The 115,343-nt window shown below is 50.7% G+C and carries 102 protein-coding genes and 1 tRNA gene (1 of these 103 running past the window's edge); 28 read left to right on the forward strand and 75 right to left on the reverse strand.

All coding sequences use genetic code 11. The features are described from left to right. The first annotated feature begins 409 nt into the window (after positions 1-409). From ACYVIY_RS22935 to ACYVIY_RS22955, 5 genes are all read left to right on the forward strand, one after another. A complete protein-coding gene (locus tag ACYVIY_RS22935; RefSeq protein ID WP_460978760.1) occupies positions 410-835 on the forward strand; it encodes an EthD family reductase in 426 nt (141 codons plus the stop codon). Positions 836-943: 108 nt separating this feature from the next. Next, positions 944-1,177 (forward strand): hypothetical protein, encoded by a 234-nt coding sequence (locus ACYVIY_RS22940; RefSeq protein ID WP_460978761.1) that lies wholly within the window; start codon positions 944-946, stop codon positions 1,175-1,177. Between the two features lie 116 nt (positions 1,178-1,293). Further along, entirely contained in the window at positions 1,294-1,596 is a 303-nt protein-coding gene (locus tag ACYVIY_RS22945) for a DUF1330 domain-containing protein (protein WP_460978762.1), read from the forward strand. A gap of 150 nt (positions 1,597-1,746) precedes the next feature. After that, positions 1,747-2,199, forward strand: coding sequence for a hypothetical protein (locus tag ACYVIY_RS22950; RefSeq protein WP_460978763.1), 453 nt, complete (start codon positions 1,747-1,749; stop codon positions 2,197-2,199). A gap of 38 nt (positions 2,200-2,237) precedes the next feature. After that, positions 2,238-2,804 (forward strand): pentapeptide repeat-containing protein, encoded by a 567-nt coding sequence (locus ACYVIY_RS22955; RefSeq protein WP_460978764.1) that lies wholly within the window; start codon positions 2,238-2,240, stop codon positions 2,802-2,804. A 66-nt stretch (positions 2,805-2,870) separates the two neighbouring features. On the opposite strand, the gene ACYVIY_RS22960 is transcribed toward ACYVIY_RS22955, so the two are convergent. Next, entirely contained in the window at positions 2,871-4,211 is a 1,341-nt protein-coding gene (locus ACYVIY_RS22960; RefSeq protein WP_460978765.1) for a tetratricopeptide repeat protein, read from the reverse strand. A 334-nt stretch (positions 4,212-4,545) separates the two neighbouring features. On the opposite strand from ACYVIY_RS22960, the gene ACYVIY_RS22965 reads away from it, so the two are divergent. Beyond that, positions 4,546-4,983, forward strand: a complete 438-nt coding sequence (locus ACYVIY_RS22965) for an Hsp20/alpha crystallin family protein (RefSeq protein ID WP_460978766.1) — start codon at positions 4,546-4,548, stop codon at positions 4,981-4,983. Positions 4,984-5,056: 73 nt separating this feature from the next. On the opposite strand, the gene ACYVIY_RS22970 is transcribed toward ACYVIY_RS22965, so the two are convergent. Continuing rightward, positions 5,057-5,719: a phosphoribosylanthranilate isomerase gene (locus tag ACYVIY_RS22970; RefSeq protein WP_460978767.1), complete on the reverse strand. Its 663-nt coding sequence runs from the start codon at positions 5,717-5,719 to the stop codon at positions 5,057-5,059. 64 nt (positions 5,720-5,783) lie between these two features. On the opposite strand from ACYVIY_RS22970, the gene ACYVIY_RS22975 reads away from it, so the two are divergent. Next, on the forward strand, positions 5,784-7,034 hold the full coding sequence (locus ACYVIY_RS22975) for an MFS transporter (protein ID WP_460978768.1): 1,251 nt from the start codon (positions 5,784-5,786) through the stop codon (positions 7,032-7,034). Positions 7,035-7,107: 73 nt separating this feature from the next. Here ACYVIY_RS22975 and ACYVIY_RS22980 read toward each other — a convergent pair whose 3' ends face one another. Then, on the reverse strand, positions 7,108-7,317 hold the full coding sequence (locus tag ACYVIY_RS22980; protein WP_460978769.1) for a hypothetical protein: 210 nt from the start codon (positions 7,315-7,317) through the stop codon (positions 7,108-7,110). Positions 7,318-7,555: 238 nt separating this feature from the next. Between ACYVIY_RS22980 and ACYVIY_RS22985 the strand changes: the two genes are divergently transcribed. After that, complete coding sequence (locus ACYVIY_RS22985; RefSeq protein WP_460978970.1) at positions 7,556-8,389, forward strand: SMP-30/gluconolactonase/LRE family protein; 834 nt, start codon at positions 7,556-7,558, stop codon at positions 8,387-8,389. Between the two features lie 85 nt (positions 8,390-8,474). Here ACYVIY_RS22985 and argH read toward each other — a convergent pair whose 3' ends face one another. The 5 genes from argH to ACYVIY_RS23010 form a co-directional block, all read right to left on the reverse strand. Further along, a complete protein-coding gene (gene argH, locus ACYVIY_RS22990) occupies positions 8,475-9,809 on the reverse strand; it encodes an argininosuccinate lyase (RefSeq protein ID WP_460978770.1) in 1,335 nt (444 codons plus the stop codon). Between the two features lie 111 nt (positions 9,810-9,920). Next, positions 9,921-10,628, reverse strand: coding sequence for a carboxylesterase family protein (locus ACYVIY_RS22995; protein WP_460978771.1), 708 nt, complete (start codon positions 10,626-10,628; stop codon positions 9,921-9,923). Positions 10,629-10,744: 116 nt separating this feature from the next. Next, the gene (locus tag ACYVIY_RS23000) at positions 10,745-11,983 is read right to left on the reverse strand and encodes an MFS transporter (protein WP_460978772.1); all 1,239 of its coding nucleotides are present in this window, start codon (positions 11,981-11,983) and stop codon (positions 10,745-10,747) included. Between the two features lie 9 nt (positions 11,984-11,992). After that, positions 11,993-12,598, reverse strand: a complete 606-nt coding sequence (locus ACYVIY_RS23005; protein WP_460978773.1) for a PD-(D/E)XK nuclease family protein — start codon at positions 12,596-12,598, stop codon at positions 11,993-11,995. Positions 12,599-12,658: 60 nt separating this feature from the next. Then, a complete protein-coding gene (locus ACYVIY_RS23010) occupies positions 12,659-13,102 on the reverse strand; it encodes a DMT family transporter (protein WP_460978774.1) in 444 nt (147 codons plus the stop codon). A gap of 130 nt (positions 13,103-13,232) precedes the next feature. Between ACYVIY_RS23010 and ACYVIY_RS23015 the strand changes: the two genes are divergently transcribed. Then, positions 13,233-14,225 (forward strand): GRP family sugar transporter, encoded by a 993-nt coding sequence (locus tag ACYVIY_RS23015; RefSeq protein WP_460978776.1) that lies wholly within the window; start codon positions 13,233-13,235, stop codon positions 14,223-14,225. 16 nt (positions 14,226-14,241) lie between these two features. On the opposite strand, the gene ACYVIY_RS23020 is transcribed toward ACYVIY_RS23015, so the two are convergent. From ACYVIY_RS23020 to ACYVIY_RS23050, 7 genes are all read right to left on the reverse strand, one after another. Continuing rightward, entirely contained in the window at positions 14,242-15,438 is a 1,197-nt protein-coding gene (locus tag ACYVIY_RS23020) for a hypothetical protein (protein WP_460978778.1), read from the reverse strand. Between the two features lie 32 nt (positions 15,439-15,470). Next, a complete protein-coding gene (locus tag ACYVIY_RS23025) occupies positions 15,471-16,976 on the reverse strand; it encodes an ADP-ribosylglycohydrolase family protein (protein ID WP_460978971.1) in 1,506 nt (501 codons plus the stop codon). A gap of 125 nt (positions 16,977-17,101) precedes the next feature. Then, on the reverse strand, positions 17,102-18,013 hold the full coding sequence (rbsK, locus tag ACYVIY_RS23030) for a ribokinase (protein ID WP_460978779.1): 912 nt from the start codon (positions 18,011-18,013) through the stop codon (positions 17,102-17,104). A 161-nt stretch (positions 18,014-18,174) separates the two neighbouring features. Further along, positions 18,175-19,680, reverse strand: a complete 1,506-nt coding sequence (locus ACYVIY_RS23035; protein WP_460978780.1) for a tagaturonate reductase — start codon at positions 19,678-19,680, stop codon at positions 18,175-18,177. A 72-nt stretch (positions 19,681-19,752) separates the two neighbouring features. After that, positions 19,753-20,415, reverse strand: coding sequence for a bifunctional 4-hydroxy-2-oxoglutarate aldolase/2-dehydro-3-deoxy-phosphogluconate aldolase (locus tag ACYVIY_RS23040; protein ID WP_460978781.1), 663 nt, complete (start codon positions 20,413-20,415; stop codon positions 19,753-19,755). A gap of 118 nt (positions 20,416-20,533) precedes the next feature. Continuing rightward, positions 20,534-21,526 carry a PfkB family carbohydrate kinase gene (locus tag ACYVIY_RS23045; protein WP_460978782.1) on the reverse strand — a complete coding sequence of 331 codons (993 nt, stop codon included), beginning with the start codon at positions 21,524-21,526 and terminating at the stop codon, positions 20,534-20,536. A gap of 50 nt (positions 21,527-21,576) precedes the next feature. Continuing rightward, on the reverse strand, positions 21,577-22,929 hold the full coding sequence (locus tag ACYVIY_RS23050) for an MFS transporter (protein ID WP_460978783.1): 1,353 nt from the start codon (positions 22,927-22,929) through the stop codon (positions 21,577-21,579). Between the two features lie 106 nt (positions 22,930-23,035). Here ACYVIY_RS23050 and uxuA point away from each other — a divergent pair, with 106 nt between their 5' ends. The 6 genes from uxuA to ACYVIY_RS23080 all read left to right on the forward strand — a co-directional run bounded on the left by uxuA (position 23,036) and on the right by ACYVIY_RS23080 (position 28,846). Next, positions 23,036-24,241, forward strand: coding sequence for a mannonate dehydratase (gene uxuA / locus ACYVIY_RS23055; protein ID WP_460978785.1), 1,206 nt, complete (start codon positions 23,036-23,038; stop codon positions 24,239-24,241). A gap of 50 nt (positions 24,242-24,291) precedes the next feature. Further along, on the forward strand, positions 24,292-24,930 hold the full coding sequence (locus ACYVIY_RS23060) for a hypothetical protein (protein ID WP_460978786.1): 639 nt from the start codon (positions 24,292-24,294) through the stop codon (positions 24,928-24,930). An 86-nt stretch (positions 24,931-25,016) separates the two neighbouring features. Further along, positions 25,017-26,444 carry a glucuronate isomerase gene (gene uxaC / locus ACYVIY_RS23065; protein WP_460978787.1) on the forward strand — a complete coding sequence of 476 codons (1,428 nt, stop codon included), beginning with the start codon at positions 25,017-25,019 and terminating at the stop codon, positions 26,442-26,444. Positions 26,445-26,453: 9 nt separating this feature from the next. Beyond that, the gene (locus ACYVIY_RS23070) at positions 26,454-27,305 is read left to right on the forward strand and encodes an alpha/beta fold hydrolase (protein WP_460978788.1); all 852 of its coding nucleotides are present in this window, start codon (positions 26,454-26,456) and stop codon (positions 27,303-27,305) included. A gap of 142 nt (positions 27,306-27,447) precedes the next feature. Then, the gene (locus tag ACYVIY_RS23075) at positions 27,448-27,918 is read left to right on the forward strand and encodes a globin domain-containing protein (protein WP_460978789.1); all 471 of its coding nucleotides are present in this window, start codon (positions 27,448-27,450) and stop codon (positions 27,916-27,918) included. A gap of 394 nt (positions 27,919-28,312) precedes the next feature. Beyond that, entirely contained in the window at positions 28,313-28,846 is a 534-nt protein-coding gene (locus ACYVIY_RS23080; protein WP_460978790.1) for a DUF3592 domain-containing protein, read from the forward strand. 77 nt (positions 28,847-28,923) lie between these two features. Here the strand turns inward: ACYVIY_RS23080 and ACYVIY_RS23085 are convergent, their stop codons facing one another. Beyond that, a complete protein-coding gene (locus ACYVIY_RS23085) occupies positions 28,924-30,201 on the reverse strand; it encodes a metal-dependent hydrolase family protein (protein ID WP_460978791.1) in 1,278 nt (425 codons plus the stop codon). Between the two features lie 153 nt (positions 30,202-30,354). Beyond that, complete coding sequence (locus ACYVIY_RS23090) at positions 30,355-30,810, reverse strand: DUF4920 domain-containing protein (protein ID WP_460978792.1); 456 nt, start codon at positions 30,808-30,810, stop codon at positions 30,355-30,357. 128 nt (positions 30,811-30,938) lie between these two features. Here ACYVIY_RS23090 and ACYVIY_RS23095 point away from each other — a divergent pair, with 128 nt between their 5' ends. Both ACYVIY_RS23095 and ACYVIY_RS23100 read left to right on the forward strand, forming a co-directional pair. After that, complete coding sequence (locus ACYVIY_RS23095) at positions 30,939-32,978, forward strand: M13 family metallopeptidase (protein ID WP_460978793.1); 2,040 nt, start codon at positions 30,939-30,941, stop codon at positions 32,976-32,978. A gap of 119 nt (positions 32,979-33,097) precedes the next feature. Then, entirely contained in the window at positions 33,098-33,427 is a 330-nt protein-coding gene (locus tag ACYVIY_RS23100; protein WP_460978794.1) for an endonuclease domain-containing protein, read from the forward strand. Between the two features lie 48 nt (positions 33,428-33,475). Here ACYVIY_RS23100 and ACYVIY_RS23105 read toward each other — a convergent pair whose 3' ends face one another. Beyond that, a complete protein-coding gene (locus tag ACYVIY_RS23105) occupies positions 33,476-34,609 on the reverse strand; it encodes a spore photoproduct lyase family protein (protein ID WP_460978795.1) in 1,134 nt (377 codons plus the stop codon). A 221-nt stretch (positions 34,610-34,830) separates the two neighbouring features. Between ACYVIY_RS23105 and ACYVIY_RS23110 the strand changes: the two genes are divergently transcribed. Beyond that, positions 34,831-35,352 (forward strand): DinB family protein, encoded by a 522-nt coding sequence (locus ACYVIY_RS23110; RefSeq protein ID WP_460978797.1) that lies wholly within the window; start codon positions 34,831-34,833, stop codon positions 35,350-35,352. 69 nt (positions 35,353-35,421) lie between these two features. Here the strand turns inward: ACYVIY_RS23110 and ACYVIY_RS23115 are convergent, their stop codons facing one another. The 8 genes from ACYVIY_RS23115 to ACYVIY_RS23150 form a co-directional block, all read right to left on the reverse strand. Next, on the reverse strand, positions 35,422-36,117 hold the full coding sequence (locus ACYVIY_RS23115) for a hypothetical protein (protein WP_460978798.1): 696 nt from the start codon (positions 36,115-36,117) through the stop codon (positions 35,422-35,424). A gap of 139 nt (positions 36,118-36,256) precedes the next feature. Then, positions 36,257-37,333 carry an aminotransferase class V-fold PLP-dependent enzyme gene (locus ACYVIY_RS23120; RefSeq protein WP_460978799.1) on the reverse strand — a complete coding sequence of 359 codons (1,077 nt, stop codon included), beginning with the start codon at positions 37,331-37,333 and terminating at the stop codon, positions 36,257-36,259. A 93-nt stretch (positions 37,334-37,426) separates the two neighbouring features. Next, on the reverse strand, positions 37,427-39,346 hold the full coding sequence (serA, locus tag ACYVIY_RS23125) for a phosphoglycerate dehydrogenase (RefSeq protein ID WP_460978800.1): 1,920 nt from the start codon (positions 39,344-39,346) through the stop codon (positions 37,427-37,429). Positions 39,347-39,410: 64 nt separating this feature from the next. After that, the gene (locus ACYVIY_RS23130; RefSeq protein WP_460978801.1) at positions 39,411-40,439 is read right to left on the reverse strand and encodes a YheT family hydrolase; all 1,029 of its coding nucleotides are present in this window, start codon (positions 40,437-40,439) and stop codon (positions 39,411-39,413) included. 191 nt (positions 40,440-40,630) lie between these two features. Further along, entirely contained in the window at positions 40,631-41,323 is a 693-nt protein-coding gene (locus tag ACYVIY_RS23135; protein WP_460978802.1) for a DUF4097 family beta strand repeat-containing protein, read from the reverse strand. 23 nt (positions 41,324-41,346) lie between these two features. Next, a complete protein-coding gene (locus ACYVIY_RS23140; RefSeq protein ID WP_460978803.1) occupies positions 41,347-42,129 on the reverse strand; it encodes a DUF4097 family beta strand repeat-containing protein in 783 nt (260 codons plus the stop codon). Between the two features lie 148 nt (positions 42,130-42,277). Next, positions 42,278-43,069, reverse strand: coding sequence for a HEAT repeat domain-containing protein (locus ACYVIY_RS23145; protein ID WP_460978805.1), 792 nt, complete (start codon positions 43,067-43,069; stop codon positions 42,278-42,280). Continuing rightward, a complete protein-coding gene (locus ACYVIY_RS23150; RefSeq protein ID WP_460978807.1) occupies positions 43,053-43,571 on the reverse strand; it encodes an RNA polymerase sigma factor in 519 nt (172 codons plus the stop codon). The genes ACYVIY_RS23145 and ACYVIY_RS23150 overlap by 17 nt, the downstream gene beginning before the upstream one ends. A gap of 269 nt (positions 43,572-43,840) precedes the next feature. On the opposite strand from ACYVIY_RS23150, the gene ACYVIY_RS23155 reads away from it, so the two are divergent. Further along, the gene (locus ACYVIY_RS23155) at positions 43,841-44,245 is read left to right on the forward strand and encodes an antitoxin YezG family protein (protein WP_460978808.1); all 405 of its coding nucleotides are present in this window, start codon (positions 43,841-43,843) and stop codon (positions 44,243-44,245) included. A gap of 23 nt (positions 44,246-44,268) precedes the next feature. On the opposite strand, the gene ACYVIY_RS23160 is transcribed toward ACYVIY_RS23155, so the two are convergent. The 7 genes from ACYVIY_RS23160 to pdxH form a co-directional block, all read right to left on the reverse strand. After that, positions 44,269-44,505 carry a DUF3820 family protein gene (locus ACYVIY_RS23160; RefSeq protein ID WP_460978809.1) on the reverse strand — a complete coding sequence of 79 codons (237 nt, stop codon included), beginning with the start codon at positions 44,503-44,505 and terminating at the stop codon, positions 44,269-44,271. A 60-nt stretch (positions 44,506-44,565) separates the two neighbouring features. Beyond that, positions 44,566-45,591, reverse strand: coding sequence for an endonuclease/exonuclease/phosphatase family protein (locus ACYVIY_RS23165; RefSeq protein ID WP_460978810.1), 1,026 nt, complete (start codon positions 45,589-45,591; stop codon positions 44,566-44,568). A gap of 134 nt (positions 45,592-45,725) precedes the next feature. Next, the gene (locus ACYVIY_RS23170; protein ID WP_460978811.1) at positions 45,726-46,454 is read right to left on the reverse strand and encodes a 3-keto-disaccharide hydrolase; all 729 of its coding nucleotides are present in this window, start codon (positions 46,452-46,454) and stop codon (positions 45,726-45,728) included. Positions 46,455-46,588: 134 nt separating this feature from the next. Then, a complete protein-coding gene (gene acs / locus ACYVIY_RS23175) occupies positions 46,589-48,484 on the reverse strand; it encodes an acetate--CoA ligase (protein ID WP_460978812.1) in 1,896 nt (631 codons plus the stop codon). A gap of 101 nt (positions 48,485-48,585) precedes the next feature. Beyond that, positions 48,586-48,807, reverse strand: a complete 222-nt coding sequence (locus ACYVIY_RS23180; protein ID WP_460978813.1) for a DUF6814 family protein — start codon at positions 48,805-48,807, stop codon at positions 48,586-48,588. Between the two features lie 39 nt (positions 48,808-48,846). Then, positions 48,847-50,403 carry an MFS transporter gene (locus ACYVIY_RS23185; protein ID WP_460978814.1) on the reverse strand — a complete coding sequence of 519 codons (1,557 nt, stop codon included), beginning with the start codon at positions 50,401-50,403 and terminating at the stop codon, positions 48,847-48,849. A 95-nt stretch (positions 50,404-50,498) separates the two neighbouring features. Beyond that, entirely contained in the window at positions 50,499-51,140 is a 642-nt protein-coding gene (gene pdxH, locus ACYVIY_RS23190; RefSeq protein WP_460978815.1) for a pyridoxamine 5'-phosphate oxidase, read from the reverse strand. A gap of 94 nt (positions 51,141-51,234) precedes the next feature. On the opposite strand from pdxH, the gene ACYVIY_RS23195 reads away from it, so the two are divergent. The 3 genes from ACYVIY_RS23195 (at position 51,235) to ACYVIY_RS23205 (ending at position 57,004) form a co-directional block, all read left to right on the forward strand. Continuing rightward, entirely contained in the window at positions 51,235-53,553 is a 2,319-nt protein-coding gene (locus ACYVIY_RS23195; protein ID WP_460978816.1) for a DUF349 domain-containing protein, read from the forward strand. 121 nt (positions 53,554-53,674) lie between these two features. Beyond that, positions 53,675-53,758 (forward strand) — tRNA-Thr (locus tag ACYVIY_RS23200). A gap of 114 nt (positions 53,759-53,872) precedes the next feature. Beyond that, entirely contained in the window at positions 53,873-57,004 is a 3,132-nt protein-coding gene (locus ACYVIY_RS23205; RefSeq protein ID WP_460978818.1) for an Eco57I restriction-modification methylase domain-containing protein, read from the forward strand. Positions 57,005-57,023: 19 nt separating this feature from the next. Here ACYVIY_RS23205 and ACYVIY_RS23210 read toward each other — a convergent pair whose 3' ends face one another. From ACYVIY_RS23210 to ACYVIY_RS23375, 34 genes are all read right to left on the reverse strand, one after another. Continuing rightward, positions 57,024-57,320 carry a hypothetical protein gene (locus tag ACYVIY_RS23210; RefSeq protein ID WP_460978819.1) on the reverse strand — a complete coding sequence of 99 codons (297 nt, stop codon included), beginning with the start codon at positions 57,318-57,320 and terminating at the stop codon, positions 57,024-57,026. A gap of 2 nt (positions 57,321-57,322) precedes the next feature. Further along, complete coding sequence (locus ACYVIY_RS23215) at positions 57,323-57,607, reverse strand: hypothetical protein (RefSeq protein ID WP_460978820.1); 285 nt, start codon at positions 57,605-57,607, stop codon at positions 57,323-57,325. 224 nt (positions 57,608-57,831) lie between these two features. Beyond that, on the reverse strand, positions 57,832-58,389 hold the full coding sequence (locus tag ACYVIY_RS23220; protein ID WP_460978821.1) for an HNH endonuclease: 558 nt from the start codon (positions 58,387-58,389) through the stop codon (positions 57,832-57,834). Beyond that, positions 58,322-59,545 (reverse strand): hypothetical protein, encoded by a 1,224-nt coding sequence (locus ACYVIY_RS23225; RefSeq protein WP_460978822.1) that lies wholly within the window; start codon positions 59,543-59,545, stop codon positions 58,322-58,324. The genes ACYVIY_RS23220 and ACYVIY_RS23225 overlap by 68 nt, the downstream gene beginning before the upstream one ends. Positions 59,546-59,649: 104 nt before the next feature. Continuing rightward, complete coding sequence (locus ACYVIY_RS23230) at positions 59,650-60,897, reverse strand: AAA family ATPase (RefSeq protein WP_460978823.1); 1,248 nt, start codon at positions 60,895-60,897, stop codon at positions 59,650-59,652. A 58-nt stretch (positions 60,898-60,955) separates the two neighbouring features. Beyond that, positions 60,956-61,393 carry a VRR-NUC domain-containing protein gene (locus ACYVIY_RS23235; RefSeq protein ID WP_460978824.1) on the reverse strand — a complete coding sequence of 146 codons (438 nt, stop codon included), beginning with the start codon at positions 61,391-61,393 and terminating at the stop codon, positions 60,956-60,958. After that, positions 61,386-61,673: a helix-turn-helix domain-containing protein gene (locus ACYVIY_RS23240; RefSeq protein ID WP_460978825.1), complete on the reverse strand. Its 288-nt coding sequence runs from the start codon at positions 61,671-61,673 to the stop codon at positions 61,386-61,388. Before ACYVIY_RS23240 ends, ACYVIY_RS23235 begins: the two co-directional genes overlap by 8 nt. A 97-nt stretch (positions 61,674-61,770) precedes the next feature. Beyond that, positions 61,771-63,096, reverse strand: a complete 1,326-nt coding sequence (locus ACYVIY_RS23245) for a hypothetical protein (RefSeq protein ID WP_460978826.1) — start codon at positions 63,094-63,096, stop codon at positions 61,771-61,773. Positions 63,097-63,120: 24 nt separating this feature from the next. Continuing rightward, positions 63,121-64,581 (reverse strand): tyrosine-type recombinase/integrase, encoded by a 1,461-nt coding sequence (locus ACYVIY_RS23250; RefSeq protein WP_460978827.1) that lies wholly within the window; start codon positions 64,579-64,581, stop codon positions 63,121-63,123. A 534-nt stretch (positions 64,582-65,115) separates the two neighbouring features. Further along, complete coding sequence (locus tag ACYVIY_RS23255; RefSeq protein ID WP_460978829.1) at positions 65,116-67,635, reverse strand: glycosyl hydrolase 115 family protein; 2,520 nt, start codon at positions 67,633-67,635, stop codon at positions 65,116-65,118. A gap of 120 nt (positions 67,636-67,755) precedes the next feature. Continuing rightward, positions 67,756-68,808 (reverse strand): glycoside hydrolase family 43 protein, encoded by a 1,053-nt coding sequence (locus ACYVIY_RS23260; protein WP_460978831.1) that lies wholly within the window; start codon positions 68,806-68,808, stop codon positions 67,756-67,758. Positions 68,809-68,907: 99 nt separating this feature from the next. Then, positions 68,908-70,020, reverse strand: a complete 1,113-nt coding sequence (locus tag ACYVIY_RS23265; RefSeq protein WP_460978832.1) for an endo-1,4-beta-xylanase — start codon at positions 70,018-70,020, stop codon at positions 68,908-68,910. Between the two features lie 68 nt (positions 70,021-70,088). Further along, positions 70,089-72,014 (reverse strand): alpha/beta hydrolase-fold protein, encoded by a 1,926-nt coding sequence (locus ACYVIY_RS23270; RefSeq protein WP_460978834.1) that lies wholly within the window; start codon positions 72,012-72,014, stop codon positions 70,089-70,091. Positions 72,015-72,056: 42 nt separating this feature from the next. Then, on the reverse strand, positions 72,057-73,208 hold the full coding sequence (locus tag ACYVIY_RS23275) for an alpha/beta hydrolase-fold protein (RefSeq protein ID WP_460978835.1): 1,152 nt from the start codon (positions 73,206-73,208) through the stop codon (positions 72,057-72,059). A 22-nt stretch (positions 73,209-73,230) separates the two neighbouring features. Continuing rightward, the gene (locus tag ACYVIY_RS23280; RefSeq protein WP_460978837.1) at positions 73,231-74,481 is read right to left on the reverse strand and encodes a glycosyl hydrolase family 8; all 1,251 of its coding nucleotides are present in this window, start codon (positions 74,479-74,481) and stop codon (positions 73,231-73,233) included. Positions 74,482-74,619: 138 nt separating this feature from the next. Continuing rightward, positions 74,620-75,738, reverse strand: a complete 1,119-nt coding sequence (locus tag ACYVIY_RS23285; RefSeq protein WP_460978839.1) for an alpha/beta hydrolase-fold protein — start codon at positions 75,736-75,738, stop codon at positions 74,620-74,622. 68 nt (positions 75,739-75,806) lie between these two features. Continuing rightward, entirely contained in the window at positions 75,807-76,886 is a 1,080-nt protein-coding gene (locus ACYVIY_RS23290) for an alpha/beta hydrolase (protein ID WP_460978840.1), read from the reverse strand. A gap of 12 nt (positions 76,887-76,898) precedes the next feature. Beyond that, positions 76,899-78,062, reverse strand: coding sequence for an alpha/beta hydrolase-fold protein (locus ACYVIY_RS23295; protein ID WP_460978841.1), 1,164 nt, complete (start codon positions 78,060-78,062; stop codon positions 76,899-76,901). A gap of 57 nt (positions 78,063-78,119) precedes the next feature. Beyond that, positions 78,120-79,247 (reverse strand): esterase, encoded by a 1,128-nt coding sequence (locus tag ACYVIY_RS23300; RefSeq protein WP_460978842.1) that lies wholly within the window; start codon positions 79,245-79,247, stop codon positions 78,120-78,122. Between the two features lie 33 nt (positions 79,248-79,280). Further along, positions 79,281-81,368 (reverse strand): alpha-L-fucosidase, encoded by a 2,088-nt coding sequence (locus ACYVIY_RS23305; RefSeq protein ID WP_460978843.1) that lies wholly within the window; start codon positions 81,366-81,368, stop codon positions 79,281-79,283. A gap of 18 nt (positions 81,369-81,386) precedes the next feature. Then, positions 81,387-83,060, reverse strand: coding sequence for a GH39 family glycosyl hydrolase (locus ACYVIY_RS23310; protein WP_460978844.1), 1,674 nt, complete (start codon positions 83,058-83,060; stop codon positions 81,387-81,389). Positions 83,061-83,082: 22 nt separating this feature from the next. After that, the gene (locus ACYVIY_RS23315; RefSeq protein WP_460978845.1) at positions 83,083-83,973 is read right to left on the reverse strand and encodes an alpha/beta hydrolase; all 891 of its coding nucleotides are present in this window, start codon (positions 83,971-83,973) and stop codon (positions 83,083-83,085) included. A gap of 130 nt (positions 83,974-84,103) precedes the next feature. Beyond that, a complete protein-coding gene (locus ACYVIY_RS23320; protein ID WP_460978846.1) occupies positions 84,104-84,961 on the reverse strand; it encodes a sialate O-acetylesterase in 858 nt (285 codons plus the stop codon). Between the two features lie 51 nt (positions 84,962-85,012). Continuing rightward, on the reverse strand, positions 85,013-86,950 hold the full coding sequence (locus ACYVIY_RS23325; RefSeq protein WP_460978847.1) for a glycoside hydrolase family 97 protein: 1,938 nt from the start codon (positions 86,948-86,950) through the stop codon (positions 85,013-85,015). Between the two features lie 11 nt (positions 86,951-86,961). Further along, complete coding sequence (locus ACYVIY_RS23330; RefSeq protein WP_460978848.1) at positions 86,962-87,189, reverse strand: hypothetical protein; 228 nt, start codon at positions 87,187-87,189, stop codon at positions 86,962-86,964. A 20-nt stretch (positions 87,190-87,209) separates the two neighbouring features. Next, positions 87,210-88,787, reverse strand: coding sequence for a glycoside hydrolase family 43 protein (locus ACYVIY_RS23335; protein ID WP_460978849.1), 1,578 nt, complete (start codon positions 88,785-88,787; stop codon positions 87,210-87,212). A gap of 29 nt (positions 88,788-88,816) precedes the next feature. Next, positions 88,817-89,371 carry a VOC family protein gene (locus tag ACYVIY_RS23340; protein WP_460978850.1) on the reverse strand — a complete coding sequence of 185 codons (555 nt, stop codon included), beginning with the start codon at positions 89,369-89,371 and terminating at the stop codon, positions 88,817-88,819. Between the two features lie 154 nt (positions 89,372-89,525). Further along, positions 89,526-91,748, reverse strand: a complete 2,223-nt coding sequence (locus ACYVIY_RS23345; RefSeq protein ID WP_460978973.1) for a glycoside hydrolase family 127 protein — start codon at positions 91,746-91,748, stop codon at positions 89,526-89,528. A 74-nt stretch (positions 91,749-91,822) separates the two neighbouring features. Continuing rightward, positions 91,823-93,496, reverse strand: a complete 1,674-nt coding sequence (locus tag ACYVIY_RS23350) for a glycoside hydrolase family 43 protein (RefSeq protein ID WP_460978851.1) — start codon at positions 93,494-93,496, stop codon at positions 91,823-91,825. Between the two features lie 32 nt (positions 93,497-93,528). Further along, positions 93,529-95,994 (reverse strand): glycoside hydrolase family 95 protein, encoded by a 2,466-nt coding sequence (locus ACYVIY_RS23355; RefSeq protein WP_460978852.1) that lies wholly within the window; start codon positions 95,992-95,994, stop codon positions 93,529-93,531. 106 nt (positions 95,995-96,100) lie between these two features. Beyond that, a complete protein-coding gene (locus ACYVIY_RS23360; protein ID WP_460978854.1) occupies positions 96,101-97,915 on the reverse strand; it encodes a RagB/SusD family nutrient uptake outer membrane protein in 1,815 nt (604 codons plus the stop codon). Positions 97,916-97,929: 14 nt separating this feature from the next. Next, positions 97,930-101,397, reverse strand: coding sequence for a TonB-dependent receptor (locus tag ACYVIY_RS23365; protein WP_460978975.1), 3,468 nt, complete (start codon positions 101,395-101,397; stop codon positions 97,930-97,932). A 229-nt stretch (positions 101,398-101,626) separates the two neighbouring features. After that, complete coding sequence (locus ACYVIY_RS23370) at positions 101,627-102,640, reverse strand: FecR family protein (RefSeq protein ID WP_460978855.1); 1,014 nt, start codon at positions 102,638-102,640, stop codon at positions 101,627-101,629. A 113-nt stretch (positions 102,641-102,753) separates the two neighbouring features. Beyond that, positions 102,754-103,353 (reverse strand): RNA polymerase sigma factor, encoded by a 600-nt coding sequence (locus ACYVIY_RS23375; protein ID WP_460978856.1) that lies wholly within the window; start codon positions 103,351-103,353, stop codon positions 102,754-102,756. Between the two features lie 507 nt (positions 103,354-103,860). Between ACYVIY_RS23375 and ACYVIY_RS23380 the strand changes: the two genes are divergently transcribed. Then, a complete protein-coding gene (locus ACYVIY_RS23380) occupies positions 103,861-104,109 on the forward strand; it encodes a hypothetical protein (RefSeq protein ID WP_460978857.1) in 249 nt (82 codons plus the stop codon). Positions 104,110-104,303: 194 nt separating this feature from the next. Here the strand turns inward: ACYVIY_RS23380 and ACYVIY_RS23385 are convergent, their stop codons facing one another. The 4 genes from ACYVIY_RS23385 to ACYVIY_RS23400 form a co-directional block, all read right to left on the reverse strand. Then, positions 104,304-105,335: an aldose epimerase family protein gene (locus tag ACYVIY_RS23385; protein ID WP_460978858.1), complete on the reverse strand. Its 1,032-nt coding sequence runs from the start codon at positions 105,333-105,335 to the stop codon at positions 104,304-104,306. Between the two features lie 111 nt (positions 105,336-105,446). After that, a complete protein-coding gene (locus ACYVIY_RS23390) occupies positions 105,447-106,256 on the reverse strand; it encodes a TIGR02757 family protein (RefSeq protein ID WP_460978859.1) in 810 nt (269 codons plus the stop codon). An 11-nt stretch (positions 106,257-106,267) separates the two neighbouring features. Further along, positions 106,268-106,486, reverse strand: a complete 219-nt coding sequence (locus tag ACYVIY_RS23395; RefSeq protein ID WP_460978860.1) for a hypothetical protein — start codon at positions 106,484-106,486, stop codon at positions 106,268-106,270. A gap of 11 nt (positions 106,487-106,497) precedes the next feature. Next, positions 106,498-107,718: a LysM peptidoglycan-binding domain-containing protein gene (locus ACYVIY_RS23400; protein WP_460978861.1), complete on the reverse strand. Its 1,221-nt coding sequence runs from the start codon at positions 107,716-107,718 to the stop codon at positions 106,498-106,500. A gap of 392 nt (positions 107,719-108,110) precedes the next feature. Between ACYVIY_RS23400 and porX the strand changes: the two genes are divergently transcribed. Then, positions 108,111-109,679 carry a T9SS response regulator signal transducer PorX gene (gene porX, locus ACYVIY_RS23405; RefSeq protein ID WP_460978862.1) on the forward strand — a complete coding sequence of 523 codons (1,569 nt, stop codon included), beginning with the start codon at positions 108,111-108,113 and terminating at the stop codon, positions 109,677-109,679. Positions 109,680-109,764: 85 nt separating this feature from the next. Here porX and ACYVIY_RS23410 read toward each other — a convergent pair whose 3' ends face one another. The 3 genes from ACYVIY_RS23410 to ACYVIY_RS23420 all read right to left on the reverse strand — a co-directional run bounded on the left by ACYVIY_RS23410 (position 109,765) and on the right by ACYVIY_RS23420 (position 112,445). Then, a complete protein-coding gene (locus ACYVIY_RS23410) occupies positions 109,765-110,445 on the reverse strand; it encodes a cell division ATP-binding protein FtsE (protein WP_460978863.1) in 681 nt (226 codons plus the stop codon). A gap of 83 nt (positions 110,446-110,528) precedes the next feature. Continuing rightward, positions 110,529-111,194: a fructose-6-phosphate aldolase gene (gene fsa, locus ACYVIY_RS23415; protein WP_460978865.1), complete on the reverse strand. Its 666-nt coding sequence runs from the start codon at positions 111,192-111,194 to the stop codon at positions 110,529-110,531. Positions 111,195-111,278: 84 nt separating this feature from the next. Further along, on the reverse strand, positions 111,279-112,445 hold the full coding sequence (locus tag ACYVIY_RS23420) for a galactokinase (protein ID WP_460978866.1): 1,167 nt from the start codon (positions 112,443-112,445) through the stop codon (positions 111,279-111,281). Between the two features lie 256 nt (positions 112,446-112,701). Here ACYVIY_RS23420 and ACYVIY_RS23425 point away from each other — a divergent pair, with 256 nt between their 5' ends. The 3 genes from ACYVIY_RS23425 to ACYVIY_RS23435 are packed head-to-tail and all read left to right on the forward strand — an operon-like array spanning position 112,702 to position 114,653. Beyond that, positions 112,702-113,421 carry a tetratricopeptide repeat protein gene (locus ACYVIY_RS23425; RefSeq protein ID WP_460978868.1) on the forward strand — a complete coding sequence of 240 codons (720 nt, stop codon included), beginning with the start codon at positions 112,702-112,704 and terminating at the stop codon, positions 113,419-113,421. Positions 113,422-113,460: 39 nt separating this feature from the next. After that, positions 113,461-113,811 carry a transmembrane 220 family protein gene (locus ACYVIY_RS23430; protein ID WP_460978869.1) on the forward strand — a complete coding sequence of 117 codons (351 nt, stop codon included), beginning with the start codon at positions 113,461-113,463 and terminating at the stop codon, positions 113,809-113,811. Continuing rightward, positions 113,808-114,653: a hydroxymethylglutaryl-CoA lyase gene (locus ACYVIY_RS23435; RefSeq protein WP_460978870.1), complete on the forward strand. Its 846-nt coding sequence runs from the start codon at positions 113,808-113,810 to the stop codon at positions 114,651-114,653. The genes ACYVIY_RS23430 and ACYVIY_RS23435 overlap by 4 nt, the downstream gene beginning before the upstream one ends. Positions 114,654-114,662: 9 nt before the next feature. Here ACYVIY_RS23435 and ACYVIY_RS23440 read toward each other — a convergent pair whose 3' ends face one another. Beyond that, on the reverse strand, positions 114,663-115,187 hold the full coding sequence (locus tag ACYVIY_RS23440) for a DUF7935 family protein (protein WP_460978872.1): 525 nt from the start codon (positions 115,185-115,187) through the stop codon (positions 114,663-114,665). Between the two features lie 123 nt (positions 115,188-115,310). Between ACYVIY_RS23440 and ACYVIY_RS23445 the strand changes: the two genes are divergently transcribed. Then, positions 115,311-115,343, forward strand: partial view of a HesB/IscA family protein gene (locus ACYVIY_RS23445; protein WP_460978874.1) — the 5' end (the start) only. It continues 261 nt past the right edge of the window; the window shows 33 of its 294 coding nt (coding positions 1-33); the start codon lies at positions 115,311-115,313; the stop codon falls past the right edge of the window.

Genomic DNA, 115,343 nt, shown 5'->3' on the forward strand with positions numbered 1-115,343 from the left:
AGAAATAAAACGTTTGGAGAAAAATCCAAAATTGGTGCAAGCCTTCTTCCACAAAAAAGAGATAGGCTTCATTACAAGTTAATTCACAGGCCTATAAGTTGAAGTAAAAGTCCTAATTAATAGTGGTTACTTATGAGTAACCAACATCATCAAAAAGAATTGGGCCATACTTTGTTCTGCGCTTCGCGGGGCAGGTGTCTGGCGACATGATGTAGATGGGAAGCCAAACAAACGTGGAAAGGGTAAACGGCTTTATTCAAGCAAATAGCCTTATCATCTATTAATATTCAAGGGGAGTACGTTGCAAACTCAGTTACTACTATTTCCAGCTCCGTGTAACAAATGACAAAAGCAGGTTTTCATTACGTTTTGTTAGTTTCGCACTAAACAATTAAAGCCCAACACCATCATGAAAATTAAACTTGTACTCCTTGTAGTAGCGCTTGGCCTATGTTTCTCAACATTTGCTCAGCAAAAACAGGCTTCTACGGCCGAAATTAAAGGGAATGTTGCTGAAAAAGGGTTGATCAAGGTGTCCGTTTTCTATCCTTACGCAGAAGGTAAAACGTTTGACATGGATTATTACGAAAAAAGCCACATGCCGTTTGTTGCTGGCTTATTAGGATCTAATTTGGTACGGTATACCATAGAGAAAGGAATCTCCAATGGAATGCCTAACGCTCCATTACCCTTCATGGCTGTTGGCAGTTTCTATGTAAAAAGCCTGGCTGATTATCAGTCGGCTATTGCTCCACATCGGGATGCTATACGGGCAGATTTTCCAAAGTACACCAACATTTCGCCTACCATATTGATCAGTGAGGTGGTAAAGTGATTTGATAAAGTAACAACAATGCCCTAATCAAAGCCTATTTAGCCTGTATGACTGGGGTGAAAATATGTAACGGAAAAGAGTATGCTTTCAGCTAAACAATACGCCACAATGACACTTGACGAATTGGTGTCAGAAGAGAAAAAGATGAAATCGCAGAAAACGGCAACTGCTGTGTTTATCGGTTTTCTGGTCGGCATTGCCTTTTGGTCGGCTACCCATAAAGGAGGGTTCGTTCTCACGGTCACTTTGCTGGGTTTTTCGTTGTTTATTGCTTCCAGATATTCAAAAACTTTGAAGAGCATCCAGGCCGAAATCAGCCGTAGAGATACTGCTAATAATTAGATTAACAGTGCTACGTTTTGTTATCCGCAATCAACGTGTTACGTATCGGATTGTATGGTTCCAATAATGAAGGAAGTGACTCCAACTATCTAAACACACAAAAAGTAATCTTCTATATGATTTATTTGACTCAGTTGATTTACGTAAAAGAAGGTCAGGAAGAGGTGTTTCATCAGTTTGAGGATGTGGCCATTCCGCTAATCGAGAAATACAATGGGCAACTGTTACTACGTATCCGGCCAACGGATGAGTCGTTTGTAGAAAAACAGATTGATAAGCCCTACGAAGTTCACTTTGTGAAATTTGATTCTGAAGACGATCTAGCGGCTTTCAATCGAGACGAGAGCCGTAAACAGTTTTTGCACTTAAAGGAACAGTCGGTTCAAACCGCACTGCTAGTTAAGGGTGTAAAATTGTAGTAAGGCTAATAGGCCCCAAACAACAACCTGTACCGTACTCATTTTTGTGGGACGCGTGCGAACTTACCTTCAGAAAATTCCTGCTTCGGCGAAGCGGTTTCTGTAGTTGGCAGGATAAAAACGAAGAATCAAATCCTTACCCTTTTCTGTATGAATGTTAAAAAACTACTTGGTTTAGCAATTGCCAGTTCTTTGGTGGCGGGGTGTAATTCGAAACCGGCGAATGGTTCGCTCAATGGAACCTGGGAACTGGTTTCGGCGACAACGACCGAAAAGGATTCAACGTTCTCTACGTTTGACCCGAGCCACAAGATGATCAAGATTATTAACGATACTCACTTCGCTTTTCTTAATCACGCCATCGATCGATCGAAAGACTCCTCAGTCACGGCCTTTACAGCCGGTGGCGGAAAATATACTTTGGCAGACAGTACGTATACCGAGAACCTTGAGTACTTCACGGACAAAAACTGGGAGAACAATACGTTCAAATTCACCGTGAACGTGGTCGGTGATACGTTGGTACAGAAAGGCGTTGAAAAAGTTGAGAAGCTGGGCGTCGACCGGATTATTATTGAGAAGTATAAGCGGGTCAGCGAGTAATTCGGTGAATGGGGTCGGTTGACATCGCAACAGCGCACATGGAGTATTATAAACACGTATTTGAGCCGTCTGGTGAGCTGCCCGATAACTGGACGAATCATGAGTTTGAGCAGTGCCTGCTCAGAAAGCTGGATTTGTCGCGGGCTACGCTCGCTAAGTCAAACTTTATCGGCTGCTCGTTCGAGGAATGTAATTTAACGAACGTCAGCTTGAGAGAGGCTAAACTGTACGATGTCAATTTCATAGCCTGTACGTTGACGCACGTCGATTTTGGGCATTGCAATCCGTTCGGCTTTCACACCAATTTTCGGGACTGCCAGCTTGATTATACCGTGTTTATCAATCGCAGACTTAAGAAAGCCCGCTTTGTAAACTGCTCGCTGAAGGAAGCGTATTTCCTGAAATGTGAGCTGAACGGGTCGGTTTTCGATACCTGCGACCTTGAGTTAACCCGATTTGAAAGCAACGATCTGAGCCAGGTAGACTTTTCGAGTTCGTTCAATTTAAAGCTCGATCCTGACCTCAACAAGGTGAAGAAAGCTAAATTTTCGTTGTATAACCTGCCGGGCCTGCTTAGTAAATACGAGCTGGTCATCAAGGGGTAAGCGGTACGTAGTGATACAAAAATGGCTGGCGCCCAGCGTCAGCCATTTTTGTAGCTAGTCCGCCTGTTAGTTACAATAATCGCTGATCACTTTGTAAGATGGGTTATAGCCTAACTCGCCTGCTTTCGACAGATCAAGGCAGCCACCGTTTTCATCGCCGAGGCTGTGTTTGATAATGCCCCGTACGTAATAAGCTTCGGCGTAGCGAGGGTTTAGCTTGATGGCGCTGTTGCAATCCATAATGGCCCCTTTCTGGTCGCCCTGCGCTGATTTGATCATGCCGCGTGTGAAGTAAGCCTCTGCGTACGTCGGGCTCAGCTCAATCGACTTGTTCAGGTCAGCGATGGCCGTTTTCGGGTCTCCCTGCTTGTTTTTGCTGATGCCCCGGCTGAAATACGCTTCGGCCCGCTCGGTGCCTAGTTCATTGATTTTGTTACGTTCCTGTACAACGTTACGTAGGTTGTCGAGGATGGCGTGGGTAATACGGCCATTGTAAACCACTTTCGACTCCGCATTCACGTTATTTATTTCGATAGCCTGGTTAAAATCCTGAACAGCCCCTTTCTGATCGCCGAGTTTACTTCGGCAGAAACCCCGACCGTAATAAGCCCGAAAATTGTCGCCCTTGAGCGCAATTGCCCGATCGTAGTCAGGTAACGAACCTTTGTAATCGTCTAATTTGCTTTTGGCATAGCCCCGGTAGAAATACGATTCGCCGTCTTCGGGACTTAACTCGATCGCTTTGTTCAGGTCGGCAATGGCTCCGCTGAAATCGTTCAGTTCAACTTTCGATAAGCCCCGGCCGGCATATGCCTGCGCGCGTTTGGGACTCATTTCGATGACTTTTGAAAAGTCGGCGAGGCTGCCCGAGAAGTCTTCCAGTTTTTGCTTAGTAACCCCGCGAACGTAGTACGTCTGTACGTTGGCGGGTTCGAGTTCAATCGCTTTATTAAAATCGGCGAGCGCACCCCGGTATTGATCGATACGGCTCCGACTAACACCGCGGTTGTAGTAAGCCTGTGGATCGTCGGGATTAAGTTCGATCGAGCGGCTAAAATCGAGGAGTGCACCGCGATGGTCTTCCTGTTTGCTTTTGCTGACACCCCGGCTCAGGTACGCTAACGCATCTTTCGCATTCAGTTCAATAGCCCGATCATAATCCAGCACGGCTCCCCGGTGATCTTTCAAATTGGCTTTGGCCAGGCCCCGATTGTAGTAACTGGCTGAATTTTCGGGGTTCATGGTAATGGCCATGCTGAAGGCCTGCAGGGCACCGGTATAATCGCCGGTTTTACTTTTACTAAGCCCATTGTCGAAAAAATCGGCGGCTGTTTGCTGGGCCTCTGCTGTAACCGATATTAAGGCCAATAAGCCTACTACAAGCAACGGTGTTAAACGTTGTTTCATAAACGTAAATACAAAGTACGTGGTGAGTAATCAATTAACTGGTGAAATTAACCATTTGACCAGAATAGCCCAAACTGGCCTATGTTAAATTTCGTCTGAGTATCAACACATTTAGCCCGGCGGTTTACCAGACAAAGCCTTGTTGAATGACAGCTTTGTACATGCTGTCTTACTATTTTTTACGTAAATGCGACATTTTGTCGTTGTTATTTAGCTCTATTTTGTTTAAATAAGACATTTTGTCGCAACAAGCAACTTAAATTCGATTGGTATGGTGTTTGTCTATAAGAGCGTGTAACACTTGATTGATAACTAATTAATACACACTAAGACAATGGCAACGCTAGTTCGATATAACAACGCCCCTTCCTTTTTCAATCCATTCTTTGGTTCTCGTGTTTATGGCCGTCCGGTTGTGACTCGCTTTCAAAACACAAATCTGAATGTTCCTGCCGTAAACGTGAAAGAAACCGAGATCGCTTTCCAATTGGAATTAGCCGCTCCCGGTTTAAAGAAAGAAGACGTGAAAATCAACGTCGAAAACAACAAGTTGACGATCGCCTATAAACACGAAGAAAAAGCCGACGAAACGACGGAGAAATATACCCGTCATGAGTTCAGCTACAACGCGTTCGAACGCAGCTTCCGCCTGCCCAAGAACGTAAACGCCGATCAGATCACAGCCGCTTATGTCGACGGGATCCTGACAGTTGAACTACCAAAAATTGAAGTGAAAGAAGAGAAACTGGTGAAAGAAATCACCGTTGCCTAATCAAACGCAGCGGATTACCCACCATCTAATAAATGAAACCCGTGCCACATCTATGGCACGGGTTTTTTGTTAACTAATGCAGAGCATTTACAAAAGCCGCCAGCTTTTGCTCATCTAACTGGCCATTTGTGCGGACTCCGCTGCATATATCCAAACCGTATGGCCCCACGGTATCAATGGCTTCGCGTACATTCTGTAGGCTAAGTCCACCGGCCAGGAATACCGGTACGGGAGCTTGTTCAACAATTTGCCGACTGATCAGCCAGTTATGCACTCGACCGGTACCACCTAGTTCTTTTACGGCAAGATTTGGGTTGCCCGAATCGAGCAGCAGGGCATCGGCTCCATTCTGTACGGCCTGGAGTGCTTCATCAACGTTACGTTCGTCGATCACGTGAATAACCTGTACCAGCTTCACCGCCGGAAGAGCATTACGAAGCTCGCTATACGTCTGTGCAGGAACCGCGTCGACCAACTGAATGGTATTGGCACCCACGCGCTGCTGATGGGCGATGATGTCCGCAACCGTAGTTTCACTGGTCAGCATAAACGTAGCAACGGGTGGGGGCGTTGCCTGAACGACCTGGGCCGCCAGATCATCGGCTATTACGCCGGGGCCGCTGGGCATCCGACCCACTAGTCCGAGGGCATCGGCCCCGTAACGGATGGCTAATTTCGCTTCGTCAGCGCTGCTAATGCAGCAAATTTTTAATCGTGTCCTGAACTGAGATTGCATTGTTTTGTTGAATACACAAGGAAAGGTCGGCAAATATAGCCCCACTATCTGAAACGCTGCGATCATGGTTCAGGAATACCCCAACGATACATTTGCTTCGTTACGCATCCCCGATTTCCGCTATTTTGTGATGAACAGTTTCCTGATCACGGCCACACTGCTGATTCAGGAAGTCGTGCTTGGTTATGAGCTGTACAAGATTACGCATGATCCACTGGCGTTAGGTTTGGTCGGCTTAGCCGAAGCTTTACCCTTCATTGCGCTGTCACTGTTTGGTGGCCACTTAGCCGATCGGCGGGACAAGAAACGGATTTTGCAGTGGAGCCTGGGCGTTATTACGTTGAGTTCGGTAATCCTGTATTACGCGTTCCAGCCGACTGTGCTGAAGGGGCTGTCGGAAACGGCCCGGCTGGTGGTGATCTACGGGGTGCTGATGCTGATTGGCACTGCCAAAGGCTTTTATTCACCGGCGAGTTCGTCGCTCAAACCGTTTCTGGTGCCCCGCGAATTGTACGCAAACTCCGCTACGTGGAGCAGTTCGTTCTGGCAAGCGGGGGCCATTGTTGGGCCCGGTATGGCTGGATTTCTGTACAGCGGTCTGGGCTTCGACAATACGTTACTGGTGGTTATTGGTCTGCTGGTCGTCTGCTTCATCCTCATTACGCTGGTTAGTCGAAAGCCCGTAACGGTGAGTGATGCGCCCGTGCTTGGCTTCCGGGAAAGTCTGAAAGAAGGGTTCCAGTTTGTGTTTAAAACCCAGATTGTGCTCTACGCCATTTCACTCGATCTGTTCTCAGTCCTGTTCGGAGGTGTTGTGGCCATTCTACCCGTTTACGCCGAAGATATTTTGCGAGTGGGCGCCGAAGGCCTAGGTTTTCTTCGGGCGGCTCCATCGGTGGGGGCTGTGCTGACGATGGCTTACATGACCCGGTATCCACCGATTCATAACGCCTGGCGGAATATGCTCCTGGCTGTAGCGGGCTTCGGACTCGCGACCATCATTTTTTCTCTATCCACGAATTTTTATCTGTCGCTGATTATGCTGGCGTTAACCGGAGCCTTTGATAGCGTAAGCGTAATCATCCGGCAGACGATTCTGCAAATCTTTCCGCCCGATCACATGCGTGGGCGTGTCGCGGCCGTAAACGGTATTTTTGTCAGTTCGTCTAACGAAATCGGAGCATTTGAATCGGGGCTGGCAGCCCGGCTGCTGGGTACGGTTCCGTCGGTGCTGCTCGGCGGAGTGGTTACGATGGTCGTGGTGGCGTATATATACACCAAATCGAAGGCATTGCTGGCCGTCAAGCTTAACTGAGTACCCACAAAAATGTGCGCCCGAATAGTGGCCATCTGGCGGATATTCGGGCGCACATTGTCGGTTCAGGCGATTATGCCTGAGCAGAAGCACTGTTCATTTCGTTTACAAATTCATTCACATCAATTTGCTCGTTCAGCAGAACGCGGGCATTGAAAACTTCCCAAAACAACTCGTCTGAAAGCTCATAATCCCGTTGCAGGCGGATCATGTCACGGATACTCTCTTTGAGGGGCACAGTCGTTATGGACGACTGTGCAGTCATTGGTTGATACGTTTCCATTCGTGTAAAGGGATTTGTTTAGCGTGCGTGGTGTTAAACTGCTTCATTCTTAGAATGTTCATCAAAAAAAATGCTTCATTTAGTTACAGGTTAGAATAATACTATCGTTTCTACCATTTTTGGGACTGAATGCCAGATTCGGGTTGCTTAGGTACAACCGAAAAAATTTCAAATTTTTTTTGTATACATACTGTTGACAAAAGGCATGAAAAAAATACTCTACATTATCAGTGGATTTATGGTTGCTGCCGGGCTCGTTTCCATGACCCTGATTCGAGCACCCAAGCCGATGAAACTGGTAAAAGTCTGGGAAACAGACTCTACTTTACGAATTCCTGAGTCGGTACTGTATGATGGGAAAAGCACCCTCTACGTAGCGAACATTGATGGAAAGCCCGACGCACTCGATGGCAGTGGGTTCATCTCGAAGGTGTCGCTCGACGGGAAGATTGAAAACCTACGCTGGACTTCGGGCCTGAATGCCCCCAAAGGTATGGGCTTGTATAAGAATCGGCTGTACGTAACGGATGTGTACCGGCTCGTGGCGATCAACACGCAGACGGGCCAGGCTGAAAAGACCTGGGATGCTCCTGACCAGAAAAACGCATTCCTGAACGACGTAACGGTTGCTGACGATGGTACTGTATACGTTTCCGATAGCAAGTTCGATAAGATCTACCGGTTGAAGGACGACAAATGGGAAATCTGGATGGAAGGTGAGCAGCTGGATAAGCCGAATGGCGTGCTGGCAGTTGGCAAGAATCGGCTGATGATTGGCTGTACGAAGAAAGGCGAACTGCGGGCCGTAGATACCGACACCAAAACGATGACAACCATTGCCGATGGCATGGCAGCTACGGACGGCATTGTACGGGAGGGCAAAGGCAACTACTTTGTTTCGGACTGGAACGGGCAACTTTTCCACGTAAAGGGCAATGGCACTAAAGAAAAGCTCCTCGACACCCGCGATCAGAAGATTAACTCCGCCGACATCGATTACGTCAGCAAAAAGAAGTTGTTAATTGTACCAACCTTTTATAAAAACACCCTGGTTGCGTACCGAGTAGAATAGACTTATTATAGTCTCAAGAGCAAATTTTGTCCTTCTGACGACGGGAAACCTCCCGTCGTCAGAAGGACAAAATTTGTTTGTTGGCTTATCGTATTAAGCGTTCAATAGCCTCCTTTGCCCGGTCAGCGCCGAATCCTTTAACGGCCTGCTGCATCTGTTGTGTGATCAGGTCATTGCCTAAGTTGCCGATGCTGCCTTCGTGCGTATGCTGCAACGTACGGGGAGGGCTATAGGTGTGTTCCGCGATTTCTTTGCCAACCGTCCGATAAGCCTCGCGGAACGGAACGCCCTGCAAGACTAGTTCATTAACCCGTTCAACGCTGAACAGTAAGTCGTACTTCGGATCGTCCAGCAAACTGGGTTTTACCTGGATGTGTTCGAGCATGAAGTCGGTAATGTCGAGGCAATCCAGAATCTCGTCGAAGGCCGGCATCAAGACTTCCTTCAAAATCTGCATATCCCGATGGTAACCCGAGGGCAAATTGCTTAGCACTAGCGTCACTTCCATCGGAAGGGCTTTCAGTCGATTCGTTTTCGCCCGGAGCAACTCCGCTACATCGGGGTTTTTCTTGTGTGGCATGATGCTGGAGCCGGTCGTCAGTGCATCGGGTAAGGTTAGAAAACCGAAGTTCTGGCTGTTATACAGGCAGATATCCATAGCCATTCGCGAAATGGTTGCCGCAACGGCCGCTAACGCTGTCAACGCCGTCTGTTCAGTTTTGCCCCGGCTCATCTGCGCATATACGACATTGACGTGCATGCCTTCGAACCCCAGCAGTTCTGTTGTGAGCGACCGGTTGAGGGGAAAGGATGACCCATACCCAGCGCCTGAACCGAGCGGATTCCGGTTGGCCAGCCGATACGCCGTTTGCAGGGTCAGCATATCATCAGCCAGCGCTTCGGCATACGCGCCAAACCACAGACCAAACGACGAAGGCATGGCAATTTGCAGGTGCGTATAGCCCGGTAACAGATCGTTTTTGTGCTGTTCGGAGCGCACTACCAACCGGGTAAAAACCCGCTGAACCGCTTCGGCAACCTGCCATAGTCGATCGCGCGTAAAGAGTTTCAGGTCAACCAGAACCTGGTCGTTACGCGAACGGCCCGAATGAATTTTCTTACCAACGTCACCGAGTTTGCGCGTCAGCATCAGCTCAACCTGCGAGTGTACGTCTTCAACGCCGTCTTCGATCACAAACTGACCCGCCTGTATTTGCGTATAAATCTGCTTCAGTTCGGCTTGCAGCGCCGTTAGCTCATCGCTGGTGAGCAACCCAATGGTTTCGAGCATTTGCGCGTGCGCAAGGTTACCCTGTACGTCGAACGGAGCAAGGTAAAGATCTAGCTCACGGTCGCGCCCGACGGTGAAGCGTTCAATTTGTTCGGCTGTTGTAACGCCTTCTTTTTGCCAGAGTTTCAAAGTGAAAGAGCGAAAGAGTGAATGTGTGAAAGAGCGTAGGGTATTGAAAACAGGATGTCTTTCACGCGCTTTTACTGCAAAGATCGTAAAAATGGGGGTTGTGCATTCAACTTAACGGGAACGGTGTATAACCGGTTGCCGCTTTTGCTTGAGCATCCAGTCAAAAATGGCCTTGTTCTCGTATACATACTGAATGCCGTGTCCTTCGCCGTTCAGACGGGTGAACGTTACGTTGCCATTGCACTTTTCCAATCGGTTCACTAATCGCTCGGTTTCCGAGACAGGAATCTGATCGTCGGCTGTCCCGTGAAAGGTCCAGACGGGAACGTGACTCATTCGGCAAATCTGGGTTGAGTCGTTACAACCTCCGCACAAGGGCACTACGGCCGCAAACGTATCTGGGTAGTCCATGGCTACCTGCCAGGCCCCGAAGCCGCCCATGCTAATGCCGGTTACGTAAATCCTGCTGGTATCGACCCGGTACTTTGAGACGAGGTCTTTATAAAGGTTCTCAAACCAGTTATCCGTTGACCAGTACTTGTTGTCAGGGCACTGAGGAGAAGCGATGATGAACGGGTAATCGGTGCCCTTATCAACCAGATGAGGCAGACCATACGCTTTTAACTTATTGAGGTCTTTGCCTTTCTGCGATCCGCCGTGCAGATAAATGACGAGCGGATACGTAGCGGTTTGTTTCGTATACTCTTTCGGTAGATACAGTAAGTAGTCATACGTACTTTTCACCTTAACAGTCGATTGAGCATAAACGAGTTGGTTCAGGAATAAGAACAGGATTAGGTGGGGTATCTTATGTTTCATCAGGGAGTGGGCGTGAGGGTAAACGCACAAACGCAAATAGGGAATAGTGTTCTATTTTATCAGTAACGGGTGCTTATTAGCCAGCGTAAGACCTGGTCAAAAGGTATGAGAAATTATTAAACAAGCCTGTTTTCCTGAGACCTCTCGACTTTTTGGCCTAACCACCAAAAGCCGCCAGTGGCAACCAGGCCGATTCCGGCGAGCGTCAACCAGTGCGCAGAGAAACCAAATCGTTCTACCATAAATGAACCCAGCGCGGGTGCCGATGTCTGAGCGAAGGCCCCAGCCATGGCATACAGGGCAAGGTATTGCCCACGCGTAGCGGGACTTGAACGCTCAACGGTGAAGGATTGCATGAAGGGCATGGCCAGCATTTCGCTGATCGTGACTAGTAGAATATACGCCAGGGCCATACTGACTGCACTACTTAAGCTAAGCGTAAAATAGGAGAAGGCCGTTAATAAGGCACCCCACGTAATGAGTCTGAGTCTAGAGCGTCTTTGTTGTTCAAGATTATGCACGAGCGCCATCTCGACAACAACAATGATGAGCCCGTTCAAGGCTAACAGCGAACCAATCACCTGTTCATTCAGGTGCATCACCTCCTTGAAGTACAAAGGCACTATAGTGAACAGTTGAAAAAACACCAGTAAATGCAGGGCCACGCAGATTACAAAGAAGATAAAGTCTGTATCGCGGTAGGGTGATTTCTGCACATCAACGTTACGGGGAGTGTGTTGCTCCGACGTACTAGTAGCCGTTTGTCTATCGGGAGCGGGCAGAAAAGTGCCTAGGACAATCCCAGCGGCAATACAGGTTAATCCATCAACCCAGAACAGCAGTTTGTAATTGATACCCGCCAATAAACCGCCTAGGCCACCACCTACGGCCCAGCCCAGGTTGATGGCCAGGCGGTTGAGCGAAAAAGCGCGGGTTCGGGTCTCGGCGGTAGAATAATAGGCGATAGCAGTCTGGTTCGCGGGTCGAAACGCATCGCCCAGCAGTGTGAAAATGAACACACTGGCACAGAGTGCATAGAAATGCGTAACAAATTGGAGTCCTAGTAAGAAGAAGCCGCCAAAGAGCAGGCTGAACAACTGGGTGTGGTAGAACCCGAACCGGTCGGTCAGGCGCCCGCCGAGGAACGTACCGATGAACGCCCCCGCCCCGAAAACAGCCATGACAATCCCTGCTTCAGCCACGCTATAGTGAAGATGCTGGGTCAGATACAGCGTCAGATAGGGCAACACCATCGTGCCGCAGCGGTTAATCAGCATCACTCCGGCCAGTAACCAGACCGATGGCGATAAGCCCTGATAAGCGTTTTGGTACAGGCGAATGGTACGTTGCAGCATGGCCGCAAGTTACGACTTACGCCGGGCATCCGGGTCCTCGTCTTTTCCTACGAAAATCTTTTTGTCGGTAATCAACGCCCGATGCTCGTCCAGAAACGCTTTGAACAGCCTGATCTCTTCCAACTGTTTATCAATCGGATGCGTCAGGGAATAGCTTTCTACGTATACGTCCTGAAAATCGGTAATAACATACTCCATCAGCTTAATCCCTTTGCGTTTGAGCGCGTGGAGATACAGGTTCTGGTGATTGAACAGGTACCGGTCTTTCTGGTAGGAGGACGTCGTTTTAAGATCGACCGCTTTGAACTTGCCAATCAGATCGACGTAGCCGTAAAAGAGAACGTCGTCAATCTGCCACTGGCAATATACCTGCGTATCGACGATGGGGCGGGGGAGAAGTTTACGGACCTTTTTGATGATCTCGGGGTCGAAGCGGTCCTCGTCGGTGCCTTTTACAATCGCTTCTTCAAACGAAATGCCGCGCTCCTGCGCCTGCGTGGTGGGCGTTGGGACGCGGTTGATGGAGTCAATGAGTTCCTGCGCGGACAGGTTCCCACCACGAACGTAACGGGAGAATGTATTGAGCAGCGATGGATAAAAGCGGTAGTTAATCACAGTGGCTATACGTCAGTTTTACGTAGTTGGGTTGCTACGTAAAAACTCGAAATAGAACGCTTAGTTTCTAACCACAAGTAGTACGCCCGCCATAATTAAGGCTACGCCGAGCAGACGCCAGCCGTTGGCCGGGTGCAACGTAAATCCTAACAGCCCATAATGATCCAGGATAACAGCGGCTACCAACTGCCCGGCCACGCTCAGGCTGACCAGATTGGCGGTGCCGATTTTGGGTACGCTGATGATTACCGTTGTTACGTAGATCGCGCCGATGACGCCCCCGCTCCATTTCCACCAGCTCACTTGCTTAACCGTCTCAAAAGCCGGAAGCGAAGCACCAGTAGCTACTAAGACAATAAACAAGGAAAGGAAACCCGAACCAAAGGAGATGGCGGCTGCCAGCACAGGGTTAGCCATCATCTGGCGCAGATTAGCGTTCACTCCCGCCTGAATCGTAACGGCCAGCCCCGTCACGAATGCCAGGAGAATGTATATGTAATTCATACCCGCAAAGGTAAAGAACAACGGGCTGTAGGGCTGTTTAACTCCCTGATTTTATGCTCATTCCTCAATTGCATTATATGAAGTTGTTTTTGTAGCTTGCTTCACTATTCCTAAACTAGCCTACGTTAACATGTTCATTATTACGCAGTATCCACTCGCTGTGGTGGTGTGCTTTCTCACTATGCTTTGCTGGGGCTCCTGGGCCAATACGCAGAAATTAGCCACGCAATCGGTCCCTACTACGATCTTTTACCGCGACTACACCTACGGTATTCTGATCCTGAGTCTTTTTCTGGCCTTTACACTGGGGAGTCTAGGCTCGGTTGGACGACCGTTTCTGGTCGATTTCCAGCAGGCCGAAACGCAGAACCTGTTGTTCGCGCTGACCGGCGGCTTTGTATTTAACATGGCCAACATTCTGATCGTCGTAGGCATCGAGCTGGCAGGCTTATCGGTTGCCATGCCGGTTGGTATTGGGCTGGCTCTGATCCTGGGCGTTGTCGTCAACTACATCCTGTCGCCGGTGGGTAACGTCGGACTATTGTCTACCGGTGTATTTTCTATTTTTCTGGCGGTTGTGTTCAGTGCTTTAGCGTATCGTTCCAAAGGCGCTACGGACCAGTCGGTGAATACGCGGGGAATTGTCGTGTCGTTGGTGGGTGGGTTGCTGATGAGCTTCTTCTTCTATTTTGTGGCCCGCGCTATGGCCACCAACTTCGCCAATCCGGCGGCAGGGTTGTTGACCCCGTACACGGCTCTGGTGCTGTTCGCGGTGGGCGTCGTAATCAGTACGCCCTTATTTCTACCGATTCTGCGCCGATTCACCAGCAAGCCCGCCGATGGGGAAATTAGCTACGTCGATGTCAGCCGACGAAACCACATCATTGGCATGTTGGGTGGTATTGTCTGGTGTTTGGGTATGGCGTCGAGCCTGCTAGCCTCGGGTGAGGCTGGTTATGCCATTAGCTACGGGTTAGGACAGGGGGCAACCATCATCGCCGTTCTGTGGGGTGTATTTATCTGGTACGAGTTCGAAGGGGCTCCGGCTTCTTCCAGTCGCTACCTGGCGCTGATGGGCATTTGTTACGTACTCGGGCTGGTGCTGATTATTGCGGCAAAATAAGTGCCGACGGGTTTACTCACCGGTTTATCAAGGCCAGAAACATCTCCGCAGCATGCCAACTGTGGGGGAATGCCAGCTTCTGCTTTACCAAGCCCTTATCCAATACCGTGAGGCCAGGATAATGCGCGTCGCTCGCTTTGTGCTCCCAGCTAAGTGGGTAGTCCAGATTGCCGACTATACCCTGTTTATCACCGTAGAAGTGATCTCCCGCCCACGCCAGATACGGATAATTCGCGCTGGAACTTTCGTCGAATCTTGGGCCTGGAACGTGGTTGTCTGTATACGCCCACCAGCACAGCGATGAATAACTGTCGTACTGCTTTGGAATGACGTAAGGGTCAGGAAGTTTAAGCGCATTTAAGCCGTACTTGAGCCATTTCGTCTGAAACACCGGATGTTCCGCGTAGTCGGTTTTGCCGACAATATAATCCTCTTTACGAAACCGCTTTACCGAATCCAGCACCATCGCAACCGCCGGATGGCTTTTGTCGGATACCTGCGAAATCAGGAACAGAACCTGGCCTAAGTTGTCAGCCTCCTCCATGCCCCGATTGTTGCGGTCAAAAGGGTCTCGGATGGCCATGATCCAGTCGCGAATCAAGGGTAGATTATCGGTTTCGCGCATAACCATGGCCATCAGTGCCGCATTTCGATACCGGGGTTTGAGATAAACCAGAAAGTTGGGTACCGGTCGGCCGTTGATCACGTTGATGAGAACTTCGTGGTGCAACACACGGAGTACCGGGCCGAATGGTTTGCTGGCGAATTGGGGCAGGTTGACCCGATTACGAGTTCCCGGAATCAGCTTAGGCCGCTTGTTGGGCTGTAATAGCCATACGCCTGTTTCATCTTCGCGTATTTGCACAATCTGCGGTCGTCCGTCCAGGCTGTCGGCTAACGTGAGTTGAACTAAATATTCGGAAGGAACGATTAACTCCTGCTTTACGTCCCATTGCTCTTCAATATTTCCCGTCAGGGCATTCAACAGCCGACCGTTATGGTAAATAAGCTTGAGCCGATCACCCATGCCGAACAAAAAGAATTTCAGGTCGGGTAGGTCACGGTGGTGGGTATGCTCCTGACGCAGCCGCGTTACGTTCTCCCGGTACGTTTGCAAAGCACGGGCCGGGTCCGGATGAATGGCAGGCGGCACTGGCTTTTGCGCATAACCAAGCGAAGAAATGGCCAGTAAAAGAACAACCCGGATGAACATACGCGAACCAGTTACTTTTGTTACGCTGAAACTCACAACTTAGCCTTCGTCGGTTGGTCGCTGTAGACCAGCAGATCCCCCATGCGAACTACGTGATCCGGGTCCGGATTCAGAAGCTTGATACGTACCGTATGTTTACCCTTCGGCAGCTTATATTTCCAGAATAGATCGTAGCGACGCTGGGTGAAGTTTGCCGGTAGTTTAGCCGTTTCAACCTTCTGGCCGTCCAGGTATAACTCAGCGTTAAACGCAAACGGATTTTCATAACCCACCGATGACTTGCTCTTCGGCTTTGCTTCACCTTTGAGCACAAAACCAATGCCTTCGAAGTTGAAGGTGTACTCATTTTCTAAATCTTTGTGGATGCCTTTGACGAGCGTGGGGTAATGTCCCGGGAACGCCTGCTCCAATCGGGCCGCTTTGGGCGTCTGTACCGCAATGGTCACCTGATCGCCGTTTACTTTACCGCCGTTCCGTTCAATAACTTGCAGCGCATGCTTCATGCCCATCGCATAGACGTCGTTCAGCGACATGGTCGTGTATTTGAAATCAAGATCCTCAGCTTCTTTCAGCCCTTGCTTCCAGTAAGCAGGAATCTTGTCGTATCCGAGCATGGTGCCCAGAATACCACCCGCCGAAGCCGGATTGCAGTCGGAGTCCTGACCCGCGCGGGTACTGATCTCCATAGTTTTCGTAAAGTCGCCCCCGCCGTATAGCAGACCCAACACGATATAGGCCGAATTGATTTTAGCGTCGATGTTAAACGCGTGAAAAACACCATCTGGGCAGCCTACTTCATCCGACCATTTCCGCTGAATCTCGAACCAGTTGCGTTTCCAGTCGTTTGGGTACTGTTCGTGCCACCTGATTACGTCGGCAATGCACTGATAGAATGTGCTCTGCTGCGGAATGGTCCTGAGAGCCTCTTTAACGATGTATTTAATATCGTTGGAAACAAATGCCAGGGAATACATGGCACCCACATACGCACCACCGTACCAGCCGTCGCCGTAGTTCATGATGTGTCCAATCGGATCGCCGATCTGCACGGCCGTATTAGGCATACCGGGGGCCATCAGACCCGAAAAGTCGGCTTCGATCTGAAAATCAATATCATCAGCGTGGGGGTTGTTTAACCAGTGACCAGCGTCGGCCGGTTTCATGCCGTTCAGAATGTTATACCGCCCGACCTGGTTGGCGTGCCAGAGCATATAGCCCGCCGTCGCGTAGGCTTTTGCGTGTTCTTCGACCGGCGCATCCAGCCCTTTATCGTCAAAAACCTGCACGAACGTAAGGTCCATGTACACGTCGTCGTACAGGCCAGGGTTTTCGGTCATGGTCTTCTTGATGTAGCCATCGTACCAGGGAATCGGCTGGTAGTCATTGATCATGGTACCATTGAATCGGAACTCGGTGGGCCCACCAAAGGTGCAGCCAATAACCTGTCCCGCCCAGCCTCCTTTGATTTTATCCTGTAACGTAGCTTTAGACACCGTGACGAGTTTGGGCGCTTGCTTAACTAACGGCTTGAGGGGCATAGCGGCCGTAAGGCAGGCAATTGCAAGAGCGAATACGAACAGCGTTTTCATGCGTATACATCAAGAGTTAGGGTAGGAGACAACAACAGCTGGTCGATTGAACGTAACGAGGGGCCATGGCCTGGTTAAACAATCTGTTCAAGCTCGGCGCGTTTCGGCATACTGGCCTGGGCACCCATACGAGTTACCGATATTGACGCTGCCTGACAAGCAAAGGCAACTGCCTCGGCGAGTGGTTTTCCTTCCGATAAGGCGACGGCCAGGGCTCCGTTGAAGCAATCGCCGGCGGCTGTCGTGTCAACCGCCGTTACGGTTGGACTTGATACTAACTGGGCACCCGCGCTGGTGTGCAGATAAGCGCCTTTAGCCCCTAGAGTGATCACTACGTTGGCTACGCCCATCAGATGAAGCCGCTGAGCCGCCTGTTCTGCACTGATCAGGTCCGTAACCCGAATGCCGGTTAATAGCTCGGCTTCGCTCTCGTTTGGCGTAATCAGAAACAAGTTCGGAAACACATCCGCTGACAACGTAGTGGCGGGTGCCGGATTCAAAATAACGCGCAACCCGCGCTCGGCTGCTTGCTCGACTGCCTGCTCAACCGTTGCGAGGGGAATTTCCAGTTGAAGCAGTACCAGCGTCTCTGGCTCCGCTTGTTGGATAGCCTGTTCGATTTCGGAAAGTTGGAGGTTGGCATTGGCACCTGGTGCGACGGTGATGCAGTTTTCACCCCTGGCATCCACGTTAATCAATGCAACCCCCGAAGGGGTATCGGTATCTGTTACGATGAAGCGGATATCAATGCCTTCCCGCTCAAATCCCCTAAGCGCTTCCTGACCGAATACGTCATTACCTACTTTGACAACAAACGTTACGTGTCCACCTAAACGCACGGCTGCAACTGCCTGATTTGCGCCTTTACCACCCGGATTCATTAGAAACGACCCGCCAATAACCGTTTCGCCGGGAGCGGGCAGCTTATCCGATTTGACCACCATGTCGGTGTTGGAACTGCCAATAACCAAAATCTGGCCAGCCATAGAGGTAAGGGTTAGGTTTAAGGACAAATTTATCGGGTAATACGTCTGGTGCAAGCGTAGTACGGACTAACCCGCAAACCTGTTCGCCTGGAGAAGACCAAAAAAAGCTCTCACAAACGGGTGTCTGTGAGAGCTTAACTAAATTCGGCTGTATAGATCGCTTAGGCTAACGACTTCTCAAGAACGCTGGTGGCACCTTCGGCTAACAAAGCCGTTAAGTCAGCGACAACCGCATCGGCGAAACCGGAGACCGCCGTCAGATCGGTTAACCAGATCGCCTGATCGGCTAGTACGTCGTTTACAAACGCCTGAACGGAAGCTGGCTCTTCGGGTTTCACGCTTTGCCACTTCTCGTAAAAATAACCGGCACGCTCGTCGCGAATCGGGTACGTAATGATGCCACCGTTCGCCGAGACTTCGCCGAGGTACTGGCCTTCTTCGTGTCGAACGCCTTTCATGAACAACAGATAAGCTGCAAAGCCAAGGGCCATTCGTTTAGGAACCGCGTTAAACTGCTCCACGTAGCGTTGGATGGTCGCTACGTTCCGGGCCTGCATTTTGGCCGTCTGCTGAAGTGAAATATTCAGCAACAGATGATCAAGATGCGGATTCCGGAATCGGTCGAGCACATCCTCGGCGAACTGAGCCACGGCAGCCTTATCCATACCCGGCGTACCGTAGTGAGGCACCGTTGGCACGATCTCGTCCAGCATCAGCGACTCCACAAACCGGCTCATGGTGGAATGCTGCATCTCATCGGCTACCGTTTCCAGGCCAAGTAGATAGCCAAGCGGCATCGTGAGCGTATGCGTACCGTTGAGAACCCGCAGCTTACGTTCTCGGTAAAAATTAATGTCTTCGTCGATAATGATCTGGGGCGTTGAGGCATCGGCGAACGACAAGGTTTGCCGAACGCGGTCGTCTCCCTCGATAGCCCAAAGGTGATACGGCTCCGTAAAGGTCAGTAGCCCGTCTTCGTAGCCAAGTTCGTTCTGCAGCGCTTCCTGCGCTTCGGCGGTCGGGCGCGTAACAATACGGTCGACGAGTGAATTGCAGAACCGAACGTGAAACTTAAGCCATTTGGTGAACAGCTTCCCCAACTCATTGAACTGAGCGAGTTTCTCGACTGCTTCGCGAAGTTTTAGCCCGTTGTCCGTCACCAGTTCCGTCGGAATGACCACCAGCCCTTTCGCCTTTGAGCCGCCGACGCTGCGGAAGCGCTCGTACAAAAACGCCGTCAGCTTGGCTGGAAACGACTGGGGAGGCCGCTGAAAAATGCTTTCTTCGACGTAGTTCAAACCGACTTCGGTCGTATTGGAGATAATGATTTGGAGACTCGGATTGCGGGCTAGCCGAAGGACATCGTCCCACTGCGTCTGGGCGGCCAGAACCCGGCTAATGGCCGAAACCACCGTAGTTTCGGCTACGTCCTGGCCCTGCTGAACTCCCCGAACGGCTACCGTGTATAAATTATCTTGCTCAGTGAATTCATCCGTTTGGGCATCTGTCGACTTGACTACCACAATTGAGCCGTTGAACCGGCCCTCGGCATTCGCTTTTTGGACTAAATAATCGGGCAGGCCCCGCAAGAGAACACCGGTACCGAATTGTAAAATTCGCTCGGGAAATGTAGGGGCAGGATGTATCGAACGGCTTAGTTGAGGCATAATCAATCAGAGGGCGGCTGCGGTGGGCAGTTCTTACAGGTTAATCAAAAACTAAATTTTGGCGGAGATTGGTCACAATTCAGCAATAATACGAACTACATCGCGAACAGTAGCCTCTATCTTATCAAATGCGCGTTCGGCCAGGACATTTTTAGGGAAAAGCTGCGAACCCATCCCTACTGCCACTACGCCCGCGCCAAACCACTTCGCCAGACTTTCCTGAGTTGGCTCAACGCCCCCCGTTACCATCGCGCTCGCGAACGGTAATGGCCCACTCAAACTTTTTACAAAATTGGGTCCTACTACGTCGCCCGGAAATACCTTCACAACTTCGACGCCCCATTCGTGGGCGGTGGTGATTTCGGTTAACGTAGCGCAGCCCGGCATGTAGGCGACTTTCCGGCGGTTGCAAACACGGGCAACCTCTTCGCTGAAGGTCGGGCCAACAATAAAATCGGCGCCCAACTGAAGGTAAAGAGCGGCCGTAGGTGCATCCAGGATTGTGCCTGCACCCAGGGCCATATCCGGAAACTCACGCGCACACAAGCGGCTAAGCTCCGCAAAGCGTTCGTGCGCGAAATCACCCCGATTCGTAAATTCAAAAGCGCGAACACCTCCTCGGTAACAGGCCGCGACGACTTCAGCGCATATATCTGTATCGGGGTGATAGAAAACAGGTACCAGCGGCACCTGCTGAATGGTTTGATAAACCGTTAGTCGGGCTGTTTTAGCCATTTTAGTATGGGTATGGAGTCATTAAGTGGTCATTGGTCGTCATTGATGTCGTTTACTGAATAAATGATACTGACACAATGTCTATTGATGACAACAGATGACTACTATTAACAATGAATTATCGTTTTAATTTGCCGGAGCTGTCGCCACTAGCCAGCGTTTCTACTTCGGCCACTGTCGCCAGATTGACGTCTCCGGGAATAGTATGCTTCAGCGCCGAGGCCGCCGTTCCAAACTCAACAGCGCGCTGCGGATCGTTGAACATCAGTAACCCGTAGATCAGACCAGCTATGTACGCGTCTCCCGTGCCGATCCGGTCGACAATGGGCTGTATGTCATATACTCTGGACTTATGCACCGTAGTGCCGTCGAATAGCTTGGCCGACAGTTGGTTGTGCGAAGCGCTAATGGAGTTGCGTTTCGTGTCGGTAACGTAACGGACCTTCGGAAAACGTTCCATCAGAGCCCGTCCGGACTCCTGGAACGTACTGCCCACAACCCCATAAATCTCGGAGAACAACGCTTTGCTACCCAGCACTAACGTACAGCCTTCAGTAAGGGCAGGCATGATCTCCTGGGGTGTTCGGCCATATTGCCATAAATTACTCCGGTACACAATATCGCCCGATACGGGAACGCCTAACCGGTTCGCCGTTTGGATACCAGCTACCAGACAATCAGCCGCTCCCTGCGACAAGGCCGGGGTAATGCCCGTCCAGTGAAACCAGTCGGCTCCCTGTAGTACCGTGTCCCAGTCGATTTCGTCGGCCTGAATGCGCGCAAACGCGGAATCAACACGGTCATACACAATCTGGCTGGCGCGGCTACCGGCTCCCGTTTCCAGAAAGTATAGGCCTAAGCGCCCGTCGCCGTACCGGATGTACTGGGTATCGACATTGTATCGGCGCAGGTAACCGGCCGCAGCTTTGCCGAGCGCATGGTTTGGAAAGCGGGTGACGTGCGCGGCCTGGATGCCAAACTGAGCCAGCGAAACCGCTACGTTCGCTTCGGTACCACCGAAGTGCATGGCCAGTGTATCGGTCTGAGCGAACCGCTCGACACCCGGCGGACTTAGGCGCAGCATGACTTCGCCGAAGGTAATTAGTTTCATACGTAACAGGGGTAATCTCCAACTGGTATGAGCGGTACAGTCCGGCTCAGCTAGTTAGTATCGACAGCAAACTCGTTGATCAACTCCTCGGGTTTGACCGGTTCCAGTTTCGGTAGTACCAGGTGAATAATGGCCAGGGCAATCAGGTAAGCGCAACTGGCAATGATAAACATGGGCAGGTAGCCAAACGCCGTGATGATGCGGCCCGCCAACAGCGCGAGTAAGATGCCACCGACCGCGCCAAACATACCACCAATGCCGGTTACTGACGCCACTACGTTCTTTGGGAACAAGTCGGACGCAAAGGTATACATATTTGCTGACCAACCCTGATGGGCAGCGGTGGCTAACGAGATTAAGGCGATAGCAACCGTCAGACTGCTGGTTTGGGCGGCAAAGAAGATCGGAACGATGCACAGGGCGCAGATGAGCATAGTCGTTTTGCGGGCCCGGTTGGCCGACCAGCCCCGATTCATAAATTGGGTGCTGAGCCAGCCGAAGAAAACGCTGCCTGCGTCGGACACGACGTAAATAATCAGGAAGGGAACGCCGAAGCTTTTCAGATCGAGTTTCTCGTCGAGGGCGTCGTTGGAATTGAAAAAGTCGGGTAGCCACGACATGTAAAACCACCAGATGGGATCGGCCATGAACTTGCCGACGGCGAAGGCCCAAGTTTGTTTATAGCCCAGCAAACGTCCCCAGGACACTTTCAACGGCGTTACTTTCTCTTCGTCGCTGCGAATATAAGCTAGTTCATCGGCGGAAAGCTTCTTGTTCCGTTCGGGTTTGCTGTACGTGAACCACCAGACCGCCAGCAGAAAAAAACCTAATATACCCGTGATAAAAAACGAACTTCGCCAGCCGTATTGCAGAATGAGGTAAGGAACGGAAATCGCGGTCAGGATGATACCCACGTTAGTGCCCGCGTTGAACAGGCCGTTGGCAAATGAGCGCTCCCGCCTTGGAAACCACTCCGCTACGGTTTTGATGGATGACGGGAAGTTGGCCGATTCGCCCAGGCCCAGCAGTGCCCGCGCCCACCGAAGTCCGGCCATACTCTGCACGAACGTAGTGAGTACCGCGGCAATACTCCAGACCAGAATGCCCAATGAAAATCCACGTCGGGTGCCAATCCGGTCGATCAGCCAGCCCGACAGCAGGAAACCAATGGCATAGGCAAACTTAAAGGCGGCATCGACATCGCTGTACAGGATCTTGAACCGATCCGTTGCCTCTTTTGTCAGAACCGCGTCGGGCGCTACGTCGAGCATTTCTTTGCGGAATACCTCATCGGTCATGGTAAACGATAATACCTGCCGATCGACGTAGTTGATGGTTGTCGCCAGAAAAAGCAGCGCCACAATGCGCCAGCGAAAGCGGCCGGAGGTAGAAGAGGTTTGCAAAACAAATCAGGTCTTTTGGGGAGAAAAGCAGCTGTAACGGCTTTTTTACCTAACATAGCCGCCTTAAACTCTCTCAACCAGCGGCTGGCTGCTGTTGACTACTAATATGCTTGAACAAACCTGGCGGTGGTTCGGACCCAACGACCCCGTATCCCTGAACGACATCCGGCAAGCTGGTGCTACTGGTATTGTAACCGCCTTGCATCATCTCAAAAATGGTGTGGTATGGACCCTGGATGAAATTCTTCAGCGCAAGGCGCAAATCGAAAGCACCGGGCTGACCTGGTCGGTGGTGGAAAGTATTCCGGTACACGAAGGCATTAAAACGCATACCGGCGACTACAAACAGTATATCGAGAATTATAAGGAATCCATCGTCAATCTGGCCCAGGCGGGTGTCGATACGGTCTGTTATAATTTTATGCCGGTACTCGACTGGACACGTACTGACCTCGATTACCCGATGCCCGACGGATCGACCGGACTCCGGTTCGACGCCACCGAATTTGCCGCTTTCGAACTGTATATTCTTCAGCGGCCGGGGGCAAATTATTTGTACAACGATACCCAGAAGCATCAGGCGCGGGCCTATCTGGATACTATGACCGAAGCGCAGGTTAAACGCCTGACCCGCACGATCATAGCCGGGCTTCCCGGTTCAGAAGAAAGTTACACCATTGAGCAATTTCGCGAAGCACTCGATACGTATAAAGACGTCAGTGATTATGATTTGCGTAAGCACTTATATGACTTTCTGCGCGAGATTACGCCCGTAGCGGAGTCCGTTGGTGTCCGGCTCGCCATTCACCCCGATGATCCGCCGTATCCGATTCTGGGCCTGCCCCGTGTTGTAAGCACCGAAGCCGATGCCCGCTCCTTGCTGGCGGCTGCTGATTCGCCCGCCAATGGCATCTGCTTTTGCACCGGTTCCTACGGCGTTCGGCCCGACAATGACCTGGTGGGCATGGTCGACCGGTTGGGGAACCGCATCCACTTCGTTCACCTACGTAGTACGGAGCGTACAAGTTCGACCGGCGGTGTTGAAGGCAGTTTTCAGGAAGCCAACCACCTGGAAGGCGACGTACCGATGGCACAGGTCATGCGAGCCTTACTGGTAGAGCAGAAACGTCGGCAGGAAGATGGACGTACTGATCTGCGGATGCCGTTCCGCCCGGACCACGGCCATCGGATGCTCGACGACCTGACATCGGGTAAGCGAACCAATCCGGGTTATACCGCCATTGGACGGCTGCGCGGCCTGGCCGAGCTACGGGGATTGATGCTGGGCATAACGAGTTCCTGGGAGAAATAGCCATCAGGCTTAGATATTGTTTATCTTGCAGTATGCAATCAGCGTAACCTATGGCAGTCGTCGGTAAGCTTAAACACTCAACTCCTAACCCTGAACAGCGCCATCGTCGAATGGAGCGGGAGCGATTGCTTAAATCACTCATTTATGAGTTGTGGGATGGCAAACCGGTCTATTATGATGGGTATAAGGAGGTGTTGACAGGTATCAAAACGGTAGAGCAACTAATGAGTTCGAGTATCTTACAAAGTCTTCTTGCCAGTCGACTCATTGCCTACCTGTCTAACTCGCTTGACATGAACACCTATGCTGTGCTAGGCAATGACTTGGGTATTCAATTTAAAAAGGGGGATTGGCGCGCCTGTGATGTCGCGATCTTCACACTTGAGCAATTGGAGGGGCAAGACTGGGAAAAATACGCTTGGGTGCCTCCCAAAGTAGCCATTGAGATTGATACCAAAGCCGATATGAGCCGTTTTAATGAACCCTTTGATTACTACGGACAGAAAACAGAACGATTACTTGATTTTGGCGTAGAGAAGGTGGTATGGCTCTTTACAAAATCTCGGAAAACATGGATCGCTGAACCGAATCAAGACTGGGTTATAAAAGATTGGAATCAACCTATTGACATTTTATCGAATTGCCTGGTTGTTCCGGATCAGCTACTGCCGAATCCTAAAAAAGAGTAGATGCGCAGCAGCTTATTCCCTTATTCTGTATCGAAAAAATAATGTGAAAAGCCGGGAGAAACAGCCCGGCTTTTACTTTTGTGCGTATGAATACACTCGCTCCCTCGCCCACGTTTTTGTCCGACGATTTTCTGCTGCAAACGGAAACCGCCCGGCGGCTCTATCATGAGTACGCCCGTTCGATGCCGATCATCGATTACCATTGCCATCTGCCGCCCGATCAGATCGCGGCCGACAAGCGGTTTGAGAATATGACGCAGATCTGGCTTTACGGCGATCATTACAAGTGGCGGGCGATGCGGACGCACGGTGTTTCAGAGCGCTTTTGCACGGGTGATGCATCGGACTGGGAGAAGTTTGAAAAATGGGCGGAAACGGTTCCTTATACGTTACGTAACCCCTTGTATCACTGGACCCATCTGGAACTCAAGAACCCATTTGGCGTCACCGATATTCTAAGCCCGTCAACGGCGTCATCAATTTACGCAACGTGCAATGAGCAGTTGCCACACTTGTCAACGCGCACCTTGTTACGTCATTTCGACGTGCGGGTCGTGTGCACAACGGACGATCCTACGGACTCACTCGAGTATCACCGGGCAATTGCCAACAGTGACTTTACGGTGAACGTACTGCCAACGTTCCGGCCCGACAAAGCCATGGCAGCCGACGAACCCGTGACTTTCCGGGCGTACGTTCAGAAAGTAGCGGAAGTGACGAATACCGAGATTCGTTCGCTGGCTCAGTACCTCGATGCGCTGAAATCACGGCACGACTACTTTGCCGAGATGGGATGCCGCCTGTCGGATCATGGACTCGAAATGGTGTATGCGGAACCGTACCTGGACAGCGAAATTGATTCAATTTTTGCGAAACTGCTCGGAAGCGGGCAGGAGGGTACTGCTGCCATCAGTCCTCTGGACGTGTTGAAGTTTAAATCGTTCATGCTCGTGCAGTTTGCCGAATGGGATCACGAAAAAGGCTGGACGCAGCAATTTCACCTGGGCGCTTTACGGAACAACAACCGGCGTCGCCTACGTGACCTCGGCCCTGATACGGGTTGGGATAGCATCGGAGATTTTCCGCAGGCGCAGGCTTTATCCCGCTTCCTGGGGGGGCTAGACGATCGCGACAAACTGGCTAAAACCATCTTGTACAACCTGAACCCCGCCGATAACGAGGTCATTGCTACTATGATCGGCAATTTCAACGATGGTTCAGTACGCGGTAAAGTGCAGTTCGGGTCGGGCTGGTGGTTTCTGGATCAGAAAGATGGCATGGAGAAGCAGATCAACGCCCTGTCGAACATGGGGTTGCTGAGTGCCTTTGTCGGTATGCTAACGGATTCGCGAAGTTTTCTGTCCTACAGCCGCCATGAGTACTTCCGGCGGATTCTGTGCAATATGTTCGGCAACGACGTCGAAAACGGTGAGCTGCCGAACGATGTCGACTGGATTGGCCAGATCATACAGGACATTTGCTTCCGAAATGCCGAGCGGTATTTCGGATTTTAACCCCACCGTATGCAGCATCAGCTCGTCGAGACAAACGGCATTCGGCTGCATGTTGTGCAGGCCGGTCCAGCTGATGGTCCGCTGCTCATTCTATTGCATGGCTTTCCGGAATTCTGGTACGGCTGGAAGCGCCAGATCGACGACTTAGCCGGGGCCGGTTACCGGGTCTGGGTGCCCGATCAGCGGGGGTACAACCGGAGTGACAAACCGGCCGGTGTTAAGTCGTATACGGTTGATACGCTGGCGGCTGATGTCGTCGGCTTAATAGATGCCGCTGGGGCGCAAAAAGCCCGGCTGGTCGGCCACGACTGGGGTGCGGCCGTGGCCTGGTGGACAGCCGCTACGTATCCCGAACGGGTTGAGCGGCTCGTGGTCCTGAACGTACCGCATCCGGCTGTGATGAAGCAATTCGTGAGTCGTGACTTTGGACAGATGCGCCGGAGCTGGTACATCGGCTTTTTCCAAATTCCTGTATTGCCTGAACTGCTGTCGCGTATCGGTCATTGGAGGCTGCTTACCCGCACCCTCACCAGCACTAGTCGACGCGGTACGTTTATCGAAGCTGACCTCGACCAATACCGGGACGCCTGGTCGCAACCCGGTGCGTTTACGGCCATGGTGAACTGGTATCGCGCTACGATTCAGCATCCACCCAAACGTAGTACCCGAATTCGAATTACCGTGCCTACGCTGTTAATCTGGGGGGCCAGGGATACGTTTTTAAAGCGCGACATGGCGCAGCCCAGCATCGACCTCTGCGACAACGGACGTATCGTTTTCTTCGAAAAGGCAACGCATTGGGTCCAGCACGAAGAAAGCAGCCAAGTAAACCAGCTACTGATTAGCTTTCTGGCCGAATAACAAAACAAAGCTTTGCGGGAGGTCAAACGACTCATCTTCTTTTCTGCGTCGCCTGTTATTCATAAACAGCGTCTCGAATTATCTTCTTTGACCCGAGCTTGTTAACTGCCCTAGTTTTGAGTCGTAAACAACACAACGACTCATGACTTTTGAACAAGCCCGGTTGGTCCGAAAGACCTATCAGCGCGTCGCCGACGTAGCACCCGAAGCGGTTGGGCAGGTATTCTATAATCGTTTATTTGACATTGCGCCTGAGCTGCAAATTATCTTTGGTCGCGCGGGGCTGCCCGAGCAATCCATTCAGCTTATGGCCATGCTGACCTACGTAGTCAGTCGGCTCAACAACGTTGATAGTATGGTTGAGGATGCTGCGGTGTTGGCCCGTTACTACGAACACCGTGGCATTACTGAGCAGCACTATACGTATGTGGGACAGGCGCTATTATGGACCCTGGAGCGCGCACTTGACGCTGACTGGACGCCGGAGGTGAAAGAAGCCTGGACCGTCTGTTACACCTTATTGGCCGAGATAATGAGTAGCGCAGTACAATCGGCCATTACCGCCCCTGGCCCCTCAGAACCTTATCCACTCAGCTATGCACCCGGTTATTAAGATTATATTCTGTATTCCGCTGGTAGTTAACGGCTTATTCACAGCCTTCTACTTTGTTATGACTTTCGGCTCCCTATTTTCATTATTTACTCCTCCGGGACCATCACATACAAGACAGGAAGACCTGATGTTCCTGGTAATCAGTGTGACAGTGCTGGGACTATTAGGATGGGCTTACTATCTGGCTATGATCCAAGGGAAAGTGGGAGCTGGCTTCGCTTTTTTGGGGCTATCTTATCTGGCATGGCCGATTTTGTTTCTGGTACTATTTCTCTTCATTGACATAAAGAACTGGCGTTAGTAACCAGTGGAATAACTGTCACTACTGTACTGTCTGGTCTGTGACGGGCTCTACTTCCTTACTGGCTGACTTAACTCCTTTCCTCATACAACGATGCTCCACCTTTGTTTGATTACCAGTGGTATAATCTTGGTAGCCAGCCTTTATAGTTTCCTGAGAGGTTGGCTACCCGTTAGAACTCCAGTTGTATTGGCGGTTATAGTTGGCTTCGTCGGGGCAAACCTGATGCTGGGCAGTATGTATAGTTACCATACAACCCGAACGTGGCTGAATCATTCCGCTGTAGCATCCGGTGAGATCGTCGGTATTGAAAAACGGAAATCACATGATAGTGCCAAGAACCGAACCACCACGTATTATCACCCAACGGTCCGGTTCAAAACCCCGGTAGGAGAGTCCTTTACGTTCACATCGTCGGTAGGGTCTTCCCAGCACAGCCATCGTGTTGGTCAGCAAATCGACGTTCGTTACCTGCCCGGTGATCCGGAAGACGCCCAAGTGGATGAGTTTATGGGCCTTTGGCTGACAACCATTGTTCTGGCCTTTATTGGATTACCCATATTACTGGCATCAGTAGGCGCAATTGTATCCTGTCTAAAATTTAAAGTAGTCAGAGTAAATCACTAAGACCCAGCTCTCATGCTGATGAAGCTGGGTCTCATCATCTGTTGGCATCAATTAATCCGCCACCGTTTGCCTATCAACTACTGCTTATACACTTTGCCGTCTTTCATCACAAACCGCACAGCTTGCAGAGTCTTAATGTTTTGAATCGGATTTTCATCGACCGCAATAATATCGGCCAGCTTGCCCGCTTCAACGGAGCCAATCTGTGTATCCATACCCAACAGCTTGGCGTTGGTCATCAATGCCGACTTCAGCGCTTCCAGAGGAGGCATACCGGCTTCGACCATGTATTCAAACTCTTTGGCGTTATAACCGTGGATATAAACGCCAGCGTCGGTTCCGAACGCAATCTTAACCCCTGCTTTGTAAGCTTTGCCAAACGTTGCCTGAATTTTGGGGCCAACGGCTAACGCTTTCGGCGTAACCAGTGCAGGGTAGTATCCAAACATCCGGGCCGAGTCGGCTACAGTTTTGCCCGCGATAATGGTCGGTACGTAATAGGTACCGTGCTTTTTAAATAGTTCAATGGCTTCATCATCCATGTAGGTGCCGTGCTCAATGGTCTGGACACCGGCCCGAACGGCCCGCTTTATTCCTTCGGCACCGTGCGCGTGAGCGGCTACCGCAAAGCCGTAATCTTTGGCCGTTTCGACAATTGCTTTCAGTTCTTCATCCGAAAACTGCGGTCCGGAACCATCTTTCGCGTTGCTAAGCACCCCACCCGTGGCCGTAATTTTGATGAGGTCGGAGCCATCTTTATAGCGCTGACGTACGGCTTTTCTAGCCTCGTCAGGACCATTGATTACGCCCTCTTCCGGCCCTGGGTCACCCATTAAATCTTTACGAAAGCCATTGGTAGGGTCAGCGTGGCCGCCCGTTGTGGCAATGGATTTACCGACCGTCAGAATACGCGGCCCATCGACCATGCCCCGGTTGACCGCGTTACGTAACGCTACGTTGATACCGGTGCCGCCCAGATCACGTACCGTAGTGAAACCGGCCAGTAAGGTCTTCTTGGCATAGTTTGCCGCTTGAAACGCTACGTCCGGTACGTTCTGCGTGAAGCGGTCGATCAGACCCCCGCGCCGGGTTTCACTTTCCAGGTGAACGTGCATGTCGATCAGGCCGGGCAGCACGGTTTTGGTTTTCATGTCCACAACGCGGTCCTGACCCGCGTGAGCGGTGAACCCCTTCTGAACAGCGGTGATCTTGTTACCTTCTACCACGATGGTCATTTCGCGTTGCATGTCGTTGCGAACACCGTCGAACAGATTGCCGCAGTGAATCAGGGTACGTTGGGCGAACAGGGGCGAAGCCAATAGCCAAATCCCCGCCAGCAGGTACAGTTTTTTCATGAATGTCTGGTTGGTTAAGTACAAAAAAGCCGCAACCAATGGTTGCGGCCCTGAAAATACAGAAGCAGGCGAATTAATTCGCCTGCTTACAGAAATTTAGCGGTTGCGCTACGTAGCCCGCCACCGTAATCCCGGCCTACGAATAACTCCGCATTATCTTTTTACAATCACACCGTCAGCCATAAAGGTGAGGGCCTTTTCAGGTTCGGTAATCTTGGCAATCTCTTCTTTCGACTTACCCGCGTCTTCCGCGTAGTGGCGGAGTTCATCGACTGGCGTTGTGGTGGTTTCGGCAATGCCTTCAACAACTACCGTTTTACCGACGATATCCTTTGGAACAAAGAAGGCGTAGTCTTTGAACATCACGCGCATGGTTTGGCCATCCCCGGTTTTGACTTTCATCCAGCAGCCTTTCACTTTGCAGACCGACTCAACGGTACCTTCAACCTTGGCGGACATTTTTTCTTTGTCGCCCATTTTAGCCGTCAGTTGGGTAGCCGGAATGGCGTTCGTTTCGGAAATTTTTTTGCCGTGATAGCTTACCTCATGCTGAGCGAAAGCGCTGAGTGACAAGACTAATGCAAAGCAGAGAGACAGAAGATATTTCATGCGAATGATTTAGGTTTGATTACAATACTTACCTAGACTTTATACGATAGTGACCCGCAATCCATTCCATTACGAATCTGCTATATTTACCCAAAAGTACCATATCGACTGCATTACTAAAACCCTGTATGGAGCGTTCACTACAAATTTTAACGATCGGTCTGGGAGCCATGTTGCTGACGGCTTGCCAGAATGAAAAAGAAACCCCGGTCCGCACCTCATTCTTCGACAAGTCGGGCATGGATACAACGGTTAGCCCCGGCGACGATTTTTTCACCTACGCCAATGGCCGCTGGATTAAGAAAACTCAGATTCCAGGTGACCAGACCGGGTGGGGTGCTTTCTACCAGCTTTATGAAGATAACCAGCGCAAGACCCGATCGATTCTGGAGGAAGCGGCCAAAGCGGATGCGAAAACGGGCACCGTGGAGCAGCAGGTGGGTGATTTTTACGCTAGTGGTATGGACACGACTGCCATCGATAAACTTGGTTACGAGCCCGTGAAGGCGGAACTGGCCAAGATTGACGCGTTGGCTGATTACAAACAGGTTCTGAGTTATCTGGCTGCGGATGAGTCAAACCGAGGGGGCGAGTTTATCGGCCTTTACGTTGGCGCTGATGACCGGCAAAGCTCAATTAATCGAATCAATTTTGGTCAGGCGGGTTTGTCGTTGCCCGAAAAAGAATACTACACCAAGACCGACGAAGCCACCAAAAAGATACGCACTGCGTTTGTGGCTTACGTAGCCAAGCTATTCACCCTCACGGGCGTAGACTCTATCTCGGCGAAGACCAAAGCGGACGCGATTCTGGCGTTTGAGACAGCGCTTGCCCGGTCGCACAAGTCGCCCGCTGACCTGCGCGACCCCGTAGCTAACTACAACAAGTTTGCCGTGGCTGATTTAACGAAGCAGATGCCCAGCCTGAACTGGCGCAACTTGTTGAACACCATGGGCCTGAGCCGGATCGATACTATTCTGGTGGGGCAGCCGGGTTACTATCAGGCGTTGGAAAAAGCCTTCTCTACGACACCCATCAACGTATTGAAAGACCGGCTGAAGTTTGATGTGCTGAACAACAATGCCAATCTGCTTAGTCGTGATTTTGAGCGGGCGAGTTTTGAGTTCAACAACAAAACGCTGTACGGACAACCGCAGCAGCCCGAGCGCTGGAAGCGTATTGCCAGCCGCGTTGATCGTTCACTGGGCGAAGCGCTGGGGCAGTTGTGGGTTAAGAAATACTTTCCGGCCGAAGCGAAAGACCGGATGCTGACGCTGGTCAATAACCTGCAAAAGGTATATCGGGAACGTATCGAAAAGCTCGACTGGATGGCTCCCGAAACAAAAAAAGTCGCTTTGGTGAAGCTGGATCGGTTCGTTAAGAAAATCGGTTATCCAGATAAGTGGAAAGATTATTCCGACGTAACGGTTAAACGCGACGATTACTTTGGCAACGTACAGCGAGCCCGCAAGCACTATTTCAAAGAAGAGTTTGCCAAGATCAATCAGCCCGTTGATCGTGCGGAGTGGGGCATGACCCCACCAACGGTTAATGCGTATGCCAACCCCACTAACAATGAAATTGTGTTCCCGGCTGGTATACTTCAGTTTCCCTTCTTCGACAAAGACGCGGATGATGCAATCAACTACGGCGGTATTGGTATGGTGATTGGGCACGAGATGACGCACTTGTTCGATGATCAGGGACGGCAATACGATGCGAGTGGGAATCTGCGCGACTGGTGGACGAAGCAGGATGCCGAGCGGTTCAAAACAAAAATTCAGCCGGTTGTTAACCAGTACGGAGCCTATACGGTTCTGGACAATCTGCACTTGAATGGCAACCTGACGCTTGGCGAGAATCTGGCTGACCTGGGTGGTATTACGTTAGCCTATCAGGCATTTAAGCTGACGAAGCAGGGACAAAGCAATGACAAAATCGACGGTTTCACGCCCGACCAGCGGTTCTTTCTGGGCTTCGCTCAGGTTTGGCGCGAGAAAGTTCGTCCCGAAGCGGAGCGCGTTGGTGTTTCAACCGATCCGCACTCACCTGCCAAATTCAGGGTCAATGGTCCATTAACGAATTTCGCACCTTTTTATCAGGCGTTCAACGTAAAGCCAGGTCAGAGATTGTATAAGCCGGAAGTGCAACAGGCGCGGGTTTGGTAAAATTTCCCTCACCCCCTGCCCCCTCTCCCTGTGGGAGAGGGGGTTTTTTGTCCAAATTGCTTTGTGGTAAAATATATATCTGAATTACTATGGCTCGTGGTGCGTCAAGTACTCCTTCGATGAAGGAACTGCGTAGAGAGCTACGAAAAAGACAAACGGATACTGAAGGTAGTTTGTGGGAGCAACTGCGAAACCGGCAGCTAGTTGGCAAGAAGTTCCGTAGACAACACAGCTTCGGAACATTCATTGTTGATTTTTACTGCCATGAGCACAGCCTGGTAATTGAAATAGATGGCTCGGTTCATAACGCCCCAGAAGCGATGATCAATGATGCAGAGCGAGAAGCAATCCTTCGGGATATGGATTTGGTTATACTGCGTTTTTTAAACGACGACATTATGAGCAATATCAACGAAGTGCTCAATAAGATAAAACTAAGTATTACGTAGAAAAAGCCCCTCTCCCAATGGGAGAGGGGTTGGGGTGAGGGGCGAAGACTATGTCCAGTACAAGATAGGTGCGTTCGGAAAGCGCCTGGCCCATTCACTGTAGAAAAAGGCTTTCATCTCTTTCATTTCTTCAGGACGGTACACGTACTTGGTGCCGCCAAACTTATTACGTTTCTCCGCCCGTACGGCTTCGTCCATCTCCAGTGACGTATTGGGGTACCATTGCAAGAGTACATCTTTCGAGCCCGGTGTAAATCGGTGGCTGATGAACTCGACAGTCAGATCACAGGGGAAGTCCAGCGTGGCCTGGATGCGGTCGAGCAAATCAGTATAGTGTTCGCGCCAATCGGGGATGGGCATAATTGGAGCCAGCACAACGCCGACCGGATAGCCACCACCGCCCAGTTCCTGAGGGAGCGCCATCTGGCGCATGGCCTGCAAACGGGCTTCGACCGATGCCGTACCTCCTTCCAGTCGCCGGGCTACCGTCTCGGCATTCAGGCTAAAACGCGCCCGGGTCTGGCCATTGTGGGGCAAATCGAGTAAACCCTCCACCTGATTGTACTTGGAAACAAACCGCAACTGAGCGTTCTCCCGAGTGCCGTAATAGCGGATGCATTCAGCTAAGCTACCCGTCAGATGTTCAATACCTAATACATCGGTATAACAGCTCACTTCAAAAGTCGTCGGCCGGTTCGCATCGTTGCTTTGCCAGCTCTTGTTCGGTGGGTACGTTCCTTCGTAGGTGGCCGTATGTTCGAGCATCTTGGGCAGATTGGCGTAGGCGCGCACGACCGGAGGACCGGCTAAGCTACCGGCCAGGTAACAATAGTGACAGTGGGCTGGGCACCCTTCGGCCAGGTTCATTTGCCAGTCGGCCGAAGGCGGAATGGGCTGTAAGCGAAAGGCGCTCGGGGGCGCATTCACAATGGCCAGCGTATTTTTGGCAATGCGATACGTTTCGCGCTCGTCGGCCCCGCGCAAACCGGTAATGCGGTTGTTCTTAGCGACTTCAATGGGAAGATCAAAGGCCGAAATACGTTCGTACATGGCTTGTCCGAACGGCTCTTTAAGGGCATCGGGCGTGAAAACAACGCGCTTCGGCATCCACACACGAGCCGATTTGACAAGGGGTGATGACGATGACGAAGTCTGAGGTAATCCGGTTGGTTGAGCGGTCATAACGAGAGTGAGTAGACGTAGCAAAAAAGCGGCATAGACCCGCCAGCGCTACATATACATAACACAATTCGAAGCCGAATGAATCCCTGTAATAGTAAATGGGCGTCTTTTTAAGTATCTCATATTCAGGGGTGTATGGTCAATTTGGTTCGCTGGATCAATTAATTTTACGGTTCAGTCGTTGTCCGAAAAAAGCCGTAATCTTGGCGAAAAAAGTGACTATGAATAACCTAGAACCCGAAATCAAAACCCGACTACTAACGGACTGTCAGGCCTTTCTGGACGTAGCGAATCAGTTCTCAGATGAGCAGTTCAAGACTCGGGCTAACGGAAAGTGGTCCGTTGCTGACGTTATGCAGCACCTATATCTGTCGGCGCGTCCGGTAGCCCGGCTTATGGCGGGGCCGCGCGAGCTATTGCTGCAATGGGGAGAACCCCAACAGGCTTACCGGCCGTACGAGGTGATTGCGGAGACGTATAAACAGGTACTGCAAACCGGCCTAAAAGCGCCCGAAGCTATGTCACCTCGCACGGAGGATATGGCCGATGACCGGGCCCTCATTACTGAACGATTTCAGCGGGTTTATGAAACACTGGTTGGGGCAGCACAGACTTGGACCGATGAAGAGTTAGACCGTTACGTTATGCCGCATCCCGCCCTGGGCAAACTTACGGTTCGGGAAATGCTCGATTTTACCAGTATCCACACGCAGCATCACCTCGCGCTACTGCCAGTCGCATAAAAAAAGCGATCAGGTCAAAATTAGCCTGATCGCTTTATATGGACGTATTACGTACTAAATGCTATCTACTTACCGGTTCAGGCGTACACCCCGGTTGCCGACCTGTCCGAAATAGTAGTTAACGCCAAACTTAAGCCGCCCGCCTTTGCCGCGACTGGCTGTCGGGTCAATTTTGTTGTAGAAGTTACCCTCGTAGGTTATTTCGGCACCTAACCGACGGAGTATCCAGGCCATCGCGCCAATTTCCAGACCAACACTCGTGTAATTGGCTTTTGTACCCGCCGGTATGTTCTCAGAAAACTCCCGGCCTGAGTTAAGGCTTGCGCCCACAAAGCTGCTCACGCGCGTGCGGAAGGGGTAATAACGAGCGAATACGCCCACCTGACGAGAGCGGTATTTATTGCCAACTAACCGATCGTAGTCGTATCGCAGACCCGCAGCAAAACCTGGCTGAAAAAAATAGCCGAGCCGCGTATTAAAAGCCGTGTACACTTGTTTGTTAGCCAGTCCGAATCCGATACCCCCACCCAAAAACAGGTTGCCGGGCTGAAACCAGGTTAACTGATTACGTTCCTGGTAGCTGAGCGACTTTTCCACTTCCTCCTCCAGCCGTTCTTCAGCCTGAGCTGCTTTCTGACGAGCCTCCTGCTTTGTGTTCTCATCGAGGAGTGGCCGCGAACTTCGGGTCGAATCCGACCGGCTCTGGCTATAGCCAGCCGTTGTTACACAGGCAAGTACAGCAATCGTTGTAAGTAGTTTTTTCATCGTCGTTGAGTTGAGTAACGTGTTTATAGAAACCCTGTTTTGTTAACCATATCTACCTGATAAGGTTGCAGGCACGGCGACAAAAAACGCCTTTCCACGAGTGAAAAGGCGTTCTATCAATACTAGACAGCTAGCAAATTTATCGTTTCAACTGCTCGATCAGGGCGTTCACCTGCTCAGCTGAGGTAGCCGGGAAATTGGCGATACGTATCTGTGACTCTTTGAATTTGCCGTAGCCACTTCCGATAACCATGTTGGCTTTCTTGCCGTCGGCAATTACGTCGGCCGATGGTTTTTGGGTGGTGGCGACAACAACCGTTTGTGACCGGTGCCGCTCCTGTTTCACAAACGGCTCGAACTGCTCCGAACTATCCAGAAACTTGTACAGCATACGAGCTTTTTCCTCGGTTTGTTTCCGGATGGTATCAATGCCGATCTTGTTAAAATCTTCGGCGATTTTACCTAACAGGTAGATATACAATACGTTCGGCGTCGCGGGCGTTTCAAACGTTTGGTAATGCTTCCAGAGTGTCGGTAGGGTATGGTGAGCACCAATGGTTAACGAGTCGTACTGTTGCAGCCGTTCTGCCTTTTGCAGACAGGTCTCATTGGCAATCCAGACGCCCAGACCGGCGGGCATACCAAACGCTTTTTGTACCGAAAAGAAGGCCGAATCGACCAGACTAAAGTCTAAATCAGGATATGGAGCCGATGAGACCATATCCACGCACAGCAAAGTTTTTGGGTATTTACGCTTAAGCTTGTGCAGCTCAGCCGGGCGCATTTGTACACCCGACGACGTTTCGTTATGCGTAGTACAGATCAACTCGGCGTATTCCGGCACATCGATCTCCGCAGCGTCAAACCCCTCGCCGAATGGCTTTTCAACAATGTGCGCAAACTTGTGCAGCGAATGCGCGTAATCATAAAATTTCCTGGAGAACGAGCCGTTGACGAGATGAAAGCTTTCGTGTTCAACGCAGTTAAAGAGCAGCCGTTCCCAGACTTCAGAGGCTGATCCGGTAAAGAATATACCGTGCGTAGCGGGAATAGTCAACAGCGTTCGCAACTGCTCATCGGCGAACTTATAGATATCCCGAAACTTCTGACTCCGGTGCGAGATTGAGCCGATCTGCTCATCCATCGCCGTTTGCAGATGCTGATAAATCGTCGGATACAACTCTGCCGGACCCGGCGTGAAGTAAACTTGTTTCATAAAAAGTCAAAGAGTGAAAGAGCCAAAGAGCGAAAGAGTGTAATAAGCTACCGATGGCAGATTCATTCTTTCGCTCTCTCACCCTTTCACTCATTAATATAATAGTCTGAATTTGATCGTTTGATCGATGCCTTTTAATTCCTCCACGACCTCTTCACCGTATTCTTTGGCGACGTCTGTAATTACGTAGCCAATCTGCTCATTCGTCTTCAGGTACTGACCCTGAATGTTAATGTGGTACTTGGCGAAAATGTTGTTCATTTGGGCCAGTATGCCCGGTACGTTCGAGTGGATGTGCAGTAACCGGTGCGAGTTTTTCAGCAGGGGCAGTTGCAGTTCCGGAAAATTAACGCTACCGTACGTACTGCCGTTGTTGATGTATTCGAGCAGTTTACTAGGTACAAAGTTGCCGATGTTTTCCTGCGCTTCTTCGGTGCTGCCGCCAATGTGCGGGGTAAGGATCACGTTGGGAAGCTCACGAAGGGCATTCACAAATTCCTCGTTGTTTGTTTTAGGCTCCTGCGGGAAAACGTCGACGCCCGCACCGGCAACCTTACCGCGTTCGATGGCATCGACCAGCGCTGGAATATCGACGATATGGCCCCGGGAGAGGTTCAGGAAGATAACGCCGTTTTTCATGAGCGCAAACTCCCGGTAGCTGATCAGATTTTTGTTTTCCTTGCGGCCGTCGGTATGCAGACTGATGATGTCGGCGATGGCCAGCAGTTCATCCAGGCTCTTGCATTTGCGGGCGTTACCGAGCGCCAGTTTATCGACCGCGTCGTAGAAGTACACTTCCATGCCCAGGGCTTCGGCCACTACGGACAATTGCGTACCGATGTTGCCGTAACCGACCAGTCCCAGTTTTTTGCCCCGTACTTCAAAGCTGTTCTTCGCCGATTTGTCCCAGATGCCTTTGTGCATGGCATTGCTCTTGGGAACAATATTGCGAATGAGCATAATAATCTCGCCGATGGCCAGTTCAACAACCGAGCGCGTATTGCTGTAGGGGGCGTTGAAAACGGCGATGCCCCGTTCGGTGCAGGCGGTGAGGTCGATCTGGTTTGTACCGATGCAGAAGGCACCGACCGTCATCAGCTTGTTGGCGTTCTCCAGCACCCGGCGGGTGACGTTCGTTTTCGAGCGAATGCCTAGAATCGATACGTCGCGGATGGCTTCGATCAGCTCATCTTCATCCAGCGCACCTTTCCGAATTTCCACATTGAAACCTTCCTGCTCAAACAACTGAACGGCCACCGGGTGTACGTTTTCAAGCAGCAGCACTTTAATGCGGCTTTTCGGATACGACTGACTGCGGCTCAGGTGATTGTGATAAAGAAATTCATCCAGCGATGGTGCTACGTGATCGGCTTTCTCGACCACGCGGGGACGTAATACGTTCTCGGTGAAGGCATAAAACCGGTTGGCGAGGCCAGCCGCCCGAATTTCGTAGTCGGTATACCCATCGCCAATAACGTATACCTCGCCGTCGAGGTTGAGCGCGCGAATTACCTGCGATTTCCCCCCGTTGGCCGATAAGGGATTCTCCCGATCGAAGCCGACGATGTTACCGGCCTCATCGAACACGAACGTATTGGCAAAGACATTATCGGCCCGTATACCCAGCGACGTAACGATCGGCACAATGAACTCTTTAAATCCATTGGAGACCACATAAATATGATCCGCATTTTCGCTCAGGAACTGCTGATTGCGCTGGAACGAGTCTGATATTTTGCCCATCAGGGTTTCGATAAGCGCGGGCAGCTGCTCGCGATGTGCCTTCAACAGGTTCAGCCGAAGCTCGAGCGATTCGGTAAACGAGATCTCGCCCGACATGCCCCGGTCGGTAATGGCCTTGATCTGGTCCAGTACGTCATCGCGGTCGGGTCGACCAATGAGTGAGATTTCGCCCAGTACGTCCAGCGCTTCAACCTTGGTAAAGGTGCTGTCAAAATCGATGATGTAATACGTGTGTTCGGCCGGGCCGACAGTCATTGGTTTGGTGAGCATTGGGGTATAAGAAAACCCCCGAAACGAATTTCGGGGCAATTGACAATCATATATCGACCCAGCCCTAAGCCTGGGATGTACTGGTTTGCTGCAAAAATTCGAGTGCCCGCTTCTCGGACCAGGACGTAGCGTTCAAGCCGCCCTCTTTTGCCGGAAAGCCGCAATGTCCACCTTGTGCAGGAAACTCCATCCAAACGGTTGAGAGTTCCTGAGCTAGCGTTTTGGGGAAACATTCCGGTGACAGAAACGGATCATTTTTAGCGTTGACGAGTAGGGTAGGAATGCGAATTGTCGGGATAAACTGTAGTGAACTGCTGCGGGTATAGTAGTCCGTTACGTCCCGGAAGCCATTTTGCGGGGCCGTGAATAAATTATCGAACTCACGGATGCTGCGAGCTTTCTGCACAGTTGCGGTCGAAAATACACCCGGCATCGCTTCGGCTTTCTGCAGGACTTTGCGCTTGAGGGTGCGGTTAAACCGATAGTTATACACCAAACTATCCCACCGCTCCAGCCGCTCGGCTGACCCCATCAGATCGACGGGCACCGAAAAAACGACCGCCCGTTGAATGGCTGGGTCTAGCGTATGGCTTCGCTCGCCCAGGTATTTCAGCGTTACGTTGCCGCCCGCGCTGAATCCCATCAGGTGAATCGTCTGGTACCCCCTTTTGAGTGCGTATTGAATGACGAAGTGTAGATCACCCGTTTCGCCGATGTGGTAAAAGCGCTGCTGCCGGTTCAGTTCGCCACTGCACGACCGGTAATGCCAGGCCAGACAGTCGTACCCGTTCTGGGTTAGGTGCCGGGCCATACCGGCCAGATACTGACTCGTTGAACTGCCTTCTAAGCCGTGCGATAGAATAACAAGCGGCCCGGAAGGAGTTGATGAAACAGGGGCAGCTTCCGGCGTTACGTCCTCGGTTGCCGACCCGTAGGCCCAATCCAGATCCAGAAAATCATCATCCGGCGTGTCGATACGTTCGCGGACGTAAGGAACCGTAACCTTGCGAAACAACGAAGGAATAATGGTTTGCAGGTGCCCATTCCATAAGCGAGCGGGCGGTTGATAACTGGATGGAGCAATCAGCGGCATTACAAGACGCGGGTGATTGAAGCCGCAAAGGTAACACAAAGCAAAACGTGTTTCCCGCTTTATTTTAAAATTACAAAGTTTCGACTCTTGTCATCACTTGGGCATGCTGTAAACAGCGTAATGGTGATAAGCTAAAAGCCACCCCGAGGGGTAGCTTTTAGCTTGTGTTAAGGATATACAATACGTAACGCTTACTTCCGCCGGAGGTAAATGTTGTTGCTGATCGATTCGAGTTGTACGCTTGGGCCTCCGCCGTTAGTGGTGCCTTCCAGGAGGTAGCCTACGATTGGATTCTTTTGCTTTTTGCCCTTGAACTCAATGTCCAAGTCTGAGTACACTTCGCCGGTTATGGTTTTCATGGCCAGATTCGCACCTTTTGCTTTCGGCCAAGTCATGTCGACATAGCCACTGATCGTTTTGGCGAACACGGCTTCGGAGGCTCCCTGAATGTCGATGTTGCCGCTGATCGTCTCTAGTTTCAGCTTGGCCTGCCGGGGCAGGAACACCTGATAGTTGATGTCACTGCATAGGTAGTGCCGGGTTCCGTTTCGATCGTTCCAGGAAGAGCGCTGGCCAGGGCAGTCTTCAGCTTTGCCTTGCTTGGTCATTTCCTGATCGAAATCGGTTTTCAGGATTACTTCTTCAGCCGTTGCGTCGGTCGTAACAACCAGCGCGTCGTTGAGTCTGCCCCCGTTGATCGTAACAGCAATGCGAACCGATACCTCTGCCTTATCCCAGTAGCGAACCTGAATGCTATCGGCAAATTTCAGGTTGAGGTTTACGGTCTGATTCGCTTTGTAAGGCAGCTTTTTATCAATGATTTTTTGAGCGAACGCTGAGTTGATTAACCCGACGAGTAAGAGAAGGAAGACGTATTTTTTCATGGGAGTAGGAGGAGAGATAAGGCTTATTTTTGCTTACGGATATAAATGTTGCTGCTGATGGTGTTCAGCTGTAGCTCAACGCCCCCGCCATTGGTGGAGCCTTCGATGTTGTTGCCCCCGCCCACTTTCGACATCCCATCTTTCGTATTTTTCAGGCCCAGTTCGAAGTCCGTGTACATCTCACCGTTAATTGACCGCAGTCGTAGGTTCGACTTGGCAGCAGCTGGTAACGTAATGTCAATCGCACCACTGACCGTTGAAATGGCCGAAGGCTTCTCCTGACTCAGCGTTGAGTACACGACTTTTACTTCGCCACTCGTACTGTTGGCCACAACCGGACCCGTTACGTTGGTCAGGTCAATGTTGGCGTTATGCGTACGGACTTCCAGGTCGCCGTCCATATTGCTGATGACGACGTCGGACCCGCCCTGCCAGTTGGCCTGCTGGTACAGAACAGCTACTTTACGCGGAAGCCGAATCGTGTATTTAACCTGTTTACGGGCGGCTTTCTCGATACGTAGTCCACCGTTTTCGGGCGTTACGGCCAGGCCAATCCCCGAGTTGTCTACGGCATTGTTATACAAGGGTTTCAAGCCTTTGGCCCGCTCCGGTGGTGCTTCGAAGCCGGAAGAGGCCTGGATAACAACGTCATCGCTGTTGTGACCTTCGATCTTGATGTCAGCAGCGGCCATCTCGATGGTGACTTTTCGATCTTTCGAATTGGCAAGTTTGGTCTTGTATTCCTGAGCCTGGACGTTTGCTACGTAGCAGAATACGCTGGCCGTTACAATAAGGAGTTTTTTCATTGGTTTAAACTGAACAAATTGATAGTAAGTGATTTATAGATTTTAATGGGCATTTTCATCGAGATGTACCTCTCCTGTCTCCTCGCCGAGGAGTAATTAATGCTGCTGTTGGTAGTGGTCAGAAGCTACCGGGAAAGAGATGGATAGGTTACGAAGGCGAGTTGCTGTTATGCGCCAGCCGATTAAGGCCTTCCTGCGCTTTCAGGCGTACTACATCGAGCACTTGCTGATTCTTCGCCAGTTGCTGAATCGGCTCTACTGCTCTTTTTTCCTTGATCGACACCAACGCTTCGATCAGAAAAATCTGAATGTTGGGATCGGTCTGAATAGAAAGCGACTGCATCAACGCTTCGCGGACACCCGGTTCATTTTCGAAGCGAAGTAAAGCCTGACAAGCCGCGAGTCGAACGTTCACATTGGCGTCGAAATTCAAGGTGTTTACCAGCAACTGCGTAATGTCCTGGTCGATGCGAGCCAGGTCATAACTCTGATTGACGGCCTGAATTCGTTCGCTGGCCGAGGTTTTCGGCATCTGCTCATAAGCCAGGACTTTCTTCATCTCCTGGGCGGGAAGGGCATCGTCGGCGGAAGCCAGTGTTTGTTCTTCGGTTTCGCCGGAGCGCCACTGGTTATAGAACGCGCCCCCTGCAAACCCGGCAATAATCAGAATCAAACTGGCGGCTATCCTGACAATCCAGTTGGCTAATTTACGGACCGGACTGGGTTCGGGCGGATTCAGTTTCTCGGCGAGCCGGTTGCTGAAGGCCAGGGATGGGTGTTCCGTTCGAGCTTCGGCAAAGTATCGGAACTGAGCCGCATGGCCCTGCAAATGCGTGGGAACCGGTTCATTCTGGAAGAACTGACGCAGTTGTTTTTCTTCGTCCAGCGTCGATTCTCCGTCGTAGTATCGTTGCAGCAGCTTTTCAATATCTGGCTTCATAGTCGTTGGCTTTTGCGTAACTGTCGCGAAGGCGTTGGCGGGCTCGCGACAAAATCACTCGAATGTTGTTGACGCTAAGGCCGGTTACCTGTTCAATTTCTTCGAACGTGTACTCCTCAACGTCGCGCAGATGGAGAACCAGCTTTTGCTGATCCGGCAATTCATTCATTAACTGGTGCATCAGGCCCGCACTGTCGGATAATTCCGTCTGGCGATAGGGGGTAAGGCCTTCGGCCTGGATAGCTGACAGATTGGCATCGCTCGTTACGTTCTGACGCTTCTGCGCTTTCAGTTTGTCCAGACACAGGTTTTTGGTGATCTGTACCGCCAGAGCCTCAACGCTATGGTACTCTTCCAGTTGCTGCCGATTCGTCCACAGCCGGAGCAACACGTCCTGCAGGGCGTCTTCGGCTTCTTCGCGGTTGCGGAGAAATAGCTTCGCGAGCCGAAAGAGTCGGCCCTGAACCGGAAGGATGCGTTGTTTGAAGGCGTGTAGATCCATTTCAATGACAAAGACGCCTTGGTGAGCAAAACATTACAGTTCTGCTCAAGAAATTTTTAAAATAATCTGTTAAAACGAAAATATTTTAAGGCTAATCGTTTGATTGTCAGTTATTTGATTGTTAGAAAATATTTCGTAAAAAAGAGATTTATTACGTAGTCAAGCGAACGTAACGCCTGATATTATGGGTAGATTGGACAAATCAGCCCCGGATTTCGTTAACCAACACATAACAAGCTGCCACGAGTAGCCTTAAATCGCTCTTTCAGATGACTCAAAATGATATTTACAACGTCTTGACCGACGCCATCAGCTCGGTTATTCCAAACGAATGGACAATCGCCCGGCTGAATGTTCAGATGCTATCGGATGGGCAGGATATTGAATTTGAGGGGACGTACCTGACGCCGGAGGGAGACGCTGAACCCTTGTCAACCGAATTTCCGGATGAGGTGACCGAAGCCGTTCAGGCGCTCTACGTATTGCGGAAAAACGAAGGCCATCCGCAGGCCAATCATCTACAGATTAATCTGACGGTACAGGGTAAGTTTACGACCGACTTTAGCTGGGACCAGGAATTACAGGACGAAGACGATCACTTTTCGGCTGGTGGTACGGCCCGCGAGTGGATGGCCATTCGGGAGGCTAAATACGGCCCAATCGAGGAAAAATAAAGAATTAGGAGCGTTTAGGCAGGCTACCGCTTTCGTTCTAACTCGGTAAGTAGATAGTCCAGCCCATTCAAACGAATCTCGTACAGCGTTTGCAGCAACATGCCGAGTTTACCGGGCGGGAAGCCGGTTTGGGCAAACCACTCCAGATAAGAAATGGGTAGCTCCCTGAGCAGACGACCCTTGTATTTGCCAAACGGCATGGGGTACCGTAGCAATTCGATCAGTAAAGCGGGGTTACCCAGCGGGAGTTCTTCAGCCATGTAGTATGGAGGAAAAGCCAAAACGTGTGTGGCAAAGATAGGCCAGACCGTTCGATCGAACTACTTAATAAATCGCAAATCAACGACGAGCGCCTTATGATCTGAACCGGGGTTGTTCAGCGTCCGAAGCACCTGCGGATAGAATCCCACATTGACGAAAGCATGATCAATCGGAATCATCATCGGCGGAAAAAACTGGGGCCAGGTCGGCTGCGTTCTGACCTTTCGGGCAGATTGTAACGTAACGGGTTGCGTGGGCGACTCGAATACATCCTGATAAACTGGAGAAAAGACGCTGATGTTAAAGTCGCCGATCAGGACCGTAGGCATTGACTTTTGCCGGGTCGCATCTGCTGCGTAGCGTAGTTGCGCGTTACGTTCGCGAAACCACGAGGGCAGGACAGGCGTACGCGGATGAACCGTAAGCAGCGCCACCTCCCGCCCCTGCACTTGCGTCTCCAGCGAAATGATACGCCATTTTTTTGCCAATGCCTGATCGACCCGAATGGGTGTCCGACTGCCTGCCAATACCCAGCACGGTCCCTTCGACCAACAGGCAAACCAGTACGGAAATTCGTGCCGCAACGTAGCGGTCACCTGCCGAATGCTCTGGGGTGTCATCTCCTGCAATACGTACAGGTCGGGTCGTTGCTGGCGAATCAAGGCAATTGTTGTGTCGTACGTATCGCGCGTGTACAGAACGTTCGCGTGAAAAACTCGGACATCTGAAGGCGAATTAGTAGCGATCACGTTCTGTTCGCCAGGTGCCCAGCGGCTGTCATTGAAATAAAGAACAGCTCCCAATAAAGCGAACGGAATCAACACCAGCCCCGACTCAAACCGCCTGGTATAAACAGGCCGATACAGGAGTTGAAGCATCATCAACGCATACGCCAGCCAGACGTACTGAATCTGAAAATGGCTGAACAACTCGAAGAAGTAGAATCGTCCCAGGATCCGCCCCAACAGCCAGCAAACAAAAAGCGCTACCGATAACCAGTTTAACCAACGCCCCAGCTGAAGTAAGCGGTACTGAACGTTAGGCCAGCGCGAGAACGATTTTAGCGAGGGAGGGCGAGTGATCATGAAACGTATTACAAACTTGAACTACTAAATAATCAGGCATCGATTCCGGTCAGAAGCGCCAAATTTAAACCAAAAACGCCGGACGAAGCGGCCCGACGTTAAGGTCAATTATAGATCAACAGGGGTTGAGAAAGCTACAGCTTACGGATTTTGATATTTCGGAACCAGACGGAACTGCCCCAGTCCTGTAGACCAATCCGGCCCGTGAACTGCCCTTTGCTGATCGGCGCATTATTCAGCTTACTGCCTGCAATACGTTTTTTCCAGTCGGCGCTGTTCAAATCATGCTCCTGAATGGAAAAGCCGTTCAGCGAGACCGTCAACTTGTTGTTTTGTAGTTTGACATGCACCTGATTCCACGATCCCACGGGGTTTAACTCCCGAACACGGGCATTCGCTACGCTGAAGAAGTCACCAGCCCGGTGTGTGTTCTCGTTCGCTCCTTCGTAGATCGCATCATCGAGTACCTGAAGCTCTAGTCCGGTATCAAATATATTTTTGTACTGGGGCGCTTCCTGCACAAAAAAGAAGATACCGCTGTTTGTGAACCGTTCGACTTTCCACTCGGCTTTAAATTCGAAATTACTGCTGAAGGCGGCATCGGTTACCAGATCGCCCCCATTAACGGCTTTATTGCCAGCCCGCTGAGGGACGTATAATTGCAGTGCGCCCTGGTCGATACGCCAGGCTGCGCCGACGCCCTTGTTACCATACGTATGCCAGCCTGCTGTATTGCGCCCGTTGAACAGAAGCGTCCAGCCTTCTTTCTTTTCCTGAGCCGATAACGTATTCAGCGCTTGTGCCAACAGGGCGGTGCCACTAGCGCAGGTCACTAATACCGCTAGAGTAATATGCTTTAACATAACTAGAGAATGGGGTTTACTGCCGTATAAAGACACGAATTGACCTTACGCTACTGATTGGTGAATGACATAACAGAAACGCCGGACAGAGCAGCCCGGCGTTTCATCGATCATAAGCTAAAGAGCCTGTTGACTCAAATCGCTCCTGCCTTAATCTCATCGACTACGCCTGGATCGAGTAGAGTCGTTGTATCGCCCAGGTTAGACGTATCGCCCTCGGCAATTTTGCGCAGAATCCGGCGCATGATCTTGCCCGAGCGGGTCTTGGGTAAACCACTCACGAACTGAATCTTGTCGGGTTTGGCAATCGGACCGATCACCCGGCTGACCGTCGCCAGAATATCCCGTTTGGTCAGATCGGCATCATGGTCGGCGGGCATCTGATCGGCGATCACGTACGCGTAAATGCCCTGCCCTTTGATGTCGTGGGGGTAGCCCACTACGGCGCTTTCGACAACACCGGTGTGCATGTTGATAGCGTTTTCGACTTCAGCCGTGCCGATGCGGTGGCCCGATACGTTCAGAACGTCGTCGACCCGGCCCGTGATGCGGTAGTAGCCGTCTTCGTCGCGCAGGCAACCGTCGCCGGTGAAATATGAGCCTGGGTAAGCGCTGAAATACGTTTGCCGACAGCGCTCGTGGTCTCCGTACGTAGTGCGCAGGATGCCCGGCCAGGGGAATTTCAGGCACAGGTTGCCGCTGACACCATTGCCTTCAATCTCTTTCCCGTTCTCGTCAACCAGAATGGGCTGTACACCGGGTAATGGCAACGTAGCGTAGGTCGGTTTGGTCTTGGTAATACCGGCCAGGGGCGAAATCAGAATGCCGCCCGTTTCGGTCTGCCACCACGTATCGACGATCGGACTACGGTTCTTGCCAATGTGGTCGTCGTACCAATGCCAGGCTTCTTCATTGATGGGTTCACCAACCGAACCCAATACTTGTAAACTGCTCAGGTCGTGGTTTTCAACTTTCTCTAAACCAAAGCCCATCAGCGACCGGATGGCCGTTGGAGCGGTATACAGAATGTTAACCTGGTGCTTATCGACAATGTCCCAGAAGCGGCCGTAATCCGGATACGTAGGAACGCCTTCGAAAATCATCGAGGTCGCTCCGCACGCCAGCGGACCATACACGATATAGCTGTGGCCCGTGATCCAGCCGATGTCAGCCGTGCAGAAATGAACCTGGCCGGGTTCGTATTGAAAAACGTTCTGAAAGGTGTAAGCCGCATAAACCATGTAGCCGCCACAGGTATGTACCACACCCTTCGGCTTACCGGTAGAGCCGGAGGTATAGAGAATGAACAGCATATCTTCGGCGTCCATCTCTTCGGCGGGGCAGTCGGCCGTAACCTGTTTCAGTTCCTGCTCCATCCATACATCCCGTCCTTTAAGCATGGATACGGGCGTGCGGGTGCGGGTCATCACGATCACTTTCTGCACACTCGGGCAGCCAATGAGCGCGTCGTCGACCACGCTTTTAAGTGGAATTTCTTTGTTGCCGCGGTAAGCACCATCCGCCGTAATCACCAGCTTGCACTGCGCATCGTTGATTCGATCGGCAATACTCTGGGCCGAGAATCCACCGAAAACTACCGAGTGAACGGCTCCGATACGGGCGCAGGCCAATACGGCAATCGCCAGTTCAGGCACCATCGGCAGGTAAATGCAAATGCGGTCGCCTTTTACGACGCCATTACGTTTCAGGACATTCGCCATTCGGCAGACCTGGTCATGAAGCATCCGGTACGTTAACGTAACACTCGCTTCCGAAGGGTCATTTGGTTCCCAGATAATGGCCGGCTGATCGCCCCGCGTTGCCAGATGGCGATCGAGACAGTTTTCAGTAATGTTGAGTTTACCACCGATAAACCACTTTACGTTGGGTTCGTCGAAGTTCCATTGCAGCGTTTTGGTCCAGGGTTTACGCCACTGAAATTCCTGAGCAATTTCAGCCCAGAAGCTTTCGGGGTCGTCGACACTTTTCTGGTAAGCTGCCTGATATTCGTCAAAGGTTCGGATACGCATAATTAAATAAACAACGAATGAGTGAAGGAGCGATTAGTCGCTTAAAAGGCGCACAAATCTATTCACTCTTTCACTCATTTCCTTCCCTTGGGCAAGCCGATTCACTCGGTAGAGCCATATTCGCCGTCGAGTGCGTACTTCCCGAACAGGATCAGTCCGCTAACGACGATGGGCGTCAATACCAGCAGAACGACCCACCCGAATACCCGATCTTCAAGCTTATCGCTGGCGATCTTGGTCAGGCTATCCGTAATCTGGTCGTAGCCTACGTAGATGCCCAGTAAGATCCAGACAACACCCAAATATTTTTTCAATCCTTCCATAATGCACTTGTGTTACGTGTCAGGGGAGTTCAGAAACCGTTAATCTTTGGCGGTGGTGTAGCTCTTATTGTTTAAATACAACAGGCCAATCACGAAACAAACGCCCGCCACCAGAATCGGATACCAAAGCCCTTCGAGATACGGCTTGGCCACTGAACCGGGCACGGCTTCGTTTGCTTTTGTCGCCGTTGCCACAAGCGCCGTAGCGATAAACGGAGTCAATCCGCCGAATACGCCATTGCCAATGTGGTACGGCAGCGACATGGATGTGTAGCGAATCCGGGTTGGAAATAATTCGACCAAAAATGCGGCAATCGGCCCGTATACCATCGTTACGTATAGCACCTGCACAAACACGAGCAAAATCATAATCACTAAATCGCCCGTTGTCAGCAGAACCGATTTAGTTACTTCTTTAGGAGTTGTACTCGTCGCGCTTTTCTCGCTTTCCTTCAGTAATGTACCGTCTAGATAGTAATGAGTTGTGGTGATAGTCGTCACCAACGGTTTATCGTCTTCCTGTTTCACCAGCTTTCGTTCGATGCTCCGGGCGTCGGTGACTTCCTGTTTCTGGCTCAGGTCGGTCAGGTTGTACATCTTGTCGTAGATCGGCCGGTAGGTGAGCAGCCCCAGCGCCATACCGGCCAGCATAATCGGCTTACGCCCGATGCGATCCGACAAACCCCCGAAAATCACGAAGAAAGGCGTAGCGGCCAGCAGAGCCACGGCGACAATGATGTTCGACTGCACAAATTCGACATTGCAGGCTTTCTGAATAAACGACAAGGCGTAGAATTGCCCGGTGTACCAGATTACCCCCTGACCGGCGGTTGCCCCAAACAGAGCCAGCAAAACCATTTTGAGGTTTTGCTTTTTCCCGAAACTCTCAGCCAGCGGGTTCTTCGACACTTTACCTTCCGACTTCAGCTTGGCAAACAAGGGCGACTCGGCCATACGCATCCGAATCACGATAGAAACGGCAACCAGCAGGATCGATAGCAGGAACGGCACACGCCAGCCCCATTCGGAGAAGGTTTCCACGCCCAGTGTCTGCCGTGTTAGGAGGATAACGCCCAGCGATACGAACAGGCCCAGCGTCGCCGTCGTCTGGATGAAGCTGGTGTAGAAACCACGGCGACCTTCGGGCGCGTACTCCGCTACGTAGGTAGCTGCTCCGCCGTATTCACCACCCAGCGCCAGTCCCTGAATCAGCCGAAGCAGCAGCACCAGCAGGGGGGCCCAGAAGCCAATAGTCGCGTAGCCTGGAATCAGCCCGATAGCGAAGGTCGACCCGCCCATCAGAACCAGCGTCACCAGGAACGTATATTTACGACCGACCAGATCGCCCAGTCGCCCGAACACCAAAGCGCCGAACGGGCGGACAATAAATCCGGCGGCAAAGGTGGCTAAGGTCGACAGAAGGGCGGCCGTGGGATTGTCTTTTGGGAAAAATTGGGAGGACAGAATCGCGGCCAGACTGCCGAAAATATAAAAATCATACCACTCAATGAGTGTCCCGACGGAAGAAGCGGAGATGACACTGAAGAGCGTACGTTTGTCGACAGCCTGTTTGGCTGAGGCTTTTTTAGCGAGCATTGGTAAGGAGAGTAGGTAAATCCAGTAGTACAGGACTGCTTTTCCAGTATAAGCACCGCTAACCGGCTTTTTACCTACCCTCCATTCAGACAACTTTAAGGAGATAGGCGCTCGATAAGCCAGTTTTCCCCGTCCTGACGGTACCGAATCCGATCATGTAAGCGACTGGGGCGACCCTGCCAGAACTCCACCGCATCGGGTACAACCCGGAAACCACCCCAATGGGGCGGGCGGGGTACAGGCTGGTCGGCGAATTGGGCTTCCAGTTCCTGCTGGCGCTTTTCCAGCACCTCTCGGTTGTCAATCACCGTGCTTTGGCTTGATACCCAGGCACCGATCTGGCTGCCACGCGGGCGACTGTTAAAATATTGGTCGGACTCAGCCGGGCTAACTTTCTCGACGGTACCCTCAATCCGAATCTGGCGTTCGAGTTCAGGATAGAAGAACGTAAGGGTGGCAAATGGGTAGTCGGTCAACTCGCGACCTTTCCGGCTTTCATAGTTTGTATAGAACACAAAACCGGCCTCCGATACGCCTTTAAGCAGCACGATACGTCCATCAGGCCGCCCATTTACCCCTACCGTGCTCACGTACATCGCGTTCGGTTCGGGGACACCTGCCTGTAAGGCTGCATCGAACCATTGCCGGAATTGAGCGATCGGATGCGGTGAAACATCGGCTGCGTCCAAACCGTTAAGGGTGTATTCCTTACGTAAATCGCTGATTGTGGATGACATTCTGAGGGGATGTTTAACGGCTTTTCAACGAGTGTACTACAAGAAAATCCGCTTTTTGTCGTAATTTTGCAAAAGTAATCGGTACGTTCCCAACATGGCAAACGAAGAACAGGAAATTAACCAGCAGCCGGAGGTTCCAACCCAGGCCACCGACGAGCTGGCAGTGAATACCCCCGAAGACACCACCCCTTCGGTTGCAGCAACGCAATCTGAAGAAGCGGTAGAGGGCACGGAGGCTACGCCACCATCGGCGGAAGCACCGGCCGTTGCTGCTTCTGCGGACGAAACCCAGCCTGCTGAAACGGCCGGGACGACGCCGAAAGGTGCTGCCGAAGACTTAGATACAACCGCATCGGAACGTTCAACAGAGCCAGCTTCACCCGTAACGGCTGAAACAGAAAACGTGGAAGCCGCTGTTGATCAGCCTGCGGCCGAAACCACACCGGATGCGCAGGAATCCACCCTGCAAACCATAGCAGAAACAACTCCCGCATCGGAAGCTGCATCGGAGGAAGATACGTCTGTGCCTACTGCCGAAGCAACGCCCGCCGAATCAGTAGCCGGTGAAGAAATTTCAGCGCAATACGCCGATGTTGCCGATGCCGACGAAACCGAAGACGCGACTCAGCCAACGGTAGATTACAGCCAGTTCTCAAAACAGGACTTCGTTACGTTGCTGGAATCACAAATGGCTACAATCAGTACGCCTGCTGTAACGCCCGGTGACTTTAAGAAAGCCGATCAGACGCTGAAAGAAGTTAAGCCGCTGTTCGACCAGATGAAACGGGCGGAGCGTGAAGCCGCCCTGCAAGCATACGTAGCCGAATCGGGTTCTGAAGAAGGATTCGAGTACAAACACGACGAACTGGTACAGCGCTTCGACGAGTTGTATAAGCAGATCAAGAGTCAGAAGAACACGTATTTCCAGAATTTGGATAAAGCCAAAGACGGCAACTTCGCGGCTAAAACCGAATTGCTAACCCGTCTGCGTGAACTGGTCGAAACCGACGAGAACAACGCGGGCGATCCGAAAACGAGCTGGAACGAATTCAAGAAGATTCAGGACGAGTGGAAAGCAGCCGGTAATATGAATTCGCCCCATAACGCTACGTTATGGGCTACGTATCATGCACTCGTTGATCGGTACTACAGCAATCGGAATATTTATTTTGAGTTGAAAGAACTCGACCGGAAACGTAACGCCAGCCTGAAAGCAGACGTGATCGAAAAGGTCGAAGCGATGGCCAAGGCTACCGAAGAAACGCCCGTAACGCGTCAGGTAATCGACGAAGCCAACGCCTTGTTCGAAGAATATAAGCACATCGGACCCGCGCCGAAAGCCGAGCAGGAAGTCTTGTGGGGTCGGATGAAAGCCGCTCTGGACGTTTTATATGACAAACGCCGGGATCAGACGAACGAACAGCGGAAAGAGTCGGCGCAGTTGTACGAAGAAAAGTCAGCGATCTACGAAGAACTGGTGCCGATGACCTCGTTCACCTCGAACAGTATTAACGACTGGAACGACAGAACGAAGGCTGTGATGGCGTTGCAAGATCGTTGGAACGCCATTAAAGGGCCAATGCCGCGCGAGGAAGGCAAAGAGCTAAGCAAGAAGTTCTGGGCCGCGCTGAAAACCTTCTTCCACAATAAAGGCGAGTTCTTCAAACAACTGGAAACGAAGCGGGAAGAGAACCTTCGGGCTAAAACCGAACTTTGCGAACAGGTCGAAGCGATTCTGGCTTCGGGCGAAGAATCACCTGAGATTACCCAGACGGTAATTGAGTTGCAGCGCCAGTGGAAAAACATTGGTCAGGTGCCTGAAAAGCAGAAGAACTCAATTTTCGATCGGTTCAAAGCCGCCTGTGATGCGTTCTTCAATAAGAAACGCTCGAAAAATCAGGAGACGGAACGCGAGTTTGAAGGCAACTTGGCTAAGAAAATCGCCCTGATCGAGCGGATTGAAGCTGCAGCGAATGAAAATGCAGACCTTTCTCAACTCAATGAGTTCAAGAAGGAGTGGAACAGCATTGGTTTCGTGCCCAAAAAAGACATGCAGTCTACGCAGAAGCGTTACATCAATGCCGTAAACGCGTTGGTGGGAGCGACGGGTAAGATTCCAGCCAAGGATAAAGAACGGGTGATGCTTCAGAACGAAGCCGAAGTTACGCGTGGTCGCGACCGTGACACGGGCCGGAGTGGTGATCGTGACGGCGGTGGTAATAAGCGCGAAAGCGATATTCGTCGGCGGATCACGGCTATTGAAAATGATATTGCTACGTATCGGAATAACATTGAGTTCTTTGCACGGTCGAAGAACGCCGATAAGCTCCGGGCGGATATTGACAAGAAAATCGCTGATGCTGAGAAGCAACTCGATGATTTGCGGCATCAATTAAAAGTAGCGCAGGCGTAACAGTACGTATAATGGCTAACGGATTGAAAATTTGTTAGCCATTATTTTTGGCCCTTTCTTGCATAGAAACCACGAAAGCGCTACTTTTGCACCACGATTCAGAAACGAAACGTTGGTTTTGGCCAGTGTCGGATAGCGGTCGATTCCGCCTGATTTGTAATCAGGATGCGCAAGCGCGTCGGGGGTTCGAATCCCTCCACTGGCTCATTCATTATCAAGCACTTACACTTTATCCTGTAAGTGCTTTTTTTATGAGTTGCAATACAACTTGCAATACATTTTACCGGGTAGCTTCCTTTCAGAACTCATTGGTTTGCCTATGCCCCTGTTTCAACCGTCCGTCCTTAAAACGTATCTCTCTCAACTCGATCAATCCGCCGTACAAATTGCCTGGCAATCCTTCCAAATCTATTTCGGCAATCCGGCTATTCAGCAGAACATTCGTGATTCTAAAGAAGAACAGTTTCAGGAAGGGTTCTTACGCGAATTGTTCGGCAAGGTGTTTGGCTACACCCTCAACCCGGAACCAGACTTTAACCTGCTGACGGAATTAAAGAACGTAAAGGACAGTAAGAAAGCAGACGGGGCCATTGTTCGAGATGGTCAGGTGATCGCTGTTATTGAGCTAAAGGATACGAAGGTCACGGACTTAGCCAAGATTGAACAGCAAGCCTTTGGCTATAAGAACAACCAACGGGGGTGTACTTACGTCGTTACGTCCAACTTTGAAAAGCTACGCTTCTACGTTGAGGATGCAATAGATTACGAAGAATTTAACCTGTTCACCCTTGACGCTGAACGGTTCCGACTGTTGTTCCTCTGCCTGTCGCTACCGACGCTGTTTGCGGGTTTACCGGCTACGATCAAAGCAGCATCAACGGTTCAGGAAGAAAACATAACCAAGAAACTCTACGCTGATTATTCAGGCTTCAAACGGCTGCTGTTTGCTGACGTGCTGAAACAGAATCCGCAATATGAACCGCTGCTGCTGTTTCGCAAAACCCAAAAGCTACTTGACCGTTTTCTGTTCATCCTATTTGCTGAGGATAGAACATTGTTGCCGCCGAACTCCATCAGCGAGATTCTGAACCAGTGGCAAACGCTGAAAGATTTAGATGAGGACGTGCCATTGTATGCCCGGTTTAAGAAGTATTTCGGCTACCTCAACACCGGCCACAAGGGAAAAAAGCACGACATTTTTGCCTACAATGGTGGCTTGTTTGCGCCCGATGCCGTGTTGGACAGTTTGGTAATAGATGACCAACTATTATACGAGCAAACGGCTAAACTAACCCGCTACGACTTTGAAACCGACGTTGACGTAAACATCTTAGGCCACATCTTTGAACACAGCCTGAACGAGATTGAAGAACTAACGGCCGGTAGTGAAGGGCGAACCATTGCCTACAAAGACACCAAACGCAAGCGGGATGGGGTTTTCTACACGCCTAAGTACATTACTCAGTACATTGTCAGGAACACGCTTGGAACGCTCTGCAACGCTAAAAAGCAGGCATTTAAGATTACGCCCGACAATTTTACGCCCGATCAGCGCAAGGCCAAAAAGCGGGAACTGCTGGCCCGTTTGGATGCATACCGGGCTTGGTTGCTGACGGTTACGGTGCTTGACCCGGCTTGCGGTTCGGGGGCGTTCCTCAACGAAGCGTTAGACTACCTGATTGGCGAACACCGGCAGTTAGACGAAATGAACGCGAATCTGTTGGGTATTCCGCTGGTGCTGTCCGACGTAGAAAACAGCATATTGGAAAACAACATCTACGGCGTTGATCTGAACGACGAATCCATTGAGATTGCTAAACTCTCGCTCTGGCTCCGAACGGCACGGCGGGGTCGTAAACTGTCCTCTCTCAACCGAAACATCAAAGCAGGTAACTCATTAATTGCTGATCCGGCCGTTGGTGGTGAAAAGGCGTTTGACTGGCGGGCTGAATTTGCAGAGGTTGAGGAAAAGGGCGGTTTTGATGTGGTCATCGGTAATCCTCCGTATGTACGTCAGGAGTTGTTAGATAAGACACATAAAGCCTACTACGTACAACAGTTTCGCAAGGTGGGTAACGGAACGGCTGATTTGTACGTGTACTTCTACGAGCGGGCATTAGGACTGCTTAAATCTGATGGCTACTTAGGATATATTACGCCCAACAAGTTTATCAAAGCGGGGTACGGCAAAAACTTGCGGGGGTATCTGTCCGGCTTTGATCTGCAACAGATTATAGACTTTGGCGAATTACCCGTTTTTCAGGACGCGGGTACGTTCCCGGCTGTCTTGGTAGTCCGTAAGGCTGCTGACAAACCGGCTGACACAACCTTTGCCAAAATTCAGACATTGACGTTTGATAACTTGGTGAATGAAGTAAGCCGTAAGCGAGTGGCAATTATTCAGGACAAGTTTAAACAGGAGAATTGGCAATTATCAGGAGGTGATGAGGGGGCAATTTTTGAAAAGATTGTATCAGTAGGAGTTCCAATGAGCCAATACGTTAAAACCAGCTTCTATAGAGGAATTTTAACGGGCTTTAATGATGCTTTTATAATAAGTGGTCGTCAGCGTGAGGAATTGGTAAAAGAACATGCTTCAAGTGCGGACATCATCAAACCGTTTATAGTAGGTGATAATGTACGAATGTACAGAATAGATAAGGAGGATAAATTTTTGATTTTTACACGGCGTGGAATTGACATTAATAATTATCCAGCTATCCGCAATTATTTACACCAATTTAAAGACCGCCTAACCCCTGGTATAGCTGGTGGACGAAAAGCGGGAAATTATCAGTGGTATGAGATACAAGACTCCGTAGAGTATTACAGGATTCTTGAAAAGCCTAAAATTCTGTATCCAGAAATAGCAAAAGAATCTCGCTTTACATTTGACAATACAGGCTTGTATTGCAATAATAAAGCGTTTATCATTCCAACGAATGACCTCTATCTATTAGCTGTCCTCAACTCAAAACTGATTTGGTCCTATTTGAAGCGCGTTTGTTCTGTCCTTGGAGATGAGGACAAAGGCGGGCGGTTGGAACTACGATCTATCTACTTGAAAGACGTACCCATTGCCCAAACGGACAACAAAGAACCGTTAGCCACCAGAGCCGAAATAATGCTGAGCCAAAACGAAGCCTTACAACGGTTAAAAAGCCAGTTCTTACAACTCCTACAATCGCAGGTCGAACTACCAACTATCAGCCGCAAACTAGAAGACTGGCCGGGGCTATCGTTCAAAGACTTTGTAGCTGAACTGACGAAACAGAAAGTAAAACTGTCGCTCAGCCAACAATCCGAATGGATGACGTTCTTATCCGAACAGCAAGCCAAAGCGCGTACTATTCAGGCCACACTCGACCAAACCGAACGGGAAATTAATCAATTAGTTTATGAGCTTTACGGACTGACGGATGAGGAGATAGCAGTAGTTGAAAGGCGTTAAATACTGTTTTTTGTACTGGCTACTTTAAAAAATCATAAGTGTTTTCGGGTATAGGTTTATACTTGGTTTCCAGTTTCAGAAGTTTTAATAAACCGGCGCGGGTTTGGGGGCTGTAAATCAAAATGGCATCAGACCCGTCGTTACCGTACTTCATCAGTTCATAATAAAACCATCCGGTAATGTACTCAATGGGTTTGCTGGTACAATCTTGCAGGGATTCTAAAGCCATTGTGTCACGGACTTTGATTGCCGCCTGTATCAGTTGCCGGTGGCGAGGGTCTTGGGTTTCAAGGCGAATGTAGGGTAAGTTCTTCACGGCTATTCGCTCGCTAAAATACCATCAATTAGGGCGTTTAGCTGCTCATCGTTCAATGAATCTAAACGGGTGTTTACGTCTATTTTCTGTTCCCGCTGCTTAGGTAGCACGTACTCCAAAAATTTCAGGTATACCGTAACCCGGTCTTTCGGCTCCAACTGCTCCAGGTCGGCCGTGATCGCTTCGAACTGCTCACCCACTAAGGCGGCAATCTTACTTTTGATGTCGCTGGTTACCTTGTTTGGAGTTCCGGCCGTTCGACCGCCTGTTTTGTATCCGTGTGCCATTGGTCTAAAGTAGATGAATGTAGATAAGGGGGAGGGGTAGTTTTAATCTCAAAATCTTGTTCGTTCCGTTAACCGCTACCCAGTCTCGTGCGTGTGCGGTCAAAATTAGGTAAGGGGGGCTTAACAAATTTCATATGTAAACAACAGGTTGTTTTTGCTGCCTTTTTGGTGGTTGTTTCTGGTTTTATTGACTTTGTTTCAAGTTATTTTTGTAATTAATTTGACTAATTTAAGGAGTTAGTTCGGCTCATTTTTGGCGTTTCCAGGGCGTCAAGGCGGTTTTTGCAGGGGGCGCTGATTTTTTTGCTTCTGAATTTTGACAGCGTTTCTTTGCGACAGGGTAGCGGTTCACATAATAGCCCATTTTCCAAGATTTTACCTACCCCTGGGGGGCACTCATGGCGTTCCTTTGCGCTCTTACGCTGGTGGCAGGACTGGCAAAGCGGCATCAGGTTCGATTCGTCCAAAGGCCCCCCGCCTAAGCGAATCGGTACAATATGGTCGACAACGGTAGCCGAGGTTAGTCGCCTTTCTTGTTTGCAATGAACGCATAAGGGTTGACGTTCTAACACACTGGCCCGTAAACGTCGCCACTTGGCAAGGCGGTAAAAGTTAACGGGTATGTCGCCGGTTGGTTTCTTCTTCCATCTGTCGGCTTTTTTGGTGGCCTGTTTTAACCACGGCCTAACAGGTCTGTTTACGGTCGGCATTGTATCAGGATGGTTTACGGGGGGGGGGGGGATAATCAGCAAGCATGATTGGCAGGATTGCTGGCCGGGCATCGGGGCTGTTCGGTTCGTCCCATTCGGCCGGATAATCGTCGGTAGTAGACTGATCGGTAATCAATACGTCGCCGTAAATGGTGCGTCCGTTCAGTATCCAGCGTGGGCGGGGCATTTCCCACTTGTCGGGCATCGGCTCGGTCGGTACAATGACCGGGCGCGGCTCCGATCGGCGCTGGCTTTTTCGTCTTTCACCGATGGATGACCAAGACGTATCGGCCGGTCCGCCGGTGGGGTACAATGGCTTTTGCAGACCGTAGCGGATACCGTCCCGAATGGTTTTTTGTGACTTGCTGAACATCGGCCATTCACTCGCTACGGTTTCGAGTGCATATACGGCGGTTTGCTCATCAATCCGGCCCGCTGCTACGAATCCCCCCGCCAACTTTGCCGCCTTCAGCAGCGTAGCGTGTCGCTGTCCCTCTCCGGCGTTTTGGGTGAAGCGAACAAGCCGGGGTAGTAGTTCGCCCTCATCTTGCCTACTAAAACGGCTCTGATTAAGCGGTCGGGGTACAGGTTTGGCCGGGGTGTATGTCCCGGCCATCACTGTTGCATTTTCATTGATGTAAGGGTCGACATCGTAGGAGACAAACCGTAAGTCGGTCGGGTTGCCGCCTTTGGTGCTATCGAGTGCAACGCCGAATATCTGGCTAAACACTTTTCGCAGATAGCGGAAATGAGCCGCCAATGATTCGGGGGTCTGGTGGTCTGGCAGACGTACCACAAACCAAAGTCCACCCCGTACTGAGTACCCACAAAACAACACGTAGCGCAATCGGGCAAGGTGCGTTTTGAGTTCGGCCATATTAACGCCGGGGTTGTCTTTCTTGTCAATGTCTCCCATCATCAGCGGCCATTGCTGGCTGATTCGTTCGGCAAAGGGGGTGTCTCGTTTCCGGTGGTGAAGCAGAGCAACGGGCGTAATGGCTGGTATCTGCTTCTTTAGCTCAGCCTGTCTTATCGGGTCGGTTTCGGCGCGGATGGGTTCAATGACAGGACGGTAATATTTGGTACTACCGATACGCCGTAGGGTTGTCTGTTGCGCCGGTTCATTGGTAAAGTTGCCCCGCTGGTGATCGTACTTAAAATAGCTGATCGGTACGTCTAACAGGGTCGGGCGGTACTGTTGTTGTGCCGGATATTGCTGGTTGTTCATTGAGCAAGTGGTTTAAGTCAGCAAGTAGTTTAAACCAGTTTAAGACAGGGCGTTTAAACCAGTTTAGCGGTTTATCATCCCCCCTTATAGGGGGATTAAACCAGTTAAACTAAACCGATTTCTTCGGGGGCGGAATCAGATTGCTCAACGGGGGACAAGTTGAGCGCGTAGGTCTTGCCAACTTTGAGCAAACACTTTGTATCAATGTAATGGGACACAAATTCTTTTGCCTTATTGTCGCCAAACGAATGCCCGAAATATTCGGCCGCTGCTTTGATCCGGTGGCAGGTCACATTGTATTTGTCCGGCTCCACGTCAGCAAACGCCCGTCGTAAAATGACCTCGTGCCGTTCGGTAGTCAGTTGACCGGGCGTAATGGTACGCGGGGCTTTGGGTGAGTTGTCGGCTTTCGCTCCCTTACGGCTGGCGGTTCGCTGATCGGGTTGCCAATCCTCAACAATGAAGGGCAACCCCTGCTCATTGATGGAAAAGGCGAACGGCTCAAATGACCTATCCCGGCACAGTTCGGCGGTTACGATGGATACATCTTTATTCACAGGATCAACCGCTACGGAAACAACAGTTTCAGCTTTGTTCTGTAGTTCCGTCCCAATGCTTCCTCGTATGGAATCATTGCTTTTGTTCATGTGGATAACCGTCAGAATATGAATGTTCCGCTGCTCAGTCCACCGTAGCAGGTCGCCTACTCGTTCGGTGGCTTCGGCATTGTCGTTAATATCTACAACCGTATCCCGGATTCCGTCAATGACCACTAACCCGACATTTGGCGTATTATAGATATGCCATTGAATGAAGCCTAACCGCTGCCCAGTCGGTAGTGATCGCAATGAGTAAGCTAATAGGTTAGCCGGGGCGGGTTGATCGGCAAGTCGGCAAATTCGCTTTACGACCTTATGGACATGGTAACGACCCTGTTCCGTATCGAAATACAACACCGTTTGTTTATCGACATCGAACGTCCCGGCGAAACGGTTTAGAATCACATCCCGCTTTAGAGCCGCTGCCAAGGCTATAGTGGTAGTAAAGGTTTTGCGGCTTTTTGCTTTGCCAATAAGAACCGAAAAGTTACCCAAAGTGCCGAAAGTGCTGGTTTGTCCGTCCTGTTGAATCGACAGACAAACCGGGGGCGGTGGTATATCCTCATCGGGTCGGATTCGCAAGGCTTCACCCATTGCGGCATAGTCCGGCCCGGTTGTACTAGTTGTTTTCTGTGTCGTCTGTTGCGCTGGTTCTTCAGCGTCAAAACCAATGTTATCTGTTGCGTCTAATTCCTCATCAGTCATACCGAAGATCGGCGGGCGGGTCTTATCCTGGTGCTGTTCCGTAGACATTACGAAGGCTTTTAAGCGGGTCGGTGCTTGGGGTATCGGCCCGTTTTGGTGGGTAGAATCAGGCGAACGGCGGGGTAAGGAATTGTGCCGTAAACCAGTCGTAAAACTCTTGGAACGAGTGAGCCACGTAGACGTATGCTCCGGCGCTTTGTAGGTCGCCAATCGTCTCTTTCTGTACATTAGATAGCCGGTCGGCTCCGGTTTTCACCTCGACAAATACGGCGCGTCCCTCGACAACTGCGAACACGTCGGGTAGTCCGGCGCGTTGCTGACTGGCTACGAACTTTTGCAGGTCAGCACGGTACGTTCCGGTCGATTGTAGCCGGGTGGCAAAGTGGCCGCAAAGGTCGCAGTAGTCCACGATACAACGGGTTAGACCGTTCGCGTCCCGGTCATTGTATTTACTGCGGGGAATGTATTTAGCGGGAAAGTTAGGCGAACGCTCGGCCTTGCGCTGATCGGCCAGGGTGTTGAGATATTGCAGAGCATTACTCATTAGCTACGCCCTCCCCTGCGTTCAGGTACGCCCGTAGATCGGATGGATAGAAGTACAGCCGACCAAACCGCTTAGTGTGCTTAATTTTCTTAGCGTTCTGATAAAGGGTCTGTTTGGCGATTCCAAACCGTTTGGCCGCTTCGTCGGTGCTGACGGGCGTTTCGTCGGTAGTAGCCGGGCTGGTAGTTGTACTGCGTAGGAGATGCAGCGTTTCGGCCTGCTGCGCCTTGATTAATTCTAATTCCCGCGCTATAGTGGCAAATGGGTTTTCTGTAAACATAAAAGCCTGTCGTTTGGTTGACAGGCCAAAAATGATAATGAGCCATCCGGATTTTTTAGCTAAATATTAAAAGCCAAAAAAAAGCCAAATATGAGTACTATTTGTGCTTCAAAAGGATTTCTATTGCTTGTTTTTGCTGGTCTATTTTCTGCTGTTTCGCAAGGTCAGGTTGTTTTGATTTTGGGTCGTATCCAAGTAAAGCGGTCTTTAGTGCTGAATCCTTTAGCTGATTACCGAAGGTTGTTTGTAATGCACCAATTAAGTCTGTTTGAACACTTTGGTCAACGTTCCACTTCAATTTTCCTAAACTTTCTAATGCATAAATCATAGGCACAATCTTCCTCGGCATTTTGCCGGTGTAGTTCTCGATAAGATATGGCATCAGCATTGCCCGATGTTCTTCTACTATGTATGTGTCAAAGCCGGGGGTACTGTTTGACCTGGTGGTTTTCAGCTTATAGCTGGCTGGCAGTGTTGAGGGAGCCGGGGCGGGTTGATATTTTTCTACAAATTCTTCAAAGGTTATTTTATCCCATCCCGAATAAATAACCGGCTCAAATAGCTTATCAATTTTACGCTCTATGCTTTCCCCTTCATCAATGATATTTTCTACAAGCCAACTAACACTATTCTTTTCGTCTGGCTGTAATACACCGTATTTATCCAGCTTTGTTGAGCGGGTGGCTTTTATGTTTTGATTCAACTGCTCCAGCGTTTTACCAGCGTATTCCGTCCTAAAGCAATCTTGACTTATAGAACTGGTATGTGGTGTTCCAGTCTCCGGAGTCCCTACCCGGTTCGGGTAATTCCGTTCGTAAACTTTAGTAACCGTGTAATTGGCTTCATCTATGGCTACTGTTTTAAGGTAACAATAGTAATCCACAGAAAGCAGGTCTTTGATTGCGTAGTATAGTTTAGTTATGTACTCACGCCTATCGGGTGAATAATACGTTTTTTGGACATCAATTAGCTTATCCAATAATTCCCACGCGGGTAAGCCTCCTACCTGTTTTTGGGCCAGTCGGCTCATATGGTTATTAATTTGAGCTTGAGTTAATTCAATACTGCTCTGCTCATTTTGGGGAATTATTAAAGCTTGTGCATTGCTCAACCGAACGGGTGTAGCCACTTGTAAGGCTCTTAGCCGCCTAATTTCATTACGCACCCTTTGGCACTCTTGGGCATTCACCATATTTCTTTCCAATATATATTCAACTTCTCGGCCGTTGCGGTACTCTTCAGGATAGTAAAGTTGTTCGCCCATCATATCCATAAAATTTGCTGCGTGTTGTACGCAACTCATCCACTCTTTTTCTGCGTACTCCGAAACCCGGTTAAGGTCGTATTCATCTAATCGCTTTAGATAAGTTACGTCATGTCGGGCTTTTTCGTAATTGTCTCGGATTTCAAAAGGAGTACGCATAACGTTTAAGATGTTGAGGTTGGTTTACAAGGCGTTCAGAAATGCTTTAGCTTCTTCATCATCGAATGAGCCTAAATAGCTTTCGGTCGTTTTAAGGTTGGTATGACCTAATGACTTGGAAATAAAGGCTAGTGACGCTTTAGACTTCAGCAGGACAGTGGCGAATGAGTGCCGGGCTGCGTAGGTCGTCACGTCGGTATCAATGTCCAACTGTGTGGCAATCTTACGCGTCCATCGGTTCGTAATGAGGGTTATTTGCTTCACCACATCTTTACGCCGTTGGGCATCCATACCAGGCGCAAGGAAGGGAAAAACGTAACTGTTGGGGGTGCGGTCACTGGTAGCCCAACGATCAATGATAGCGAACGTTTCGGGCCGCAGGTGGGCGGTAATCTGCGTTTGGTTATTCTTACGCGTTCGGCTGGTCTTTTGTCGAACGAAGGTTAGTTTACTCCCCTTCAAATCGACTTGCGCCCACGTCAAATGGCAGATGTCGGTTAGGTTAATGCCGTTGCAATAGTAGGTAAACAGCCATAAATCGTGGCTACGCTGTTCCATTGTGCCGGGCATCGGCTGGTATTGTTTGATCTTGTCAATATCAGATTTAGGCAGGGCTTTCTTAGGATTGGAACCGGCTGGTATAACGTACCCATTTGGCCCGAACGGGTAAGCACTACGGGGCATTACGCCCGCTTCTATGGCATCATTGACCACGGCCCGAAGGTGACGTAAGTAAATGCCGGTGGTTGTCAGGCTGGCCGGGCTGCCGTCGTCGGGTTTGAGCTTGTTTCTGGATGTTTTGCCGTAATGCAACATCCAATGTTCGTAGGTCGTCAGAAAATCGGGCGTAAGGTGCTCAAACCGTAACGCATCAACCGGGTGGGGGCCGGTAGTCTTACGACGGGTTAAGGGTATGTTCAGAAACTCTTTACGTTCCTGATCGGTGAATGAATCAACAAACCGCCGTAGGGATTTTGCCGATAGGTCGAACAATTCGGCATTACCAACGCGGTCAGCTTTCTTCATGGTGGCCGCTTTAGTCAGTAGCGCGGCTATTACGTCGGTTTGTTCGGCCGGTACTTCTTTCACCTTACCATAGTTGGCAAGGGCATCGGCAAAGGCATCGAAGGTAAAACGGTCACCTAACTGACCAATGACGACCTGCGCCCGCTTTAGGTAGCTGGTTTGTGGCTGGCCGGTTATTTCGTCCCGGTAGGTTTCGCCGTAGCACTCATGCCAGAGCCGAATTTTTTGTTCATCCTTAATCCGGTTGTCTAACTTGCTTTTGCTGGCTTGTAAGAACTCCCATTCGGCAAGTGTGATCTTGCGGCCGGTGCTGAACAGGCGCTGCTTACGATCAAGACAAACAAGCCATTTTACAACGCCTAAACCGTGTTTGCTGGCGCGTTTATCGAGGAACAGATTTGCCGTTACGTTGCTCATCTTGTATTGCAAGTCGGCCGTTAGTTGCAATACAACTTGCAATACAAATATACATAATCAACGCGTAACAGCAATAAGAACCGATAAGATAGTTCTCGTTAATTTACTAATAAACAGAGACTTAGGTAAAATTCAATAGATATACAAGTAATAGAGATAGTACGTTTTTTATGATTTGTAATCAGGATGCGCAAGCGCGTCGGGGGTTCGAATCCCTCCACTGGCTCAAGTTACAAAGCATCTCGTCCAACAACGAGATGCTTTTTTTATGTGGTTGATTTCGCCTGATTTGCGATCAGGATGCGTATGTGCGTCGGGGACGGTCGCGGTTCCCCGCCGGGACCGCTGCCGTTCGAATCCCTCCACTGGCTCATAAAAAAAGCACTTACAAATATTTTGTAAGTGCTTTTTTTTCGTCCTGCCCGATTTCTCATCAGGATGGGCAGGCGCATCGGGAGGTCAAGTCCCGGTTTGGTTTGCCCGGTGGTTATTTCTTCAAAAGGTGACACCGGGGTAAATCAGGTTGAGGAAATAGAGTCGGCTTCTGACTTCGTTGGTTGAAACGGCTCTCCGCGTTTACTTCTGGTTTGTAGAAACTGGTTCAACTGTGTATGCTAGGCCAAGATAGGTTCTCTCCAGGCCACCAAAATCCAGTACCATTTTTTGCAGAACGACACCGGGGTTTACCATCCAGAATTTTAGGGTATGTTTTCCGGGTTTGGTAATTCTGTGGGTAGACGATTTGATAATGATATTCTCAGATACCCACTTGTTCCAGATACCTCTGTCGCTGGTCTTGTCTTCTTTGTTCAAACTGATGATCTGCGGTTGTTCATCGTCTACCGAGATAGCGTATTGCAGGCCATTTTCATCCCTGAACAGGTTTAAGGTAGGCGAGAAATACGCATTGATTGTAAACTCGCCCTTGTGATCCGTAACGACGTCGTATTGGATATGGGGCGAATTTCCGCCGGGCTTTTGCTCACTCGCGGTTACCGGAAACGGAGTTATGGCCGATCCGGTTCTGCCATGATCCGGTAGTACGTTCCACTTGATACCGTTGGTGTTTACAACGCTGGTATATCGCTCAGCGCTGATGGAAATACCGGATTTGACAGTGGGCAGGGGAGTGGCTTTGCCCGCTGTCGCCATGACTGAGTCGGCTGGCAGGTACTGTACGAGGGGCATTTTTTGCCGGTTCGGCTGCTGCCAGTACGTATACCCGATGTGCGTCTGACTCATCATGTGATTCCACTTGCCGTTGTTCAGCCGGTGGTATTGCTCCGTAATCAATGAATCGTTGCCATATAACTCGTTTACTTTATCAGCGTAGCGGTTAGTTTCCTTCCATCGATTGCGATGTGCCTGCCTGTTCAGCGCTGCGTAGTAATACATTGCGTTCAGATTTGCACAGGCTTTTATCGGATGTAAAACTAACTGGAAATAGGCATCTTTATAAGCTTCGGGTAATACGTTATTTATCGCTTCGGCTTTTTTCCGCAGGTTCGTGTAGTCGTTGACTACCGTTTCCCATTCGCCTGTGGCCAGACTATACGTATTGGCATCCAGCAGTTCGGGTTTGCGTCGGGAATTGTATTTGCCGTATTTGGCGAGCAGGAAAGCAATGTCTTTGGCATGCGGTTTACCAAATTGAGCGGCCGCCCAGTTTTCTGAGTAAGTCATCAGCTCATCCGCGTCGATTTTTTCAGGATTCCAGGCATAGTCCAGAAAGAAGGAAATCGGGAACTCCATGGGCTTGATGTCGCCTACATTCACAATCCAGATGTTCCGGACCTTATATTCCCAGGCTAAATGCATCTGCTCCCAGATTCGGGGCAGCGGGTTGGTGTTGAGCCATTTGTAATTGCGGGGGCCACCAACGTAGTCGAAGTGGTAATAAATGCCATATCCTCCCTTACGCGGTTTCTCATCGAGCCTCGGCAGTTTCCGCAGATTCCCCCAGTTATCGTCGGAAAGCAGCAGCGTTACGTCGTCGGGTACCCGCATTCCTTTGTCGTAATAATCCTGTACCTCTTTGTACAACGCCCATAACTGCGGGGTTTCGGGCGCGGGTTTGCCTGTTACGTCGCTGATAATGTCGCGTTGATCGGCGACGATACGTTCCAGGAGCGACGTGGCGGTTTCTCTCGACATGGGGGCGTCTCCGTCCCCCCGCATACCGACGCTGACGATCTTTTCATTGGTCGCTCTTTTGATACCGTCCCGCCAGAATTGCTGCAGTTTTTCTTTGTTGGTTTCGTAGTTCCATTGACCACCACCAACGCGTCTCCATTCGTCATGCGCCCGCATGAGGGGTTCGTGGTGTGAGGTGCCAATGACAACGCCATACGCATCAGCCGCTCTTATGTTCAGGGAGTCATCGGCATAAAAAGCGTTGCCCCACATAGCTGGCCATACGTAGTTGCCTTTTAGCCGGATGACCAACTCAAAAAACTTCTCGTAGAATTTGTGGTTGAACCCACCGAATTTTTCTTTGGTCCAGCCGGAAAGGGCCGGTGCTTCGTCGTTAATAAACAAGCCGCGGTATTTTACTTTTGGCGCATCCGTGATGGTAACTCCGCTCTTGATGTACAGCTCTGCTTTCTTCGTGATGGGTACGTCGGCCCACCAGTACCAGGGCGAAACGCCAATTTGTTTCGACAACTCGAAGACACCATAAGCCGCTCCCCGCCGGTCGTTTCCGGCGATGACCAGTGCATTCGCTACGCCTTTTATTGGGTTACTGACCGCTTGAATTAACGAAGCTTCCCATTGTCCACGAATGATAGTCGGGTCGATTTTTTTCTGGGAAGTCAGCTGTTTGAGAAAGGAAGACTGCGGGAGTGTACCGATCCCAATCACATTTTTCCAGATTTGATCGATTGCCGAAACGATGGGTATCTTTTTGCCAGTTACCTGTTCAATATCGTGCTGGAGGAGCGCTGCCGCTGTTTTTACGAGTTCCGGTTCGCTGCTATCTACATAAATTACTGCGGTAGTAATGGCAAACGAGGACTTATCCGCAAGAATGCTCTGCGCCCAGCCTGACGTAAACGAAACGAGTACAACTAACGTAGCAATCAGGGTTACTTTCATTTTCTGATTAGATTATTACTTGTTGGCTTTTGCCTGTATGCTGGCTCCTCACCGTAACGAGCGACTCCCCGGCACCCTCTCAGAGAGAAGGGGGACCGGGGAGTCGCTCGTAAGAGTTGCTTATTTATACGCGTCAATCGTTTTAATGGTACCGTCTGGGTTATATGTCAACTCCGTCACTTTCACGTTACGTAGATGCGTTTTTCCGGAGAGTTCTACGTCGTGATAGAACAGATACCACTTGTTTCCCACCTGTACAATGGAATGGTGATTGGTCCAGCCAAGCACGGGTTTCAGCAATACTCCCTGGTAGGTAAAAGGGCCGTATGGATTATCGCCAATGGCGTAGCAAAGGTTGTGTGTATCGCCGGTCGAATACGAGAAATAGTATTTGCCTTTGTATTTATGTAGCCAGGCGGCTTCAAAAAACCGTTTGTCGTTATCCTTTTCCAGAAATGGTTTGCCATTCTTATCCAGAAGTTTCACCTCCCGAACCGGCTCCGCGAACGATTTCAGATCAGCGCTCAGTCGGGCAATGCGAGGTTGGTAAGCGACTTCATTTTTCTGTTTCAGAGCGCCTTTGGGGTTGTATTTATTACCGTCCCACCGCTGTAACTGACCACCCCAGATGCCACCGAAGTAGAGATACGCCTTGCCATCGGTATCCTGAAACACGGTAGGGTCGATGCTGTAGCTGCCTTCAATTGGTTTCGGTTCAGCTTTGAAGGGACCCGTTGGGCTTTTGCTGGTCGCTACGCCAATGCGAAAGACATCCTGCTTGTCCTTGACCGGGAAATAGAGGTAATACGTACCATTTTTGAACGTAGCATCGGGTGCCCATAGTTGGCGTCCTGCCCAGGGAATGTCTTTAATATCGAGTGCTACACCATTATCTTTTACAGGGCCGCCGATTTTATCCATCGACAGAACGTGGTAGTCACGCATGGCGAAATGACCACCTTCATCATCCTCTTTGACATTCTTGGCGTCAATGTCGTGCGATGGGTAGATGTATATTTTGCCGTTAAAGACGTGAGCCGACGGGTCGGCCGTGTAAATATGCGATACCAGCGGCTTATCTTTTGGCGTTTTGTTGCCGTTGGTTTGCGCGAATGTGGTCAATGAGCAACCGATCAAGGCTGCCAAGGCAAGAGTTTTGTAAGTTCGTTGCATCAGGTTTTGATTTACAGGCGATTAAAAATTCGGAGTGTCACAAACAGCACGCCGGGTAAACGAATGCGTCAACACTTGGTAAAAATAGTCACTCAGACCTTACTTCTTTAGCGCAACTACTTTATAAAATGCTGGCTTAGGCTGATTATTTCGGTCGAACAACAGCGGGTAGCTGGTTCTTCCCCGAATAGGCCAGTTGTTCAGCCAACTGTCGCCGTCGTTGACGCCCCAGAACGTAACGCGGGTGACCTTATCCTTGTGCTTAAGAAACAGGTTAAACAGCGCTTCGTAATCGGCGGCTAACTGTTGCTGAACTGAGTCAGGCAGGCCGTTAGGATACGGATTCGATTCGGCATTGGCAGTCATTCGCTGGCTTACCTCGGCCCCTTGGAAGTTGCGGGGCAGCACTTCAATGTCGAGTTCCGTAAACATCACCTTCAGACCCAGCGCCGAATACTGAAGGATACTTTCCTCAATGTCTTTTAGAGGAACTTTGCCTAGGTGCCAGTGTCCCTGAATGCCTACCCCATCAATTCGAACCCCAGCATCCTTGATCTTTTTCACGAGGGCCAGGCAGCCCGCGCGCTTGGCCGGTTGCTCATTATTGTAATCGTTGTAATACAGTTCAGCGTTAGGATCGGCCTGCTGCGCCAGACGGAAAGCTTCAGTTACGAAATTGTCGCCAAGGTGTTGCAGAAATACGGACTTTCGCATCGTGCCATCTTCATTGAGTGCTTCGTTAACAACGTCCCACGAAAACACCTTTCCCTTGTAACGTCCGGCAACGGTTTTGATGTGCTCGGTAAAGAATGTGCGGATGGAATCGGAGCTTTTTATCCCGCGAATAAATGGCGGTAGCTGACTATGCCAGACCAGCGTATGCCCGTTGATTTTGATATTATGCTTTTTTCCGAACGCAACGAGCCTGTCGGCCGGCTCGAAGTTATAGGTATCCCATTTTGGATGAATAGGCCCGGATTTCATGATGTTTTCGGGTGTGACCATGTTGAACTGGCGCACAATGAATTCGGTCATCTGCGGGTCTTTTTCGTCGGACTGGGACATATTCAGCGACGTACCGATGCCGAAGTCTTTCTTGAAGGTGTCTTTCAGCGAAGGGATGTTCTGGGCGAAAGTGCTATCTGGCAACGTCAGGCTGGCCAAAAAAGAAGCAACCGCACTTAGCAAAATGACTTTTTTGTGTGATAACATACGGGTATGCAGGTTGAGTGATAATAAAACCTGCAAGGTCTGAGAGACCTTACAGGTTTGTTGGTCTTTTATTTAAACAGCACCTGGCTAAACATCATCAGATCGTGCCGCCAGACGGGCCAGGTGTGCCCACCGGCATATTCGCTGTAGGCATACTTGACACCCATCTCGTCGAATTTTTTCATCATCACCTGACAGTTCTGGTAAGCGATGTCTTCCTTGCCCCCCATCGAAATCCAGAAGTTTTTCAGATTGCTGTTAATGGTACTGGCATTGTCTTTCATGAAGGCATACTGCGGGTCGGTGAGTTTGGGGTTGTTGGCAAACCAGCCCGAACTGAACACACCCAGCGAGGAAAACATATTCGAGTTCTTGATACCGGCGTAGAGCGTCTGTAACCCACCCATCGACAGGCCCGCGAGCGCCCGATTTTTTGCGTCGGTTTCCACCCGAAAATTGCTTTCCACGAAGGGGATGGCCCCCTGCTTGAGTTCGTTTTCAAAGGCCTTCAGTACGTTCTCGTTGAATCCGGCCAGGCCGCCGGGCATGTTCATGTTGCCGTCGAGCATCACAATTACCATCGGCTTGGCTTTTTTCTCGGCGATGAGGTTGTCCAGAATGAGATCGGTACGGCCCTGGGTGGACCAACCGCGCTGGTCTTCGCCCCCGCCGTGCAGCAGATACAGCACCGGATATTTCTCGGTCGATTTGTCGTAGCCCGGTGGCGTATAGACGTACATCTCCCGCCAGGTGTTCGAGGCTTTCGACAGGTAGCGTTTGATGCGAATATCGCCGTGGGGTACGTCGCGCATGGCATAGAAACCACTTTCCCGATCTGGAATTTCGATACCGCTGGCCATTCGGCCCATGCCGTAGAAGGTTTCACTGGCGGGGTCGACAAGCGCTACACCGTCGATGAGCAGCGAGTAATAGTGAAAACCGCGGCTGATGGAATCGGTCGTAACGTTCCAGAAACCGGCCGTGTCTTTCACCATATCGTATTTCTTGCCCAGGTCAATCTGCACCTTCTTGGCATCCGGCGCTTTTACCCGAAACACAACCCGGTTGTCGGGTAAAACCTGCGGGTACTTCGCGTTACGTATGTTCGTGGCTGCGGGTGTTCCCAGAACCGTATACTTGGTCAGCGATGCGTTGTCGACCGGTTTGAAGAGAAACTGCGAGAACATGTACAACCCGTTTTTCCATACCTTGAAATCGTGGCCGCCCGGCTCAACGTAGTAGATGTGCGGTACGTTGTTTTCATACAGGTAATCGTGCGTGCGCTTGCTGAACGTAATCAGGCCGTCGGCGTCACCGCACGAAATCCAAAGCAGTTTCAGTTTCTTCTTCGCGTCTTCGGGGTTGGGCACCAGTTCCTGCGGGGCTTTCGTGTTCGGGGCCGACGAGAAACCACCCACCCAGGCAAACCGATCCAGATTGCCGAGTCCGAAGTTCAGCGATTGTCCGCCACCCATCGATAGTCCGGCAACAGCGCGGTGTTCACGGTCGGTCAGGGTCGAATACTTCTTCTCGACGAACGGAATCAAATCGTTGAGAAGGTCTTTTTCGAACGTAGCAAACGCTTCCACTTTCTCACGGTCGAAGATGTTGCCAACGGCGCGGTCGTCTTTCATGGCCCGGCCGTTGGGCATCACTACAATCATCGGCTCCAGCTTTTTGTCGGCGTAGAGGTTGTCCAGAATGACCTGCGGGCTGCCGCCTTTGAGCCATTCTTTTTCATCGCCCCCGATACCGTGAAGCAGATACAGGACCGGGTATTTTTTCTTTTTGGAGTAACCCGGTGGCGTGTACACCAATGCTTTCCGTCTGGTGCCTACGGTTTTGGAGTCGTACTGGACCGAATCGAGTTTACCCGTAGCGATACCGGTACGGACCTGGTCGAAGCCTTTGGGTGCTTCTTTGTCGGCGGGTTGAGCGTAACTGCTACCGCAGAAAATGCCGAGCACTGTCGCTAGTATAAAGAGTCGTTTCATACTTTTTAGATTGACTGGTAGCCCATTTAGACCACCAAAGATTCATTTCTTGAAAATCAGGCTGGCGTACTGGCGCAGCGACCGACGCCAGGTCTGCCACTCGTGCGACGTACCCGGCGACTCATAATACACGTGTTTGATACCCGCTTTTTCCAGGGCTTCATGAAACCCTTTCACGCCGGTGTACATTCGCTCGGGTTCTTTCGTACCAATGCTCACGTACACTACTTTCATTTTCTTGTTGAACGCGTCGGCATCGGCCCAGGCTCCGTTGTAGGCCTGTTTGATGTCGGCACCTGGTTGCAGACGCCCCGCTCCGCTGAACCCACCGATGTACGCAAATTTATCAAGGTTGGTCATGGTTGTCTGGAAGGTCTGGAAACCACCCATCGATAGTCCCGCCATGGCCCGGTTATCGCGGTCAGTCAGTGTACGGAACGATTTGTCAATCATCGGCACGACTTCCTTCACCAGCACCTCGGGGAACACATTGCTGTTCATGCTAGCCGGACCGCTGACGGTTGTACTGGCAGGTTTGGTGGGGTCGGTGGCATAACCGCGTTCCATTACGACGATCATCGGTGTCGCTTTTCCCTCCGCAATCAGGTTATCGAGGATGAAATTCATCTTACCCTGACCAGGCCAGCCGGTTTCGTCTTCGCCCGATCCGTGCTGTAGGTAAAGCACTGGGTACCGCTTTTTCGGGTTTTCGTCGTAACCGGGCGGGGTGTACACGTTGGCTCGGCGCCAGGCTTTAGTCATATCGGAATAGTAACTGACTGAGCGCACCTGACCATGCGGCACATTTTTGGGCTGGTAATACTCCATGTCCTTATCTGGGATGTCGATGCCGCTGGCCATCCGGCCCATGCCATAAAAGGTCTGACTCGATGGGTCACAAACCGGAACACCGTCGATGATCAGGGAGTAATAGTGGAAGCCCTCCACGATGGGGTCGGTGGTTGCGGTCCAGAAACCGGCCGTGTCTTTCACCATATCATACTTCCGGCCCAGATCCATCTGTACTTTCTGTGCTTCCGGGGCTTTCACCCGAAACATGACGCGGTTGTCAGGCAGAATCTGCGGGTATTTCTGCCCTGGAATATTGGTCGATGCCGGTACGCCCGCGTCCTGGGCCTGAACGCTACCTGTCAGCAGCGCAGCCCAGGCAATCAACGTGATTAGTGTTTTCATGAAAAGGTTGGTATTGGGTTAGTTAACGGGACTGCGGGGTAATGATCTGATACTTCCCGCTCAGGTGCATGAGCCCAAATAAATACATCAGCCCATCGTAGTACGGATCAAAATAGCCATCCTCGAACGGCTCCAGTTTTGCTTTCCATAAGGCATGCACAAAGTCGAGACTGTTCTTCTCTTTGTTGACAAGCGACAGCGTAGCCGAGGTAGACACCAGCCCAATCGAATGCCGAAGCTTTTTTACCGGCCCGGCCTTTAGAATAAATTCTGGCCGGGAACCGTCGAGGTTGAACTGATCCTCGTAGGTGTCCATCCCCTTTGAGCGAAGAAAGTTTTGAAAGCGTTTGGCGTAATCCTCCTGCCAGGCTTTGTCTTTACCGTACCAGACGTAATCCATTGAAACGTTCATCGGTACGCGCCACGAGTCGTAGCGAAAGGCCGATGGCGACCAACGGGTGTCGTGAGGTTTGCCACTGAACTCAGTATAGTCGGCATTGAGGCCTGTTACCGGATGGCAGGCCCGGTGCAGAAACACCCGCGACGTATCGGCACATTCTTTATAGAACTGTTCATGGCCGTCTTTGGCATACAAGGCCCAAACCTCATAGAAAGCGGGCAAATGGTACGACGGGTCAGTCCAGTTGTACATGCCGCCTTCGGGGACAAACGTAATCTGCTTGTGTTCAGTATTGATGAGGTTATAAATGTTGCCGGTTCCGTCTTTCTTCCACATCGCATCCAGAATCCGCCGGGCTTCACCGTAATAATTTATGCCGGTATTGTTGCCCCATTTGTTAGCGGCAAATAACAGGCTGGTGATGTAGTACAACTCCCCATCCGAAGCCGACCCTTCCGCATTCTTCTTCATCGTCTGGGGGTTGATGCTCCAGGCAAAGTAGGCTTCGCGCGGACCGCTCTGGTGTTGCAGGTACTTTTTCGACCAGCGCCAGATGCGGTCAAATACGTCTTTCTTGTCGAGCTGCACGGCGACCATCATTCCGTACGAAAGGCCTTCAGTTCGGGCATCTTTGTTTTTGACATCCGATACGTAGGCCATAGTATCACCTACCTCGAAATAGACTTTGTTCGGTCCTTCAAAGATGTCATGATAGGCTTTCGCCACTTTCGCGTCGATGTCGGCCTGTTTATAGCCCGCTTCCCGAAACAGATTTCGGTAGGCAGGCTGATTTGTCTTTTTGCTTTGCCCGAAAACCGTAATCTGACTGCTACAAAACACAGCAAGCATCAGCCACAAACTGAGCGTACTCATTCGTTTCGTTCGTAATGATCGTACCATGATACCGGTTGAATTGTGTTTTTTGTCATCCCGACGTCAGGAGGGATCTTCGGACTAGGCTAAAACCAGCTACCGAAGATCCATCCTGACGTCGGGATGACAAAAACGTCCTTACTTAAACAGCAAAGGGGCAAGCTCATGCAGGCTGCGACGCCAGGTCTGGAATTCGTGGGCGGTGTTCTCGGAAACGTATGAAACGGCATTATATCCGGCGGCCTTCAGATCAGCAGCTGATTTTTTCACGCCATCGGGCCGTTCCTTGCTGCCGCAGCTAATGAAAACCAGCTTCGGTTTGGCCTTGCCGTTGAGGTCTTCCGGCGCGTAGACACCCCCGCTGAGGAGACCGTAATATCCAAATGTTTCCGGCTTGTTAAGCGTAATCATTTTGGTTTCCATACCGCCCATCGACAGCCCGGCCATAGCCCGGTTGTCCCGGTTATTCAGCGTGCGGAAATTGGCATCCACGTACGGAATCAGTTCATCGACCAGCACCGTCTGGAATGGGTCAATTTTGAACTCCCGGATTTTACCAAATTTCACTTCGTTGGTCATCCCGTAGGTCATCACAATGATAAAAGGCTTGCTTTTACCCTCGGCAATGAGGTTATCCATAATCAGGTTTGCGTGTCCCTGATTACTCCAGGCCGTTTCGTCTTCACCCCAGCCATGTTGTAAATAAAGCACCGGATATTTTTTCGACTTCTCTTTCTCGTAGCCCGGTGGCGTATACACGAACGCCCGGCGTGGGGTACCCGTACTTTTTGACGGGAAAAGCACCTGCTGGACATGGCCGTGGGGTACGTCTTTCAGAGCGTAAAAATCCTGGTCATGGGCGGGTATTTCGATGCCACTTTCCCACCGAATCGAACCGTAGTAATTCTTGGCACCGGGATCATTGAACTTCCCGCCGTCGATCGTTACGTTGTAATAGTGAAAACCTTCGTCCATTGGCCCCGCCGTAGTCCCGTTCCAGAATCCGTCGTCTCCTTTAGTAAGGATGGTCCCTCCGCGGCCTCCTAGCCCCAGACTTACCCGAACACTATCGGCCAGGGGAGCCTTTATCCGGAATCGGGCGTAACCCTGTGAATTGACCTGCGGGTATTCCTGCCCCGGCTGGTTGAGGGTAGATGGTTTGAAATCCTCGGCGATAGCTGGCTGACTGGCCTGCCCTAAACAGGCTACACTGGTGAGAGCGACAGCGGACAGAGCCGCTAATGCATTACGAATCATTTTTGTTAAGGGTTTAAAATTTGAGAATTGAAAAAGATGACTTCCTAGGGACGTAACGTATTGCGTCTTTACTTGAATATCTCCTGTAAGGTGGTTGCCAGATATTGCTTGCAGTTCATCCACGTATGTCCGCCGGGAACGATATAGCTTTTCGTCCGGATTTTCTTCTCTTCAAACATGGCTATGTTCTTTTTCACCGGCTCATACAGAAAGTCTTCGGTGCCTACGCTGATGGTAAATAGCTTCAGTTGGTTATTGATCTTGTTGGCGTCCGGCGACCAGTTTGTGAAGTTCTTCTGAAACTCTTCGGTCGCCGTGAAGGGCGCGTACGAACAGATGTAAGCAAACTTATCGATGTGCGTAAAGCCAATGTTCAGCGTCTGTCCGCCCCCCACCGAGAAGCCCGCTACGGCCCGGCCTTTGGGTTCTTTAATGACCGGGTAGTTAGCTTCAACGAACGGGATGATGTCGTTCGCCATGTCTTTCGTGAAATCAGGCATGGGAGCCGGGCGGACATTGCCGTAGGGCATCACAATCAGCATCGGTTTCGCCTTGCCCTGGGCAATCAGGTTGTCGGCAATCAGGTTGGCGCGGCCAACTTTGGTCCAGGTTTCTTCGGTGTCGGAGCCGCCGTGAATCAGGTACAGCACCGGGTATTTGGTTTTGCCATTCGGGTTGAAGCCCGGTGGAGTGTACACCAGCAACTGCCGGGTTGTGCCCAGCGTACCCGATTTGTAATAGCGGTAGCTGATTTTGCCGTGTGGTACGTTCTGAAGCGAATGCACCAGCGGCTGATCGCCAGGAATGTCGACGATGCTGCGTTTAAAGCGTTCGTTGGCGAAAATGTAGGTGTTGCTCGGGTCGGCCATCTGCACGCTATCGACCTGGAAGCTGTACGGATAAATGTCCGGTTTAACAGGAGGCACGGTTACGCTCCAGATGCCCGACGTATCTTTGGTCATGGCAACGGGCGCTTTCAGGAACTCACCGCTCAGCGTTACTTTCTTCGCGTTTCGGGAAAAATACCGGAACGTGATACTATGGTCAGGGTGCACATCGGGCGAGCTGATGGCCGGTGGCCGCTGTTGCGCCCGGGCCGATAACGCCACTACGGTGAAGATGGCTATGAGGTATGTAATGCGGTTCATGGAAGAAGGCGTTTATTGTTGGAATAGCAGGGGCGTCGTGGCGGCAACGTACGTTTTTACGTTCATCCAGGTGTGGCCCCCGTCGGTAATCAGGCTTTTGAAGTTCACCTTCTTCGCCTTTAGGTAGTCCATGAACTCCACGGTGCCTTTGTACAGAAAATCATCACTCCCCACGCTCACCCACAGTAATTTAAGCTGCTTGTTGGTCTGTTCGGGCTTAGCCACAATCTGGCTGAAATTGCCATCCATCTCCTGGGGCGACAGGTACGAACTATACGCGCACACCCACGCAAACTTGTCCATGTGGTTGAAGGCCGTGCGGAGCGTTTGCCCACCCCCGCGCGAAAAGCCACCGATAGCCCGGTTGTCCCGACCCGGAATAGCCCGGTAGCTTTTCTCGATGTAAGGAATGACGTTACTGACCAAATCAGTCGTGAAATCATTAGCTCGTTTCACGGCATCGGCCCCATCGCGCACGGTCGGGTCGGCGGGCTTACTACCGCCTTTTTGCTCGGCTATCCGCGCGGCTATGTTGCCGTAGGGCATCACGATGATCATGGGCTTGGCTTTACCTTCCGCAATCAGATTGTCCAGAATCAGGTTGGTTTTGCCGACTTTAAAGAAGGTTTCTTCGGTATCGGTCGTACCGCTGATGAGGTAATAGACCGGGTACTTCTTCGACGCTGACTGGTCGTAACCGGGTGGGGTATAGACCACCAGCGAACCCGTGGTTCCTTCAATTGACGGATAATACTCGTAGTTAATAGAGCCGTGGGGTACGTCGCGCATGGCGTGAATCAAGGGTGTATTGCCGGGCACATCGACCAGGCTGGCTTTGAACCGCTCGTTGGGGAAGAACGCTACGTTGGCGGGGTCCATGACCGTTACGCCATCCACCCGGAAGCTGTAGGGGTAGATGTCGGGTTTAACTGGACCTGTCGTTACGCTCCAGATTCCCTGCGCATCTTTGGTCATGGCAACGGGTCCTTTCTCGAACTGCGCGCTCAATTCTACGGCTTTTGCCTGCGGAGCCAGATAGCGGAACGTAACGGACTTATCGGCGTTCACCTGGGGTGACACCACCAGCGGACCACGGGGTGGTTGGGCCAGTATCAGGCCGTGTGCGAGTAGTATTGCCCAGAGGAACAATAAGCGTGTACGTGTTTTTGTAATCATGGTGTTGAATGGATGATGACACTAGTGACAGTGTCAGGTTTAGGGATAGGCAATGATTTACCGGAACAACTTCTGGGCGATCGTTGAAAGATAGAGTTTACAATTCATCCAGGTATGGCCACCGTCCGAGATCAGGGTTTCGTGCTTGATTTTCTTTTCATCGAGCACCTTCAGATAGTCGTTGATAACCGGATACAGCATATCCTCTTTACCGACACCGATCCAGAAGAGTTTTAGCCGTTGATTGGTCTGAGTGGGGTTGGCAAAAGCGGTAGCGTTGTTACGGTCAAACTCTTCTTTCAGCATACCCGGTGCAAAGCCGCAAACCCAGCTAAACAGGTCGGGATTGTTCAGGCCCAGATAGAGCGTCTCCCCACCTCCGCCCGAAAAACCGGCAATAGCGCGGCTGTCTTTATCTTTCTTTACGCGGTAATTTTTCTCGACAAATGGCATCAGATTACCCATAAAATCTTTCTTGAACTCCTGTAGATTATCCCAGTTACGGAGGCTCCCCGACGATTTACTGATGACTGGATACGCTCGTCCGTAAGGCATCACGATAATCATGGGTTTGGCTTTCCCCTGCGCAATCAGGTTGTCCAGAATGATGTTGGCCCGGCCCACTTTGGTCCAGGTTTCTTCCAGGTCCGTTGTGCCATGTAGTAGATATAAGACAGGGTACATTGTTTTGGTATCCGTTTCATAGCCCGGTGGCGTGTACACGACCACGGGCCGCTGCCCAAGTTCGGCGGAGCTATACATGCGATAAGACACGGTGCCGTGCGGTACGTTCTGAATGGTATGTACCAGTGGGGTAGCACCCGTTATTTCGACCAGGCTGTTCTGAAAGCCTTCGTTTGGGAAAATGGCTGAGTTTTTGGGGTCAGCTACCGAAATGCCATCGACCTGGAAGCTGTACGGATACATATCGGGCTTGACGGGGCCTGTCGTTACGCTCCAGACACCCTGCGCATCTTTGGTCATGGCGACGGGAGACTTCTCAAACTGGGCGTTCAACTTTACGTCTTTGGCAGCCGGGGCCAGTAAACGAAACGTGACCGAATTGTCGGCATTAACCTGTGGCGATACCACCGTTGGTCCGCCGGGCGGCTGGGCCGTTGCCACACCAAGCAGACCGAAGAGGGCACCGGCAAGCCATATTCGGCGGATTAATTGTTTGTTCATAATTAGTTATGGTTTAGGTGTTAGTGTGTAGAATCACTGGGTAATAACATCGATCTCTGCATAGCCTGACGCTGACCCATCCTGTATGTTTTTCAGGGCGCGGAGTTTGATGTATCGAGCCTTGGTAGGTTCAAACGATTTGGTTTGCCAAACCGGACTGTTTTTGATGTTCGAGAACTCGCCTTCGCTCACGCGTTTCCAGGCCGCGTTATCGGCGGATACCTCAAACTGATAGTGGGTAATAATGCTGGCTTCTTCCCACCAGTTCTGAGCGGGCAGGTAGCGGAAACCGACCATATTTTCTTCTTTACCCAAATCAATGATTAAGTCGGCGGGCATCGCCTGGCTTTTGGGTTGCTGCCAGGAGGTGCTGGGGTTGCCATCCAGCGCCTGATAAGCTGACTTAGCGTCGGTATTCAGGACTTTCCAGGCCGAGCGGGCAACGTCGAATTTTTCTTCACTAGGTACGCTGCTCTGCTTCGTGAATCGGTTGTAGGCGATGGCTTTGACGTCTACTTTGCCGGTACCAGTTTGTACAGGGGCTGTGTACTTGCTGGATGATGCAGTCGGCGTACTGCCATCGAGAGTGTAGTACACGTCCGACTCAGTGTCGCCGGGTTTAATATGCAATTCACCCGTTTGGTTGCGGGTGATGACGGGGGGCGATAGAATCAGGGGGGCATTGTAAACAGCCAGATTCGAGATCAACGGACTGCCTTTGGCATCCAGGATAGTCAGACGCAATTGCGTGGCTTCGACGGTCGGAAACCGAAGTATACGCTTATAGCCAATAGTCGTTTGTTTGGCCAACTCCTTCCAGTTGCCATCGACCAACGCTTCGACGGTAAACGCTTTAACCCGTTGCCCCAGGCGAATGGGCTCCTGCACCAGGAACCGATTGAACGCGGTGGGTTTGGCAAACTGGAGCGTCAGCGATGCACTGCGAACGGCATCATCCGTAGCCCAGTAGCTTTCCGGGTCGGCATCAATGGCTTTACTCGCACTGTAGGTTGCGCTTTTTTCGCGAACTTCGGAGGCTGTCGCACGAGCGTTTTTAGCCAGATTAACGGCAAACGCTTCTTTTGTCGCTTTGGCAAAGGCCTGTACGGCTTGTTCGTCTTTTCCGTGAATCAGACCGTTGGGCATGATTGGGAAATTGAGCAGCAGTGTCCCATTTCGGCCGATGGAATTGTAATACGTATCCATCAGTTGGGGCAGCGTTTTCACCTTTCGGTCTTCGCGCTCATGGTAAAACCACTCGGGGCGGATGGACGTATTGACCTCGCCCGGTACCCAGGCATTGCCATTTTCAACCCCATGGCGCAGTTGTTCCTCTGGTACGTCGCCGGTCGCGTTCAACAAGCTCCAGTTGGTCTCACCGACATATCCAGCCTCGGTACCTACCCAGCGAAGGTCAGCCCGGTCGCCCCCGTCATTCCAGATCACGATATTGGGCTGGAGCTTCCGCACCAGTTTGTAGGTATTGGGCCAGTCATAATACGTCTTCGCGTCGATTTTGCGCGTCTCGTTGGCTCCGCCATAATAACCCGACCCGCCGTTGGCTCCGTCGTACCAGACTTCAAAAATGTCACCATAGTTCGTTAACAGTTCGGTCAACTGGTTGCGGAAATACGTAATGTATTCGGGTTTTCCGTAGTCGGCATGGTTCCGATCCCAGGGCGACAGGTACACCCCGAACTTCAGGCCGTATTCCTTGCAGGCATCAGCCAGTTCGCGCACCACATCACCTTCTCCGTTACGCCAAGGCGCATTTTTGACAGAGTACTCGGTATAGTTCGATGGCCAGAGGCAGAAACCGCTGTGGTGTTTAGCCGTAAAAATAATGCCTTTCATCCCGGCCTCTTTACAGATCCGCGCCCACTGCCGACAATCAAGCTTCGTCGGATTAAAGAGCTTCGGATCTTCGTTGCCGAGCCCCCAGGCCATGTCGGTATAGGTGTTGATCGAGAAATGGATGAAGGCGTAGTATTCCATTTTTTGCCAGCGCAGCTGATTAGCGCTGGGCAGCGGTCCAACGGGTTTCGGCGGGGTTGGCTGGGCAAATCCAGTAAGGGCCGTTAGCAGAAAAAGCGTCAGTCGAATATATATGGAGCAAGGCATAATCATGTTGGGTACGCGTTACCAGGTCAGTTGTACAAACGATACACCCTGCCGGGGCAGATCGAAGGTGAGCGTCGTTTTTCCGTTGGCGACGGCTTTCGAAGTTGGAGGAGCCAGTTCCTGTAGCTGCCCCGCTTTTTCCAGTGTCTTATACTGATCAGCCGACACCTGTTGCGGGCTGCCCATCGACTTCCACGTCTCGAACGAGTTGCTGTGCTGGTCATCTACCCGGTAGTGACGTACCTGCACCTTATTTTTAGGTAAGCCATTAATGGTCAACTCAACCGGCGTTGCCGGCCCTGTCACATCATCATCGTGGTAATTCCACACCATCACGCAGATCGAGTTTTCGTTTTTGCTGGCAATGGCGTTGACGTCGTAGGCGGTCCGCACACCGTTCGCGATGATGCTGGCGGCATTCAATCCGTTGTTGGTTTGAACCGCAACGCGCTGGCCACCCATCTTGCCGAACATGCGGAATACGTTCAGCACAGGTTTATCGACACCATTCGTAGCCAAATCGCGGAAACCGGCAAACCACGGCTGATCTTCAAATTCAAATGACCAGCTCACAGCCCCGCGTAAGTTCACCTTGTACTGATCCATCAACTCGTAAATGCGGGCAAACGACGAAGCTGTGTAGCTGGAATACATCGTGCTGTTTCGATAGCCGTATTTCGGGTCGCGGGTAACGGCGCAGGCGGCACAACCCTCCGGATCACATTCACCGATGATGATGGGTATGTTTTTGAGTTCCGGAAACGAGTTAACCGTTTCGAAAGCCCGCTGAATGTCTTTCAGTTGTACCCCCATATTCATCCGAATATGCCCGTCGACAAACTCGGGGTTGCCTTTGGCGTGAAAACCGATGTATTGCAGGGGCGTCCCCGTTTTTCCGGTAGCGTAGTTCTTACCCCGCAGGCAATGCTCAATGAACCGGGTGAGGTAACTGTACGCTTTTTCGCTCCGTGGACTGGTTGTGTGCGGTCCACCGATGGTGCATTCGGGGCAGGCCCGTTTCAGGCCATCGGCGGCATAATCGTACGTCTTGCAGTACTCGTCGAACGTACCTGACCAGTACCCAATATCCGGCTCGTTCCAGACCTCCCAGAGCCAGCTTGTCACCTCTTGTTTGCCGTAACGGTCGATGCTGTGCTTTGCCCACTGATACACCAGTTCCCGCCATTTGTCGTAGTCCTTAGGCGGGTAGGTCCAGCCCGTCCATAAGTTGCCACCCTTGCTCCAGGTGTGTTCGTACGGTTCGGGTTTAGACGAGAGGTCTTTGGGCATAAACCCAATCTCCATAAGTGGCTTCATACCCCGCTTCACATACGTATCTACGATGCTATCGACCACCGTCCAGGTATAGATGGGTTTACCGTTCGCATCTTCCCGGTAGGCATCCGTGAAGCCCCACTTGAGGTCTGGACCGGGACTATTGCCTTTGGAGGTAAGCAGGTTGTGCGCCCGAACGTAGACCGGAACGGGGCTTAGCTGCTGAAGCTCGGTAAGTAACTTCTGGCCGTCTTTGCGGGTAGTATAATTCGGTTCGTCGTACCCAAAAAACGCCCAGAAAGGCTTCATCTCGCCAACGGGTTTTGCCGCATCCACCCGAATCGACACGGGCGTTGGTTGTCCGAAAGCCATCCGGCTGCAAAGCAAAAGAAAACAAAGTAAGGGGAGACGATTCATGGTTCAGGAAAACAGCGGCTTATTACTTGAGCCAGTTATTTTGTTTCATCCAGGCAAACAGCGGCTCCATCCAGCCGGGGTGACGGAAGATGAACCCGTGATCGCCCTTCGGGTAGATGTGCATTTCGACGGGCACTTTCTGCTTTCTCAATTTTTCGAAATAGACGATGCTGTTGTCTACATCGACCAATTTATCGTCGGCCGCGTGGGTTAGGTACGTCGGTGGGGTGTTGGCACGTACCTGTAGTTCGTTGGAGAAAAGCTCGATGTCGGGCCGCGACGGATTTTTGCCAATCAGGTTATCCCGCGAACCCCCGTGGGCCAGACTGTCCTGCATACTGATTACCGGATAGATGAGGACCTGGAAATCGGGCCGCAGGCTGGTGTTGCTGCTATTGTCTATGTAGGCTTTCTCAAAATGGGTAGCGGCCGTTGACGCCAGGTGCCCACCTGCCGAAAAGCCCATAATACCCACTTTGTTTTTATCGACGCCCCACTTATCAGCGTTTTCGCGAACCAGTTTCAGGGCCTGTTGTGCGTCCTGCAAAGGACCGATCTTCTTGTCGGCCATGATGGCATCGCTGGGCAGTCGGTATTTGAGCACGAAAGCCGCGATTCCCTTTTCGGCCAGTGCTTTGGCAGTACCAACACCTTCGCCCCGATACACAACCACCCCGTAGCCACCACCGGGAATGATGATAACGGCCGTCCCGGTCGCCTTGTCGGCAGCGGGTTTGAAAAACTCCAGGGTAGGTTTGGTCACATTTTTCAGCACACCCGTTTCCGCCCCTGACTCCTGTACGTCGGCAGTTTTTGCATTAGGCACCGTCCCTGAATAGAGTGGAATGATTTCCTGGGCCTGTGTTCTGAAAGGGGCAAGCCATAGCCAGCCAGATAGCGCAGCTATAGCCATTGTTAGTCTGCCTCTGGGCTGAACGTTTTTGACCAATGTGATTGAATAAAAGGGGCTCATAGTAAGGGTTTGGGTGTAATCTGTGTTTGTCATGCTGACAAAGGAAGCATGACAAACACTTGCCATTTTTCTAGTTGACAGTCGTCGGTTTATACCCCAGCAACGATAGCATCTGAGCGGCATAGCGTTTGCCCAGTTCCCGGTAGCCGGCCGCATTGAAGTGCAGGTTGTCAGCCGAGTCAGTACAGCCCGCCGATGAGATTACGTGCGCGTTTTTGATGGTTCGGGGCAGCGTAGCAATGATCTGGTTCATGCTCGCGCATTTACCTTCCTGATCGGCATTGACGGTTTCACCTGCCAGCAAGGGGACTTTCTTAGGTTTCAGATTCAGGTCGTGCATCAGATTATCGTAGACGACCTTGACCTTTTTCGTCCAGAGCGTATCGCCCGTATTCGATTCGCCTTGGTGCAACAGAATACCCTTGATGACCCCATCTTTCTGCGCCAGTTTCGCCATTTCGACCAGCCGACCGTATGGATTTCCGCCGTATTCGCCGATGAAGTTCTTCATCCAGCCCGGTACATTGGCCGTATATGATTCGTAATGGTCTTTATCGAACAGCTCGATTTTACAGCCGCCCACGGCCACATTAATGACGCCGATTCTTACCTTTTCGGGCAGATTGGCCACCAATTCGCGGCCAAAATAATCGGCGGGGGTAAGCCCCGTCCGGCAGCGGCACAAAGGGGGTTTGGCGGTGTACCAATTTCCTTTTGTCCGGTTAAGGGCCGGGCAGTCAACGGCCTCCATCACTTGAAACCGGGGGTTGACGTTGACCGTATCCTGCGGCTCAATTTTGGCGTTCCCTTCCATGTTCGACTGGCCAAAGCACAGGAAGATATAGAAGTTTTTATCCTGACCCGAAGCGTTCAGGCTCGACAGGAATATCCAGATTAACAGAAGGTTACTTAGTCTCTTTATTTTCATGGGTTCATTCGGTCTAGGAATTTTACGCTCATCCATCAGAATGAAAGCCTATCAATTTACTAAAAGCGCGGCTCCATTAGTTGGAATTACCCAATTCACTTCCTGACTTTTCTGAAGTTTTTCGGTGGTCACTTTACCCGTTAACTGAGCATCGTCGCTGTATTGTTTATACTCAGACCCTGCCGCAATCATGGGTAATTTCAGTCTGAGTTTGAGCGTCTCTTTTTGGGCATTTATGCCGGCTACGTACCATTTAGTACCCTGACGGCGAGCTAATACTACATACCTGCCCGGATAGCCGTCAATGTAACGTACTTCGTCCCACGTAGTAGGCACTGTTTTCATAAAGTTGATTGCCCAGTCGGGCGCGTCGGTGAGGTTGTTCGGTGCCAGGGCAAAATGCTGCACACCACTCTGAAACAATACCGCTGTTGCTAACGCGTACACATCAGACGTTACGCGTTTCGAGCCCTTGTTTGGCGTATTGTTCGCATTGTAGAATTTGTTGAGCGCACTTCCCCCAAAATCCATGCTACCCACGGTGTTGCGAATAAAGGGGTGTAGAGTAGCGTTGAAGGCTTCATTGTCGCAACTTCTCTGCGAAAAGGCCAGGTTTTCGCTGGCTAAAACCGCTTCACTCGCAGCGTAGTTAGGGTACATTCGTTCCCAACCCCGCGGCAACGTCGAACCGTGAAAAATGCAGAGGATTCCGTAGTCGTTGGCATCGTATAAAATGTCTTCGTACAGCTTCATGGTTTCCTGCTTATCACCGCCAAAAAAGTCTACTTTGATTCCTTTCACGCCGATTCGTTTCATCCAGGCCATTTCTTTACGACGGGCAATTGTATTGTCCATAATACCCCGTGGCCCCTGTGGTGCATCGTTCCAATAGCCATTGGAGTTGTACCATAAATACAGGCTAACGCCTTTGCTTGCTCCGTATTTAGCTAACTCGGCTATCTTCTCACGGCCGATTTGTGTGTCCCAAAGGGCATCGACTAAAACGGTTTGGTAACCCATTGCAGCGCTAAAGTCGATGTATCGAACTTGTTCGTCGTACACCGTTCTGCTGTCCATGCCGATAATCCAGCTCCAAGAGCCTTTTGTATACTGGTATTTTTGAGAAGCGTCATAGCGCGGTTCAACGACATCAAATGGTATGGTCGTTTCAACAATCGGGGCAAGCGTTTCACCGACCGTTATCGTACGCCAGGGTGTTTCGCCCGGCAGTGGAATACCCGGCGCCGACGTTCCGTTTCCGTTGTTCTCATCAGGCATCGGAAAACCAATTGTGTATAGTCCATCAGCATGGCCAATCAAGCGGCTCCCGCAGTATCGGCTGTCGACCCCTGTTTCAGAAATTAGTACCCATCCACTGTTATTCACCTTGAATAGACAAGGAAATGTGTATCCGTTGTTTCGGCCATTTTCGCCTAGCGTGTCGTCAACCGTATATGGAATTTCGTAGCTGGGCATTGTTCGGGCAAAACCCACCATCGCTTTACTTTGTGCCGAGAGAAACGTGGTTGTTCCGGCTGGCAATACAAACCCCGAAACCTCCTCATTAACGACACATGAACGAGACGCTTTTTGCGGGTAGACTTTGTACCTGTAGGCCACATCGTTATTGCTAACTCTGAACGTAATATCAATAGCAGACGTGTTGTCTTTTGAGAAAGAAACAACTCCTTCGTTGGCTATGTAGCGGACCTTACTTTTTTTAATAGTTGGCAACTCATACGAATTGTCAATTTTGGTAATACCTGCTGTCTTACTGGCTACAAGCCCATGGGAAAAATCGCCCACATTTGTCTTCAGGCCCAGCGGTGATTTACTCAAAAACGATTTTCCATTAAGCGAAACACTATAGGTCGGCTTCCCATTTTCCAGCGATACAGTTACCTGCAATTTTCCATCAGGACTACTTATCACCGAATTAGTTGTTTGAGCGCTGGCCCATAGTGGCAATAATAAAATGAGGTATTTCATGTGTCGTTGATTTACTTCTTAGTCAGCTCATTAGCCGCGCCCGAGAACAGAGTATGGGACGAGCAGGTGCGCGAGTCGAAACTGACCTCCCGATAGCGGAGCGCAACCTCGATGTTATTCATCGCTTTATTGACTTTCTGCGATATCATCTTCAGTTTTTGCCTCAGCACTGCGTTCGTCAGCATCAGGGCAGCAACGGACAGCAGTAACGCTTGTAGATTCAGGAATTCAGCGTTCATGTTGGTTTGGATGCTCAGGTTCAGTTTGGCTTAGAGATTCTGTCGTCGATGCGGAAGTAATCGAAATCGGCATAGCCTCCTGTTTGACGCGTAGCGTAGTTGAACAGGCCGAACCGGTAGCCCATGAAATGCGGGATTGTATACGGCATTTTCAGCGGTTCGCCGATAGGGAGCCAGGATTTACTGTCGAGGCTGTAGAAAAAATGGGCAATGTCTTTGCGGTTCTGAAAGTCACATTCGGCTTTCAGATAGACTGTTTTCTGACTCAACGGAATCTGCTGCACCTCCACCGGCTTTCCCGTGGCCGCGCTGACCATGACCACCGACCGGCTTCCGTTTTCAGCCTTCACACCCACTAGGCCATAATTCTTCTGCAACAGGCTCAGACCGGCAAAATCTCCGTCTTTCAGGTTCGACGCATCGAGCAACGTAGTGCCGGTACTTTGGGGACCAATAGTTCGCTGGGTGAGCGTGTTGCGGGCCATCACAAACGAGGTGTCGATGCGTCCAGTTTTCAGCCGCAGAAAGCCTTTCCGCTCGGTCACTGACCAGAGGCTGTTGTCAGGATTATGGTTCCACTGCCAGACCAGCGGTAAAGCAGCTTCGCCTTTCTTACGGGTGAACTCATCGGACGTAACGATGCCTGGAATCAGCCCTTTGCTTGCCGGAAGGTCGAGCGTTTCTGGTACTTTACCGTTGACACCCAGCACGGGCCAACCATCTTCCCATTTCACTGGCACCAGATACGGAATACGGCCGACTCCACCGAAATCGCGGAACAGGTAAGCGAACCAGTTGCCATCAGGCGTATCAATCAGGCCACCTTGCGCTACGCCTAAATCCTGAAGCGCTACCCGGCCTTCCCAGGGACCGCTTAGCTTGTCGGCCCGGTGGATGATTACCGTGCGCATCCCACCTTTGGGCCAACTGATATTGAACAGATAGTATTTGCCGTTCACCTTAAACAGCTGCGACCCTTCGGCGGGCAAGCCTCCGCCCGTACCGGACGGGGTGCTGGCGTTTTCTATCAGCGTCTGTTCGGTGGTACCCGGTTTCACACCCGATGCATCAGCCGTGAGTTCGACAAGTTTGAGCTTACCCGCACCGTAAATCAGGTACGTCCGGCCGTCATCATCAAAAAACAGGCTATGGTCGTGATAGGAAGGACTGAACGACGTTACGTTCCACGGGCCTTTCTCAATATTCTTCGTGGTATAGATATACGTCTTGCCCGTCGTCTGGGCGAAGGTCGTTACGTAGTACGTCCCCTTGTGAAAACGCAGGCTACTGGCCCACGAGCCACGGCCGTAGGTGCTTTTGCCATTGGTCAGGTTCAGCGCATCCACGCTCGCTAGTGTATCGTAGGCATAACCCACCAACTGCCAGTTGACCAGGTCTTTCGATTTCATAATGGGCAGGCCCGGACTCATGTGCATGGTCGTGCTGCTCATGTAGTACGTATCCTTCACTCGAATTATGGCCATATCCGGCACGTCGGCGAAGATGATTGGGTTACGGGCCGTCTGCGCTTTGACTGAATACAAAGCCATAAGTAGACAGATGGTCATTGCCCCCAAACGAATAAGCAGGGTTTTCATGGAATAAGGAATCTATACGTGGCTAAGCGCTATTGTTCGAGTGGCCCAATCAGTTCGATGAACGTACCGTCGGGGTCCTGCACCAACACAAAGTGCGCTTTGTCATTCAGGGGCGTTGGCGTACTGCCCAGGAACGGCACCTTCATCTGCCTGAGTCGCTCCACGATTGGCTTTAAGGCTTTTACGTTGATGGTGATGTACTGCATACCCGTATCGTCCTGAATGAATTTAGGCGTCGGGTGCGACGCTTTCTTACCAAAGCTCATCAGCTTCCAGTCGGTCGCTTCGGGACTGTTTTCCAGTTTAAGAGTGGTTACAGCCGCCGAGGCTCCGTTTGCCAGGCCAGAGCGTTTCGAAAACTCTTCATTAATAGTAAAGCTGCCGGTTTTCACCATGCCAATACCGTTAACATAAAAGTCCAGCGAGCGTTCAAGGTCGGCCACTACGACACCTATGCCAATCGTTTTATTATTAAAGTTAGATTGAGCGGAAGCGATGTTGCTGCACGAAAGGGTAACGAGGAGCAAGAAAAAATTTTTCGCCAGCGGATTCGTGCCCAGTGACCGTATGGAGAAGTAACTCATGTTATTCAAAAGTTTGAGTTTAGAAAAGCGTCTTGTTCAGGCTCAGAAATAATGGTGTAGATCAATCGCAATACTGCCGGAAAATAAATGGTGTTAATTTGACACATTTAGATGCAATATCAAAAGAAACTGTTACATGACGAACGAACGGTTGTTAATGCGTTACTAGTCTGATTTGATGGATACGGGGTGTGCTTTTTTCGTTCAGAGCCCTAATGGTCAACGTTATTACCTCGTTGCTGTCTGCCTTCAGCCGGATTGTTTTTCCTTGTATTAAAAGAATTTCAGCAGGCTTTTCATTGATTAAAAAGCTCACGTTTTCGGGCTTTATATCATCCAAAGCAGTGATGTCAACGTATTTACCCGCCAACCCATTCTTGTTCTGCAATTGATAGGAAATATAAGCCCGTGTACGTCGCCAAAAGTGCTCATCATCGTAACCTGATTCGCTTTTTTCGCCCTTGTATCCGTGATCAACTTCAGGTTGCTGTTCTCCGCAATTCACCTTGTCAACCGTCTTGGCTTCCAGCGCCAGCGTTTCGGCTTCCTGCTGTTTCAGGCGAGCCTGCTGCTCGTTGAAGGCGGCTTGCGTAAACGTCGGGAAATACATCTGGTAGCGGGCATCATGAACCTCGTAGAAAGGTTGCAGCGTCAACGTATCCAACTGGAATCGCAGGGCAGAAACGGGTTTTAGCCGGTTTAAATATGTTGTTGGGTCGCCCACGAGCGCATAGGCACTGGTCAGCGGGTATAGCTTCCCTTTTGTTTCATGGCCCATACGGCTATCGTCGGCGAACAGGCCGGTTAGGTCGGCCGTTGACGTTTTAGCGGCCAGCACTATGGGGCCATGCACAAAGGCCGCCCAATTAGAGCCATCTGGCAACTGTTCCAGTCGGGTGGCCGGTTTGAAACGAACCGTTATGATGTCACCTGCTTTCCACTTTCGCGAAATGGCAACGTAGTCCGAAGGTTTCCCATTTACAGCCTGCTGCTTCCCATTAACCAGCACGTCCAGGTTTTCAGCCCATTTCGGGTATCGAATTTGTATTGAAAATGCCTGTGGTTTAGTCTGCTCAATAACCAGTTCCGTCTGATTTTCGTACGGGAATCTAGTGCGCTGGTTAAGCCGGATTCCTTTTTCTTTCCAGCTTAACGTTGACGGGATGAACAAATTAACAAACAGGTCATTAGCCGAATGACTATAGATCAGTTCGCCGTATTTGGTGTGGTTTTCCAGTCCTGACCCTACGCAGCACCACATACTGGTTTCGGGCTGCGAATACACCCGGTAGTGGTTGGGTCGGATAGGCGTGAAGTACACGAATCCGCCTTTTTCGGGATGCTGGCTCGATAGGATGTGGTTGTACAGCGTTCGCTCATAGAAATCAAGGTAGCTTACGTCGTTCTTATCCAGAAACAGCGCTTTGCTCAGCCGGAGCATATTGAACGAATTACAGGTTTCGGGGCCCTGATTCGAGCGTAATAACTGCCCAAAATCGGTTGTTGGGTTGAAATGCTCGCGGACGCTGTTCCCACCAAAAGCCACACTACGGGTCTGTGATACGTTTCGCCAGAAATACGTAGCCGCGTCTGACCAGTCGGTTTTGCCCGTGAGCCGGGCAATTTTCTCGTAACCAATCACCTTCGGTATCTGCGTGTTGGCGTGCAGTCCAGTTAATTTATCCTGATGTTCCAGCAAGGGTATCAGCAAGGCACGATGCGAAAGCCGCTGCGCCGTTTCAAGATATTTTTTGTCGTTGGTCAGAATATACAGATCGGCGAAGGTTTCGTTGATGCCGCCATGTTCAGTACGTAGCACCTGCTGAATCTGCTCGTCGGACAGGGGGGTAATGAGCGTAACGAACCAGTCGCCCAGGCCAATTAACACCTGCTTTGCCTGCTGATTCCCGGCGTATTCATACGCATCCCGAAGCCCCGCGAACAGCTTGTGAATGTTATACAGCGGCACCCAGGTATTGTTCAGTCCGAAGCTGCTTCCATCAATATCCCCTTTGTGAATCCGTTCCCAAAACACTTTCCCCTGCGGAATACCACCGACGTAGCCGTTGCCATTTTTGGTCTGACAACGGGCCAGTTCGGTAACCATATAATCGAGCCGTTTTTTAAGTTCAGGCTCACCCGTTGACGCATACATCATAGCCAGCGCCGAGAGGTAATGGCCGCCAATGTGGCCATCGAGCCCCACGCTTTCCCAGTTGCCGTAGCGGGGCGCTTTGGGAGGCAGTCCGGCATCAATCCAGTACGGAGCCAAGAGTTTATCCGGGTTCAACGCCAGGATATACTTCAGGTCAACGTCCTGCGCCTGCTTAAACGGGCCACTCGTCAGCTTTACGTCCTGCAAAGCAAACGGCTGCATCTGCGCCCCTGCCGACAGGCTGAACAGAAGCAGGAGAGCGATATAGGAAACGGTCTTTTTCAAGGGCTTATCAATTACTTATACATCGGATCGTCGCCTTTGTATTTCAGGTATTTGAATGAAGCTGAATTCTCGGACTTTTCACCAGATGAGGTAGCATACAGGCCATACACACAGCCAATGAAGCTGTTGGCCGCTTTGGTACTCAAAAACTTACCGTCAACCTGGTCTTTCAACAAGTTCCAGTTTTTTCCATCGGTCGAGTAGTAGAAGCTGTACAAGGCTCCTTCCGACTGTATTTTGAAATTCACTTTGGCAACGGATGAAGGTATAGGCGCTTCGGTAACTAATTCCAGGGCTTTGTCTTTGCTCTTGAACAACTGAACGACGTCTTTACCTCCATTTTTTGACTTGGCCACGAAGTAAAAATGGCGTTCGTCCTGAAAAATCACCAACCCCGCTTTTTCATTATCTGTTTTTGGCGAAAACATCACTTCGGTTTCGGCAGTACTGTAAAGGTGTTGCTGACGTTTACCCACAAATGAAGGATTTCCCATTTCAGAAATCGTTTCCGGCTTAAGTGTCAGCGTCAATCCATTGGCCTTTGAGGTTTTAAACGAACTGCTATCCACCGTTCTCAAAAAGAGCATCGACAGATCAAGCCCTTTGTCGAAGGTCATCGTATACGCGAAGTTGCCATTTTGCGGTAAAGCACCTTTCTGTTTAACTTCTTTAATGTTGGTTTTGTATTGGTATTCAATGGCTTTTTCGCCGTGTTCGATCATCGGCCAATCGTTTACCCACGTCAGCGGAGCAATGAACATTTCACGGCCTGTATTATAATAATCGCCTTCGTAGGGACGTACCGCCAGGAAAATCGAATACCACTTCCCGTCGGGACCTTCGATAAACTGAGCGTGTCCAGCCGAGGTGATGGGATCTTTCCGGTCGGCGGGGAGGCCCCGCTGTGTCAGCACCGGGTTGCCTTCAAATGGTACATAAGGTCCCCAAACATCCCGGCTGCGCAGTGCCACCTGCGAGTGGTTTACGGAGGTTCCGCCTTCGGCCGCATACAGGATGTACCAACCGTTACGCTTCAGAATGTGCGGTCCTTCAATCCAAACCGGCTTTTTTGAGAGGTCTACGCCCCCATTCACCAGTTGCTTTTCTTCGCCCAGTACTTTCAAATTCTTGTAGTCGAACTCGTACATTCGAATGGTGCGGTGGCCCGAATAAAGCGGTTTGCGGTCGGGAGCCTCGCTATTATAAATGATGTAGGCTTTATCGGTCTCCTCATCAAAATAGATCGACGGGTCAATCCCGCGTACCTGCGGAATCTTCACCGGATTGCTGTATGGTCCCGCCGGATTTTTGGACGTTACAACAAAATTTCCATCATGGTCAATATCCGTACATGTTACGTAATATGTTCCTTTGTAATAAGTGATAGCTGGAGCGAATAACCCGCGCGTCATGCGCTCGCCCATGAAATCCATCTGCGAAGGCCGGTTGATTACATTGCCGATTTGTTTCCAGTTTTTCAGGTCACGGCTGTGCATGATCGGCAAACCCGGGAAATAGGAAAACGTAGAATGTACTGAATAATAATCAGCTCCTACCCGGACAATACTCGGGTCGGGGTAAAAGCCGGTCAGGATGGGGTTGACCAGCGTGGTTTGCGCTACACTGACGTAGCTTATCAGGCAACAAAACACGGCCAACGCATTAAGGAACAAGCACTTCTTCATGGTTATTCAGATTGATAAAATCAGCAAGTTGATTATTGGGCTACCAGCGTGTATACCTTTCCCGCCTGCGTAGGCATATCGTACAGCACGGTTTCTTTTAGGGCCAGCGCTGGCTTACCAGCCTGGGGCGACACAACGGGGGTAGAGGTGGCTTCGGTGTAATAAAATGGGTTCGGGTTTTGACCCGATGCGCTCGCCAGCCCACCACCACGGCTATTCTTTACCGCATTCGGTACGCGCAGACGCAGGTTGCCGCCCAGATTGGACTTGACCATTAGCTTCATCAGTTTGCCGTTTTTCCACTGCATGTCCATCACCTCGAAACCGCCCAATGCCCGTAGGCCCGTAACGCTGCCGGTGGGCCAAACGTCGGGCAATGCAGGCAGGATATGCATGGCCCCATCGGCGCTTTGCAGCAGCATTTCCGTCATGCCCGACGTACAGCCGAAGTTGCCGTCAATCTGGAACGGCGGGTGCGCGTCGAACAGATTGTTATACGTACCGCCCCCTTCTTTGTTGACGCCCAGGGGTGTAAGCTGATTTTGAATCAAGGTGTAGGCATGATTACCGTCCTGCAAACGCGCCCACCAGTTGACTTTCCAGCCCATGCTCCAGCCGGTCGATACGTCGCCCCTATGAATGAGGGATGTTTTAGCCGCACTGTATAGCTCGGGCGTGCGGTACGGGGAAATCTGGTTGGACGGAAACAGGCCGTACAGGTGTGAGATGTGCCGGTGCTTGTCATTCGGGTCGTCGATGTCCTCCAGCCACTCCTGCAATTGACCATGCCGACCAACGTGCATAGGCGGGAGCCTACTGCGCTTTTGCTTCAGCGTATCGACAAAAGCGGCATCGGTTTTCAGAATCTCGGCGGCCCGAATCGTCGTGCTGAATACGTCGAAGGCAATTTGATTGTCCATCGTCGTACCGGCATCCAGCGATGAACCACCGTGAGCTGCGGGGGCGTTTTCGGGCGAGGTGCCCGGATTGACCACCAGCCAGTGGTACTTGGGGTGTTCGACCAGATAATCTACGTAGAACAGGGCTGCCCCTTTTAGTATGGGATAAACCGACGCCAGATACTTCGTATCCCCGTTGTACAGATAGTGCTCCCAGAGGTGTTGGGCCGTCCAGCCGCCACCCGCAATCCACATGCCCCAGGTCGCTCCGTCGATGGCGCCGGTAGTCCGCCAGATGTCGGTATTATGGTGGGCCATCCAGCCTCTGGCCCCGTACATGACCCGCGCGGTTTCCTGACCCGCTTCCGACAGTTCTTTCACCATGCGAAGGAACGGCTCGTGCAACTCCGCCAGATTCGTTTTTTCGGCGGGCCAGTAGTTCATCTGGGCGTTAATGTTGATGGTGTACTTGCTATCCCAGGGTGGTCGCATCCGGTTGTTCCAAATTCCCTGTAGGTTAGCGGGCTGCCCCGTTGGTTGCGAGGACGAAATCAGCAGGTAGCGCCCGTACTGATAGTAGAGTGTCGCAAACTTAGGGTCGTTGGCAGTCCGGAAGTTTTTCAGCCGCTCGTCGGTGGGTAGCTTCGTGGCTTCGGTAGGTGTTGAGCCCAGATCCAGCCGGACCCGGTTAAAATAGTTCTGATACGCAGTGACATGCGGGGGCAGCATGGCTGCGTACGATTTTGGGTAGGCTTTGTTGAGATATGATGCCGCCCGGGCGGTTTCATCTCCGCTAACGTCCTTGTAATTTTTGAAGTTGGAGGCAATCGAGATATACACCGTTGCGGCCGTAGCGCCTTTCACGGTGAGCGCGGTATCATTGACTGCAAGGCTGCCGCCCTCCGTCTTGATGCGGGTAATGCCGTTGAAGCGCACTATGCCTTTCACGCCCTCGTGGTCCGACGTAGTGCCGGAAAGGGTGAGGTCTTTGGCGGGTGTTGTCTTTTTATCTGCGGTTTTGTGCTGGGTTGAGTAGAAAGCCGAGAAGGCAAGCCGTCCCGGTTGACTGGCTGTAAGGTGCATCACTAGTACCTGATCAGGGAATGATGCAAACATTTCGCGGGTGTAGGTAACCCCATCAACCGTGTATGTTGTTCTGGCGACGGCCCGTTCAATGTCCAGCTCCCGGTAATAGTTGTTGAACTGGTCGTGCCCCTCGAAGGTCAGGTGCAAATTACCCACGGGCTGAAACATCTGTCCGTGTGCCTTCTTGGTAATGATTGCTTTGTTGGCCAGTTGCTCGGCTTCTTTCTGCTTCCCATCGAAGATTAGTTTTCGAATCTCGGGTAAAGCCGCCAGCGCATCCGGGTTGTCGTTGCGGTTTGGGCCACCGCTCCAGACGGTATGTTCGTTTAATTGAATCGTTTCACGCGCTACGTTACCGTAGACCATAGCCCCTAACCGACCGTTACCGATAGGTAGTGCATTTTCCCACACTGCATCGGAGGGTTTGTTATACCAGAGCTTTAATCCGGACTTACTCTGGCAAAAGCCAGTTGTTGACAGGGTAAGAAAAAAAAGACAGACGAGTAGTCTCATAGAGGTACTAGCACATTATAAAAACGCATGCTATTTAAGAGAAGACGTAAGAGGGTCAATTTCTAACCCTCTTACGTCTATCAATACATTAATTAAAATCTAGTCCTCAATAACCAGGGTTTTGCGGGAACTTAGGCCCTTCCACTGTGCGGTCAATCTGATTTTGCGGAATTGGTCTCAGCAAATGAAAATCCTGAATGTAAGCAGCAGCTTCTGGGTTCCAGGCTTTCACGCGACGAACCAGCGAACGCGTACGAACCAAATCATGCCACCGTTGCCATTCACCAAAGAACTCGCGGCTGCGTTCATCGAGGATAAAATCCACTGTTACCTCTTCCGGAGTAATGGCCATGGCTGTGACGGCGGCTGCATTTTGGGCGGCTGTATTGGTTTTTCTGAAGGCCGCCCGTTGCCGTACTACGTTGATTAATTCGGCCGCCCGCTGGTTGTTACCCGCTTTGTGGTACGCTTCTGCGCCTGTCAGGTAAACGTCCGAGAAGCGGTACAGTACCACAGGACGGGTCGACGGGTCGTTGAAGTTAGCGCCCCGGCTGGGGTCCATAAACTTCTTCAGCGACGGGAAAATTCCGTTGTTCCACAGGCTGGGGGGCACCACGATACCTTTGAAGGGTCTGGTTCCTACGAACTGCGGAGCCCCTGCCACTTCATAATCAGGCAACCAGACGGCCGTGTCGGCGCCAACTACTGTCGTGTAGCTAATCCCCCGTTTGTTGTTGGCAGCATTAGCCTGGTTAGAAATCGACGTATTGGAAATGTATACCGTGGTAAACGAATTGGCGAACCGTGAGTCGACGTCCCGCTTTACGAACGCCTGATCCAGGAAGTAACTCTTACCTGCATTAGGCCCGGTCTTTAATCTGTCCGTGTTAGGCCGCATTCGAACGTAGGGACGTCCGTACTGCGAATCCCGGATCATTCCAGATGTACCACTGTTTACCAGCGTTCCAGCCGAATTGACAAACGAGTTGACACCGCTATTGTTAGGGTAGTTCCAGGTCGTGAACCAGGGGGTCAGGTTCTGTGCTGCACCACCACTGGCACCGGCCCCTACCTGGTAGTAGCCAAATTTAGGATCAAGTACATGATCGCTGACAAACATGGTTTCTTTCCCGTAGTCGTTGGCGGGCGCAAATGCATCGCCATAATCCGCCCACAAGTCCAGCCCATAAGTTGCTTTATTCGCAATGATATCCGAGCAGATAGTAGCGGCCTGCGTAAAGTCGGCCGCTGTGTTATTCAGCCAGCCACGGGTCAGATACGCTTTGGCCAGCAGCAACTGCGCGACGGGCTTCGTTGCGGCTTTACCCAAAAAAGGTGCCGTCGGCTGGTTGGGCAGATCAGCAGCCGCTTCGGTCAGGTCTTTAATAATCTGTTCGTACACCTGGGCCGCTGGCTGGCGGGCAGCTGCCTGCGAGGGAACCGTGATAAAGGCGGTACTCAGCGGCACGTCGCCCCAGGTCTGCACCAGATAAAAGTACCAGAACCCGCGCAGAAACTTAGCCTGAGCCAGATACTGCTTTCGGGTAGCTTCGGGCAAATCAATGGTCTGACCGTACTGGAGTACTCCGTTCAGGGTATTGATATCCTGAAAGGCCACGCCCCAGGCCGAGCCAAAGTTACTGCCATTGAGGCCGTTGTAGGTGTAAGCGGGTCCACCGCCCGAGCTGGCACCCTGCAGGAAATCATCGGTACCGGCCTGCATCTCCACGGTAAATCCTTCGGTACCCCACTGGCCCCGGATGTCGTTATATACTCCGGCAATACCACCCAGTACCCCGGCAGGACTATTGAAGTAAGAAGGGACAATTTGCGATTGTGGATTCTCTTCCAGTATTTTTTCGCACCCTGTGTTCAGTAAAGCCGTAAGGCCAATCAGAGCCCAAACGTTTATAGCTTTCATAGAAGTGTCTAAGATTAGAATTTAAGATTTACACCTAAGGTGAACTGCCGAATTGGCGGGTTATTCAGGTTTACCGCGATCTGACGCTCTGGGGCTGCCCGGTCTGCTCCCTGAGCGTTGAGCGTTGCCGAACCAGACGCATAGCTGTTTCCTTCAGGATCAATAGCCAGGTTATCACGTACCAAAGGCGAATACAGGATAAGCGGGTTAGTCGCGTTGAAGTAAAGCCGGGCCGAACTAGCACCAATCTTTTTGATCAACTGATTGCTGAATGTATAACCCAAATTGATACTTCTTACTTTCACGAACGACCCGTCATAATAGCCCAACGTTGAGCCAAACCATTGAACAGCACCACCCGCATCAGGAGCAGGGAAAGCGTTGGTTGGATTGGTTTCGGTCCAGTAGTCAGTTTTTACCTGATTTACCCGGCCCTGATTGAAGAACGCAAACCCGCCTGAACCAGTAGAGTTACCTGTCAGATAAGGCACAACCACTTTCATTCCCATTCGGGCGAAGGTCACGATAGACAAATCGAAGTTTTTGAACGTAAACCGGTTGGTCAGGCCCCCCTCCCACTTGGGCTGGAAATTGCCCAATATCTGCCGATCGGCCGGATCGATCTTATTATCGCCATTAATATCCTCAACTCTGATTTGACCTGGAAACTGCACAGGTGCGGTTTGTCTCTGTAGCGTACCATCTCCCTGGTCAGCTGTTTGCCAGATACCAATCTTTTTGTAGTCGTAAATGACCGAAAGGGGTTGTCCGACAAACCAGCCTGCTCCCACGTTGGAGAGTTCAGTCGGCGTAGTGAGCTGCGTGATCTTTTCGCGGTTGAAGAAGTAAACTAAGTCCGCACTCCAGTTGAAACCGTTACCTGGCTTTCTGAAAATATCAAACGTCAGCGACGTCTCCAGCCCCCGGCCTTCTGTCCGTCCCAGGTTTCTCAGCGTTGAGCCAGCACCATTGCTGGGTGGCAGCGGCACAGACAGCAAGATGTCCTTGGTTTTCTGGAGATACCAGTCCACCGTACCCGTAATGCGGTTATTCAGGAAACCGAAGTCAATGCCGATATCAACCTGCGAAGTTGACTGCCAGCCTAAATTCGTTGCTGGCAGGCTGGTAACGGTATAGGCCAACTGCTGACCGGCCGTACCCAGACCAAAGTTGTAGTAACCTGCCGACAGCGCACCCAGCGTTGAATACGCACCTACGTTCCGGTTGCCAGAAATACCCCATCCACCCCGCAATTTCAAGTTCGAAATTACTGGGATTGTCTTCATGAAGTCTTCTTCGACAATGTTCCAGCCCCCACCAATAGCCGGGTAGTTGAAGTACCGGTTTGCCGGTGACAACGTAGACGAACCGTCTCTACGCAGCGTCAACGTCAGCAGGTAACGATCATTATAGCTGTAGTTAACGCGTCCCATATATGACAGCAGTCCCGTTTCGGTAAAGGAGTTGCCAAAGTCCGAGTTGGCAACCGGTGTTCCGGAAGCCAGCGAGAAGTTAGACGTTTTGATGTAATCGGCTGGCACACCAGTTATTGTAAATCGGCTGCCCAGCGAATGGTTTTGCGTAACTTCGTACAGTCCCGTAAAGCCCAGCTTATGCTTCCCGAACGTTTTGTCGTAATACAGCAGGTGCTGGAGGTTAATATCCCAATACTCGGTATTGCTGATCTCGGCGTTTGACGATGATTGAACGGTGGCGTTGTTGAAGTAGGTCAGCGGACCATTGTAGCCGTTAAAGTTCGACTGGCTGAAGTTCAGACCAGCATTGAACCGATAGCGAAGACCTGGTAAAATGTTTACCTCAGCATATAAGCTATTGAAGGTACGTATCGACCGGGAACGGTTCAGGTATGAATCTTTCTTGGTAATAATGGTGAGCGGGCTCACACTAGCGGCATCGATTGAGCCTTCCAGAGGAAGCAAGTTCACACTACCGTCTGCATTATAAGGAGCGGCCAGTGGGGTTAACCGAACCAACCCACCTGGTATGCCACCACCGCCGGGCGCGTTTGTGTACGTAAGCGTGTTCAGCGTATTCAAGCCAATCTTGATATTCTTTCCTATTCGCTGATCAATAGTAGCCCGTATGGTGTACCGCTCGAACTTCTGGCTGGGGATAATACCGGTTTCGTTAAAATAGCCCAGACCTAATGAATACTGGGTATTCTCTACGCCCCCCTGCACCCCCAGTTGATGATTGGTATTGAAGCCTGGTTTGTAAATCAGGTCCTGCCAGTTTGTCGAAATACCAGCGGCCAGCGCTTCCTGTTCTTTGATTGTTAGCGGATAAGCCGTAGTTCCGGGTGCGGTACGGTTATATTTTGCAGCATCCTGTTTAAACTGTGCATACTCAGGACCATTCATGACGTTGTATTTGCCCATGATGTTGGTGATCCCATGGTAGCCATCATAAGTAAACACTGGCTTGCCAATTTTGCCTCGTTTAGTGGTCACCAGAATAACACCACCCGCACCCCGCGACCCATAGATAGCCGTAGCAGATGCATCTTTCAGGATTTCGAGATTGGCGATATCATCCGGGTTGATGTCGTTCAGCCCCCCGTAGGGAATACCATCTACCACCACCAGCGGCCCATCCAGCGCATCGCCTGTAGCTGGGTTTGAGCTGTTATTTAGCGTCCGGTTTCCCCGGATTCTTATCTGACCTTGCGAACCCGGCGTAGATCCATTACTGACGACCGTTACCCCAGCCGCACGACCTTTTAACTGATTGACGAAGTTAGGAGCAGGTACTTCTTTTAAAGTTGCTTCATTCACCGACACAACCGATCCCGTTACGTCTCGTTTACGTTGAACACCATACCCTACAACCACTACTTCATTGAGGGTTTTATCATCATTTGCTAACGTAACATTGACTGCCGATTGCGAACCGACGGTAACTTCCTGAGTAAGATAGCCAATGAACGAGAAAACAAGCACAGCGTTTCGGTCCGGTACGCTGATTCGATACGTACCATTCCCATCGGTCGTCGTTCCGCGCTGGGTCGACTTGATCTGAATGTTGACACCGGGCAATGCTTCGCCATTGTCAGCCGTGACCCGGCCAGTTACCTGAATATCCTGCACTTGCTCGGTGTTGACTTCGCCGGATGTTTTATCCTGCTGAATAGCAGCGGGGAGGCCCTCTCTTCTAATCACAATTTGCTGGCCGACTACCTCATAGCTTAGATTAAGTGGAGCCAGAATTTGCGTTAGCACCTGCGAAAGCTGTTCATTCTTAGCCTGATAATTTACTTTCCGTTTCGATTGAATAATCTCCCGGCTAAAGAGAAATTGAACGTTTGTCTGCTTTTCAATACGCCGGATCGTAACCTCCACATCCTCATTTTGGGCAGAGATCGTGATACGTCGATTTAGAAGCTCTTGTGCTTTACCGTCAAGGGCAAAGCCTACATGCGTTAAGGTAAGGGCAAGCAAAATTTGTAGGCTAGAAATTTTCATAATCCATACCCAATCCTTGCGATTGAAGAAACGATACTGCATACATTTATGCGTTTTGTTGTTTTGATTGAAATGACAAAAGACCAGTCCCAGCTCACTTTGATGAGCGAATGTGTGTATCTGACACATTTAGGATGTTTAAGCGATAGTGTTGGTAGCACTATCGCTTTTCTGTAGAAAGGATAGTTTTTATACCATAAGAGAAGCTGGTTTAAGGTTAATGGGATAATCAGCTACAGCCATGACTGTGGATGACGACATGGTTGTCAATGACCTCGAATGTAGATTCAATAGTTAGACAGATAAGCCGGATTTTCTCTAGAAAAGGCGCATCGTTTAGCTGACCGGTAAACGTGCAGTTTTTAAGCATATGCCGATCAAACTGAATCGGCATGTGATAGCTCGATTCTAGTTGGCTAAATATTTCAGGTACGGGAGAAAACTCAAATTTGAATGATCGATTGACAAGAGTTGATGAGTCTTCTTTCGACAGTCGGATAGGGCCTTTAATAACTTTGTCCGAGTGGGTTTTAAGACTTAACTGTTCGTTTTTTGTCAGCAAAATTGACTGGCCTGGTAGATCGACTGGAGTTACCGAAACTTTGCCTGCCTTTACCTTCACGTAACTGGCTGGTTCCCGGTCGAAAGCACGTACCTGAAAACTGGTTCCCAGCACTTTTGTCGTCAAATTGGTTGTGTAAACGACGAACGGTTTGGCTGGGTTTTTGGCCACTTCAAAAAAACCTTCTCCCCGTAAATACACCTCCCGAAGCTTGTTCGAACTCTGTTTGAGATACCGTAACTGGCTGCCTGCCGATAGCAGCACCGAGGAGTTATCCGGCAGCAGCACCACCAACGGCTGTCCCGTTACGTTCTTCACCAATTTCCAAATCACCTCGTTTTGCTGCGACTTGTTCGGTTTCGTTCGGTCTGTCAACGGGCTGAAATCGAATTTCCCAGCTTGCCATATCATAATGATGCTGACTACGGCGGCTGCAGCTGCCCAGCGTCCCCACTGCCATATTGGTTTTACGACCGTGAACGGTGAATTAAGCTGATTTAGAATTACTTCTTTCTTCTCGTTAAGCTCTTGGTTTGATACATCAACCCGCTTCCCCTGAAGCACCAATAGAGTAGCGACAGCCTGCTCGTACACGACCCGCTTTTCGGGGTATTGGTCTAACCAGTGTTGCCAAAATATCGCATCGTCTGGGCGTCTCTCCCGGACCCACCTCTGAAACATGGCGTCTTCTAAGAAGTCGTGGACGGTTGAGAAAGGCTCAGGCGGCAAATTCATTAGTACTTTTCTCTGATTTTTATTGATAGTATGAAGTTGCCGCCTACTTATACCCTACATCAGAAAATTATTTTTGAAAAAAAACAAAGCGCCATTAAGGCCGAGACCTGCCATCGACTGCGCATCTTGTTAAGGGCCTTCTGTAGAAAATTAGACACCGACTGACGATTGACGTTCATGACGTCGGCAATTTCCGGTATGGATAAATTTTCGTAGTAGCGCAGGTGCAAGGCTTCTCGCTCACGAGCGGGCAGCGCAGCCAACTGATCTTGGATCATTTTCGTCATACTACGTAACGATTCCTGATGGATCAGTAAGGTTTCGGAGTCAATATCCTCTACCACCGACGTATCCCAATCCAGTTCTTCATAGCTCAAGCGTTTTTGCTCACGCAGATGCTGAAGAATATGATGACGGATTGATTTTAGTAGATAATGCCTGACCGAATTGGTTTCATTGATCTGTAGACGGTTCTGCCAGAGTTGCAAGAATAATTCCTGTATACAGTCCTCAACGACAGACTCCCCAACCATGAATTTCAGTCCATAGTGCTTCAATACGCCATAGTAGCGTTCAACGAGCAATCCTAAGGCCTGTTTATCACCCGCGCGATACGCTTGCCAAAGGACGTGATCTAGGGGAATAAGTGCTGCTTTCAAACTATGAATAAATAGTTACAGTTTATTAATAGTGACGTAATGATGTCTATCTGACACAATTACGTAATGTAAAAAAGAATTTATATTATTGATCTGACAATCAGGTGTTTCCAGTATAATTAGCTTAAATCGTTTAAATGTGTACAGCGCTAGCATTTTGTATTTTCTGCATGGATAATAAATGCAATGGAAATACAATTTTACAAAGATATAATTATAAAATCTAGAGCGCGCCTGTTAAACATCAACTATGTTTTAACTTTTTATCGTTTATAATGTAAGACAACCTAGTTTAATCAGCTTATTCTTCTCGTTTATAAGTCTTTAGAAATTGCAATCAACACTAAAATCACTTCCATTAACAATGACCAGTTCGAATCTTTAGAACGGCAAGGATGATTTCCAGATAGCTGAAGATAGGAGAGCGCTTCGATCAAATCAGCGATAGCATTCAATTAACGACTGATACACGGTCGTGCTGGCACTTATACCATACTTTATCTAACCATGGACTTTGACGCAGACCTTCAGAATTTTAGTAGAGAGCAGCTCATCGATGAGATCAAACGATTGAGAGCCGGTATTCGTGAACATCGGGATAGTACAGGCCATGATTTATGCTGGCATCACCCTAAGCTGTGGTCACTGTTGCCCGAAAAGACGGACCCCAGCATAGCCGTACCTCCGTGGTCGGAGTTTATGCGCGGTTGCGTTCAATATCGCCAATCGCTCGAAGATCATAAGTCTACTCCCTGACTATGATGCAATCTCTTAAGTAAGCTGATTGGGAGTGATACTATGTATATTCCAGTCAGACCAGAATCTAGTCTACTGATGAGTATGGTAGCTTTTCGCTACTCTCTATTTTCGTGATAAGGGACCACCATAGCAATGGATGCCGCAAATGCGCCCAACACGTCAGGTGTGCAGTTGTAAGCGTTAGCCTCAGCCTATTCGAGCCGTATCCACATGGTTCCTGACATGGTTTCGCCAGGGTTCAGCACAACTAGCCCCTCTCCAGTGTTAAACGCGTTCACGTTAGCTGTATAGGGTTCAATGGCCAGGCTATCGTGGCGAGGGGGCGTGAAGCAGACTAGGTAGTTCAACTTGCCTTCGCCTACCTCCTGACCAACGATCAGCCGAACACCGGTTTTTGTCGCGGTTAGCATTGTTTCGGCAAAGGGTGAGCCGCTAGCTGGTACGCCGGTTGGTTCGATGGCAAAAGGCGTATCGAGCTTCACGTCCCGCAGACTAAACGTTTCTGCGTTTTCCAGAGGTTGCCGACCGCCGGGCATCATATCTTCATCGAGGTCAATCCGGGAGCGGGCAGGCAGCGAAAGAGTCGTTTCGCTGAGATCTTCTCCTGAAAAGGTAAAATAAGGGTGCCAGCCGAAGGCGGCCGGACAGCGCTTTGTTCCGGCGTTTCGGGCTGCGTAGCTGATACGTAACGCGCACATCCTGTCGGCCTCGGGGTTACTGCCGTAGTTTAATAAATCGGCCTGAATCAGTTCATACGTAATCGTAAGGGAGAATGGAAATGGATAGCCCGCAAGATCGCCTGCATAGTCATACCGCAAAACGAGTTGCGCGTGGGTAGACGTTACGTCCTGACTCTCGACGGTGAAGGGCTGGCCATGTACGAGCCCATGAATGGCATTATAACGCCTGGTTTCGTTGATTGGCAGCGTATAATCTGCACCTTCAAAATGATATACGCCATGACGGACACGGCTGGCGAAAGGATACAGAAACGCGCTGGCGTAACTTTCGTTGGCCAGTAGGGCCTGGGGTGACTCCGGTGCCTGAATCAGCGACATCAACTCGTTGCCTTTACGTAGTATGAGTCGGCGCAGGATAGCTCCATGTTCAGGGATAACACTGATATATTCGCCTGATTCTGTATGCTCAAGCACGTACTCGGTAAGCGGAGTTGCTTCGGTTGCTAACGGACCGAAGGGTTGGGTAGTGATCTGAAATGGCATCAGCAATCAACAAGTCAGTATGCAATATAGTAAGTTCGTGGGGTCGGTTATTGTTTATTCGGTTTATCAAAGAGCCTGGACTCAACACACTTTACCGGTCGGCAAGAGCACCTACATTTCGCCTTCGACCCCGAGGCCAAACAAGGCAAAGTCATACTTTACGGGGTCCAGCGGATCAAATTGACATAACGCTTCGGTAAGTTCCAGCGCGGCCTTCCAATCGGTTTGAGGGCGATGTAATAAGCCCAGTAAACGGGCCACGCGGTTCACGTGAACATCAATGGGCATGATGAGCTGACTCGGTTGCAGCTGGGTCCAGAGGCCGAAATCAACACCTCGATTGTCCTGCCTGACCATCCACCGCAGAAACATCAGCAGGCGTTTGCAGGATGAGTTCCGCGCTGGTGTTGCAATGTGCTTACGGGTACGGGCCGGGAAGAAGGGGTCACAGCAAAACCGATCGTGAAAAGCGATTAAGGATAACTCAACGGATGGAGCCGCCGTCGGGTCAGCGTTATTTTCAGCCGTTGGGTTTGGCATAAATGCATCTTCCAGCGACTCGTTGGCTTGATAGTACTGGCGAAAGAAGTGCAGGAAGTAAAGGGCGTCAGTGGCATTAAACGTCCGGTGTTTAAACGCCATAAACCGCTTTAGATCGCTTTCTTCATGATTACGCACGAAGTCGTACGGAGCCCCGTCCATGAGCGCAACGAGTTCGTTTGATTTCTTGAGAATAACCGGACGCTGCCCCCAGGCCAGCACCGCAGCCCAAAAACCCATGATCTCGATATCCTGCTTCCGGTTGAACTGATGCGGAATGCTGATCGGGTCGCGCTCAATGAAGAAAGGCCGATTATACTGATCGGCCTTGTGGTCAAGAAAATCCTTTAACGATTGATAATCCAGTGCTTCGTCTGCCACTCAATACCTGCTTATTTACTGTTCCCTCCGCTCACGACCCAGGCCATTGCTTTGGATACGCCCGAAAACAAAGCCAGAAAAGCCGACATCACAAAGGTAAACACGGCAATAAAAGGATATGCTAACGTAAACATAATGCTGAAGGTGACGTAGCCGGGTGAGGCTTTCATCTGCGCATCACGCTCCCGGTGGCGACGGGCAATTCGATCTTCTTTCGTTTCTTTTTCCATAACTCGGCTCGTTAACGAACAATGTAACTTACCTCAGCCCGAAAACGTCGGTCTTCCGGCGAAAGTTTCGCAAACGCCTGAGCCGACAGTTTAATTAGAATCTTGTCGTTCACACCGGTGTTGGGCAACCGACCAATTACCTTCACCCACATGCTCTGATTGTTGAATTCGTTACGTACCTGTACTAACGTTCCAATCGGAGCGGTACGGTGCAACGCCAGGTATTTTCCTGATTCATCGCCTTCGATCATTTCGGCAACACCGCTGTCTGAAATCCGCCGTCCGCGCGTAGGCATGGGTGCATCGTTACCGGGCCGGGGCGACTCAACTTCTACTTCGGGGGCCTTTTCGGCTGGCTTTTCCGCGGGTTTACTGGAGTTTGTCGGGGCCGGTTCGGTACGGCGCGTTTCGGCAACAGGCGTGGGCCGCTCGGGTTTCGACTCGGGCTGACTTTCGGTTCGACGGGTAGGGGTGGGCTTCGGTTCAGAAGGACGAACGGGTTCGGGCCGGGTAGGTTCGGGTCGAGTGGGTTCTGACCGAGTCGGTTCAGTACGATTCGGAGCCTCAGGCGTCCTGGCCGCTACCGTTGAACTTGGTGAAGAAGGCACGCGTGCCTGATACGCCTTTTCCGAAACAATAAGGGCCTGGCCAATCAACACGTTGTTGCTGGAAAGATTATTCCATTTGCGTACATCCGATTGCGAAACGCCATAGCGTACCGCCAAACTATAGAGCGTTTGGCCGGGCTCAACCACGTGAATACCCGATCCCGCGGGATCATCGGCTTTTTTAACATCCTTCTCCGGAGTCTTGTCGGCCTTCATAACGGCCGATTCATCCACGGGTGTCGGTTTGCCAGCGGCTTTAGCCTCACGCTTTTGTTCCTTTTCTTCTTTGCGAATGGCTTTGTCGATGGCTTTCGCTTCCTTACGGCTAAGGCTGCTCTCCGGAATCGGAATCCTGACAACCTGATCGTACCGTACAGCGTCGTTCATGTCCGGATTAGCCGCTTTGATCTCGGCCACCGATCGCCCATACCGGCGGGCTATAGCGTACAGGGTCTGCCCTTCGTCGACGCGGTGGATGATATACCGTTTGCCATCTTTCTTTTCCAGACCGACCGAATCGACAGGTATTGTTGGCACCGACGTAACAAAGCGAGCCTGCGACGCCTGACAATATCCTACACCTAATAGTAAAATTGTAGCCGAGAGAATATGAATTTTCTTCATGGAGCATTCATCAGTAAACGGCCTGCCCTGTGAACCTGTCCAGCAGATACGGTTAGAGGCCGGACGTAAATTTACGGTAAAATAGGGCTAATTTTAGTAAAGAACAGATTTTGATCTGTTTTCAGATTAGTTAACGAAGCCGCTGTTTCCCAGAATTTACCGAACGTAGTGAATACTGGCTCAGCCAGTCAGTGCTGACTTTTCTCTTGAACGTAACGTCACACAAACTCGAGTTAATCGGTCAACTCGCCTGTTTGGCGTTGTTAAAAAACCTTAATTCTGAACCGCGCGAACAGAAACCAGCGTTTGGTGTTAAACAAAGAACAGATTTTTCTTTCCCCGCCGGGTACCACTACCAATAAGGCCAGGAGCGGGTAAACCTTAATGAACGTATGCAAAACTATTCGATACTTTGGGCTGACGACGAAATTGATCTGCTGAAACCGCACATTTTATTCCTCAAGAATAAAGGCTACGACGTTACGTCGGTAAACAGCGGGGCCGATGCGCTCGATCAGGTCGAACAGGCGAATTACGATGTTGTGTTTCTGGACGAAATGATGCCGGGCATGACTGGCCTCGAAACGCTCTCGCAGATTAAACAACTGCGGCCGAATCTGCCGGTTGTAATGATCACTAAGAGCGAAGAGGAACACATCATGGAAGAAGCTATCGGCTCGAAAATCGCTGATTACCTGATTAAGCCGCTGAATCCCAACCAGATTTTGTTGTCGGTCAAGAAAATACTCGATAACAAACGGCTCGTAACCGAACGGACGAACATCGGCTATCAGCAGGACTTCCGGAACATCTCGATGCAGTATAACGACCGCATGAGTTTCGAAGAGTGGGCCGACGTCTACAAGAAGCTGATTTATTGGGAGCTTGAACTAGATGGGTCGCAGGATCGGAGCATGTCGGAAGTCATGAATATGCAGAAGAGCGAAGCAAATGCTACGTTCTGTAAGTTCGTGATGGACAACTACGAAGACTGGCTGAACGAGCCTAAGATGGAGAGCCCGATCATGTCGCATCAGTTGATGCGCAAAAAGGTGTTCCCCTTACTGGATCAGGGTACCAGTAATCCATCCCCCTTGTTTTTCATTCTGATCGATAACCTCCGCTACGACCAATGGAAGGCCATTGAGCCGCTTCTGGGCGAGTACTTTACGGTAGAAGAGGAATCGTCGTACTACTCAATATTGCCGACGACAACCGGCTTTGCCCGGAACGCCATATTCTCGGGGATGATGCCGAGCGAAATGGAACGTAAGCATCCTGATTTATGGGTGAACGACGACAACGAAGACGAGGGCCTGAACAACCACGAAGATGAGTTCCTGCGTCGGCAGCTTGAGCAGAGTCGGCTGAACATCAAGATGTCGTACCACAAAATCCTGAACGTAAATCAGGGTAAATCGTTGGTCGACAACTTCAATAACCTGCTTCAGAATCAGCTAAACGTTGTTGTATACAACTTCGTGGACATGCTTTCGCATGCGAGAACCGACATGGCCATGATTAAAGAGCTGGCTCCTGACGAATCGGCGTATCGTTCGATCACCCGGTCGTGGTTCCAACACTCGCCTTTGCTGGAGTTTGTGCAGAAGATTGCCGCTAAAGGAGGTCGCTTGATCGTTACTACCGACCACGGAATGATTCGCGTGCAGAAACCGGCTAAAATTGTGGGTTACCGCGAAACGAACACGAACTTGCGGTACAAACAAGGTAAGAATCTGGGATTCGAAGAAAACCACGTATTTGTGGGCCGCAAACCCGAGCTGCTTTTCTTACCGAAGCCCCACGTATCGACAGCATACGTATTTACGCTGGAAGATTACTTCTTCGCCTACCCAAACAATTACAACTACTACGTGAATCACTACCGGAACACGTTCCAGCACGGTGGTGTCTCGCTGGAGGAGATGATTATTCCGTTTGCGTATCTGCGCGCGAAGTAACTGAGTCTATAAAAAAGTGGTGGACGAATAAACGAAGAAGCATAAGCCTCTTTCGTTTATTCGTCCACCACTTTTAGTGTCTTATCTAACCGTTTAACTCAACGACCTGACCATCCTGACAACGCAGGACTCGAGCGGGGTATTTATTGAGTAAATCGTAGTTGTGCGTAGCCATCAGCACGGCTGTGCCCGCGTTGTTAATCGCCTGAAACACCTTCATAATCTGGTCCGACACGGCCGGATCTAAGTTTCCGGTTGGCTCATCGGCAATCAAAATTAGGGGTTCGTTCAGCATGGCCCTGGCGACAACGACCCGTTGCTGCTCACCACCCGAAAGCTGATGGGGCATTTTTTTCTGGGCGGTACCCAAACCGACCTGCATCAGAACGTCGGCAATCCGATTGTTCATCAACGCCTTATCCTTCCAGCCGGTTGCTTTCAATACGAACTTAAGGTTGTCTTCAACCGAACGGTCAAAAAACAGCTGAAAGTCTTGAAAGACAATGCCTATTTTTCGGCGCAACTGGGGTACGTCGCGCGGCTTCAGCGAATCGAGCGAAAAGCCCGCAACCCGCCCTTTACCGTTCTGAAGCCACAAGTCGGCGTACAAGGTTTTTAATAACGACGACTTACCACTGCCGGTACGCCCGATCAGATACACAAAATCGCCCTTATCTATTTCAAACGATACGTCACCTAACACCAATTTCTGGTCCTGGTAAATATCGGCATGATCGAGGGTAAGAACGGGCTCGGAGGAAAACATAGGAAAGACGATTTACGATTTACCGTTTACAGCGCTGCTCAGGGGCAATCGTCTTCTTGTAAACGGTAAATCGTAATTCAACATTATTTCACGGGCAGATTTGCCTTCTCGTGGTCAGCCAGGAATTTAGCCAGGCCACTGTCTGTCAGCGGGTGATTCAGCAGCGCTTTGATTACGCTAAGCGGAGCCGTCATCACGTCAGCACCGATTTCGGCGCACTGGATGATGTGCATTGGGTGACGTACCGAAGCGGCCAGCACTTCGGTCGTAATGCCGTAGTTGGTGAAAATGGTAACGATCTGCTCGATCAAAGCCATACCGTCGGTTGAAATATCGTCCAGACGGCCAACAAATGGCGATACGAACGAAGCACCGGCTTTAGCGGCTACCAGCGCCTGACCCGCCGAGAAAATCAGCGTACAGTTCGTCCGGATGCCTTTTTCCGAGAAATATTTGATCGCCTTCACGCCATCGGCGGTCATTGGGATTTTTACGACGATGTTCTCATCGAGTTCGGCCAGTTCGTCGCCCTCTTTGATCATCTCGTCATATTTAACCGAAATAACTTCGGCGCTGACATCACCTTCTACAATCTCGCAGATTTGTTTGTAATGGCGCATTACGTTGTCTTTGCCCGTAATGCCTTCTTTGGCCATCAGCGATGGGTTTGTAGTTACACCATCAAGAATCCCCATATCCTGGGCTTCGCGAATGTCAGCCAAATTGGCTGTGTCGATAAAAAATTTCATAGTTTAAATTAGAGTTAATCAGTTGGTTCGTGGTTAAGTCGGGCCGCATCGGGAACGTCAGCTTATACCAACAGATGCGCAAACTTACTCACTAACCGAGTGGCTAACAACCTGCGTTCCGTTCTGAATTTTGCAGACGTGAATGTACGTATCTTTACCGGTTCTGGCCTTATATTCTTTTGTGATCAGATCTGTGAAGTGAGCGAGTGCGTCTTCGCGAATCAGATTGATGGTGCAGCCGCCAAAGCCACCCCCCATCATGCGTGCGCCCAGCACTCCCGGTTGCTGCCGGGCAATGTCGACAAGAATATCCAGTTCGGGGCAACTCACCTCATACCAGTGGCTCAAGCCCTCGTGTGACCCGTACATCAGTTGACCGAAAGCCGCTACGTCCCCTGATTCAAGGGCCACAACGCCGTCGAGCAGCCGTTGGTTTTCCTGTACTACGTAGGCACACCGGCGATAAATAAGGGGTTGTGTGTCGCGCAGATGCCTATCGAGCATCGTCATCGTTACGTCGCGCAGACTCTTAATATCTGGATAAAAAGCCTGTAGGGCGCGAACGCCAGCTTCGCACTCTGCCCGGCGGGTATTATACTCCGACGTAACGAGGGCGTGTTTTACGTTGGAATCGCAGAGCACAATGCTAATGCCTTCCATTTCCAGCGGAGCGTAGGCGTAGTCGAGCGACCGGCAGTCGAGTTTAATGACGTGATCGGCCTTCCCCATCATACTGGCGAACATATCCATAATGCCTACTTTGGCACCGACGAATTCGTTCTCAGCGCGCTGCGACATCCTGATCATGTCAATCCGTGAAACCCCCAGCGAGAAGAGTTCATTCAGGGCAAAACCAACGGCATTCTCCAGGGCCGCCGAAGACGACAAACCCGCGCCCATTGGAATGGTGCCCGCAAACACACAGTTGAAGCCCTTGAGTTGGTGACCCGCCTGGCTAAACTGTGCAATAACGCCCAACAGATAATCGACCCACGTCTGGGTAGGAGTGAGCGACGACAAAGAACCCTGGTAGGTCTCGTTTAGGTCGTGCGCTACAAAATGAAGTTCCTCGTCCTGGCGCGGACTTACGGCCAAATAAATGGCTTTATCGATGGCCGCCGGTAAAACGAAGCCTTCGTTGTAGTCAGTATGTTCACCAATGAGATTAACGCGGCCGGGGGAGCAGATCAACAGCGGCTTGGCACCGAACGTGGCTTGAAATGACGCGTTGAGTTGGTTGAGCAGGTCCATGGTGATTTTAAAGAATAGAGCGACCTGATCCGCTTAACGTATACAAACCGCTAAACAAGCAACGGCCCAGCGGACATGGGCGGAAACAAAAAATGGCAAACCAATGTCTCACCGCTACGACCACCTACCCTTGCTTCGGTCAAGACCTGGGGGATTCAGCAGGAGCTGGTAGCACCGATTTGCCGATGCAAAGTTAAGCATTTGTTAGTCAAACGACCAAATTTCCCTCCTACCTTTGCCTTTAAAATAAGAGAACATGAAGCGTTTATTGCCGAGTATCGTTAGTATAGTATTCATTCTCAGCGCTTGTAATTCCTCAGAGGAATACGTTGAACAGGGTAGAAATTATTTGAAAGAAGGAAAATTTCGCGAAGCGATTACGTCATTGAACCAGGCGATCGAGGCCGATGACGACAACGCCGAAGCGTTTAACTCCCGTGGGGTGGCTTATTTTGAGTTGAAAGAGTACGCCAACGCGACTATGGACTATGAGCAGGCGATCAAATTGAAACCAGATTATTACCGGCCGTACTACAACCGGGCGCTCCTGAAGGTCGCTCAGAATGATCAGGCCGGAGCCTTGAAAGACTACTCAGATGCCATTCGGTTCGCTCCTGATACCAGCAAAAGCATCAGTGCTGATCTGTACGTGAACCGGGGGCAGTTGTTTGCGGCACAGGGCCAGATTCAGCCCGCTTTAACGGATTTTTCCCAGGCTATTTCGTTAAATTCAACGAACGTACTGGCTCTGTATAACCGCGGAAACCTCAGGTTCCAGCAGAAAGATCTGCCGGGGGCAACGGCCGATTTTCAGCAGGCGGTTCAGGCCGATCCGAAGTTTGGAAAAGCGTTCTATGGGTTAGGCATCGCCCAGATCTTGCAGGAACAGCGGGAAGCAGGTTGCCTGAGCTTAAAACAGGCGCAGAACCTGGGTTATTCCGATGCCGCTGCAGCCCTTACTGCTTACTGTGATTAAAACCCTGTTTGTTTTGTTATTCATTAAACTTGAATGAACGTGCAAAAAACTCTGAGCATCATTTTTGGCCTGCTGTTCCTTTTGTTTGCTGCTTTTCAATACAATGACCCCGATCCCGAAGTATGGGTGCCGATTTATGGATTCGCGGCCGTGGCCTGTTTCATGGCGTATGCCGGTGTCGGGCGTTGGTGGTTCTTTGCCGCTATGACGGTGGTTTATCTGATCGCGGCTTATTACCAATGGCCTCCTCGGTTTGAAGGCTTCTTGTTCGATGAACTGGGTATGCGAAGCGTAAATATTGAAATGGCTCGGGAGGCTGGGGGACTCGGTATCTGCGCGGCTATCATGCTGATGTTCGCCATCCTTACCCGTCAACCCGTCCGCCGATGAAACTGGTCGAATGCCCCCGTGATGCCATGCAGGGTTTGCACCAGTTTGTGCCGACCGCTCTTAAAATCAACTACCTGAACAGCCTGTTGCGGGTTGGCTTCGATACCCTGGACTTCGGCAGCTTTGTGTCGCCGAAAGCGGTTCCGCAAATGCAGGATACAGCTGACGTACTAGCCAATCTGGATTTGTCGGCCACTACAACCAAACTGCTGGCTATTGTTGCGAACCTGCGTGGGGCTGAGCAGGCCGTCGGCTATTCGGCGGTTCAATACGTCGGGTTTCCGTTGTCGGTTTCCGAAACGTTTCAGCAGCGGAACACCAACAAGTCTATCGCCAAGGCCTTGGACGAGGTGAAGGAAATTCAGAACCGGTGCGTTGGGGCGGGTAAAGAGCTTGTGGTGTACCTTTCGATGGGATTTGGCAATCCGTACGGTGATCTCTACAGCCCCGAACTGGTTGGAGCGTTCACTGAACAGTTGGTGCAGCTCGGAGTGAGGACGATTGCCCCATCGGACACGGTCGGCTCATCGACTCCGGAGGCCATCGAAGAACTGTTTCGGAAGTTGATTCAGACGTTTCCGCAGGTTGAATTTGGTGCACACCTGCACGCTAAACCCGGCGAAGCTGCCGATAAAGTCAGAGCTGCTGTCCGGGCGGGTGTGCAACGTATTGACGGAGCCCTCCGGGGGTTCGGCGGGTGCCCGATGGCCGCCGATGATCTTACCGGAAATCTGCCGACTGAAGAAATTATCCAGACATTGACCACCGAAGGTATTATCGTACCCATCAATGCCGATGCCTTTCAGCAGTCACTGGCTTTGTCAACGGGGGTGTTTTATTGATTCGCCTGCTTACATGAACATCGTCTGTATTTCTTCTTTCACGGCTTTCAAAGCCCCGGTAGTGGGTTGCTTTTCGCGCTGAATGATCCGTTCGAAAATGCGCTTCGACAGATCCAGTGCCGGAGCTTCGGGGCTCGTGTCGCCAGAGGCCTGATTGATGAGCGTAATGACCTCGTTCATGGCTCCCTGAATCTGATCCCATACCGCCTGACTCATGTATACCTGCTGCGATAGGTTGTGGTTGTACTCGTCCCGGATTTCCTGAAGGAGCCGCTGCTGGAACTCAAGCACCGTGGTGGAACTGCCGCCCAGCCGAAGCAGCAAATTGTTGGGGCTGATCCGTTCCAGAAATAACACCATCCGCTCATAAGCCTGCAAACGAATCGGTACCACGGTCTCGGTATACCGTGTTTTGACTTCATACTGATGCCGATCGGCCTCTCGTTCCAGCAATAACTTGACCGTTAAATACATTCCGTACAAAACCAGGCCAGCCGGGACAATTAACTTGAGAAAATCACTTAAAAGCTCCATGTAAAGAACAACGTTGTTTAAGCAAAAAAAGGTAACTTTGAAAAAGGCTATTAGTAAATTGTAGTATGTTTTCGATATGGGTTACTTGGTAAACTATGCGAAAACATAAGTAAACATAACGTAATGACGCTTGATAACCCCGTTCGTGTACGACCC

The organism is Spirosoma knui, from assembly GCF_054780635.1.

Bases quoted from the DNA above. Each gene is read 5' to 3' on its own strand.
- ACYVIY_RS22935 (WP_460978760.1), top strand. From the start codon at position 410: ATGAAAATTAAACTTGTACTCCTTGTAGTAGCGCTTGGCCTATGTTTC.
- ACYVIY_RS22940 (WP_460978761.1), top strand. From the start codon at position 944: ATGACACTTGACGAATTGGTGTCAGAAGAGAAAAAGATGAAATCGCAG.
- ACYVIY_RS22945 (WP_460978762.1), top strand. From the start codon at position 1,294: ATGATTTATTTGACTCAGTTGATTTACGTAAAAGAAGGTCAGGAAGAG.
- ACYVIY_RS22950 (WP_460978763.1), top strand. From the start codon at position 1,747: ATGAATGTTAAAAAACTACTTGGTTTAGCAATTGCCAGTTCTTTGGTG.
- ACYVIY_RS22955 (WP_460978764.1), top strand. From the start codon at position 2,238: ATGGAGTATTATAAACACGTATTTGAGCCGTCTGGTGAGCTGCCCGAT.
- ACYVIY_RS22960 (WP_460978765.1), bottom strand. From the start codon at position 4,211: ATGAAACAACGTTTAACACCGTTGCTTGTAGTAGGCTTATTGGCCTTA.
- ACYVIY_RS22965 (WP_460978766.1), top strand. From the start codon at position 4,546: ATGGCAACGCTAGTTCGATATAACAACGCCCCTTCCTTTTTCAATCCA.
- ACYVIY_RS22970 (WP_460978767.1), bottom strand. From the start codon at position 5,719: ATGCAATCTCAGTTCAGGACACGATTAAAAATTTGCTGCATTAGCAGC.
- ACYVIY_RS22975 (WP_460978768.1), top strand. From the start codon at position 5,784: ATGGTTCAGGAATACCCCAACGATACATTTGCTTCGTTACGCATCCCC.
- ACYVIY_RS22980 (WP_460978769.1), bottom strand. From the start codon at position 7,317: ATGGAAACGTATCAACCAATGACTGCACAGTCGTCCATAACGACTGTG.
- ACYVIY_RS22985 (WP_460978970.1), top strand. From the start codon at position 7,556: ATGGTTGCTGCCGGGCTCGTTTCCATGACCCTGATTCGAGCACCCAAG.
- ACYVIY_RS22995 (WP_460978771.1), bottom strand. From the start codon at position 10,628: ATGAAACATAAGATACCCCACCTAATCCTGTTCTTATTCCTGAACCAA.
- ACYVIY_RS23000 (WP_460978772.1), bottom strand. From the start codon at position 11,983: ATGCTGCAACGTACCATTCGCCTGTACCAAAACGCTTATCAGGGCTTA.
- ACYVIY_RS23010 (WP_460978774.1), bottom strand. From the start codon at position 13,102: ATGAATTACATATACATTCTCCTGGCATTCGTGACGGGGCTGGCCGTT.
- ACYVIY_RS23015 (WP_460978776.1), top strand. From the start codon at position 13,233: ATGTTCATTATTACGCAGTATCCACTCGCTGTGGTGGTGTGCTTTCTC.
- ACYVIY_RS23020 (WP_460978778.1), bottom strand. From the start codon at position 15,438: ATGTTCATCCGGGTTGTTCTTTTACTGGCCATTTCTTCGCTTGGTTAT.
- ACYVIY_RS23025 (WP_460978971.1), bottom strand. From the start codon at position 16,976: ATGCCCCTCAAGCCGTTAGTTAAGCAAGCGCCCAAACTCGTCACGGTG.
- rbsK (WP_460978779.1), bottom strand. From the start codon at position 18,013: ATGGCTGGCCAGATTTTGGTTATTGGCAGTTCCAACACCGACATGGTG.
- ACYVIY_RS23035 (WP_460978780.1), bottom strand. From the start codon at position 19,680: ATGCCTCAACTAAGCCGTTCGATACATCCTGCCCCTACATTTCCCGAG.
- ACYVIY_RS23040 (WP_460978781.1), bottom strand. From the start codon at position 20,415: ATGGCTAAAACAGCCCGACTAACGGTTTATCAAACCATTCAGCAGGTG.
- ACYVIY_RS23045 (WP_460978782.1), bottom strand. From the start codon at position 21,526: ATGAAACTAATTACCTTCGGCGAAGTCATGCTGCGCCTAAGTCCGCCG.
- uxuA (WP_460978785.1), top strand. From the start codon at position 23,036: ATGCTTGAACAAACCTGGCGGTGGTTCGGACCCAACGACCCCGTATCC.
- ACYVIY_RS23060 (WP_460978786.1), top strand. From the start codon at position 24,292: ATGGCAGTCGTCGGTAAGCTTAAACACTCAACTCCTAACCCTGAACAG.
- uxaC (WP_460978787.1), top strand. From the start codon at position 25,017: ATGAATACACTCGCTCCCTCGCCCACGTTTTTGTCCGACGATTTTCTG.
- ACYVIY_RS23070 (WP_460978788.1), top strand. From the start codon at position 26,454: ATGCAGCATCAGCTCGTCGAGACAAACGGCATTCGGCTGCATGTTGTG.
- ACYVIY_RS23075 (WP_460978789.1), top strand. From the start codon at position 27,448: ATGACTTTTGAACAAGCCCGGTTGGTCCGAAAGACCTATCAGCGCGTC.
- ACYVIY_RS23080 (WP_460978790.1), top strand. From the start codon at position 28,313: ATGCTCCACCTTTGTTTGATTACCAGTGGTATAATCTTGGTAGCCAGC.
- ACYVIY_RS23085 (WP_460978791.1), bottom strand. From the start codon at position 30,201: ATGAAAAAACTGTACCTGCTGGCGGGGATTTGGCTATTGGCTTCGCCC.
- ACYVIY_RS23090 (WP_460978792.1), bottom strand. From the start codon at position 30,810: ATGAAATATCTTCTGTCTCTCTGCTTTGCATTAGTCTTGTCACTCAGC.
- ACYVIY_RS23095 (WP_460978793.1), top strand. From the start codon at position 30,939: ATGGAGCGTTCACTACAAATTTTAACGATCGGTCTGGGAGCCATGTTG.
- ACYVIY_RS23100 (WP_460978794.1), top strand. From the start codon at position 33,098: ATGAAGGAACTGCGTAGAGAGCTACGAAAAAGACAAACGGATACTGAA.
- ACYVIY_RS23105 (WP_460978795.1), bottom strand. From the start codon at position 34,609: ATGACCGCTCAACCAACCGGATTACCTCAGACTTCGTCATCGTCATCA.
- ACYVIY_RS23110 (WP_460978797.1), top strand. From the start codon at position 34,831: ATGAATAACCTAGAACCCGAAATCAAAACCCGACTACTAACGGACTGT.
- ACYVIY_RS23115 (WP_460978798.1), bottom strand. From the start codon at position 36,117: ATGAAAAAACTACTTACAACGATTGCTGTACTTGCCTGTGTAACAACG.
- ACYVIY_RS23120 (WP_460978799.1), bottom strand. From the start codon at position 37,333: ATGAAACAAGTTTACTTCACGCCGGGTCCGGCAGAGTTGTATCCGACG.
- serA (WP_460978800.1), bottom strand. From the start codon at position 39,346: ATGCTCACCAAACCAATGACTGTCGGCCCGGCCGAACACACGTATTAC.
- ACYVIY_RS23130 (WP_460978801.1), bottom strand. From the start codon at position 40,439: ATGCCGCTGATTGCTCCATCCAGTTATCAACCGCCCGCTCGCTTATGG.
- ACYVIY_RS23135 (WP_460978802.1), bottom strand. From the start codon at position 41,323: ATGAAAAAATACGTCTTCCTTCTCTTACTCGTCGGGTTAATCAACTCA.
- ACYVIY_RS23140 (WP_460978803.1), bottom strand. From the start codon at position 42,129: ATGAAAAAACTCCTTATTGTAACGGCCAGCGTATTCTGCTACGTAGCA.
- ACYVIY_RS23145 (WP_460978805.1), bottom strand. From the start codon at position 43,069: ATGAAGCCAGATATTGAAAAGCTGCTGCAACGATACTACGACGGAGAA.
- ACYVIY_RS23150 (WP_460978807.1), bottom strand. From the start codon at position 43,571: ATGGATCTACACGCCTTCAAACAACGCATCCTTCCGGTTCAGGGCCGA.
- ACYVIY_RS23155 (WP_460978808.1), top strand. From the start codon at position 43,841: ATGACTCAAAATGATATTTACAACGTCTTGACCGACGCCATCAGCTCG.
- ACYVIY_RS23160 (WP_460978809.1), bottom strand. From the start codon at position 44,505: ATGGCTGAAGAACTCCCGCTGGGTAACCCCGCTTTACTGATCGAATTG.
- ACYVIY_RS23165 (WP_460978810.1), bottom strand. From the start codon at position 45,591: ATGATCACTCGCCCTCCCTCGCTAAAATCGTTCTCGCGCTGGCCTAAC.
- ACYVIY_RS23170 (WP_460978811.1), bottom strand. From the start codon at position 46,454: ATGTTAAAGCATATTACTCTAGCGGTATTAGTGACCTGCGCTAGTGGC.
- acs (WP_460978812.1), bottom strand. From the start codon at position 48,484: ATGCGTATCCGAACCTTTGACGAATATCAGGCAGCTTACCAGAAAAGT.
- ACYVIY_RS23180 (WP_460978813.1), bottom strand. From the start codon at position 48,807: ATGGAAGGATTGAAAAAATATTTGGGTGTTGTCTGGATCTTACTGGGC.
- ACYVIY_RS23185 (WP_460978814.1), bottom strand. From the start codon at position 50,403: ATGCTCGCTAAAAAAGCCTCAGCCAAACAGGCTGTCGACAAACGTACG.
- pdxH (WP_460978815.1), bottom strand. From the start codon at position 51,140: ATGTCATCCACAATCAGCGATTTACGTAAGGAATACACCCTTAACGGT.
- ACYVIY_RS23195 (WP_460978816.1), top strand. From the start codon at position 51,235: ATGGCAAACGAAGAACAGGAAATTAACCAGCAGCCGGAGGTTCCAACC.
- ACYVIY_RS23205 (WP_460978818.1), top strand. From the start codon at position 53,873: ATGCCCCTGTTTCAACCGTCCGTCCTTAAAACGTATCTCTCTCAACTC.
- ACYVIY_RS23215 (WP_460978820.1), bottom strand. From the start codon at position 57,607: ATGGCACACGGATACAAAACAGGCGGTCGAACGGCCGGAACTCCAAAC.
- ACYVIY_RS23220 (WP_460978821.1), bottom strand. From the start codon at position 58,389: ATGCCCGGCCAGCAATCCTGCCAATCATGCTTGCTGATTATCCCCCCC.
- ACYVIY_RS23225 (WP_460978822.1), bottom strand. From the start codon at position 59,545: ATGAACAACCAGCAATATCCGGCACAACAACAGTACCGCCCGACCCTG.
- ACYVIY_RS23230 (WP_460978823.1), bottom strand. From the start codon at position 60,897: ATGTCTACGGAACAGCACCAGGATAAGACCCGCCCGCCGATCTTCGGT.
- ACYVIY_RS23235 (WP_460978824.1), bottom strand. From the start codon at position 61,393: ATGAGTAATGCTCTGCAATATCTCAACACCCTGGCCGATCAGCGCAAG.
- ACYVIY_RS23240 (WP_460978825.1), bottom strand. From the start codon at position 61,673: ATGTTTACAGAAAACCCATTTGCCACTATAGCGCGGGAATTAGAATTA.
- ACYVIY_RS23245 (WP_460978826.1), bottom strand. From the start codon at position 63,096: ATGCGTACTCCTTTTGAAATCCGAGACAATTACGAAAAAGCCCGACAT.
- ACYVIY_RS23255 (WP_460978829.1), bottom strand. From the start codon at position 67,635: ATGAAAGTAACCCTGATTGCTACGTTAGTTGTACTCGTTTCGTTTACG.
- ACYVIY_RS23260 (WP_460978831.1), bottom strand. From the start codon at position 68,808: ATGCAACGAACTTACAAAACTCTTGCCTTGGCAGCCTTGATCGGTTGC.
- ACYVIY_RS23265 (WP_460978832.1), bottom strand. From the start codon at position 70,020: ATGTTATCACACAAAAAAGTCATTTTGCTAAGTGCGGTTGCTTCTTTT.
- ACYVIY_RS23270 (WP_460978834.1), bottom strand. From the start codon at position 72,014: ATGAAACGACTCTTTATACTAGCGACAGTGCTCGGCATTTTCTGCGGT.
- ACYVIY_RS23275 (WP_460978835.1), bottom strand. From the start codon at position 73,208: ATGAAAACACTAATCACGTTGATTGCCTGGGCTGCGCTGCTGACAGGT.
- ACYVIY_RS23280 (WP_460978837.1), bottom strand. From the start codon at position 74,481: ATGAGTACGCTCAGTTTGTGGCTGATGCTTGCTGTGTTTTGTAGCAGT.
- ACYVIY_RS23285 (WP_460978839.1), bottom strand. From the start codon at position 75,738: ATGATTCGTAATGCATTAGCGGCTCTGTCCGCTGTCGCTCTCACCAGT.
- ACYVIY_RS23290 (WP_460978840.1), bottom strand. From the start codon at position 76,886: ATGAACCGCATTACATACCTCATAGCCATCTTCACCGTAGTGGCGTTA.
- ACYVIY_RS23295 (WP_460978841.1), bottom strand. From the start codon at position 78,062: ATGATTACAAAAACACGTACACGCTTATTGTTCCTCTGGGCAATACTA.
- ACYVIY_RS23300 (WP_460978842.1), bottom strand. From the start codon at position 79,247: ATGAACAAACAATTAATCCGCCGAATATGGCTTGCCGGTGCCCTCTTC.
- ACYVIY_RS23305 (WP_460978843.1), bottom strand. From the start codon at position 81,368: ATGCCTTGCTCCATATATATTCGACTGACGCTTTTTCTGCTAACGGCC.
- ACYVIY_RS23310 (WP_460978844.1), bottom strand. From the start codon at position 83,060: ATGAATCGTCTCCCCTTACTTTGTTTTCTTTTGCTTTGCAGCCGGATG.
- ACYVIY_RS23315 (WP_460978845.1), bottom strand. From the start codon at position 83,973: ATGGCTATAGCTGCGCTATCTGGCTGGCTATGGCTTGCCCCTTTCAGA.
- ACYVIY_RS23320 (WP_460978846.1), bottom strand. From the start codon at position 84,961: ATGAAAATAAAGAGACTAAGTAACCTTCTGTTAATCTGGATATTCCTG.
- ACYVIY_RS23325 (WP_460978847.1), bottom strand. From the start codon at position 86,950: ATGAAATACCTCATTTTATTATTGCCACTATGGGCCAGCGCTCAAACA.
- ACYVIY_RS23330 (WP_460978848.1), bottom strand. From the start codon at position 87,189: ATGAACGCTGAATTCCTGAATCTACAAGCGTTACTGCTGTCCGTTGCT.
- ACYVIY_RS23335 (WP_460978849.1), bottom strand. From the start codon at position 88,787: ATGAAAACCCTGCTTATTCGTTTGGGGGCAATGACCATCTGTCTACTT.
- ACYVIY_RS23340 (WP_460978850.1), bottom strand. From the start codon at position 89,371: ATGAGTTACTTCTCCATACGGTCACTGGGCACGAATCCGCTGGCGAAA.
- ACYVIY_RS23345 (WP_460978973.1), bottom strand. From the start codon at position 91,748: ATGCAGCCGTTTGCTTTGCAGGACGTAAAGCTGACGAGTGGCCCGTTT.
- ACYVIY_RS23350 (WP_460978851.1), bottom strand. From the start codon at position 93,496: ATGAAGAAGTGCTTGTTCCTTAATGCGTTGGCCGTGTTTTGTTGCCTG.
- ACYVIY_RS23355 (WP_460978852.1), bottom strand. From the start codon at position 95,994: ATGAGACTACTCGTCTGTCTTTTTTTTCTTACCCTGTCAACAACTGGC.
- ACYVIY_RS23360 (WP_460978854.1), bottom strand. From the start codon at position 97,915: ATGAAAGCTATAAACGTTTGGGCTCTGATTGGCCTTACGGCTTTACTG.
- ACYVIY_RS23365 (WP_460978975.1), bottom strand. From the start codon at position 101,397: ATGAAAATTTCTAGCCTACAAATTTTGCTTGCCCTTACCTTAACGCAT.
- ACYVIY_RS23370 (WP_460978855.1), bottom strand. From the start codon at position 102,640: ATGTTTCAGAGGTGGGTCCGGGAGAGACGCCCAGACGATGCGATATTT.
- ACYVIY_RS23380 (WP_460978857.1), top strand. From the start codon at position 103,861: ATGGACTTTGACGCAGACCTTCAGAATTTTAGTAGAGAGCAGCTCATC.
- ACYVIY_RS23385 (WP_460978858.1), bottom strand. From the start codon at position 105,335: ATGCCATTTCAGATCACTACCCAACCCTTCGGTCCGTTAGCAACCGAA.
- ACYVIY_RS23395 (WP_460978860.1), bottom strand. From the start codon at position 106,486: ATGGAAAAAGAAACGAAAGAAGATCGAATTGCCCGTCGCCACCGGGAG.
- ACYVIY_RS23400 (WP_460978861.1), bottom strand. From the start codon at position 107,718: ATGAAGAAAATTCATATTCTCTCGGCTACAATTTTACTATTAGGTGTA.
- porX (WP_460978862.1), top strand. From the start codon at position 108,111: ATGCAAAACTATTCGATACTTTGGGCTGACGACGAAATTGATCTGCTG.
- ACYVIY_RS23410 (WP_460978863.1), bottom strand. From the start codon at position 110,445: ATGTTTTCCTCCGAGCCCGTTCTTACCCTCGATCATGCCGATATTTAC.
- fsa (WP_460978865.1), bottom strand. From the start codon at position 111,194: ATGAAATTTTTTATCGACACAGCCAATTTGGCTGACATTCGCGAAGCC.
- ACYVIY_RS23420 (WP_460978866.1), bottom strand. From the start codon at position 112,445: ATGGACCTGCTCAACCAACTCAACGCGTCATTTCAAGCCACGTTCGGT.
- ACYVIY_RS23425 (WP_460978868.1), top strand. From the start codon at position 112,702: ATGAAGCGTTTATTGCCGAGTATCGTTAGTATAGTATTCATTCTCAGC.
- ACYVIY_RS23435 (WP_460978870.1), top strand. From the start codon at position 113,808: ATGAAACTGGTCGAATGCCCCCGTGATGCCATGCAGGGTTTGCACCAG.
- ACYVIY_RS23440 (WP_460978872.1), bottom strand. From the start codon at position 115,187: ATGGAGCTTTTAAGTGATTTTCTCAAGTTAATTGTCCCGGCTGGCCTG.